Origin of the sequence: Brevundimonas sp. 1080, assembly GCF_040545985.1 — a bacterium.
In the GTDB taxonomy this organism is placed as follows: domain Bacteria; phylum Pseudomonadota; class Alphaproteobacteria; order Caulobacterales; family Caulobacteraceae; genus Brevundimonas.
The window spans coordinates 222,578-329,160 of record NZ_JBEPMW010000003.1; the positions used below are offsets into that span (position 1 = coordinate 222,578).

At 65.3% G+C, this 106,583-nt stretch carries 126 protein-coding genes and 7 tRNA genes (2 of these 133 running past the window's edge); 94 read left to right on the forward strand and 39 right to left on the reverse strand.

Annotation, left to right across the window (positions count from 1 at the left end):
• Together ABIC32_RS11570 and ABIC32_RS11575 are read left to right on the forward strand one after the other, a co-directional pair.
• Nucleotides 1-705: the 3' portion of an Mrp/NBP35 family ATP-binding protein gene (locus tag ABIC32_RS11570; RefSeq protein ID WP_354074267.1), read on the forward strand. 363 nt of this gene lie to the left of the window's left edge; 705 of the gene's 1,068 nt are visible here — the last part of the coding sequence; its start codon lies off the left edge, out of view; it ends in the stop codon at nucleotides 703-705.
• A 76-nt stretch (nucleotides 706-781) separates the two neighbouring features.
• Nucleotides 782-1,879 (forward strand): NADH:flavin oxidoreductase, encoded by a 1,098-nt coding sequence (locus ABIC32_RS11575; protein ID WP_199061434.1) that lies wholly within the window; start codon nucleotides 782-784, stop codon nucleotides 1,877-1,879.
• Nucleotides 1,880-1,898: 19 nt separating this feature from the next.
• Here ABIC32_RS11575 and ABIC32_RS11580 read toward each other — a convergent pair whose 3' ends face one another.
• Nucleotides 1,899-2,219 (reverse strand): YbjQ family protein, encoded by a 321-nt coding sequence (locus tag ABIC32_RS11580; RefSeq protein WP_039243695.1) that lies wholly within the window; start codon nucleotides 2,217-2,219, stop codon nucleotides 1,899-1,901.
• 9 nt (nucleotides 2,220-2,228) lie between these two features.
• Nucleotides 2,229-2,756 carry a dihydrofolate reductase gene (locus tag ABIC32_RS11585; RefSeq protein WP_199061435.1) on the reverse strand — a complete coding sequence of 176 codons (528 nt, stop codon included), beginning with the start codon at nucleotides 2,754-2,756 and terminating at the stop codon, nucleotides 2,229-2,231.
• A gap of 57 nt (nucleotides 2,757-2,813) precedes the next feature.
• Between ABIC32_RS11585 and ABIC32_RS11590 the strand changes: the two genes are divergently transcribed.
• Nucleotides 2,814-3,401, forward strand: coding sequence for a hypothetical protein (locus ABIC32_RS11590; RefSeq protein WP_354074268.1), 588 nt, complete (start codon nucleotides 2,814-2,816; stop codon nucleotides 3,399-3,401).
• Between the two features lie 2 nt (nucleotides 3,402-3,403).
• Here the strand turns inward: ABIC32_RS11590 and ABIC32_RS11595 are convergent, their stop codons facing one another.
• The 4 genes from ABIC32_RS11595 to ABIC32_RS11610 all read right to left on the reverse strand — a co-directional run bounded on the left by ABIC32_RS11595 (nucleotide 3,404) and on the right by ABIC32_RS11610 (nucleotide 6,111).
• Nucleotides 3,404-3,703, reverse strand: coding sequence for a nucleoside triphosphate pyrophosphohydrolase family protein (locus ABIC32_RS11595; RefSeq protein WP_354074269.1), 300 nt, complete (start codon nucleotides 3,701-3,703; stop codon nucleotides 3,404-3,406).
• 4 nt (nucleotides 3,704-3,707) lie between these two features.
• On the reverse strand, nucleotides 3,708-4,562 hold the full coding sequence (locus ABIC32_RS11600; RefSeq protein WP_199061437.1) for an alpha/beta hydrolase family protein: 855 nt from the start codon (nucleotides 4,560-4,562) through the stop codon (nucleotides 3,708-3,710).
• 11 nt (nucleotides 4,563-4,573) lie between these two features.
• Complete coding sequence (locus tag ABIC32_RS11605; RefSeq protein WP_502909343.1) at nucleotides 4,574-5,452, reverse strand: thymidylate synthase; 879 nt, start codon at nucleotides 5,450-5,452, stop codon at nucleotides 4,574-4,576.
• Between the two features lie 116 nt (nucleotides 5,453-5,568).
• Nucleotides 5,569-6,111, reverse strand: coding sequence for a DUF924 family protein (locus ABIC32_RS11610; protein WP_354074271.1), 543 nt, complete (start codon nucleotides 6,109-6,111; stop codon nucleotides 5,569-5,571).
• On the opposite strand from ABIC32_RS11610, the gene ilvC reads away from it, so the two are divergent.
• Nucleotides 6,110-7,144, forward strand: coding sequence for a ketol-acid reductoisomerase (ilvC, locus tag ABIC32_RS11615; protein ID WP_354074272.1), 1,035 nt, complete (start codon nucleotides 6,110-6,112; stop codon nucleotides 7,142-7,144). The genes ABIC32_RS11610 and ilvC overlap by 2 nt on opposite strands.
• 60 nt (nucleotides 7,145-7,204) lie before the next feature.
• On the opposite strand, the gene ABIC32_RS11620 is transcribed toward ilvC, so the two are convergent.
• Nucleotides 7,205-7,281, reverse strand: a tRNA-Pro gene (locus tag ABIC32_RS11620).
• 201 nt (nucleotides 7,282-7,482) lie between these two features.
• On the opposite strand from ABIC32_RS11620, the gene ABIC32_RS11625 reads away from it, so the two are divergent.
• The 4 genes from ABIC32_RS11625 to ABIC32_RS11640 all read left to right on the forward strand — a co-directional run bounded on the left by ABIC32_RS11625 (nucleotide 7,483) and on the right by ABIC32_RS11640 (nucleotide 8,762).
• Nucleotides 7,483-7,556, forward strand: a tRNA-Gln gene (locus ABIC32_RS11625).
• 125 nt (nucleotides 7,557-7,681) lie between these two features.
• The gene (locus ABIC32_RS11630; protein WP_246845984.1) at nucleotides 7,682-8,197 is read left to right on the forward strand and encodes a Dps family protein; all 516 of its coding nucleotides are present in this window, start codon (nucleotides 7,682-7,684) and stop codon (nucleotides 8,195-8,197) included.
• A gap of 68 nt (nucleotides 8,198-8,265) precedes the next feature.
• On the forward strand, nucleotides 8,266-8,628 hold the full coding sequence (locus ABIC32_RS11635) for a hypothetical protein (RefSeq protein WP_354074273.1): 363 nt from the start codon (nucleotides 8,266-8,268) through the stop codon (nucleotides 8,626-8,628).
• A gap of 49 nt (nucleotides 8,629-8,677) precedes the next feature.
• Nucleotides 8,678-8,762: transfer RNA gene (locus ABIC32_RS11640), tRNA-Leu, on the forward strand.
• Between the two features lie 122 nt (nucleotides 8,763-8,884).
• Here the strand turns inward: ABIC32_RS11640 and ABIC32_RS11645 are convergent.
• Nucleotides 8,885-10,459, reverse strand: coding sequence for an amino acid permease (locus tag ABIC32_RS11645; protein WP_354074274.1), 1,575 nt, complete (start codon nucleotides 10,457-10,459; stop codon nucleotides 8,885-8,887).
• A gap of 145 nt (nucleotides 10,460-10,604) precedes the next feature.
• Here ABIC32_RS11645 and hrpB point away from each other — a divergent pair, with 145 nt between their 5' ends.
• Both hrpB and ABIC32_RS11655 read left to right on the forward strand, forming a co-directional pair.
• Nucleotides 10,605-13,031 (forward strand): ATP-dependent helicase HrpB, encoded by a 2,427-nt coding sequence (gene hrpB / locus ABIC32_RS11650; RefSeq protein WP_354074275.1) that lies wholly within the window; start codon nucleotides 10,605-10,607, stop codon nucleotides 13,029-13,031.
• A gap of 56 nt (nucleotides 13,032-13,087) precedes the next feature.
• Nucleotides 13,088-14,365 (forward strand): MFS transporter, encoded by a 1,278-nt coding sequence (locus tag ABIC32_RS11655; protein WP_354074276.1) that lies wholly within the window; start codon nucleotides 13,088-13,090, stop codon nucleotides 14,363-14,365.
• Here ABIC32_RS11655 and ABIC32_RS11660 read toward each other — a convergent pair.
• From ABIC32_RS11660 to ABIC32_RS11670, 3 genes are read right to left on the reverse strand one after another with little or no spacing between them, the layout of a single operon-like run.
• Nucleotides 14,362-15,171, reverse strand: coding sequence for a TrmH family RNA methyltransferase (locus tag ABIC32_RS11660; protein WP_354074277.1), 810 nt, complete (start codon nucleotides 15,169-15,171; stop codon nucleotides 14,362-14,364). The genes ABIC32_RS11655 and ABIC32_RS11660 overlap by 4 nt on opposite strands.
• Nucleotides 15,168-16,079, reverse strand: coding sequence for an RsmD family RNA methyltransferase (locus ABIC32_RS11665; protein ID WP_354074278.1), 912 nt, complete (start codon nucleotides 16,077-16,079; stop codon nucleotides 15,168-15,170). The genes ABIC32_RS11660 and ABIC32_RS11665 overlap by 4 nt, the downstream gene beginning before the upstream one ends.
• An 18-nt stretch (nucleotides 16,080-16,097) precedes the next feature.
• Nucleotides 16,098-17,414: a glycosyltransferase family 2 protein gene (locus ABIC32_RS11670; RefSeq protein WP_354074279.1), complete on the reverse strand. Its 1,317-nt coding sequence runs from the start codon at nucleotides 17,412-17,414 to the stop codon at nucleotides 16,098-16,100.
• 204 nt (nucleotides 17,415-17,618) lie between these two features.
• On the opposite strand from ABIC32_RS11670, the gene ABIC32_RS11675 reads away from it, so the two are divergent.
• The 4 genes from ABIC32_RS11675 to ABIC32_RS11690 are packed head-to-tail and all read left to right on the forward strand — an operon-like array spanning nucleotide 17,619 to nucleotide 20,783.
• Nucleotides 17,619-18,248: a TetR/AcrR family transcriptional regulator gene (locus ABIC32_RS11675; RefSeq protein ID WP_091746725.1), complete on the forward strand. Its 630-nt coding sequence runs from the start codon at nucleotides 17,619-17,621 to the stop codon at nucleotides 18,246-18,248.
• A complete protein-coding gene (locus ABIC32_RS11680) occupies nucleotides 18,245-19,045 on the forward strand; it encodes an ABC transporter substrate-binding protein (RefSeq protein ID WP_354074280.1) in 801 nt (266 codons plus the stop codon). Before ABIC32_RS11675 ends, ABIC32_RS11680 begins: the two co-directional genes overlap by 4 nt.
• Nucleotides 19,042-20,031, forward strand: a complete 990-nt coding sequence (locus tag ABIC32_RS11685; protein ID WP_354074281.1) for a FecCD family ABC transporter permease — start codon at nucleotides 19,042-19,044, stop codon at nucleotides 20,029-20,031. Before ABIC32_RS11680 ends, ABIC32_RS11685 begins: the two co-directional genes overlap by 4 nt.
• Nucleotides 20,028-20,783, forward strand: coding sequence for an ABC transporter ATP-binding protein (locus ABIC32_RS11690; RefSeq protein ID WP_354074282.1), 756 nt, complete (start codon nucleotides 20,028-20,030; stop codon nucleotides 20,781-20,783). Before ABIC32_RS11685 ends, ABIC32_RS11690 begins: the two co-directional genes overlap by 4 nt.
• Here the strand turns inward: ABIC32_RS11690 and ABIC32_RS11695 are convergent.
• Nucleotides 20,777-22,837 carry a lytic transglycosylase domain-containing protein gene (locus ABIC32_RS11695; RefSeq protein WP_354074283.1) on the reverse strand — a complete coding sequence of 687 codons (2,061 nt, stop codon included), beginning with the start codon at nucleotides 22,835-22,837 and terminating at the stop codon, nucleotides 20,777-20,779. The genes ABIC32_RS11690 and ABIC32_RS11695 overlap by 7 nt on opposite strands.
• Nucleotides 22,838-22,962: 125 nt before the next feature.
• On the opposite strand from ABIC32_RS11695, the gene dapA reads away from it, so the two are divergent.
• Entirely contained in the window at nucleotides 22,963-23,847 is an 885-nt protein-coding gene (gene dapA / locus ABIC32_RS11700; protein ID WP_174085086.1) for a 4-hydroxy-tetrahydrodipicolinate synthase, read from the forward strand.
• Nucleotides 23,847-24,320, forward strand: coding sequence for an SsrA-binding protein SmpB (smpB, locus tag ABIC32_RS11705; protein WP_055809902.1), 474 nt, complete (start codon nucleotides 23,847-23,849; stop codon nucleotides 24,318-24,320). Before dapA ends, smpB begins: the two co-directional genes overlap by 1 nt.
• A 3-nt stretch (nucleotides 24,321-24,323) precedes the next feature.
• On the opposite strand, the gene ABIC32_RS11710 is transcribed toward smpB, so the two are convergent.
• Together ABIC32_RS11710 and ABIC32_RS11715 are read right to left on the reverse strand one after the other, a co-directional pair.
• Nucleotides 24,324-24,962 carry a uracil-DNA glycosylase gene (locus tag ABIC32_RS11710; RefSeq protein WP_354074284.1) on the reverse strand — a complete coding sequence of 213 codons (639 nt, stop codon included), beginning with the start codon at nucleotides 24,960-24,962 and terminating at the stop codon, nucleotides 24,324-24,326.
• A complete protein-coding gene (locus ABIC32_RS11715; protein ID WP_354074285.1) occupies nucleotides 24,959-25,495 on the reverse strand; it encodes a LabA-like NYN domain-containing protein in 537 nt (178 codons plus the stop codon). The genes ABIC32_RS11710 and ABIC32_RS11715 overlap by 4 nt, the downstream gene beginning before the upstream one ends.
• On the opposite strand from ABIC32_RS11715, the gene folK reads away from it, so the two are divergent.
• The 13 genes from folK to recO all read left to right on the forward strand — a co-directional run bounded on the left by folK (nucleotide 25,461) and on the right by recO (nucleotide 36,440).
• The gene (gene folK / locus ABIC32_RS11720; RefSeq protein WP_354074286.1) at nucleotides 25,461-26,057 is read left to right on the forward strand and encodes a 2-amino-4-hydroxy-6-hydroxymethyldihydropteridine diphosphokinase; all 597 of its coding nucleotides are present in this window, start codon (nucleotides 25,461-25,463) and stop codon (nucleotides 26,055-26,057) included. The genes ABIC32_RS11715 and folK overlap by 35 nt on opposite strands.
• A gap of 84 nt (nucleotides 26,058-26,141) precedes the next feature.
• Nucleotides 26,142-26,501 (forward strand): DNA-directed RNA polymerase subunit omega, encoded by a 360-nt coding sequence (rpoZ, locus tag ABIC32_RS11725; RefSeq protein ID WP_017504892.1) that lies wholly within the window; start codon nucleotides 26,142-26,144, stop codon nucleotides 26,499-26,501.
• 134 nt (nucleotides 26,502-26,635) lie between these two features.
• Entirely contained in the window at nucleotides 26,636-28,795 is a 2,160-nt protein-coding gene (locus ABIC32_RS11730) for a RelA/SpoT family protein (RefSeq protein ID WP_354074583.1), read from the forward strand.
• Nucleotides 28,792-29,550: an LOG family protein gene (locus ABIC32_RS11735; protein WP_354074287.1), complete on the forward strand. Its 759-nt coding sequence runs from the start codon at nucleotides 28,792-28,794 to the stop codon at nucleotides 29,548-29,550. The genes ABIC32_RS11730 and ABIC32_RS11735 overlap by 4 nt, the downstream gene beginning before the upstream one ends.
• 50 nt (nucleotides 29,551-29,600) lie before the next feature.
• Nucleotides 29,601-30,185, forward strand: coding sequence for an orotate phosphoribosyltransferase (pyrE, locus tag ABIC32_RS11740; RefSeq protein WP_354074288.1), 585 nt, complete (start codon nucleotides 29,601-29,603; stop codon nucleotides 30,183-30,185).
• A 4-nt stretch (nucleotides 30,186-30,189) separates the two neighbouring features.
• Nucleotides 30,190-30,930: a pyridoxine 5'-phosphate synthase gene (locus ABIC32_RS11745; protein ID WP_354074289.1), complete on the forward strand. Its 741-nt coding sequence runs from the start codon at nucleotides 30,190-30,192 to the stop codon at nucleotides 30,928-30,930.
• Entirely contained in the window at nucleotides 30,927-31,328 is a 402-nt protein-coding gene (acpS, locus tag ABIC32_RS11750) for a holo-ACP synthase (RefSeq protein ID WP_055809927.1), read from the forward strand. The genes ABIC32_RS11745 and acpS overlap by 4 nt, the downstream gene beginning before the upstream one ends.
• A 55-nt stretch (nucleotides 31,329-31,383) precedes the next feature.
• A complete protein-coding gene (gene lepB, locus ABIC32_RS11755; RefSeq protein ID WP_354074290.1) occupies nucleotides 31,384-32,277 on the forward strand; it encodes a signal peptidase I in 894 nt (297 codons plus the stop codon).
• Complete coding sequence (rnc, locus tag ABIC32_RS11760; protein WP_354074291.1) at nucleotides 32,277-32,987, forward strand: ribonuclease III; 711 nt, start codon at nucleotides 32,277-32,279, stop codon at nucleotides 32,985-32,987. Before lepB ends, rnc begins: the two co-directional genes overlap by 1 nt.
• Nucleotides 32,984-33,931, forward strand: coding sequence for a GTPase Era (gene era, locus ABIC32_RS11765; RefSeq protein ID WP_017503839.1), 948 nt, complete (start codon nucleotides 32,984-32,986; stop codon nucleotides 33,929-33,931). The genes rnc and era overlap by 4 nt, the downstream gene beginning before the upstream one ends.
• Before the next feature lie 15 nt (nucleotides 33,932-33,946).
• A complete protein-coding gene (locus ABIC32_RS11770) occupies nucleotides 33,947-35,185 on the forward strand; it encodes a serine hydrolase domain-containing protein (RefSeq protein ID WP_307511351.1) in 1,239 nt (412 codons plus the stop codon).
• 47 nt (nucleotides 35,186-35,232) lie between these two features.
• Nucleotides 35,233-35,709, forward strand: coding sequence for a nuclear transport factor 2 family protein (locus ABIC32_RS11775; RefSeq protein ID WP_153921839.1), 477 nt, complete (start codon nucleotides 35,233-35,235; stop codon nucleotides 35,707-35,709).
• Complete coding sequence (gene recO / locus ABIC32_RS11780) at nucleotides 35,709-36,440, forward strand: DNA repair protein RecO (protein WP_153921836.1); 732 nt, start codon at nucleotides 35,709-35,711, stop codon at nucleotides 36,438-36,440. The genes ABIC32_RS11775 and recO overlap by 1 nt, the downstream gene beginning before the upstream one ends.
• Here recO and ABIC32_RS11785 read toward each other — a convergent pair.
• A complete protein-coding gene (locus ABIC32_RS11785; RefSeq protein ID WP_307511347.1) occupies nucleotides 36,437-38,167 on the reverse strand; it encodes a cytochrome c biogenesis protein DipZ in 1,731 nt (576 codons plus the stop codon). The two genes, recO and ABIC32_RS11785, sit on opposite strands and share 4 nt — an antisense overlap.
• 133 nt (nucleotides 38,168-38,300) lie before the next feature.
• Here ABIC32_RS11785 and parC point away from each other — a divergent pair, with 133 nt between their 5' ends.
• On the forward strand, nucleotides 38,301-40,502 hold the full coding sequence (gene parC / locus ABIC32_RS11790) for a DNA topoisomerase IV subunit A (RefSeq protein WP_354074292.1): 2,202 nt from the start codon (nucleotides 38,301-38,303) through the stop codon (nucleotides 40,500-40,502).
• Between the two features lie 36 nt (nucleotides 40,503-40,538).
• Here the strand turns inward: parC and ABIC32_RS11795 are convergent, their stop codons facing one another.
• From ABIC32_RS11795 to ABIC32_RS11805, 3 genes are all read right to left on the reverse strand, one after another.
• Entirely contained in the window at nucleotides 40,539-40,760 is a 222-nt protein-coding gene (locus ABIC32_RS11795) for a hypothetical protein (protein ID WP_199061491.1), read from the reverse strand.
• Between the two features lie 118 nt (nucleotides 40,761-40,878).
• The gene (locus ABIC32_RS11800) at nucleotides 40,879-41,616 is read right to left on the reverse strand and encodes an arginyltransferase (RefSeq protein WP_354074293.1); all 738 of its coding nucleotides are present in this window, start codon (nucleotides 41,614-41,616) and stop codon (nucleotides 40,879-40,881) included.
• 114 nt (nucleotides 41,617-41,730) lie between these two features.
• A complete protein-coding gene (locus tag ABIC32_RS11805) occupies nucleotides 41,731-42,621 on the reverse strand; it encodes a flagellar motor protein MotB (RefSeq protein ID WP_354074294.1) in 891 nt (296 codons plus the stop codon).
• Nucleotides 42,622-42,737: 116 nt separating this feature from the next.
• On the opposite strand from ABIC32_RS11805, the gene ABIC32_RS11810 reads away from it, so the two are divergent.
• Complete coding sequence (locus ABIC32_RS11810; protein ID WP_354074295.1) at nucleotides 42,738-43,598, forward strand: NAD(P)-dependent oxidoreductase; 861 nt, start codon at nucleotides 42,738-42,740, stop codon at nucleotides 43,596-43,598.
• A gap of 3 nt (nucleotides 43,599-43,601) precedes the next feature.
• Here the strand turns inward: ABIC32_RS11810 and ABIC32_RS11815 are convergent, their stop codons facing one another.
• Both ABIC32_RS11815 and hemB read right to left on the reverse strand, forming a co-directional pair.
• Nucleotides 43,602-44,093: a GNAT family N-acetyltransferase gene (locus tag ABIC32_RS11815; protein WP_354074296.1), complete on the reverse strand. Its 492-nt coding sequence runs from the start codon at nucleotides 44,091-44,093 to the stop codon at nucleotides 43,602-43,604.
• Nucleotides 44,093-45,091, reverse strand: a complete 999-nt coding sequence (gene hemB, locus ABIC32_RS11820; protein WP_017503923.1) for a porphobilinogen synthase — start codon at nucleotides 45,089-45,091, stop codon at nucleotides 44,093-44,095. Before hemB ends, ABIC32_RS11815 begins: the two co-directional genes overlap by 1 nt.
• 148 nt (nucleotides 45,092-45,239) lie before the next feature.
• Between hemB and ABIC32_RS11825 the strand changes: the two genes are divergently transcribed.
• From ABIC32_RS11825 to ABIC32_RS11885, 14 genes are all read left to right on the forward strand, one after another.
• On the forward strand, nucleotides 45,240-46,040 hold the full coding sequence (locus ABIC32_RS11825; protein ID WP_354074297.1) for a class I SAM-dependent methyltransferase: 801 nt from the start codon (nucleotides 45,240-45,242) through the stop codon (nucleotides 46,038-46,040).
• A gap of 131 nt (nucleotides 46,041-46,171) precedes the next feature.
• The gene (gene hemA, locus ABIC32_RS11830; RefSeq protein WP_354074298.1) at nucleotides 46,172-47,398 is read left to right on the forward strand and encodes a 5-aminolevulinate synthase; all 1,227 of its coding nucleotides are present in this window, start codon (nucleotides 46,172-46,174) and stop codon (nucleotides 47,396-47,398) included.
• On the forward strand, nucleotides 47,395-47,583 hold the full coding sequence (locus ABIC32_RS15260) for a DUF6898 family protein (RefSeq protein ID WP_292079323.1): 189 nt from the start codon (nucleotides 47,395-47,397) through the stop codon (nucleotides 47,581-47,583). The genes hemA and ABIC32_RS15260 overlap by 4 nt, the downstream gene beginning before the upstream one ends.
• Nucleotides 47,584-47,645: 62 nt before the next feature.
• Nucleotides 47,646-48,035, forward strand: a complete 390-nt coding sequence (locus ABIC32_RS11835; RefSeq protein ID WP_354074299.1) for a hypothetical protein — start codon at nucleotides 47,646-47,648, stop codon at nucleotides 48,033-48,035.
• A gap of 78 nt (nucleotides 48,036-48,113) precedes the next feature.
• Entirely contained in the window at nucleotides 48,114-49,397 is a 1,284-nt protein-coding gene (gene glyA, locus ABIC32_RS11840) for a serine hydroxymethyltransferase (protein WP_174085132.1), read from the forward strand.
• 7 nt (nucleotides 49,398-49,404) lie between these two features.
• Nucleotides 49,405-49,875, forward strand: a complete 471-nt coding sequence (gene nrdR, locus ABIC32_RS11845; protein ID WP_039245113.1) for a transcriptional regulator NrdR — start codon at nucleotides 49,405-49,407, stop codon at nucleotides 49,873-49,875.
• Nucleotides 49,875-50,495: a RibD family protein gene (locus ABIC32_RS11850; RefSeq protein WP_354074300.1), complete on the forward strand. Its 621-nt coding sequence runs from the start codon at nucleotides 49,875-49,877 to the stop codon at nucleotides 50,493-50,495. Before nrdR ends, ABIC32_RS11850 begins: the two co-directional genes overlap by 1 nt.
• A 65-nt stretch (nucleotides 50,496-50,560) precedes the next feature.
• A complete protein-coding gene (locus ABIC32_RS11855; RefSeq protein ID WP_354074301.1) occupies nucleotides 50,561-51,151 on the forward strand; it encodes a riboflavin synthase in 591 nt (196 codons plus the stop codon).
• Complete coding sequence (gene ribB / locus ABIC32_RS11860) at nucleotides 51,151-52,287, forward strand: 3,4-dihydroxy-2-butanone-4-phosphate synthase (RefSeq protein WP_055753613.1); 1,137 nt, start codon at nucleotides 51,151-51,153, stop codon at nucleotides 52,285-52,287. Before ABIC32_RS11855 ends, ribB begins: the two co-directional genes overlap by 1 nt.
• Nucleotides 52,284-52,745 carry a 6,7-dimethyl-8-ribityllumazine synthase gene (gene ribH / locus ABIC32_RS11865; protein ID WP_055753612.1) on the forward strand — a complete coding sequence of 154 codons (462 nt, stop codon included), beginning with the start codon at nucleotides 52,284-52,286 and terminating at the stop codon, nucleotides 52,743-52,745. Before ribB ends, ribH begins: the two co-directional genes overlap by 4 nt.
• A complete protein-coding gene (gene nusB / locus ABIC32_RS11870) occupies nucleotides 52,742-53,266 on the forward strand; it encodes a transcription antitermination factor NusB (RefSeq protein ID WP_354074302.1) in 525 nt (174 codons plus the stop codon). Before ribH ends, nusB begins: the two co-directional genes overlap by 4 nt.
• Nucleotides 53,266-54,255, forward strand: coding sequence for a thiamine-phosphate kinase (gene thiL / locus ABIC32_RS11875; protein ID WP_354074303.1), 990 nt, complete (start codon nucleotides 53,266-53,268; stop codon nucleotides 54,253-54,255). Before nusB ends, thiL begins: the two co-directional genes overlap by 1 nt.
• Nucleotides 54,256-54,297: 42 nt before the next feature.
• Nucleotides 54,298-54,729, forward strand: a complete 432-nt coding sequence (locus tag ABIC32_RS11880) for a hypothetical protein (protein ID WP_045811165.1) — start codon at nucleotides 54,298-54,300, stop codon at nucleotides 54,727-54,729.
• A gap of 177 nt (nucleotides 54,730-54,906) precedes the next feature.
• Nucleotides 54,907-57,054: a sodium-translocating pyrophosphatase gene (locus tag ABIC32_RS11885; RefSeq protein ID WP_354074304.1), complete on the forward strand. Its 2,148-nt coding sequence runs from the start codon at nucleotides 54,907-54,909 to the stop codon at nucleotides 57,052-57,054.
• Between the two features lie 75 nt (nucleotides 57,055-57,129).
• On the opposite strand, the gene ABIC32_RS11890 is transcribed toward ABIC32_RS11885, so the two are convergent.
• Entirely contained in the window at nucleotides 57,130-57,609 is a 480-nt protein-coding gene (locus ABIC32_RS11890) for an outer membrane protein assembly factor BamE (RefSeq protein ID WP_354074305.1), read from the reverse strand.
• A 91-nt stretch (nucleotides 57,610-57,700) separates the two neighbouring features.
• Between ABIC32_RS11890 and ABIC32_RS11895 the strand changes: the two genes are divergently transcribed.
• The 7 genes from ABIC32_RS11895 to ABIC32_RS11925 all read left to right on the forward strand — a co-directional run bounded on the left by ABIC32_RS11895 (nucleotide 57,701) and on the right by ABIC32_RS11925 (nucleotide 61,841).
• Entirely contained in the window at nucleotides 57,701-58,225 is a 525-nt protein-coding gene (locus ABIC32_RS11895) for a ubiquinol-cytochrome C chaperone family protein (protein WP_055753607.1), read from the forward strand.
• 5 nt (nucleotides 58,226-58,230) lie between these two features.
• Nucleotides 58,231-58,749 (forward strand): YceD family protein, encoded by a 519-nt coding sequence (locus ABIC32_RS11900; RefSeq protein WP_354074306.1) that lies wholly within the window; start codon nucleotides 58,231-58,233, stop codon nucleotides 58,747-58,749.
• A 139-nt stretch (nucleotides 58,750-58,888) separates the two neighbouring features.
• The gene (gene plsX / locus ABIC32_RS11905) at nucleotides 58,889-59,932 is read left to right on the forward strand and encodes a phosphate acyltransferase PlsX (protein ID WP_502909344.1); all 1,044 of its coding nucleotides are present in this window, start codon (nucleotides 58,889-58,891) and stop codon (nucleotides 59,930-59,932) included.
• Nucleotides 59,929-60,906, forward strand: a complete 978-nt coding sequence (locus tag ABIC32_RS11910) for a beta-ketoacyl-ACP synthase III (RefSeq protein WP_242076492.1) — start codon at nucleotides 59,929-59,931, stop codon at nucleotides 60,904-60,906. Before plsX ends, ABIC32_RS11910 begins: the two co-directional genes overlap by 4 nt.
• A gap of 77 nt (nucleotides 60,907-60,983) precedes the next feature.
• Nucleotides 60,984-61,292, forward strand: a complete 309-nt coding sequence (locus ABIC32_RS11915; protein WP_026108237.1) for an integration host factor subunit alpha — start codon at nucleotides 60,984-60,986, stop codon at nucleotides 61,290-61,292.
• 5 nt (nucleotides 61,293-61,297) lie between these two features.
• Nucleotides 61,298-61,723 (forward strand): MerR family transcriptional regulator, encoded by a 426-nt coding sequence (locus ABIC32_RS11920; protein WP_354074308.1) that lies wholly within the window; start codon nucleotides 61,298-61,300, stop codon nucleotides 61,721-61,723.
• A 41-nt stretch (nucleotides 61,724-61,764) separates the two neighbouring features.
• A tRNA-Pro gene (locus ABIC32_RS11925) sits at nucleotides 61,765-61,841 on the forward strand.
• A gap of 77 nt (nucleotides 61,842-61,918) precedes the next feature.
• Here ABIC32_RS11925 and ABIC32_RS11930 read toward each other — a convergent pair.
• Both ABIC32_RS11930 and ABIC32_RS11935 read right to left on the reverse strand, forming a co-directional pair.
• Nucleotides 61,919-62,113 carry a DUF2842 domain-containing protein gene (locus ABIC32_RS11930; protein WP_017503901.1) on the reverse strand — a complete coding sequence of 65 codons (195 nt, stop codon included), beginning with the start codon at nucleotides 62,111-62,113 and terminating at the stop codon, nucleotides 61,919-61,921.
• Complete coding sequence (locus ABIC32_RS11935; protein WP_017503900.1) at nucleotides 62,113-62,364, reverse strand: hypothetical protein; 252 nt, start codon at nucleotides 62,362-62,364, stop codon at nucleotides 62,113-62,115. Before ABIC32_RS11935 ends, ABIC32_RS11930 begins: the two co-directional genes overlap by 1 nt.
• 134 nt (nucleotides 62,365-62,498) lie before the next feature.
• Between ABIC32_RS11935 and ABIC32_RS11940 the strand changes: the two genes are divergently transcribed.
• The gene (locus tag ABIC32_RS11940) at nucleotides 62,499-63,599 is read left to right on the forward strand and encodes a COX15/CtaA family protein (RefSeq protein WP_354074309.1); all 1,101 of its coding nucleotides are present in this window, start codon (nucleotides 62,499-62,501) and stop codon (nucleotides 63,597-63,599) included.
• On the opposite strand, the gene ABIC32_RS11945 is transcribed toward ABIC32_RS11940, so the two are convergent.
• Entirely contained in the window at nucleotides 63,568-64,953 is a 1,386-nt protein-coding gene (locus tag ABIC32_RS11945; RefSeq protein ID WP_354074310.1) for an alkaline phosphatase PhoX, read from the reverse strand. The two genes, ABIC32_RS11940 and ABIC32_RS11945, sit on opposite strands and share 32 nt — an antisense overlap.
• 262 nt (nucleotides 64,954-65,215) lie before the next feature.
• Here ABIC32_RS11945 and rplM point away from each other — a divergent pair, with 262 nt between their 5' ends.
• The 4 genes from rplM to msrB all read left to right on the forward strand — a co-directional run bounded on the left by rplM (nucleotide 65,216) and on the right by msrB (nucleotide 67,784).
• Nucleotides 65,216-65,692 (forward strand): 50S ribosomal protein L13, encoded by a 477-nt coding sequence (rplM, locus tag ABIC32_RS11950; RefSeq protein WP_055809236.1) that lies wholly within the window; start codon nucleotides 65,216-65,218, stop codon nucleotides 65,690-65,692.
• Nucleotides 65,693-65,694: 2 nt separating this feature from the next.
• Nucleotides 65,695-66,189, forward strand: a complete 495-nt coding sequence (gene rpsI / locus ABIC32_RS11955) for a 30S ribosomal protein S9 (RefSeq protein ID WP_017503896.1) — start codon at nucleotides 65,695-65,697, stop codon at nucleotides 66,187-66,189.
• 101 nt (nucleotides 66,190-66,290) lie between these two features.
• Complete coding sequence (gene argC, locus ABIC32_RS11960; RefSeq protein WP_316407827.1) at nucleotides 66,291-67,241, forward strand: N-acetyl-gamma-glutamyl-phosphate reductase; 951 nt, start codon at nucleotides 66,291-66,293, stop codon at nucleotides 67,239-67,241.
• A 39-nt stretch (nucleotides 67,242-67,280) separates the two neighbouring features.
• A complete protein-coding gene (msrB, locus tag ABIC32_RS11965) occupies nucleotides 67,281-67,784 on the forward strand; it encodes a peptide-methionine (R)-S-oxide reductase MsrB (protein WP_354074311.1) in 504 nt (167 codons plus the stop codon).
• Here the strand turns inward: msrB and ABIC32_RS11970 are convergent.
• Nucleotides 67,781-68,158, reverse strand: a complete 378-nt coding sequence (locus tag ABIC32_RS11970) for a hypothetical protein (protein ID WP_354074312.1) — start codon at nucleotides 68,156-68,158, stop codon at nucleotides 67,781-67,783. The genes msrB and ABIC32_RS11970 overlap by 4 nt on opposite strands.
• Nucleotides 68,155-70,095 carry a class I poly(R)-hydroxyalkanoic acid synthase gene (gene phaC / locus ABIC32_RS11975; protein WP_354074313.1) on the reverse strand — a complete coding sequence of 647 codons (1,941 nt, stop codon included), beginning with the start codon at nucleotides 70,093-70,095 and terminating at the stop codon, nucleotides 68,155-68,157. The genes ABIC32_RS11970 and phaC overlap by 4 nt, the downstream gene beginning before the upstream one ends.
• Nucleotides 70,096-70,203: 108 nt before the next feature.
• Between phaC and ABIC32_RS11980 the strand changes: the two genes are divergently transcribed.
• From ABIC32_RS11980 to ABIC32_RS12015, 8 genes are all read left to right on the forward strand, one after another.
• Nucleotides 70,204-70,629: a hypothetical protein gene (locus tag ABIC32_RS11980; protein ID WP_354074314.1), complete on the forward strand. Its 426-nt coding sequence runs from the start codon at nucleotides 70,204-70,206 to the stop codon at nucleotides 70,627-70,629.
• A 39-nt stretch (nucleotides 70,630-70,668) separates the two neighbouring features.
• A complete protein-coding gene (gene recJ, locus ABIC32_RS11985) occupies nucleotides 70,669-72,480 on the forward strand; it encodes a single-stranded-DNA-specific exonuclease RecJ (protein WP_354074315.1) in 1,812 nt (603 codons plus the stop codon).
• Nucleotides 72,481-72,558: 78 nt separating this feature from the next.
• Nucleotides 72,559-72,633: transfer RNA gene (locus ABIC32_RS11990), tRNA-Glu, on the forward strand.
• Nucleotides 72,634-72,852: 219 nt separating this feature from the next.
• Entirely contained in the window at nucleotides 72,853-73,392 is a 540-nt protein-coding gene (locus ABIC32_RS11995; RefSeq protein WP_354074317.1) for a cold-shock protein, read from the forward strand.
• Nucleotides 73,393-73,413: 21 nt separating this feature from the next.
• Nucleotides 73,414-73,893, forward strand: a complete 480-nt coding sequence (locus tag ABIC32_RS12000) for a DUF192 domain-containing protein (RefSeq protein ID WP_354074318.1) — start codon at nucleotides 73,414-73,416, stop codon at nucleotides 73,891-73,893.
• A gap of 45 nt (nucleotides 73,894-73,938) precedes the next feature.
• Nucleotides 73,939-74,015: transfer RNA gene (locus ABIC32_RS12005), tRNA-Pro, on the forward strand.
• Between the two features lie 77 nt (nucleotides 74,016-74,092).
• Nucleotides 74,093-74,398 carry an ETC complex I subunit gene (locus tag ABIC32_RS12010; protein WP_039245189.1) on the forward strand — a complete coding sequence of 102 codons (306 nt, stop codon included), beginning with the start codon at nucleotides 74,093-74,095 and terminating at the stop codon, nucleotides 74,396-74,398.
• 19 nt (nucleotides 74,399-74,417) lie between these two features.
• Nucleotides 74,418-74,494 (forward strand) — tRNA-Arg (locus ABIC32_RS12015).
• Between the two features lie 1,104 nt (nucleotides 74,495-75,598).
• On the opposite strand, the gene ABIC32_RS12020 is transcribed toward ABIC32_RS12015, so the two are convergent.
• The 7 genes from ABIC32_RS12020 to ABIC32_RS12050 all read right to left on the reverse strand — a co-directional run bounded on the left by ABIC32_RS12020 (nucleotide 75,599) and on the right by ABIC32_RS12050 (nucleotide 78,828).
• Complete coding sequence (locus tag ABIC32_RS12020) at nucleotides 75,599-76,624, reverse strand: tyrosine-type recombinase/integrase (protein WP_354074319.1); 1,026 nt, start codon at nucleotides 76,622-76,624, stop codon at nucleotides 75,599-75,601.
• Complete coding sequence (locus tag ABIC32_RS12025) at nucleotides 76,605-76,805, reverse strand: hypothetical protein (protein WP_199060822.1); 201 nt, start codon at nucleotides 76,803-76,805, stop codon at nucleotides 76,605-76,607. The genes ABIC32_RS12020 and ABIC32_RS12025 overlap by 20 nt, the downstream gene beginning before the upstream one ends.
• Entirely contained in the window at nucleotides 76,802-77,182 is a 381-nt protein-coding gene (locus ABIC32_RS12030) for a hypothetical protein (protein WP_354074320.1), read from the reverse strand. The genes ABIC32_RS12025 and ABIC32_RS12030 overlap by 4 nt, the downstream gene beginning before the upstream one ends.
• A 360-nt stretch (nucleotides 77,183-77,542) precedes the next feature.
• Nucleotides 77,543-77,932, reverse strand: a complete 390-nt coding sequence (locus ABIC32_RS12035) for a helix-turn-helix domain-containing protein (RefSeq protein WP_354074321.1) — start codon at nucleotides 77,930-77,932, stop codon at nucleotides 77,543-77,545.
• A 106-nt stretch (nucleotides 77,933-78,038) separates the two neighbouring features.
• Nucleotides 78,039-78,275 (reverse strand): hypothetical protein, encoded by a 237-nt coding sequence (locus tag ABIC32_RS12040; RefSeq protein WP_354074322.1) that lies wholly within the window; start codon nucleotides 78,273-78,275, stop codon nucleotides 78,039-78,041.
• Entirely contained in the window at nucleotides 78,272-78,490 is a 219-nt protein-coding gene (locus ABIC32_RS12045) for a hypothetical protein (protein WP_354074323.1), read from the reverse strand. Before ABIC32_RS12045 ends, ABIC32_RS12040 begins: the two co-directional genes overlap by 4 nt.
• A complete protein-coding gene (locus ABIC32_RS12050) occupies nucleotides 78,487-78,828 on the reverse strand; it encodes a hypothetical protein (protein WP_354074324.1) in 342 nt (113 codons plus the stop codon). Before ABIC32_RS12050 ends, ABIC32_RS12045 begins: the two co-directional genes overlap by 4 nt.
• Before the next feature lie 189 nt (nucleotides 78,829-79,017).
• Between ABIC32_RS12050 and ABIC32_RS12055 the strand changes: the two genes are divergently transcribed.
• Nucleotides 79,018-79,584 (forward strand): PH domain-containing protein, encoded by a 567-nt coding sequence (locus ABIC32_RS12055; protein ID WP_354074325.1) that lies wholly within the window; start codon nucleotides 79,018-79,020, stop codon nucleotides 79,582-79,584.
• Here the strand turns inward: ABIC32_RS12055 and ABIC32_RS12060 are convergent.
• Complete coding sequence (locus ABIC32_RS12060; protein ID WP_354074326.1) at nucleotides 79,553-79,885, reverse strand: hypothetical protein; 333 nt, start codon at nucleotides 79,883-79,885, stop codon at nucleotides 79,553-79,555. The genes ABIC32_RS12055 and ABIC32_RS12060 overlap by 32 nt on opposite strands.
• Before the next feature lie 96 nt (nucleotides 79,886-79,981).
• On the opposite strand from ABIC32_RS12060, the gene ABIC32_RS12065 reads away from it, so the two are divergent.
• The 5 genes from ABIC32_RS12065 (at nucleotide 79,982) to ABIC32_RS12085 (ending at nucleotide 84,620) form a co-directional block, all read left to right on the forward strand.
• A complete protein-coding gene (locus ABIC32_RS12065) occupies nucleotides 79,982-80,224 on the forward strand; it encodes a helix-turn-helix domain-containing protein (RefSeq protein ID WP_354074328.1) in 243 nt (80 codons plus the stop codon).
• 1,165 nt (nucleotides 80,225-81,389) lie between these two features.
• Nucleotides 81,390-81,824, forward strand: a complete 435-nt coding sequence (locus ABIC32_RS12070; protein WP_354074329.1) for a hypothetical protein — start codon at nucleotides 81,390-81,392, stop codon at nucleotides 81,822-81,824.
• Nucleotides 81,821-82,489 carry a hypothetical protein gene (locus ABIC32_RS12075; protein WP_354074330.1) on the forward strand — a complete coding sequence of 223 codons (669 nt, stop codon included), beginning with the start codon at nucleotides 81,821-81,823 and terminating at the stop codon, nucleotides 82,487-82,489. The genes ABIC32_RS12070 and ABIC32_RS12075 overlap by 4 nt, the downstream gene beginning before the upstream one ends.
• Before the next feature lie 449 nt (nucleotides 82,490-82,938).
• Nucleotides 82,939-84,177, forward strand: coding sequence for an AAA family ATPase (locus tag ABIC32_RS12080; RefSeq protein WP_354074331.1), 1,239 nt, complete (start codon nucleotides 82,939-82,941; stop codon nucleotides 84,175-84,177).
• 59 nt (nucleotides 84,178-84,236) lie between these two features.
• Entirely contained in the window at nucleotides 84,237-84,620 is a 384-nt protein-coding gene (locus ABIC32_RS12085) for a hypothetical protein (RefSeq protein ID WP_354074332.1), read from the forward strand.
• 197 nt (nucleotides 84,621-84,817) lie between these two features.
• Here ABIC32_RS12085 and ABIC32_RS12090 read toward each other — a convergent pair whose 3' ends face one another.
• Both ABIC32_RS12090 and ABIC32_RS12095 read right to left on the reverse strand, forming a co-directional pair.
• Nucleotides 84,818-86,080 carry a Y-family DNA polymerase gene (locus ABIC32_RS12090; RefSeq protein WP_354074333.1) on the reverse strand — a complete coding sequence of 421 codons (1,263 nt, stop codon included), beginning with the start codon at nucleotides 86,078-86,080 and terminating at the stop codon, nucleotides 84,818-84,820.
• Entirely contained in the window at nucleotides 86,077-86,484 is a 408-nt protein-coding gene (locus ABIC32_RS12095) for a LexA family protein (RefSeq protein WP_354074334.1), read from the reverse strand. The genes ABIC32_RS12090 and ABIC32_RS12095 overlap by 4 nt, the downstream gene beginning before the upstream one ends.
• Nucleotides 86,485-86,703: 219 nt before the next feature.
• Between ABIC32_RS12095 and ABIC32_RS12100 the strand changes: the two genes are divergently transcribed.
• Together ABIC32_RS12100 and ABIC32_RS12105 are read left to right on the forward strand one after the other, a co-directional pair.
• Entirely contained in the window at nucleotides 86,704-87,084 is a 381-nt protein-coding gene (locus ABIC32_RS12100; protein ID WP_354074335.1) for a hypothetical protein, read from the forward strand.
• A 62-nt stretch (nucleotides 87,085-87,146) separates the two neighbouring features.
• Nucleotides 87,147-87,344, forward strand: a complete 198-nt coding sequence (locus tag ABIC32_RS12105) for a hypothetical protein (protein ID WP_354074336.1) — start codon at nucleotides 87,147-87,149, stop codon at nucleotides 87,342-87,344.
• Nucleotides 87,345-87,458: 114 nt separating this feature from the next.
• Here the strand turns inward: ABIC32_RS12105 and ABIC32_RS12110 are convergent, their stop codons facing one another.
• From ABIC32_RS12110 to ABIC32_RS12120, 3 genes are all read right to left on the reverse strand, one after another.
• Entirely contained in the window at nucleotides 87,459-88,256 is a 798-nt protein-coding gene (locus tag ABIC32_RS12110; RefSeq protein ID WP_354074337.1) for a DNA adenine methylase, read from the reverse strand.
• 216 nt (nucleotides 88,257-88,472) lie between these two features.
• Nucleotides 88,473-89,516, reverse strand: a complete 1,044-nt coding sequence (locus ABIC32_RS12115; RefSeq protein WP_354074338.1) for a phage portal protein — start codon at nucleotides 89,514-89,516, stop codon at nucleotides 88,473-88,475.
• Entirely contained in the window at nucleotides 89,513-91,402 is a 1,890-nt protein-coding gene (locus tag ABIC32_RS12120; protein ID WP_354074339.1) for a terminase large subunit domain-containing protein, read from the reverse strand. The genes ABIC32_RS12115 and ABIC32_RS12120 overlap by 4 nt, the downstream gene beginning before the upstream one ends.
• 158 nt (nucleotides 91,403-91,560) lie before the next feature.
• Here ABIC32_RS12120 and ABIC32_RS12125 point away from each other — a divergent pair, with 158 nt between their 5' ends.
• From ABIC32_RS12125 to ABIC32_RS12225, 21 genes are all read left to right on the forward strand, one after another.
• Nucleotides 91,561-92,430: a GPO family capsid scaffolding protein gene (locus ABIC32_RS12125; RefSeq protein ID WP_354074340.1), complete on the forward strand. Its 870-nt coding sequence runs from the start codon at nucleotides 91,561-91,563 to the stop codon at nucleotides 92,428-92,430.
• Nucleotides 92,431-92,501: 71 nt separating this feature from the next.
• Nucleotides 92,502-93,554: a phage major capsid protein, P2 family gene (locus tag ABIC32_RS12130; RefSeq protein ID WP_354074341.1), complete on the forward strand. Its 1,053-nt coding sequence runs from the start codon at nucleotides 92,502-92,504 to the stop codon at nucleotides 93,552-93,554.
• A gap of 40 nt (nucleotides 93,555-93,594) precedes the next feature.
• Nucleotides 93,595-94,365, forward strand: coding sequence for a phage terminase small subunit (gene gpM, locus ABIC32_RS12135; protein ID WP_354074342.1), 771 nt, complete (start codon nucleotides 93,595-93,597; stop codon nucleotides 94,363-94,365).
• Nucleotides 94,366-94,524: 159 nt separating this feature from the next.
• Entirely contained in the window at nucleotides 94,525-95,028 is a 504-nt protein-coding gene (locus ABIC32_RS12140) for a head completion/stabilization protein (protein WP_354074343.1), read from the forward strand.
• 20 nt (nucleotides 95,029-95,048) lie between these two features.
• The gene (locus ABIC32_RS12145; protein WP_199060790.1) at nucleotides 95,049-95,255 is read left to right on the forward strand and encodes a tail protein X; all 207 of its coding nucleotides are present in this window, start codon (nucleotides 95,049-95,051) and stop codon (nucleotides 95,253-95,255) included.
• A gap of 59 nt (nucleotides 95,256-95,314) precedes the next feature.
• On the forward strand, nucleotides 95,315-95,515 hold the full coding sequence (locus ABIC32_RS12150) for a hypothetical protein (RefSeq protein WP_354074344.1): 201 nt from the start codon (nucleotides 95,315-95,317) through the stop codon (nucleotides 95,513-95,515).
• Entirely contained in the window at nucleotides 95,512-95,790 is a 279-nt protein-coding gene (locus tag ABIC32_RS12155; RefSeq protein WP_354074345.1) for a hypothetical protein, read from the forward strand. The genes ABIC32_RS12150 and ABIC32_RS12155 overlap by 4 nt, the downstream gene beginning before the upstream one ends.
• Complete coding sequence (locus ABIC32_RS12160) at nucleotides 95,787-96,248, forward strand: N-acetylmuramoyl-L-alanine amidase (RefSeq protein WP_354074346.1); 462 nt, start codon at nucleotides 95,787-95,789, stop codon at nucleotides 96,246-96,248. The genes ABIC32_RS12155 and ABIC32_RS12160 overlap by 4 nt, the downstream gene beginning before the upstream one ends.
• Complete coding sequence (locus tag ABIC32_RS12165) at nucleotides 96,248-96,694, forward strand: hypothetical protein (protein ID WP_354074347.1); 447 nt, start codon at nucleotides 96,248-96,250, stop codon at nucleotides 96,692-96,694. The genes ABIC32_RS12160 and ABIC32_RS12165 overlap by 1 nt, the downstream gene beginning before the upstream one ends.
• A 315-nt stretch (nucleotides 96,695-97,009) precedes the next feature.
• On the forward strand, nucleotides 97,010-97,630 hold the full coding sequence (locus ABIC32_RS12170; RefSeq protein WP_354074348.1) for a methyltransferase family protein: 621 nt from the start codon (nucleotides 97,010-97,012) through the stop codon (nucleotides 97,628-97,630).
• Nucleotides 97,631-97,689: 59 nt separating this feature from the next.
• Nucleotides 97,690-98,484, forward strand: a complete 795-nt coding sequence (locus ABIC32_RS12175) for a COG4705 family protein (protein WP_354074349.1) — start codon at nucleotides 97,690-97,692, stop codon at nucleotides 98,482-98,484.
• An 86-nt stretch (nucleotides 98,485-98,570) separates the two neighbouring features.
• Nucleotides 98,571-99,083 (forward strand): phage tail protein, encoded by a 513-nt coding sequence (locus ABIC32_RS12180; RefSeq protein WP_354074350.1) that lies wholly within the window; start codon nucleotides 98,571-98,573, stop codon nucleotides 99,081-99,083.
• On the forward strand, nucleotides 99,076-99,771 hold the full coding sequence (locus ABIC32_RS12185) for a phage virion morphogenesis family protein (RefSeq protein ID WP_354074351.1): 696 nt from the start codon (nucleotides 99,076-99,078) through the stop codon (nucleotides 99,769-99,771). Before ABIC32_RS12180 ends, ABIC32_RS12185 begins: the two co-directional genes overlap by 8 nt.
• 77 nt (nucleotides 99,772-99,848) lie before the next feature.
• Nucleotides 99,849-100,742 (forward strand): baseplate assembly protein, encoded by an 894-nt coding sequence (locus tag ABIC32_RS12190; RefSeq protein ID WP_354074352.1) that lies wholly within the window; start codon nucleotides 99,849-99,851, stop codon nucleotides 100,740-100,742.
• The gene (locus ABIC32_RS12195) at nucleotides 100,742-101,299 is read left to right on the forward strand and encodes a phage tail protein I (RefSeq protein ID WP_354074584.1); all 558 of its coding nucleotides are present in this window, start codon (nucleotides 100,742-100,744) and stop codon (nucleotides 101,297-101,299) included. The genes ABIC32_RS12190 and ABIC32_RS12195 overlap by 1 nt, the downstream gene beginning before the upstream one ends.
• Nucleotide 101,300: 1 nt before the next feature.
• Nucleotides 101,301-103,478: a gp53-like domain-containing protein gene (locus ABIC32_RS12200; RefSeq protein ID WP_354074353.1), complete on the forward strand. Its 2,178-nt coding sequence runs from the start codon at nucleotides 101,301-101,303 to the stop codon at nucleotides 103,476-103,478.
• Between the two features lie 21 nt (nucleotides 103,479-103,499).
• Nucleotides 103,500-103,931, forward strand: coding sequence for a phage tail assembly chaperone (locus tag ABIC32_RS12205; protein ID WP_354074354.1), 432 nt, complete (start codon nucleotides 103,500-103,502; stop codon nucleotides 103,929-103,931).
• Nucleotides 103,932-104,014: 83 nt separating this feature from the next.
• Nucleotides 104,015-104,575: a phage baseplate assembly protein V gene (locus ABIC32_RS12210; protein WP_502909337.1), complete on the forward strand. Its 561-nt coding sequence runs from the start codon at nucleotides 104,015-104,017 to the stop codon at nucleotides 104,573-104,575.
• On the forward strand, nucleotides 104,572-104,922 hold the full coding sequence (locus ABIC32_RS12215) for a GPW/gp25 family protein (protein ID WP_199060721.1): 351 nt from the start codon (nucleotides 104,572-104,574) through the stop codon (nucleotides 104,920-104,922). The genes ABIC32_RS12210 and ABIC32_RS12215 overlap by 4 nt, the downstream gene beginning before the upstream one ends.
• Before the next feature lie 13 nt (nucleotides 104,923-104,935).
• Nucleotides 104,936-106,090 carry a phage tail sheath subtilisin-like domain-containing protein gene (locus tag ABIC32_RS12220; protein ID WP_354074356.1) on the forward strand — a complete coding sequence of 385 codons (1,155 nt, stop codon included), beginning with the start codon at nucleotides 104,936-104,938 and terminating at the stop codon, nucleotides 106,088-106,090.
• Between the two features lie 68 nt (nucleotides 106,091-106,158).
• Nucleotides 106,159-106,583, forward strand: partial view of a phage major tail tube protein gene (locus tag ABIC32_RS12225; protein ID WP_354074357.1) — the 5' portion only. Its footprint extends 88 nt past the window's final position; the window shows 425 of its 513 coding nt (coding positions 1-425); the start codon lies at nucleotides 106,159-106,161; its stop codon lies off the right edge, out of view.

Here is a 106,583-nt window from a genome sequence, read left to right on the forward strand (position 1 = left end):
AGCGGCAAGGGCGGGGTCGGCAAGTCCACCGTTGCGGTGAACTTGGCTGCCGCACTTTCGGCGCGCGGGCTTTCGGTCGGCATTCTCGACGCCGATGTTTATGGGCCGTCGCTGCCGACGATGCTGGGCATCAGCGGCCAACCCACCTACGAGGACGGCGCCATCGTGCCGCACGTCGCTCACGGGCTGAAGGCCATGTCGGTTGGCCTCTTGACCAAGATGGACGACGCCATGATCTGGCGCGGACCCATGGCGTCGCAGGCCATCACCCAGATGCTGACCCAGACGCGTTGGGGAACGGCTGATGCGCCGCTGGACGTGCTGGTGGTCGATCTGCCGCCGGGCACGGGCGACGTCCAGCTGACCCTGATCCAGAAGACGCCGCTGGATGGAGCGGTGATCGTGTCGACTCCGCAAGAAGTCGCGCTGGCCGATGCCCGGCGCGCCCACGCCTTGTTCCAGCGCGTCAATGTCCAGACGTTTGGCCTGATCGAGAACATGAGCGGGCCAGTCTTCGGTGAAGGCGGGGGGAAGGCCGAGGCCGAGCGCCTATCCATCCCGTTCTTGGGCGCCTTGCCGCTGGACGCCGCCTTGCGAGAGGGCGGCGATGCCGGACGACCGCCGGTCGCAACCGATCCGCAGGGCGATATCGCCGGCCGCTTCGTCGAAATCGCCGCGCGCGTGTCCTCAGCGCTCGGACTATAGAAAAAGCCGTCGCAAGGGGTTTTCAAACGCAACCCTGTTCGCCACCTTGGGTGCTACAGATATCCAAGGAGTTCCGATGAGCCTCGACGCCCTGTTCAGCCCATTCACGATCAAGGGGCTGACCCTGCCCAACCGCATCGTCATGGCGCCCATGACGCGGTCCTTCTCGCCGAATGGCATCCCGACCTCCGACGTCGCCGCCTATTATCGCCGTCGCGCCGAGGGCGGGGTGGGCCTGATCGTGACCGAGGGCACGGTCGTCGAGCGTCCGGCGGCGCGCAACGACGCCAATGTGCCGGTCTTCCACGGCGAAGCGCTGCCGGAATGGAAGTCGGTGGTGGAAGAGGTTCATGCCGTCGGCGGTCTGATCGCGCCGCAGATCTGGCACGTGGGCTCGGCCCGCGGACGCGGCGATGACTGGGCGCCTCTGGGCAAGGTGGACAGCCCGTCGGGCATGACCATGCCGGGCAAGACCAAGCTGGAGCCGATGACGGAGGAGGATGTCGCAGACACGATCGCCGCTTTCGGCCGGTCGGCCCGCGCGGCTCGCGACCTCGGCTTCGACGCCGTCGAAATCCACGGCGCCCACGGCTATCTGATCGATCAGTTCTTCTGGGGCGGACTGAATGCGCGCGAGGACCGCTGGGGCGGACCGACCATCGCCGACCGCGCCCGCTTCGGCGCCGAGGTCGTGAAGGCGGTGCGTGAAGGCGTCGGCGACGACATTCCCGTCATCCTGCGCCTGTCGCAATGGAAGCTGCAGGATTATACGGCCCGCATAGCCGAGACGCCGGAACAGATGGTCGAGTGGCTGACCCCGCTGTCGGACGCCGGCGTCGATGTCTTCCACTGCTCGCAGCGGCGCTTCTGGGAGCCGGAGTTCGAAGGTTCGGACCTGAACTTTGCCGGCTGGACCAAGAAGCTGATGGGCAAGCCGACGATCACCGTCGGGTCCGTGGGCCTGGACGGCGAGTTCATCGCGGCCTTCGGCGGCGAAGGTTCAAAGCCCGCCTCGCTGGACGGTCTCCTGCGCCGTCTGGAGAACGAGGAGTTCGACCTAGTCGCCGTCGGCCGCGCACTGCTGGCCGATCCTCAGTGGGTCGCCAAGATCCGCGACGGTCGTGAAGACGAGCTGCGCAACTTCGAGCGTTCCGACCTGATGACCCTGTCCTGATCGGGAATCGTCGAGCCGGCTATGCCGGCTCGACGATCACGCCCGTGCCGTAGCATAGGACCTCGGTCACGCCCGGCATGATCTCCGTCGCGTCATAGCGGACGGCCAGGATGGCGTTGGCGCCGTGGGCCTGGGCGTGTTTGACCAGTTCGTCATAGGCTTCCTGACGCCCGGCCTCAGCCAGCTTCACATAGGCGCCGACGCGGCCGCCCAGCATGGACTGGACCCCGCCGATGGCGTCGGAGATGGCGTTGCGCGAGCGCACCGTGACACCGCGCACCAAGCCGATGTGGCGAGTGACGCGAAAGCCGGGCAGGTCGTTGGTCGTGGTGACGTACATCTGTTTCTCCTAGCGGCGTTCCAACACCCGGAAGATGAAGGCGTGATCGTCCTTCTCGCCTGCCTGATGCGATTCTGACGATACCTCGACCCACGCGGTTTCGTCGAATGCAGGAAAGACGGCGCCGCCTTCGGGCGAAGCCTCGACCTCGGTGATGTAGAGGCGCCTGGCGCGGGGCAGGGACGCCTCGAACAGGGCGGTGCCGCCGATGATGCAGATCTCATCGACGCCATCGTCCTCGGCGGTCTCGCGCCCGATCTCGATGGCTTCGTCCAGCGTGGCGCAGACCAGCGCACCCTTCGACATGCCGTCGCTTTCGTAGGATTCGTCACGCGTCAGCACGATGTTCAGCCGACCCGGCAGAGGCTTTAGCGGCAGGCTCTCCCAGGTCTTGCGGCCCATCAGGCAGGGCTTGCCCACGGTGATGGCCTTGAACCTTTGCAGGTCCGAGCGCAGCCGCCAGGGCAGGTCGCCGTCGCGGCCGATGACGCCGTTGCGTCCGCGCGCGACGACCAGGGAAATGAGGGGCTGGGGCAAGAACCTTGACCGTATCGATGCGTTGAGGTGGCCCATCCAATGAACGCGAGCCCCGTTGTGAGCAAGTATCTCCCCGCCATCGTGGTCGGTTTCCTGGTCGCGTTCGTCGTCAGCGGCGGGCTGGCGTTCTTGTTCTCATCGGCCGGAGCCGACGCCGGCTATCTGCCGATGATGGTCGGCGCATTCTTGGGCGTGTTCACCGCCTACATCATGGCCAATCTGGCGGGCACAAAACTGGGAAAGTCGGCGACGGCGGCGCAGAAGCAGGCTGCACTGGCGTTTCGCCCTCAGTTTCACGATCAGGCTCTGCTGATCGTCTATCGCGAAGGCTTCGTGGGCAAGGCCGCCGGCATGGACCTGTCGGTTGACGATAAGTTCGTGGCCCAGCTGAAGAGCCCGCGCTTCACCGCCATTTCGGTCTCGCCGGGCGGCCACCAGGTGTCCATGGCGTTCGGCGGTCTGGCGGGCAAGCAGAACAAGCCGACGCTTGAGGGATTCATTGCTGCGCCCGGCGACGTGATCGCGTTTCGCGCCACCATGCAGATGGGCATGATGAAAAACCGGATCGTGGTCGAGCGCATCGAAACGGACGACGCCCTGGTCGCGCGTCTGAAGCCGATGATCATGATTGCGCCAGAGACTTAGGATTAAGCTTGAGGATCCAGCCACTTCAGCCATTTGCGCTGCATGGCCTGATCCAGATCGACACCCGCCCGCGCGCAGTAGATCAGCAGCATCCCCAGCACATCCGCCGCTTCGTCACCCAGCGCCTGGCTGTCGGGCGCGCCGCTTGCGCGGCCGGTCAGACGCAGATGCTCGGCGGTCAGTTCGCCAAGCTCTTCCTGAAGCTTGAGCAGGGCCCAATCGCGGTCGCGGTCGATATCGTGTTCGGCGGCGTAAATGTCGGAGATGCGAAGAACCGACGCTGACAGATCGCGCAAATCCATCCGGTCAGCGACGCTCGACGGTGACGCCATCTTCCGCAAAGGCCTGAAGGCGCGACCGGGCGTCGGCGTCGTTCAGCGCATAGGCGTCGAGGAAATCCTCCGTCGCCCGGATGATCTGATCAAACTGCTCGCCTTGCGCCGTCCCCGGCAGCTGGTGGTCTGCGCCCGCGAAGATCATGAGGGTTTTGTCGCCTGCCGGACTGTTGTCGAACGGCGCGCGATGATCGCGCCAATCGCTGACGAAGCCGGGCACCAGATCCTGATCGCCAGTGATCACCAACAGCGGACGGTCAAGCGTGCGGTAGCTGTCTGAGGTGACGAGGCCGGGGATGGAGCCGGCCGAGGAAAAGGCGATTACGCCTTTTACCGCCGGGTCGCCTGCGGGCCCGGCAGCCGTGACGGCGCCGCCCTCGATCACGGACATCAGAGAGCCGAACGAATGCCCCGCCACGATCAGCGGCTTGTCCGAATGCGTATGAGCGGCGATGCCGCGTGCGACGCCCAGGTCGATCAGCCTGGTCGTGAAGGCGGCGCGATTGTCATATTTCTCATGTTCGGGATGGCGCAGAGAATCGACGTGCAGCGGTGCGATTACCGTGAATCCATGCGTCGCCCAGGCCGACAAAATGCGGGCATAGGCCGTCGGCGAGCCGTTATAGCCGTGGCTGAACACCACCACGCCGCGTTCGACCGGGGCGGTCCAGATGCTGATCGGTATGGCCCGACCGTCCGGCGCCGGCACGCTAATTTGTATCGGTGTGATCTCGGCGGCTTCAACAGCGGACGAGATCGGCTGAGCGATGGCCGACGCTGCGGGAATCGCGAGCAGAATGAGACCAAGAGAGAAGGCGCGGATCATCGTGAATGACCTTAAACGGCGACGGCGGCCTTGATGTGCGGCCAGGCCTCATAGCCCTCGAGGGTGAAGTCCGAGAGGTCGAAGGCGAACAGGTCGGTCTTGGGCGCGATCTGCATGACGGGCAGGGGCAGCGGCTCGCGGGTCAGCTGAAGCTCGGCATGTTCGAGATGGTTCAGATAAAGGTGGGCGTCGCCGAAGGTGTGGACGAAATCGCCCGGCTCCAGCCCCACGACCTGGGCCAGCATCATCGTCAGCAGGGCGTAAGAGGCGATGTTGAACGGCACGCCCAGGAAGACATCGGCGCTGCGCTGATACAGCTGGCAGCTGAGCTTTCCGTCGGCGACGAAGAACTGAAACAGGCAGTGGCAGGGCGGCAGGGCCATGTCGTCGACATCGGCCGGGTTCCAGGCGGTGACGATGTGGCGACGGCTGTTGGGATTGGTCTTCAGCCCATGAACCAGCTCCTCGATCTGGTCGATGACGCGGCCGTCCGGCGCAGTCCAGGACCGCCACTGCTTGCCGTAGACTGGGCCCAGCTCGCCCTCGGCGTCGGCCCATTCGTCCCAGATGCGGACGCCGTTGTCCTTCAGATAGGCGATGTTGGTTTCGCCACGCAGGAACCACAGCAGTTCCACAATGATCGACCGCAGATGCAGCTTCTTGGTCGTCAGGACCGGAAAGCCCTTGGACAGGTCGAATCGCATCTGGCGGCCGAAGACGCCCAAGGTGCCGGTGCCGGTGCGGTCGTCGCGACGGACGCCATTGTCGAGGATGTCGCGCAGCAAGCTCAGATACTGCCGCTCGGGATGATCGGCCGGCGCGGTTAGCGTCTCGGTCAGGTTCGGTGACCTTAAGTCCGATCCAGTAGCAAAGTGCCCGCTGCCGTCCATCATCCCGTCCCCAACCTCGGCCAAGGCCGCGCTGAGTCACTTAAGAAGTTCCTAACTAAGGGGTCGCGTCTTGAATTTCATGAAGACGCTGGGAGCCAGAGATACTTGTGGGCGAATCATCCGCCGAAGCCGCCTTCGTCGAGGAAGACCTGTTCTTCAGGAGTCGTCTGGCGGCCCAGGGCGGCGTTGCGGTGCGGGAAGCGGCCGAAGCGAACGATGATGTCGCGGTGCAGCTTGCCCCATTTTTCCAACTCTTCGTCGCCGGCGACCAAGGCCATGTAGCGGTCCTGATCCTCGATCCGTTCGGAATGTTCGAATGGCAGAAGCAGGAAGTTCTTCAGCGCCGGTTCGACCGCCAGATGCAGATTGCGCGCCACGGCCTGGTTTGCAAACATCAGGGCGAGCGGGTCGGTGGCGAACTGATGCGCCGTGCCGCGAAAGCTGTTGCGCGGATACTGATCCAGCAGGATCAACAGCGCCAGGGCGCCCTCGGCCGTGTCCATCCAGTCGTCCCGTTCGCGGCGCGCTGCGGCCCAATGCAGGGCGTGGCCTCGGTCGCGGAAGTCGGCGTCGAACGCCTCGTCCTTGGCGAACCACTTGTCGGGTCCGGCCTCTTTCCAGAAGGCGACGACGTCGGAAGGGGTTATGAAGGCGGTCATGACCCAGACCCTACCCAATCCGCTGCCTGTCTTCCACGACCGCGACTGCGACCTTTCGATCATTTGCGGCAAGCGCGTGGCCATGATCGGTTACGGCAGCCAGGGCCGCACCCATGCGCTGAACCTGCGCGATTCGGGCGTGACCGACATCGTCGTGGGGCTGAAGTCCGGCTCCAAGACGCGAGACCTGGCGCGCGCCGACGGATTCGAGGTGATGACGGCCGGGCAGGCCGCGTCGGGCGCCGACGTGGTCGCCGTCATGACGTCGGACGAGGCGCATCGCGATCTGTGGCGCGACGAGCTGGAGCCGAACGTGCGGCCGGGCGCGGCCCTGATCTTCGCCCACGGCCTGTCGGTACGATTCGGCCTGGTCGAACCGCGCGCGGATCTGGACGTCATCCTGGCCTCGCCCAAGGGGATCGGGCCGCGTATCCGCGATCTGTACGAAGCCGGAGAGGGGGTCTTCTGCCTGTTCGGCGTGCAGCAGGACGCGACAGGCGGCGCGCATGCGCTGGGCCTGTCCTATGCGGCGGCGCTGGGCTGCGGGCGCAAGGGCATTCTGGAAACGACGATGCGGGACGAGTGCGAAAGCGACCTGTTCGGCGAACAGGTGGTGCTGTGCGGCGGGATCGCCGAACTGATCGATTCCGCCTTCATGAAGCTGGTGGACGCCGGTTATCCGCCCGAGGTGGCGTGGTTCGAATGTTTCTACGAGACCAAGCTGGTGACCGACCTGATGTACGAACGCGGCATTGCGGGCGCCTTCGCCAAGATTTCGAACACGGCGGAATACGGCGCCTATCTGACCGGACCGCGCGTCATCGGAGCCGAATCTCGCCAAGCGATGGATCAGGTGTTGGCGGAGGTTCAAGACGGGACGTTCGTGCGTCGGCTGATGGCCGATTACGACGCGGGCTCGCCCGATCTGACCGCGCGCCGAAAGGCGCTGGACTCAAGGACCATCGAGTCGGTTGGAGCGCATCTGAATGCGGTGGCGCGCCAGGCGATGGAGACCGCAGCGAACGACGACTGATACGGATATTGCAGCGGGCGAAGGCCCGCTGTCGCATCGTCGCTTTTTCTGAGGAGAAGATGGTCGGAGTGAGAGGATTCGAACCTCCGACCCCTGCGTCCCGAACGCAGTGCTCTACCAGGCTGAGCCACACTCCGACCGTGGGGGCTGGCCTGCCGGCGTCGCCCCGAAGTGAGGACGCGGCTTATAGCCATGGGTTCGATAGGCCGCAAGCGCCCATTTCGACCCATCTTCACGGTAAGCGAAAATAGTCCTGAAAGAGGGTGTTGCATCCCAAAACGGCTTGGCGTATCTGACCGCCTCCGCCGCACAGAGTGCTTCGGAAACGCCGGTCCTGCTGGGGAATGGTGTAATGGTAACACTACGGTTTTTGGTACCGTCATTCTAGGTTCGAGTCCTAGTTCCCCAGCCATCCGCCGACAAAGATCGGCGCCGCCGAACCACTTCACAGCTTCAGCATTATCATCTGCGCCAGGGCTTCCGTCCGGATGCCCGGCGACCTAGCTTGACCGCAGACTGCTGCTGAGGAGAACGATGATGGCCACCGCCAAAGAAAAGCGCTTGGCGCCCCTGAAGACGCCGACGAGCCTGTCGGAGGAGGCGACCCAGAGCATTTCCGCCGCTCTGACCGGCCTGCTGGCCGACACGTTCGCTCTCTACATCAAGACGAAGAATTTCCACTGGCACGTCTCGGGTCCGCACTTCCGGGACTATCATCTGATGCTGGACGAGCAGTCGGCGGAAATTCTGGCCATGACCGATCCCATGGCCGAGCGGGCGCGCAAGATCGGCGGGACCACGCTGCGCTCCATCGGTCAGATCGCCAAGGAATCACGCATCGCCGACAATGACGCCGACTATGTCGATCCGCTGGATATGCTGGCCGAGCTTCGCGACGACAACGGCGAACTGATCGGCCGGATGCGCGAGGTGCATGACCTGTGCGACGAGCATAACGACGTCGCGACCGCCAGCCTGCTCGAGAACTGGATCGACGAGAGCGAGAAGCGCGTCTGGTTCCTGTTCGAATCGGGTCGTCGCGGCAACGGCTGAGGAACCGCAGCGCTTGCGCCGTCTTATGTATCGTCGGTAGTCGATGACGGATGGCGCAGGAGGGGCGTGTGAATCAGGTTTCGGTGATCTGCGGTTTGGCGATCGTGGGCGTGCTGGCGGCCTCGCCCGCCTCAGCCGATATGTCCAAGGCGTTCGGCAACACGATCGTGTCCCATTATCCGAACGGACAGTGGGTAAGGCACTATTTCGAGCCGGATGGACGTTACACCTCGCAGTTTTCGGACGGACGGCGTGTGGCGGCTCGCTGGTCGGCCGAGGGCGACAAGATTTGTTTGTCCGGCTTCAGCCCGCGCCAGATTCTACCGCGCTTTTGCAGCCGGATGGTCGAGGCCGATGTCGGCGACACCTGGCGCGCCCGCGATCCCTTGGGACGCTCCATCCGCAACGAACTGGTCGCCGGGCGTCGCTGAGGCCTTGCCCTGAGCGGCGTCACCCTCTAGAGGCGACCGCCTACCCGATGCGGATGTGGCGGAACTGGTAGACGCACTGGATTTAGGTTCCAGCGCCGAGAGGCGTGGAGGTTCGAGTCCTCTCATCCGCACCAAGACAAAAAAAGGCCCCGGAGCGATCCGGGGCCTTTCTTTATTCCTGGCCTATCGCGCTTGGGCTACTTGAGGCCGATAGGTGGGCCTGCCGCGATCGGTGCGACAGGCCTCGCATTTCGCCTTAGCTGATCGGCGGCACGGGCGGCGGGGGAACGTCGCCATCCGTTTCGTGAACCTCGACCACGCCGCGACCCAGGTGGCTCTTGCGGTAGCCGTAGGCGAAGTAGATCAGCAGGCCGATGCCGCCCCAGATCGGCAGCACCATCTTGGCGTCGTGAGGCAGGTTCCAGAACAGGAAGGCGCAACCGAATGCCGACAGGGGCGCAAACACCCAGATCAGCGGCGTGCGGAACGGGCGCCGGCGGTTCGGATCCTTGACCCGCAGCACCAGCACCGCGATCGACACCATGAAGAAGGCGAACAGGGTTCCCGAGTTCGAGATGTCGGCCAGCTGACCGACCGGGAACAGGGCGCCGGCGATGGCGACCGCGATGCCGGTGGCGGCGGTCACGATATAGGGCGTCTTCCACTTGGGGTGGATCTTGGTCAGGCCTTCCGGCAGCAGGCCGTCGCGCGCCATCACGAAGAAGATGCGGGTCTGACCGAAGATCATCATCAGGATGACCGACGGCAGCGCCAGCAGGGCGGCGGTGCCCAGGGCGTTGCCGATCTGGGGGTGACCGACGACGCGCAGAACGTGGGCCAGGGCCTCGTTGGAGCAGACCAGCATTTCTGCGTTGGCGGGCAGGGCGCAAGCGGCCACGAAGGCGGGCGAGCCCGGCTGTACCGCTTCACCGGCGGCGCCCAGAACCGGCTGGGCGCCGATAGCGCCGGCGGCGCCGAGCGCGACCAACAGATAGAAGATCGTGCAGATGGCCAGCGAGCCGATCAGGCCGATGGGCACGTTACGCTGCGGATTCTTGGTTTCTTCGGCCGCCGTCGAAACGGCGTCGAAGCCGACATAGGCGAAGAAGATCGAGGCCGCGGCGCCGACGATGCCCATCCCAGAATATTGGCCGAACAGGCCATTGGGGGCGAACGGCGACAGGTTGGCTGACTTGATGACGGGCAGGGTGATGACGATGAAGACCGTCAGGGCGATGACCTTGATCGCGACCAGGATCGCATTGACCCGAGCCGATTCCGTGGTGCCGACCATCAGCAGAGCCGTCACCAGCAGGGCCACGACGATGGCGGGGATGTTGACGATACCGGCCGAGAAGTCAGGCGTGGGGATGAAGCCGTTCATCGACCAGGTCGGCCCGGCGGATAGAAGATCAGGGAAGTCGAATCCGAGTCCCTGTTCTATCAGCCCGAGCACATAGCCCGACCAACCGACCGACACGGCCGAGGCCGCCACGGCGTATTCCAGGATCAGCGCCCAGCCGACCGTCCAGGCCAGCAGTTCGCCCATCACGGCGTAGGTGTAGGTGTAGGCCGAGCCCGAAACCGGCGCCATCGACGCCAGTTCGGAGTAGCAGAGCGCCGCGACCGCGCAGACCGCGCCGGCGATGACGAAGCTGATCATCATGCCCGGTCCGGCCTTTTGGGCGGCCGAAGCAGTCAGGACGAAGATCCCGGTGCCGATGATGGCCCCGATCCCCAGAAGCGTCAGTTGAACAGGACCAAGCGACCGGTGAAGCGACTTCTTCTCGGCCGTGGCAAGGATCGCGTCGAGCGACTTAACGCGCCACATAAAATACCCCCACGTTTTGATGCAGCCCCTCGGCTGCTTGGGGCGGACGCTAGCGACGGATGAGGCGGCGCGCAACGCGCATGACGGGGTGGTTAAGGCGCGACGACGCTTTCGTGATCGCCCATCGGCAGGCTAGAGGCGACGTATGCTGCCCATCCACGCCGTTCTGGAACCGCTGAAAGCCGCGTTGAGCACGGGCAATACGGCCGTGCTGGCGGCGCCGCCGGGGGCGGGCAAGACGACGGTCGTGCCGCTGGCCCTGCTGGATCAGCCTTGGCTGGAGGGCAAGGTGCTGGTGCTGGAGCCGCGACGCCTGGCCGCACGGGCGGCGGCCGACCGGATGGCTGCGACCCTGGGCGAACAGCCGGGGGGGACGGTGGGCTATCGCACCCGGCTGCAGAGCCGGATCGGGCCGAACACGCGGATCGAGGTGATCACCGAGGGCGTCTTCATGCGCATGATTCTGGACGACCCGGGGCTGGAGGGCGTGGGCGCGGTTCTGTTCGACGAGTTCCACGAACGCAGCCTGGACGCCGATCTCGGGCTGGCTTTGGCGAGAGATACGCAAGGGCTGCTGCGCGAGGACCTGCGGCTGCTGGTCATGTCGGCGACGCTGGATGTGGTCGGGGTCTCGCGCCTGCTCGACGGCGCGCCGGTGATCGAGGCCGAAGGGCGGGCCTGGCCGGTCGAGACCCGGTATCTGGGCCGCAACCCATCCGAACGGTTCGAAGAGGCGGTGGCGCGGGCCTGTCTGACCGCCTTGGGCGAGGAGGCGGGGTCGGTGCTGGTCTTCCTGCCAGGGCAGGGCGAAATCCATCGGGTGGCCAGGCTGGTGAACGCGCGGCTGCGGCTGCCGAACGTCGATGTCGTGCCCCTTTACGGCGGACTGGACCGGGCCGAACAGGACCGGGCCATCGAACCGGCGGCTGTGGGGCGGCGCAAACTGGTGCTGGCGACCTCCGTTGCGGAAACCAGCCTGACCATCGAAGGCGTGCGGGTGGTGATCGACGGCGGCCTGTCGCGCGTGCCGCGGTTCGAACCGTCCAGCGGCCTGACCCGTTTGGCGACGGTCAAGGTCAGCCGATCCTCGGCCAAACAGCGGCGCGGGCGGGCCGGGCGCACCGAGCCGGGCGTTTGCTACCGCCTGTGGGATGAGGAACAGACGCGCGGGTTGGTCCCGCATCAACGGCCGGAAATCCAGGAGGCGGACCTGACCGGGCTGGCCCTGGACCTGGCCCGGTGGGGCGCACGCTCGGTCGAGGGGCTGGCCCTGCTAGACGCGCCGCCGGCCGGAGCCATGGCTGAGGCGCGCAAGGTGCTGACACGGTTGGGGGCGCTGGATGCAGATGGCGGCCTGTCGAAACACGGGCTGCGCCTGACGAGGATTCCGCTGTCGCCGCGGCTGGCGCATATGGTCGCCGTGGCGTCCGACGTCGGCGATGCGATGACGGGCGCACGGATCGCGGCGGTGTTGAGCGAGCCGGGTCTGGGCGGATTAAGCGTCGATCTGGCGGATCGCCTGATCGGGCTGGAGCGCGATCGGACGCAGAGAGCGCGCGATTCGATCAAGCTGGCGGAGCGCTGGGCGCGGGCGGCGGGCGGCGGGTCCGGTCGGACGATCGATCCGGGCCTGCTGCTGGCGGAAGCTTTCCCTGAGCGGATCGCCAAGGCGCGGGGCAAGGCGGGTGAATATCTTCTCGCCAGCGGGAGAGGAGCCGTGCTGGAGGCGACCCACCATCTGGCGCGTGAGCCTTGGTTGGCGATCGCCGAACTTGGCGGCGGCGATACGCGCGACCGGGTGCGACTGGCGGCAGCGCTGGAGGCGGACCGGATCGACAGCGATCTGGCGCGCCTGATCTCGACGGAGGATCGGCTGGCGCGCGAACCGTCGGGGCGGTCGGTGATCCGGCGCTCGCGACGCATCGGGGCCATCGTGCTGGACGAAAAGATCGTCGGCGCGCCGGATGCGAAGACCTTGACCGCCGCCCTTCGGGCCGAGATCGAGGCGGATGGGCTGGGCGCGCTGAAATGGGGCGAGCAGGCGTCGGGACTGCGCGCCCGGCTGGCCTTCCTGCACGCGCGCGACCCAGCTTGGCCCGATGTGTCGGACAACGCCCTGCTGGCGGCGCGAGAGGACTGGCTGTGGCCTTTGCTGGAAGGGGCGAAATCGCTGGATGGGATCGCTGACGGTAACCTGGCCGAAGCCCTGCGCAGCTTGATCCCGTGGGATCTGCAACGCCGTCTGGACGAGCTGGCGCCCGCGCGTCTGGTCACGCCCCTGGGATCGGCGGCCATCGACTACGCCGCCGAGGGCGGGCCGCGCGTGGATATTCGGGTGCAGGAACTGTTCGGCGTGACGACGCATCCGACCGTCGGCGGCATGCCGTTGACCCTCGCCCTGTTGTCGCCGGCGCGACGGCCGGTGCAAGTCACCAAGGACTTGCCACGCTTCTGGTCGGGCTCGTGGGCGACGGTGCGTGCGGAGATGCGCGGCCGCTATCCCCGTCATCCGTGGCCAGAAAACCCAGCCGAGGCGCAAGCGACGAACCGGGTCAAGCCGCGCGGCGCCTGATCGCCTTGACGCGGCGGGCGGGAAACGGGCATCGCTGGGACAACCGGGAGAAGAAGATGTCCGATGTCCTGCCGAAGAACTCCACCGGCCGCGTGCTGTTCGCCAGCCTGATCGGCACGACGATCGAGTTCTTCGACTTCTACATCTACGCCACGGCGGCCGTCCTGGTGTTCCCGACGCTGTTCTTCCCCGGCGAAGATCCGGGGACGGCGCTGCTGTCCTCGTTCGCGACCTTCTCCATCGCCTTCTTCGCGCGGCCAATCGGCGCCTTGGCCTTTGGGCATTTTGGGGATCGAGTGGGACGCAAGGCGACGCTGGTTGCGGCCCTGATGACCATGGGTCTGTCGACGGTGGCCATCGGCCTGTTGCCGACGCACCAGCAGGTCGGCCTGCTGGCCCCCTTGCTGTTGGCCCTTTGCCGGTTCGGTCAGGGGCTGGGCCTGGGCGGCGAGTGGGGCGGGGCGGTGTTGCTGGCGACAGAGAACGCGCCGCCCGGAAAGAAGGCCTGGTTCGGGATGTTCCCCCAACTGGGCGCGCCCATCGGCTTCATCCTGTCCACCACATCCTTCATCGTCCTGACGTCGACGATGAGCGAGACCGCGTTCGAGGGCTGGGGCTGGCGCATTCCGTTCCTGTCCAGCGCCGTGCTGGTGTTCGTCGGCCTGTGGGTGCGACTGAAAATCACCGAGACGCCCGAGTTTCAGAAGGCGGTCGACCGCGACGAGCGCGTGAAGGCGCCCGCCGTGACCCTGTTCGCCCATCACAAGGCGGCGCTGGTGCTGGGGACGTTCAGCGGTGTGACGACCTTCACCCTCTTCTATTTGATGACCGTCTTCGCCCTGGGCTGGTCGACGACGGGTATGGGGCTGGCGCGGGCCGATGTGCTGCCCATCCAGTTGATCGGCGTGCTGTTCTTCGCCGCCTTCATACCGGTGACAGCCTTGCTGGCGGATCGATACGGGCAGGTCAGGGTGCTGATCGCCTCTTCGGTCGGGATCGGCCTGTTCGGCTTTCTGTTCGCACCGCTGTTCGGGGGCGGTCTCAGCGGCCTGCTGATCTTCTTTGCGCTCGGGTTCGCCCTGATGGGCTGCACCTATGGCCCCATCGGCGCGGCCATGGCGCGGCCGTTCCCGACAGCGGTGCGCTACACCGGCGCGTCGATGGCCTTCAATCTGGCGGGCATCCTGGGCGCATCGCTTGCGCCCTACATCGCGCTGAAGCTGGCCGAGCGGTTCGGGCCGGGGGCCGTCGGCGGCTATCTGGCGATCTCGGCTCTGATCACCATCGCCGCCCTGTGGGGCATGGGGCGGGTGGCCCCGGAGGAAAAGCTCTAGGCTTCGTCCGTCGCGGCATAGACCATGATACCGGTGGCGATGGCCAGGTTCAGGCTGTCGGCGCGCCCGCGCATCGGGATCTTGACGTTGACGTCGCAGGCGGCGGCCAGACCGTCGGTCAGGCCCGCCTGCTCATTGCCCATCAGGATCAGCGACGGCCGTTGCATGACGGCTGAGCGGTGACTGACTTTGGCGTCCAGTCGTGTGCCGACGACGCTGCCGGGCCAGCGCTTGCGCCAGGTCAGGAAGGCTTCGGGCGTCGTCTTGGTGATTGAGACGGCGAAGACCGAGCCCATGGTCGCGCGCACAGCCTCGACCGAATAGGGATCGACGCAGTCGCCGATCAGGATGACCCCTCCGCAACCGGCCGCGTCCGCCGTGCGGATGATGGTGCCCAGATTGCCGGGATCGCGCACCTGCTCCAGCGCGACCCAGCAGGGAGCCGAGGCGGGGTTGAGGCTGTCGAGAGGCGCATAGGCCTGTTCGAACACGCCGAGCACGGTCTGCGGATTGTCGCGGCGGCTGATCTTTTCGAGGATGGCGTGGGTGACGACGATGATATCGCCGCCGGCCTTGAGCGTGGCGGCCTTGGCGCGGTCAAGCAACGGATGAGGCCGGGCGTCCTCGCCGACCAGCAGCATCCGGGGTGCGCGCCCCTGGTCCAGCGCCTCGCCGATGAATTTCAGACCTTCGGCCAGGAAGGTGCCGGTCAGGTCGCGTTCCTTGCGCATATGCAGCGCGCGGACGCCCTTGACCGTGTCGTTGGTCAGGGAGGTGATGACGCGATATTCGTCTCGGGCGCTCATCGGCTCCACCGCGCGAAGAAGGACAGACCGATGGCGCGGGCGTCCGGGCCGTCTTCGGATAGGGCCAGTTCGCCCCAGTCGATCCGGCCGCCCCGATTCTGGGTCGCCTCCACCATCAGATGCGCCAGGGACAGGCCGGACACGCGCGCCGCATAGGCGTTCAGCAGCAGGAAGTCGGCATCGTCCGCCAGCAGGGCGGCGCAGTCCTTGAGCAGACCAGGCATGTCCTCGAACAGGCGCCAGACTTCACCCGTAGGGCCGCGCCCGTATTTCGGCGGGTCCAGGATTATGCCGTCATACTTCGAGCCGCGACGAACTTCGCGGGCGACGTATTTGCGAGCGTCCTCGACGATCCACCGGATCGGGTGCTGAGCCAGCCCCGACTGTTCGGCGTTCTCGCGCGCGTAGGCGACCGACTTCTTGGAGGCGTCGACGTGGGTGACCTCTGCACCTGCGGCGGCCGCAGCCAGACTCGCGACGCCGGTATAGCCGAACAGGTTCAGGATCTTCGGCGCGCGGCCGGCTGAACGTGTGAAGTCACGCACCCGTCCGTCCAGCCATTCCCAGTTGGCCGCCTGTTCAGGGAAGAAGGCGAGGTGGCGGAAGGGGGTGAAGCGGCCGGTGAACTTCACATCGCGCCATTTCAACGGGAAGGCGTCGATGGGGCCGTGCTTGTCGAACCGCCAGCGACCGCTGTCTTCCTCCTCCTGCTGCGGATCGAACGTCGCTGTCGCGTTTTCGAAGGCTTTTGGATCGCGGGGCGACCAGAAACACTGCGGCTCGGGTCGGACGACGGTGTAGCGGCCATAGCGTTCCAGCTTCTTGCCGTCGCCGCTATCCAGCAGGGCATAGTCGGACCAGCCGGAGGTCACGAGGGTTTCGGGAGTTTTGGAAAGGACAGGCGCCATCGTCGGGCTGATAGGCGCTCAGGCCGCCTCGCGTCCAGCGTCCGGCGCCACGACGGTCAATTCCGGCATGTGATCGTCGCGATCGTGCGGGGTCTTGTCCCAGACGTGCGGTTCGACGGCCAACCGCCAGGCCGCATGGATGAAGGCCAGACTGAGCAACGCCCAATAGGCCGGCGCAGCCAGCACATCACCCAACCGGTAATCGAGTCCGGCGCGTCGTGCTCCGACCGCACAGCTCATCCAGGCGGCGATGACTCCCAGCGCCAGCACGCCCAGCGAGCCACCGGGCAAGGGCGGCAAGACGCCGGAAAGCGCCCAGACGGCGACGGCTAGAACCATCCAGGCCAGCGTCGGGGCATGGGCGGCCGCCGACAGGATCGCCGCGCCCAAGGTCATGATCAGCGACAAGCTTCCGCGCCGGCCCAAGGCGTTCGGACGCCGCGTATGCACGCCCCAGGTCTGCATATAACCCTTCAGCCACCGGGTGCGCTGGGGCAGCCAGCGGTCCATCGCGCCCGGCGGCGTCTCCCACGTCGGACTGTCGATGACGCCGAGCTTCCAGCCCAGCGACCACAGGCGAAAGCCCAGGTCGGCGTCCTCGGTGACATTGTGGGCATCCCAAGCCCCGGCTCCGCGCAGAGCCGTCATGCGGATATGATTGCTGGTGCCGCCAAGCGGGAAGGGCAGGCCCAGCCGCGCCATGCCCGGCAGGGTCACTTCGAACAGCGCCGCATATTCGAAAGCGAACTGCCGATCCAGAAACCAGGAGCCAGGCTTGCCGGATCCTCGGATGCGAAGCGGCGCCTGAAGACAACCCAGCCGGGGCTGGGCGACGAAGCGCGCCGCCGCCTGACGGAGTTGTTGCGGATGCGGTCGATCCTCGGCGTCATAGATTGTGACGAGATCGCCGCGAGCGTGGCGAAGGGCGTAGTTCAAGGCGCGCGGCTTGGTCTGGGGACTGCCCGGCGGCGCGATCAGGATTTTCAGCCAAGGCGGTTTCGGCGTCGCCTGGGCTGCGGCCAGGGTGGCCTCATCATGCGCTTCCAGCACGATAAAGGCCTCCAGCCTGTGCGCCGGATAGTCGATCCGGCTGAGGTTGGTGATCAGTTGCGGTGTCACCGCCGCCTCATCGTAAAGCGCCGCCAGAATGGTGTAGCGCGGCCATTCGATCGGACGCGGAACAGGCGCGGGGCGTCGCGGGCTGGCGACGCCGATAACGGCCTTCCACAGCGCGCACATGACGAAGGCGGCCTGGAACAACACCAAGGCGACGTCAAAAGCGGTTTCCGGCCAGTGGATCAGCGCTGCGACGGATGTCAGGATAAGCAGGATCAAGGTCGTGATCTGGAAACCGCTCGGCGTGCGTCGTGAGGCGCCGTTTCGGCGGGGCCTGATCCCTGGATGCGCCGAATCCTTCACCGCATCCGCCCCCAAAGCGCCACAACCCCTAATCGCTATTTGAAACAACCTTGTTCTGCAAGTCGGTTGGCGTCCGGGACGGATTGTCGCTATTCAGGGCGCCTCACCCGGAGCAGCGGCTTGTCTGAACTTTCGAACGCCTCGCGCACGACCCGAAAGCCCAAGGGCGAAGGCCATTCGCGTAGGGGCGAAATCCTGGCCGCGGCCGAGCGCATCTTCGTCGAGCACGGCTATGAAGGCGCGACGATTCGCAAGATTGCGGATGAGGTCGGGCTATCGTCCACGGCGCTCTATATGCATTTCCCGGATAAGGGCGCGATCTTGCAGGAAATCTGTCGTGACGCCTTTGCGCGGCTGATCGCATCCAATGCCGCCGTCGCCGATGAGGCCGCGCCGCCCGAGCAGCGGCTGCGGCGGATGATCGAGGGCTATATCGACTTCGGTTTCGCCCACCCCAATGCCTATCGCCTGATCTATCTGACACGACCTGTCGAGGCGCGAGAGGGCGCCCAGGACGCGGCGCGCGAATTGGGCGCCAGTCTGTTCACGACACTGGAAGCCACGGTCGGCGACGCCGTGACGGCCGGACGCATGAAGGGCGATCCCGCCACGATCGCCCAGGCGATCTGGGCTGCGGCGCACGGGATTGTGTCTCTTATGATCACCAAGCCCTATTTCCCGTGGTCCGATCGACAGGCGCTGGTTCGCACGACCCTGGACGCCCTGTTCGCCGGTCTGATCGAAAGATGAAGCGTATCTGCGTCGCCTTGGCGACTCTGGCGTTCAGCAGCACCGCGGCTCAGGCCAGGCCCTTGCGGATCATGGCGCTGGATCAGTGCGCGGATCAATATGTGCTGGCCTTGGCGCCGGATGCGGACATCGCATTGTCGCCGCGCGCCGACGATCCTGACGCCTGGCTGCGTCAGCAGGCGGACGGTCACAGGCGTTTGCGTCCGACGCTCGAGGCCGCCGTGGGTTTTCAGCCCGACGTCGTGGTGCGCTACTGGGGCGGCGAACCGCGCCTGCTGACGGCGCTGGCGCAGCGCGGGGTCAAGGTGACCACGATCGATGACGCGGTGGACCTGAATGGGGTGCGCCGGAATATCCAAACCGTGGCGCGCGATCTGGGTCAAATGCAGCGCGGGCAGGCGTTAGAGCAACGGATGGACGGGCAGTTGGCCAAAGCGGCGCGGGTGAAGCGCACGGCTGAGGCGCCGGGGGCCGTGTATCTGACCTCGGGGGGCTTCACCGCGGGGCCAGGCACGCTGATCGATGCGATGATGCGGGCGGCCGGATTTCGCAATCTGACGGCCACTCCCGGTTTTGGCGCACTCAGCGTCGAGCGGATCGCGATGAATCCTCCGGTGCGATTTGTGCTCGGCTTCTTCGATCAGCTGCGCGCCGACCTGCGCGGACCGGGGCGGCATCCGGTTGTCGCGCGAGCGGCCGAGGGCCGAACGGCGGCGCGCCTGCCCGCTGCGACCTTGACCTGCCCAGCCTGGTTCGCCGCCGACGCGGTGGAGATGATGGCCAAGGGGCGGCCGTGAACAGAACGGTTCGGCTGTGCCTGGTTCTGATCGGCTTGATCGTCGCGGCGCTGGCCCTGGCGGTGCTGGCCGGCGAGACGGCGTTCAGCGTCGATCAGTATGCGGCTGCCTTCAGCGATCCGACATCCGGTCCGGCCGAGGTGTTGTGGCGGGTGCGGGCGCCGCGCGCGGTGTGCGCCCTGATCGTCGGCGCGGCCCTGGGATTGGCGGGCGCGGTGATGCAGGGGCTGTTGCGCAATCCGCTTGCCGATCCCGGCGTGCTGGGGGTGTCGGCGACGGCGGCCCTGGGCGCGGCGCTGGCCATCGTGCTTGGTGCTGCGGCCGTGCCGGGACTGATCGAGCTTTCGGCATTGGCGGGCGCGGCGTTGGCGGGCGGACTGTTAATCGCGGCGTCCAGAGCCATGCGGGCCCCGGAGGCCCTGATCCTGTTCGGGGTGGCGGTCTCCAGTTTCGCAGGCGCGGCGACAGCTTTGATCTTCAACCTGTCGCCGTCGCCCATCGCCTCGGCCGAGGTCATGTCGTGGCTGCTGGGATCGGTGCAGAACCGAAGCTGGGTCGATGTCGCCTGGGTGACCCCGGCCGTCATCGTCGCGGGGGGCTTTGCTGCCTTGTCGGGCACAGGTCTGCGGATGCTGACCCTGAGCGACGAGGGGGCGGCGGCGTCGGGCTTGAATATGGGACGGTTGCGGGCCTTCGCCCTGATCGCGGCGGCCCTGGCAACAGGGGCGGCGGTGGCGGTGGCGGGCGTCATCGGGTTCGTGGGCCTGGCGGCTCCGCATCTGGTGCGCGCGGCGGTGCGCGGCGATGCCAAGCGAATCTTGGCGCCCTCGGCGCTGGCGGGCGGGCTGATGCTGATCGTCGCGGATCTGCTGGCGCGACTGACGCCGACGGATCAGGAACTGAAGCTGGGCGTGTTCACCGCCCTGATCGGCGCGCCCCTGTTCGCCCTGATCGCCTGGCGGGCGGCGCGGGAGTGGCGGCTGTGAGCTTGCTGTCGCTGGAGACCGTTCAGGCGCGGTTGGGCAAGGCCGTCGTGCTGGATGGGGTGAGCCTGTCGGTCGCGGCGGGCGAGGTCGTGGCCCTGTGCGGACCAAACGGAGCGGGCAAGAGCAGCGCTATCCGCGCCGCCGTGGGCCTGCTGGCGACGACCGGTGGCCAACTCAGACTGGGCGGCGCGGACATCGTCGATCTGTCCCATCGCCAGCGGGCGGAACGCGTCGCCTATCTGCCGCAGGAACGGCGCATCGCCTGGAACCTGCCGGCGGTTGAGGTGGCGGCGCTCGGCGCGCCGTTTCTGTCAGGCGCGGATGCGCTGGTGCGAGCGCGGGCCGCTCTGGACGAAGTCGGCGCTGGTCATCTGGCGGACCGCGGCGTTGCAGAGATGTCAGGCGGCGAGCGTGCCCGGGTTCTGCTGGCGCGCGCCCTTGTCGTCGATGCGCCGCTGCTGTTGGCCGACGAGCCGATCGCGGGGCTGGACCCGGATGCGCAGCGTCTGGTGCTGGAACGCCTGAGGGCGCGTGCTGACGACGGGGCGGGGGTGCTGGTCAGTCTTCATGACCTGACCCTGGCTGCAACCGCGGCGGATCGTATCGTTGTGTTAGATCGGGGGCGAGTCGTCGCCGACGCCCCACCGATCCAGGCCCTGTCGCCCGCCGTCCTGCGCGAGGTGTTCGGGCTGGACGGCGCGTGGATCGAAGGGCCGAACGGGCCGCTGCTGGCGGCCCGCCGGGCTCAGTAGGCGATATAGGGCCGCGCGCCGGCCGCCGAACCGCGCGAGATGTCGGCCGAGGGCGTCAGCGGCGCCGTGCCGCCGTTCAGGCGCGCCTTGTAGACCGCCATGTTTTCCATCACCCGCATCATATAGTTGCGCGTCTCGGTGAAGGGCGCGCACTCGATGAAGTCGATGGTCTTGATCGCATCGCCGCGCGGGTCGCCGCAACGAGCGATCCACTGGCTGGGGCGCGCCGGTCCGGCGTTGTAACCGACTGTCGCCAGCAGCATGGAGCCGTTGTTCGCGGCCATCAGCTCACCCAGGTGATAGCTGCCCAAGGTCATGTTGTAGTCGGGATCCCACAACTGCTCGGCTGAATAGCTCATGCCCAGACGGCGGGCGACGCCGGAGGCGGTGGACGGCAGGAACTGCATCATGCCGCGCGCATCGGCGCCGGAGCGGGCGCGGGGATCGAAGCTGGATTCCTGACGCGTGATCGCCTGGGTGAACTCCAGCGGTGCGGCGCCGGCGACCTGGGGCGGGACGCGGACGGGATACATCCGCTCGGGCATGACGAAACCGCGCTGGCTGGCGGCGCGCCCGACCATCATGGCGGTGAAGCCTTCGCCATAGCCGCGCGACAGGTCCATCAGCAGGGCCAGGTCGTTGATCGTGGGCAGGTCGTTGTCCAGCTGATAGGCGAAGACGCGCAGCAGGCTCATCTCGCCGGTCTCGCCAAGGATGCGGGTGGCGCGGACGATCTCATTGCCTTCGAAGCGGGCGATGTCCGCTTGAGACGGGACCGGTTCGCCCGGCAGTTGAAGCGTGGTCATCCCCGCCTTCTCGGCCGCCAACTGCCCGTAGAAGGTCTGCCAATGCTGGGCGCCGTTGCGATAGTAGGCGAGGGCGGCGTCGCGTTCGCCGCGAGCCTCGGCGGCCCGACCCAGCCAATAGTAGGCGCGGCCCTGAGTGATCGGCGTGGACGAGGCGGTGCGCAGAGCCTCGAAATGGCGGGCGGCGACCTCGGGCTGGTTCAACTTGGTCAGGGCGACCCAGCCGGCGAAGAACTCGGCGTCCACCATCCGGTCGCCCGAGGTGAAGCCGTGACCGTTCATGGCGTCATAGGCTGCGCGCCAGTTGCCCTGTTGCAGGGCGTCGAGGAAGTAGTTGCGGCGCTCGCTCCACAGAGTGTTGTCGCCGGTCGTGTGGCCTGGCGCCGGCGGAAGATTGGCCAGCAGCGCAAAGCCTTCGGACTGGCGATTTTGCGATCGCAGCAGGCGAACACGCTCCAGCACGACCGCCGGATCGGCCGCCTGGGCCGGCGTCAGATTGGCGATGACGGCGTCGGGGCTGTAGGCCGACCGAAGGGTCATGACCGTGTTCGCGATGGCGGCGCGATCGGGCGAGACCAGATTGATCATGCTACGCGTCGCCGGTCCGTGCGGACCGAGCAGCAGCATGTTCAGCCGCGCCTCGTGATCGGCGGGCGTCAGCCAGGAACCCCATTGACTGAGGATGCGCGACTGCGGTGCGTCGTCGAACGAACGGGTGCGCCACCAGTCGCGGACCAGGGCGCGCGCCTCATCCTGGCGGCTGCGCTGCTGCAGCGCGGAGGCGTAGGCGATGGCCCCATCGACCGTCGTCGGCTTTCCGTCAGACATTAGGGCCAAGGCGGCGTCCGCGCCCATGCCGGACCGGTCCAGCACCTTTTCGGCGGCGGCGCGTCGCGATTCGCCGCGCGGCCATCCCGCCAGATCGGCCTGACCGCGCGCGAGGTCCGAGTAGGGCAACTGCTCGCCCGAGGTGTCGATCAGCGCCCATTCGACCAGCTTGCGAGCCGAGGCGTCCCTGATCTGCGACATAGCGGACTGGGCGCCGAACACATCGCGCGCACGGGCCGCCGCCAGCCCCTGACGAAACAGCGCCGTGTCCTGATCGCTCAGCACGCGGCCCTGATAGGTCGCCGAATAGCCGGGGACGGACGAGGACGCCGAAGCATAGGGCACAGGCTGGGTAGGCAGGACGTCCTGCGGGTTCGGCGCAAGGACGGCGAGGGCCGCCGCCAGACTGGTCGCGATCATGATCTGTCCTGTTCCCATTCAATCCCGGTTGCGGCGGAGCCGCTGGCGACCTAACGTCCCGCGCTCATTGCAAAGGCGATGAACATCCGTCCATCGTCACTCCCCACGCAGGCCAGCTTAGTCTCATGAACGCCCCCTTGTTCAAGGGCGTGATCACCGCCCTGATCACACCACTTCGTGACGGAAACGTGGACGAAGCCGCATTCGCCAAACTGCTCGAGCGTCAGATCGCCGCAGGGGTTCACGGCGTCGTCCCGATGGGCACGACGGGCGAGGGCGCCAGCATGGATCTGGATGAGCACAAACACGTCATCGAACTGTGCGTGCGTCTGACGGCCGGGCGCATCGCCGTCATCGCCGGTACCGGATCGCCTTATACCAAGGAGGCCATCGACCTGACCCGCCACGCCAAGACGGTGGGCGCGGATGGGGCTTTGATCGTGACGCCCTATTACATTCGCCCGTCCCAGGCGGGCATGGCAGCCCATTTCGAAGCGGTGGCCGACGCGGTTCAACTGCCGATCCTGCTTTACAATGTGCCGGGCCGCACGGGGGCCGATTTGTCCAATGAGACAGTGGCGCGGCTGGCGGCCCACGCCAACATCGTCGGCATCAAGGACGCCACGGGCGACATGAGCCGCGTCAGCTGGATGCGCGCAAACATCGATGGCCAGTTCGACCTGATCTCGGGCGACGACCCCAGCTATCTCGGCTACCACGCCCATGGCGGCGTCGGCCTGATCTCGGTGGCGTCCAATGTCGCGCCCGAGGCCATGGTCGCCTTGCACAATGCGATGACCGCCGGAGATTATGCGACAGCACGCGACTGGCAGGACCGACTGATTAGTTTGTGCAAGGCGCTGTTCCTGGACAACTCGCCCGCGCCGACGAAGTACGCCCTGGCCAAGCTTGGCTTGTGCAATGAGGAGGCGCGTCTGCCGCTGTCGCCGACCTCCGATGCGGTCAAACCCCTTATCGACCGCGCCATGGCGGCGGCGGGCGTCATCTGATGGCGCCCAAGCCGCAATCGAAATCCAAGGTCATCGCCGAAAATCGCCGCGCGCGGTTCGACTATTTCCTGGAAGACAATATCGAGGCCGGGATCCAGCTGCTGGGCACCGAGATCAAGGCGCTGCGCGACGGCCGGGCCAATATCGCCGAAAGCTATGCGGCGGTGGAGGGGCGCGAGATCGTGCTGATCAACGCCGATATCCCGCCGTACAAACAGGCAAACCGCTTCAACCACGAGCCGCGCCGACCGCGTAAGCTGCTGCTGCACAGAAAGCAGATCGACAAGCTGATGGGGGCGGTCCAGCGCGACGGTCAGACCATCATTCCGCTGAAGCTCTACCTGAACGATGCAGGCAAGGCGAAGCTGGAGATCGCGCTGGCCAAGGGCAAGAAGCTGCACGACAAGCGCGAGGCTTCTGCCGAACGCGACTGGCAGCGCGATAAGGCCCGCCTGATGCGTGACAAGGGCTGAGGTTCAGGCCTCGATCAGGGTTCGGGCGCGCGCGAAGATGTCCTCGAACATCTGCGGCGTCAGGCGACCGGTGTTCGTGTTCAATCGGGAGCAGTGATAGCTGTTCAGAATGACGTAGCCGCCGGCTTCGCCCTGCGCCCCGTGGCCCGCCGGCATCGCTGACGCTGGCCGTCCGAACGCTTTCAGGATGTTGCGGCGCGAGACGTCGCCCAGCGTCACGATCACCTTCAGATTAGGCAGCAGTTTGAGCCGGTCGATCAGGAAGGGACGGCAGGTCGTCTCCTCCATCGGCAGAGGCTTGTTGCCGGGCGGGGCGCACCGGACCGCGTTGGTGATCATGCAGTCCGTCAGCGTCAGGTCATCGTCGCCGTTGGGATCGTAATGGCCTTGCGCAAAGCCGGCCTTCTTGAGGGTGTCGTACAGCAGCCAGCCGGCGTGATCGCCGGTGAAGGGGCGTCCCGTCCGGTTGGCGCCGGTCCGGCCGGGCGCGAGACCGGCGATCAGCAGACGGGCGTTCGGATCGCCGAACGAGGCGGCCGGCCCGTTCCACCAGTCTGGATGCTGGCGCGCATTCTCCTGACGATAGGCGACCAGGCGAGGACATAGGGGGCAGTCGCGGGGCGGTTCGGGCTTCAGGGTCATTGGGCGGCCTTCGGGCGGCCGAAGTCGGCCATCAGATCGTTCAGGTCCAGGAAGGCGTCGGCCTGACGGCGCAGTTCGTCGGCAATATGCGGCGGCTGGGTCTTCTGGGTCGAGATGACCGTGACCCGTACGCCCCTGGCCTGGACCGCCTGAACCACCCGCCGGAAGTCGCCGTCGCCTGAGAACAGCACCGCATGATCGATGTGCGGCGCCAGCTCCAGCATGTCCACCGCGATCTCGATGTCCATATTGCCCTTGATCCGGCTGTGGCCGCTATTGTCCGTGAACCGCTTCACCGGCTTGGTGACGACCGAAAAGCCGTTGTAGTCGAGCCAGTCGACCAGCGGCTTTACCGGCGAGAATTCTTCGCCCTCGACCACGGCCGTATAGTAGTATGCGCGGGTCAGGATGGACCTCTCGCGGAACCAGTCCAGCATCCGCCGGAAGTCCATGTCGTGCTGCAAGGCGCGGGCGGCGGAGTAGAGGTTCGAGCCGTCGATGAAGATCGCCAGCCGGTCGGTGGGATTAAACATGGTCGAAGCCGTCGAAAGAGATGAAAAATCGGATCGCGCGGTCGCCCTCGGAATCGATGACGGGTTCGACCTGAATGACGCAGTCATCGTGGCCCTGGGCTGCAATGACAAGGGGGCATGGTCGTCCTGCACCAAAGCACTGGAGGCGGCGCTCGCGCGTTTTCGCAGCGAGGGGATTGATGTCGTCGCACGCTCATCGTGGTGGGCGTCCCAGGCCTGGCCCGATCCGCACGATCCCGCCTTTCTGAATGGCGTGGTCATCGTCCACACAGAACACGATCCCCATGCCCTGATGGCGGCGCTCGGCCGGATCGAGGACGCGTTCGGCCGCGAGCGGTCGGTTCGCAATGCGCCGCGGACGCTGGATCTGGACCTGATCGCCTACGGACGATTGAGCGGTGACCTGCAGGGGTTGATCCTGCCCCATCCCCGCGCGGCCGAGCGCCGGTTCGTCATGGGCCCTATCGCCGAGATCGCGCCGAGATGGGTGCATCCGCATGGCGGGGCCGCAAGCGACCTGGCCGCTTCCGCCTCCGTCGGCGCCGACGCCCGCCCGACCTGACGCCCAACTTCCGCCCCTGTGGCGTTGCAAAAAGCCGTCCTCATCTGTATTTGACGCGGTTCTCCCCCGCGTTCGAGGAATTTCATGGCCCGCGTCACCGTCGAAGACTGCATCGAGAAGGTTCCGAACCGCTTTGGTCTGGTGCTGATGGCTGGCCACCGCGCCCGCAGCATCGCCAACGGCGCCGCCCTGACGATCGACCGCGACAACGACAAGAACCCTGTCGTCGCCCTGCGCGAGATCGCCGACGACACTGTCGTGCCGGACGAACTGCGCGAGACCATCATCACCACGCTGCAACGCGTCGATGAGCGCACGGAAGCCGAGGACGAGGCGGAAACGGTCGCCCTGCTGGCCTCGCCGCAGCACATGAACATGGCCGAGGCGGAGCTGATCCGCGCCCTCCAAAGCGACCGCGACGGCGGTCAGGAGGAGCGGTACTGACGCCCGAGGGAGCCCCTGGCGTCACTATCCTGCCGGCGCGGACCGAGACGGTTCCGCCGGCGCCCCAAGCTGCAAACAAAAACGACCCTCAGACGGCGCTCGTCGATCCGGCGCCGCAGCCCAAGCGCGCGCCGATCCTGCGTCAGTTTGAGCTTATCGACGCCGTAAAGGCCTATGACCCGACCGCCGACGAAGCGCTTCTGAACCGCGCCTACGTCTATGCGATGAAAATGCACGGCTCGCAGTTGCGAGCCTCAGGCGATCCCTATTTCGCCCACCCGATCCAAGTCGCGGGGATCCTTACCGACTATAAGCTCGACACCGCCACCATCGTCACCGCCCTGTTGCATGACGTGGTCGAGGACACATCGGCGACGCGCGACGACATTGCCGGCATGTTCGGCGAAGAGGTCGCTGTCTTGGTCGAGGGCGTGACCAAGCTGTCGCGGCTGGAGCTTCAGGCGGAACACACGCGCCAGGCCGAGAACCTGCGCAAGTTCATCCTGGCCATCAGTCGTGACGTGCGGGTGCTGCTCGTCAAGCTGGCCGACCGTCTGCACAATATGCGCACGCTCCAGTTCGTGAAGCCGGAGAAGCGCGAGCGGATCAGCCGCGAAACGTTGGAAGTGTATGCGCCCCTGGGCCGGTCGATCGGCATCCACTCGATCGCGTCCGAGCTGGAAGAGCTAGCCTTCACCCATCTGAACCCAACGGCCAAGACGGCTATCGAGCGGCGGCTGGAGGCGTTGAAGCTGGAGCATGGTCGCGCCATCGACGGCGTGGCGAGCGAGGTTGAGCGCGTTCTGTCCGAGGCGGGCCTGAAGGCCAATGTCTATGGCCGGCAGAAGACGCCCTATTCAATCTGGCGCAAACTTCAGCGCAAGTCGGTCGGCTTTTCGTCCCTGTCGGACATTTACGGCTTCCGCGTCATCGTCGAGGCGGAGGACGACTGCTACCGCGCGCTGGGTGTGATCCACCGCGAATGGCCGATGGTGCCCGAGCGGTTCAAGGATTTCATCTCGACGCCTAAGTCGAACAACTATCGCTCGTTGCACACGACCGTCGTCGGCCCCCGGGGCCTGCGGATCGAGATGCAAATCCGCACCGAGGACATGGACCGAATCGCCGAGGACGGGGTCGCCGCCCACTGGCGTTACAAGAACCATTCCTACGGCTTCGACCGCGAGGCGATGGAACAGGGCGGCGGGCGTGACCCGCTTCAGAACCTGCGACACTTGGTTCAGGTGATCGAGCACGGCGAGGGCGGCGAGGACTGGGTCGAGCACGCCAAGCTGGAAATGTATCTGGACCAGGTTTTCGTCTTCACGCCGAAGGGGCAACTGGTCACCCTGCCGCGCGGGGGAATGCCTCTGGACTTCGCCTATGCCGTCCACACCGAGGTCGGCGACACCGCCGTCGGCGTCAAGGTCAATGGCGAGTTGAAGCCCATGCGCACGCCGCTCCAGAACGGCGACGTGGTCGAGATCATCCGCGGCTCCAAGCGCGAAGTGCCTGCCGACTGGCGCAGTCTGACGGTCACGGGCCGCGCGCGTTCCGCCATTCGCCGTCATATCCGCACCTCCGAGCGCGAAGAGTTCATCAAGCTGGGTCGCGTCGCGCTGGATCAAACCCTGGGCCGGGTCGACAAGACCCTGACCGACGTGTCGCTGAAGCCGGTTCTGGAACTGCTGGCGGTCGCGAGCGACGACGATCTGTTCGAAGGCCTGGGTCGCGGGCGGTTGTCGCCGACGACGGCGGCCGAAATCCTGTTCCCCGCGCTGAAGGGACGGCTGAAGGCCGGGCCCGAGAAGCAGCGCATCGAGGGCGACAAGGCGCGGCTGTTCGTGCGCGGCGGGGGGCTGACGCCCGGCGTGTCGGTTCATTTCGGCCAATGCTGCACGCCCGTGCCGGGCGACCGGATCGTGGGCATTCTGGAGCCGGAGTCAGGCCTGACGGTGCACACCATCGATTGCCAGACCCTGGCCGCCTTCGCCGATGACGATTCGGTCTGGCACGACCTGCAATGGACGCCTCAGGCCGAGACGGACGCGGTCGCCGCCGCCCGTATTCGCGCGACGATCCGAAATGCGCCAGGCGTGCTGGGTCAGGTCACGACCCTGATCGGCGAGGCCGGCGGCAACATCATCAACCTGTCGATGGCGCATCGTCAGCAGGACTTCTTCGACGTGGACGTGGACGTCGAGGTCGAAGACGCCAAGCATGCGACCATGATCATCGCGGCGCTGAGGGCCAATCCGTCGGTCGACTCCGTCGAGCGCGCGCGGGGCGAATGAGTGACCCGGTAAAACCGAACGCGGCGCAGATGGCCTCGCCGTCCTATCGCATGGCGGCGATGGATCAGGACTTCCTGCTGGGCGATTCGATGCGTGGCGTGCGGTTCCTGATGGAATACGCCAAGCCTGAGGAGGCGTTGAGGGCCTGGGGCGTGCGCTCGACCATCGTCGTCTTCGGCAGCGCGCGCATCCGCGAAGGGCACCGTTGGTATGAAGAGGCCCGCGCCTTTGGTCGACTGGCGTCCGAGCGGGGCGGAGCCTTGCGAGGTCGCGTCGGAGAACCTCGTGACAATGTCATCGCCACCGGCGGCGGCCCGGGCATCATGGAAGCGGCCAACCGAGGGGCCGTGGACGCGGGCGCGCCGTCCGTCGGGTTCAACATCACCCTGCCGCATGAGCAGGAGCCGAACGCCTATTCGACGCCGGAGCTGACGTTCCGCTTCCACTATTTCGCGATGCGGAAGATGCATCTGGCGATGCGCGCCAATGCGCTGGTGGTGTTTCCCGGCGGCTTCGGCACCTTCGACGAGATGTTCGAGATGCTGACCTTGCGCCAGACGAAGAAGGCGCCGCCGGTTCCGGTCGTTCTGGTGGACAAGGCCTACTGGACCTCGGTGATCGGTTTCGACGCTCTGGTCGAACATGGAATGATCGCCGCCTCCGACCTGGACCTGATCGGTTTTGCCGAGGACGCGGAGGGCGTCTGGGCCGAACTGCTCGCACGCGGGCTGCGGCCGAACGAAAACATCGAATGAAGCGTCGCCGCAGGGTTCATCCGCGCGCGATCCGGGTCTAGAACCCTGTCATGAACACTGAAGACGTCCTCAACGAGTTTCGCGACGCCGGCGCCCTGCGCGAAGGCCATTTCGTCCTGTCGTCGGGTCTGCACAGCCCGGTCTTCCTGCAGAAAAACCTGGTCTTCATGGACGGCGCGCGCTGCGAGCGGCTGTGCAAGGCGCTGGCGGACAAGATCACGACCACGGTCGGCCCGGTCGATGTCGCCATCTCGCCGGCTGTAGGCGGCATCATCCCAGGTTACGAGACGGCCAAACACCTGAAGGTCCGTTCGATGTATGTCGAGCGCGAAGGCGGTGAGTTCAAACTGCGTCGCGGCTTCTCGGTCGAGCCGGGCGAGAAGGTCGTCATGGTCGAGGACATCGTCACGACAGGCCTGTCGTCGCGCGAATGCATCGCCGCCATTAAGGCTGCCGGAGGCGAAGTGATCGCCGCCGCCTGTATCGTCGATCGCTCGGGCGGCAAGGCGGATGTGGGCGTGCCGCTGATCGCCCTGGCGTCGCTGGACGTGCCTGCCTACCCAGCCGACGCTCTTCCGCCTGAACTGGCCACGCTTCCGGTGGAAGATCCCGGCAGCCGCAGATTGTCGAAGTAGAGCCATGCGAGAACGGGTCAGGCTGGGCGTCAACATCGACCATGTCGCCACGGTGCGAAACGCACGCGGCGGCACACACCCCGATCCTGCGCGCGCGGCCGAGGCGGCGCTGGCGGCCGGAGCAGACGGAATCACCGCGCACCTGCGCGAAGACCGCCGCCACATCACCGACGCCGATATCGACGTGCTCAGCGCCCTCTGCGCCCGCGCCGGCAAGCCGCTGAACCTGGAAATGGCGGTGACGGACGAGATGCTGGCCATCGCCCTGCGCCACCGGCCGCACGCCGCCTGTCTGGTGCCCGAGCGGCGCGAGGAGGTGACGACCGAAGGCGGTCTAGCGGTCGCCGGTCACGAAGGACGGATCGCGCCTGTGGTCAAGGCGCTGGCAGACGCCGGCATCCGGGTCTCGCTCTTCATCGAACCAACCGAGGCGCAGGTCGAGGCCGCCGCCGTCGTCGGCGCCCAGGTGGTCGAATTCCACACCGGCCGCTACTGCCACCTGACCGATCCGGCAGAGCGAGAGGTTGAGTTCGAACGTCTCGCCGCCGCCGCCGCCCAGGCCGACATCCTGGGGCTCGAGGTCCATGCGGGCCACGGGCTGGACTACGACACGGCCCCCCGCATGCTGGCGATTCCCGAAATCCGCGAGTTGAACATCGGTCATTTCCTGATCGGCGACTCGATCTTCATCGGCTTGGATGGCGCGATCCGACGGATGCGGGCCGCGATGGATGCGGCCAAATGATCATCGGCGTCGGCGCGGATCTGTCGGACATCCGTCGCATCCAGGCGTCTCTTGATAGGTTTGGAGATCGCTTCAAGACCCGCTGCTTCACCGAACTGGAACGCACCCGCTCGGACCGGAAGCCGGACCCGGCCTGGAGCTACGCCAAACGGTTCGCCGCCAAGGAGGCCTGCGCCAAGGCTCTGGGCACCGGGATGCGCGCCGATGTCTATTGGCGCGACATGGGGGTGGTGAACCTGCGATCGGGTCAGCCGACGATGGCGCTGACCGGCCACGCGGCTGAGCATCTGGCGCGTCTGACGCCAGCCGGACACGAGGCGAAAATCCACCTGACGCTGAGCGACGAACATCCCTATGCGCTCGCCTTCGTGGTGATCGAAGCCTTGCCGCAGTCGTAATCAGGTTATAGGCGTGCGCGATGGCCGCGCGGACGCGGCGAGGATGCCTGATCGCATGAGCGAAGACCAAAAGCCCGACGACGCCAATCGCGACGCCACCCCCGAAGAACGATTTGCGGCCTCGGAAGCGGACGCTCCGGTCAAGTCGGTGCAGGAGCCCACGACGTCGAACCAGAAGGTTTATGCCAAGAGCCCGAAGGGCGGCGACAAGGCGACCTCGGCGGCCAGCGAGACCGGCGAAATCTTCAAGACCATCGTCTTCGCCCTGCTGATCGCGATGGTGCTGCGGATCTTCCTGTTCCAGCCCTTCACCATCCCGTCGGCCTCGATGGAGCCGAATCTCTACGAAGGCGACTATATCGTCGTCTCCAAGTGGTCGTATGGCTTCTCCAAGCACTCGATCCCGTTCAGCCCGCCGCTGTTCGATGGACGGATCATGGGTTCGGCGCCCAAGCGTGGCGACATCGTTGTGTTCAAACTGCCGCGCGACAACAAGACCGACTTCATCAAGCGCGTGATCGGCCTGCCCGGCGACCGCATCCAGATGATCGCCAACAAGCTCTATATCAACGACAAGCCGGTGCAGGACGTCGTGGTCAGCGAGCAGGAGATCAACGACATCTTCGGCCCGCGTCCTGTGACCGAGGTCCGCGAGACCCTGCCGGAAGGCAAGAGCTTCATGACCCAGGACTTCGGTCCCGGAAACGATCTGGACGACACCCCCGTCTATGAGGTCCCGGCCGGTCACTACTTCATGATGGGCGACAACCGCGACAACTCGATCGACAGCCGTGTCGAACAGTCCAGCGGCGTGGGCATGGTCCCGGCCGAGAACCTGGTCGGCAAGGCGCAGATCATCCTGTTCTCGTGGAAGCCCGGTTCGTCGCTGTGGAACCCGGTCAGCTGGTTCAACGTGCGGCTCGACCGGTTCTTCAACGTTCTGCACTGATGGCCAATCTGAGAGCCGAAGCGGTCGCGGCGCTGGAAACGCGCCTGGGACACAGGTTCAACGACAAGGCCCTGCTGGAGCGCGCCCTGACACACGCCAGCGTGGGCGAGGGGGCGCCGGTCGGCATCCACGGTCCACGCGACAACGAGCGGCTGGAGTTTCTGGGCGACCGGGTGCTGGGTTTGCTGGTCGCCGAGCGCCTGTCGGCTCAGTTTCCGACGGCGGACGAGGGCCAGCTGTCGTCCAGCCTGCACGCCCTGGTCGACAAGGGCGCCTGCGCCCGCGTCGGTGAGGCGCTGGGCGTGGGGCCCGCGCTGCGGCTATCGCCCGGCGAGACCAAGACCGGCGGGCGCCGCAAGGCCGGCGTCATCGCCGATGCGGTCGAGGCCATATTGGCGGCGGTCTATCTGGACGGCGGGCTGGATGCCGCCAAGGCCGTGTTCGAACGGGCCTGGTCCGACGAACTGTCGGCGCCGCCATCCCGCACCGTGACCAATCCGAAATCGGCGCTTCAGGAATGGGCGCAAGGGTTGGGGCGGCCGCTGCCGACCTATCGCGTCGCCGATCGGACGGGTTCGGACCATGCGCCGACATTCACCGTCGAAGTGTCCGTGCAGGACGTGCAGCCCTTGACCGCGCAAGGGCGTTCGCGTCAGGAGGCGGAGAAGGCGGCCGCAACGGCTCTCCTCAAACGTGAAGGCGTCATTTGACCGATATCGAAAACCAGCGCGCAGGCTTTGCCGCCATCATCGGCGCACCCAACGCCGGCAAGTCCACGCTGGTGAACCGGCTGACCGGATCCAAGGTCTCGATCGTCACGCAAAAGGTGCAGACGACGCGCTTTCCCGTGCGCGGCATCGCCATGGAAGGCGACGCCCAGATCGTGCTGGTGGACACGCCCGGCATCTTCACGCCGCGTCGTCGCCTGGACCGAGCCATGGTCGCTTCAGCCTGGGGCGGAGCAGAAGATGCGGACATCGTCGTTCACCTGATCGACGCCCAGTCGCACATCAACGCCGAAGGCCGAGAGGGCACGGCGGCCGATCGTCGCTCGGCCGAGGACACCGAGACCATCATCGCCAACCTGCAGGCCACCGGGACCAAGGTTGTTCTGGCGCTGAACAAGATCGACGGCATGCGCCGCGACACCCTGCTGGCGCTGTCGCAGAAGCTGTTCGAAAGCGGAGTTTACTCCGAGGTCTATATGATCTCGGCGGCCAATGGCGACGGCGTCGAGGACCTGAAGCAACGTCTGGCCCTGTCCATGCCCAAGGGGCCGTGGCTGTATCCCGAGGATCAGGCCGCCGACGTGCCGGTGCGGGTTCTTGCGGCGGAGATCACGCGCGAGAAGGTCTATCTGCGCGTCCATGAAGAGCTGCCTTATTCTGCGGCGGTGGAGACCACCAGTTTCGAGGATCGCGCCGACGGCTCGGCCCGGATCGAACAGACCATCTATGTCGAGCGCGAGAGCCAGCGGCCCATCGTGCTGGGAAAGGGCGGCCAGACCCTGAAATGGATCGGCCAGAAGGCGCGCGAGGAATTGAACGAAATCCTCGGCCGTCAGGTGCACCTGTTCCTGACCGTCAAGGTCGATCCGAAATGGCAGGACAGCCGCGCCCTCTATGCCCAGTTCGGTCTGGATTTCGACGTCTGAGTTCCTGTGTTTGATGTGCCGCGTACCGCCGGGGGTCATCCCCGGCTCGTTCTGGGCGTCCTCGGGGCGCTGATCCTCGGCGGCGCGGTCTGGGGCGGCATCGCCACGGCCGTGGCGCCCAAGACTGATGTGGAACTGGCGACCGAGCGCGCCGATGCGCCGCCACGACCACCCGTGGTCGTGGTTCAGGACCTGCCGCAACTGGCCGCGCGCTTGGATCGCGAAGCTGCTTCAGGCCGCTTCACGGGCGCGGTTCTGGTGGCCAAGGGCGATAAGGTCCTGTTCCGCCAGGTCTATGGCAAGGCCAACTACGAGCAGAATCAGCCGCTGGCGCTGGATTCGCGTTTCCGTCTGGCCTCGATCTCTAAACAGTTCACGGCGACGGCGATCCTGAAGCTTCAGGACGAGGGCAAGCTGAACGTCTCCGATCCAGTCTGCAAATGGATCCAGCCCTGTCCGCAGGCCTGGGCGCCGATCCGCATCAGCCATCTGTTGTCGCATACTTCGGGCATTCCTGATCTGATGGCGCGGCCCGGTTGGGGCATGCGCCGCACGACGCCGGCGACGCTGGACGAACTGACCGAGGATTCGAAACGGTTCGGCCTTCAGTTCGAGCCGGGCGCCAAGGTTCAGTACGACAACGCCGGTTTCAATCTAGCCGCCGCCATCGTCGAAAAGGCCAGCGGCAAGCCCTTTCAGACCTATATGCGTGAGACCTTCTTCAAGCCTCTCGGCATGAAGGATAGCGGGCTTGATCTCGATGGCGGCGATCACGGCGTCATCATGGGCTACGCCAACTTCCCCGGCGGTCTGGCGGCCCAGCCGAACGCCAACACCTCTATCGTGGCGGGCGCCGGCGCGGTCTATTCGACGCTGGACGACCTGCTGGTCTGGCAGAGGGCGCTGCACCGCGGCGGCCTGCTGACCCCCGCCAGCTATCAGCAGATGCTGGCTGACCACGCGCCGGCCGACACCAAGCCGAACGAGCGCAGCCATCCACGTCGGGACTGGGGTTTCGGCATCTTCGCCAACCGTCTTGGCGATCAGGTGCGGCCGAGCTTCCAGGACCGCCAGATCTATCACACCGGCAGCTGGGGCGGATTCCGCAACCTGATGCTCTATCAGCCGGACGCCGACGTGACGGTGATCGTCCTGTCCAACAACTATCACCTGCGTGACCAGGTCTTCTTGATCAGCCAGCAGGCGATGGCCGAGGCCTTGGGCCACGAGTTTCCGACCACGCTGGCGCGCTGAGGCGTCCGACTGTTTCCCGGCGAGGAGAACAGGAGTAGAACAAGACCATGATCGCTCTTCTTGCCGCTCTCGTCCTTTCCGCTTCGTCGACGCAGGCTGCGGGCGATCCCGTCGTCGAGGCCGGCGCCGTTTTAGACCGAATGCACGCGGCGGCCTCGCGAGCGGACGGCGAGGCCTATTTCGATCTGTTTACGCCTGATGCCCGGTTCATCGGCACGGATGCGACCGAGCGCTGGTCGCTGGCTGAGTTTCGCGCCTACGCCACGCCCTATTTCTCACAGGGGAAAGGCTGGACCTATCGCCCGCATGACCGGGTAGCGACCCTGGCGCCGGGCGATTGCCGCTGCATCGTCTGGTTCGATGAGTTGCTGGACAACGACGCCTACGGCCTGACGCGAGGCTCAGGCGTGCTGCGCCTGACCCACGACGGCTGGAAGATCGAGCAATATGTGCTCAGTTTCACCGTGCCGAACGACAAGGCCAAGAGCGTGGTCGGGCTGATCGCTCAGGATCCGGCGGACTGATGGACTTCCACGAAGAGGCGTTCGTCCTGTCGGCGCGCAGCCACGGCGATACGGGCGCCGTGGTCGATCTGCTGACCGAGAACCACGGCAGGCGCTCTGCCTATGTGGCGGGCGGAGCGTCACGCAAGATGAAGCCGTTCCTGCAGGCGGGCGCGCGAGTCGTGGCCGATTACCGCGCCCGCACCTCGGATCACCTCGGCGCTGTGCGGCTGGAGCCGGTAGGCGAGGGGCCCAGCGCCCTGTTCGACGACGCCTTGGCGCTCACCGGACTGGCGGCGGCGGCAGGCGTGACCCAAGGAGCGTTGCCGGAGCGTGAGCCGCATCCCGGCGTCTTTCTGGCGTTCGAGGCGCTGATGGCGGCGTTCGAAATGCCTGCGGTCTGGCCTGCGATTTTCGTGCGATTCGAGGCGGGGCTGCTGGAAGATCTGGGCTTTGGCCTGGACCTGTCGAAATGCGCCGCGACCGGCACGGCCGACGACTTGATCTACGTCAGTCCTCGCACCGGCCGGGCGGTCAGTCGCGACGCCGGCGTTCCCTATGCCGACAAGATGCTGACCCTGCCGCCCTTCATGCTGGGGGCGCAATCCGGTCTGATCGAGGGCGACGTCCGGGCCGGGTTCGACCTGACGGGGCATTTCCTGGAGCAGTTCGTCTTCCATCCGCAGAACAAGCCCCTGCCGCCTGCGCGCGTGTGGATGCTGGACAAGCTGGGCGACGCCGGTCGGCTCTAGCCGAAAGTGAAGGCGAAGACCTGAACGCCGGGATCCAGGAGCTCGATCTCGAACGTCCGTTCGCGCACCGCGCCCGTTTGACGGACCAATTGGTACAGCCGCTCGCCATCGACGCGCCCAAGGCCTTGGGCGTCGATATCGCTGCCGGCGTTCGCGCCCGGCGGCGCGCCATCGATCCGGACACGGAAGCGGACGGGTGCCCCCGGCTTGCTGGGGCCCATGACCAGATGGAGATCGCGCGCCTTGAAGCGGAAGGCGATACGGCCGCCGGCCGCCTGCAGGTCGGCATGCTCACGCGTCACGCGCCAGCGGCCCGACAGGCTCCAATCGTTCAGTTTCAGCGGCGCGGCGACATAGTCCTTGATCACGTCGTTGGCCAGGCCGCCGGGAGAGCGGAAGTTCGCCGCGCGGCCATAGCCGACGTACGTCTCTGGCGATTCGACCTGGGCCATGTCGGCGGCGGCCTCCGCGCCCTCAGCCTGGACTGTGACGACATTGCTGGCGACGTTCGCGGCGCCCGCTTCCTTCAGAAGTTGCTGAATCACGCGTTCGGAGCCCGCATAGTCCCCTTCGCCGAAATGGTGGTGACGGATCTGCCCCCTGGCGTCGATGAAGTAGTGGGCGGGCCAGTACTGGTTCTTGAACGCCCGCCAGATGGCGAACTCATTGTCCATGGCGACAGGATAGGTGATTCCAAGGCGCTGGACGTTCTGGCGGACGTTGGCCTCGGACTTCTCAAAGGCGAACTCGGGCGTGTGCACGCCGATCACCACCAGACCCTGGTCCTTGTACTTCTCAGCCCAGGCACGGACGTAGGGGATGGAACGGATGCAGTTGATGCAGGAGTAGGTCCAGAAATCGACCACCACCACCTTGCCCTTCAGCTGCTCGGTCGTGAGCGGCGGGGTGTTGATCCAGGTCGTCGCCCCGGTCAACGGCGGCATCACCCCTTCGACCGGCAGATTGGCCAGATCGGCCGGGGCCTGGTTCGTCGGCATTCCGCGCCCGATCCCGCCCAGCAGCGCCTGTTCGATCCGGCCCGTGCTGGCGGCCGAAATCCGGGTCAACAGTCCCGTGTCCGCACCCAGACCGATGACGACCACGCCGATCAGCACCAGCACGCCCAGGCCGCGCCTTACCCATTCGCCGACGCCCAACGCGCCCTTCATGGCCTTGAACACGCGACCACCGACCAGCAGGGCCAGACCCAGTGATGTCGCCGCGCCTGCTGCATAGGCCAGCAGCAGAACCGTCGTGCCGACGCCGGCGCCCTGAAGCGCTGCGCCTGTCAGGATCACGCCCAGAATGGGTCCGGCGCACGGCGCCCAGAGCAGCCCTGTCGCGACGCCGAGCAGCAGGGACGAGCGCACGTCGCCTTGATCGCCACCCTGGCGCTCGGCGCGATCGGTCAGCCAGGACCCCGCCGCCACGAACGGCCGCATCAGGCGATCGCCCACGGCCGGAAACAGCAGGCTGACGCCCAGCACCGCCATGACGGCCAGGGCGATCCAGCGCCCGACCTCATTGGCCCGAACCGCCCAGCCGCCGCCCAGCGCCGCCAGCGTCGCCACCCCCGCAAAGGTCACGGCCATCCCGACCAACAACGGCAGACCGTTGCGGATGAACGGCCGATCCGCTCGCGCGAAGACGAAGGGCAGAACCGGCAGGATGCAGGGACTGACGATGGTCAGAACGCCGGCGAGATAGGACAGCAGGAATAGGATCATGGCGCGGCCTGACGAGGGTGGGTCACTCACATACGCACGGCGGAGCAGTTTGGTGACTCCCCAGCGCGCTTATCCCCCAATCTGGCGTCTTACGGGCTAGACTTCCTGCCTCCGATCCCCGATTCGCAGAGCCATGACGATCCACGCCCCGCCGCCGGAAGGCGGCCGCATCATCGACGAGCCGATGGAGACGGCGCTCAGCCGTCGCTATCTAGCCTACGCCCTGTCGACCATCACCAATCGCGCGCTGCCGGACGTGCGTGACGGGTTCAAACCCGTGCACCGACGCATCCTCTACGCCATGCATCAGATGCGGCTGAACCCGCAGGCGGCGGCGCGCAAATGCGCCAAGGTCGTCGGCGAGGTGATGGGCGGATACCACCCCCACGGCGACGCCTCGATCTATGAGGCCCTGGTGCGCCTGGCCCAGGATTTCGCCCAGCGTTATCCGTTGGTCGACGGTCAGGGGAACTTCGGCAATATCGACGGCGATAGCGCCGCGGCCATGCGCTACACAGAGTGCAAGCTGACGCCCGCCGCCGTCCTGCTGTTGGATGGCATTGATCAGGACGCCGTCGACTTCCGACCTACATACGACGATCAGGACGAGGAGCCGATCGTTCTGCCGGCCGGCTTCCCGAATCTGCTGGCCAATGGTTCGTCCGGCATCGCGGTCGGCATGGCCACCTCGATCCCGCCGCACAATGTCGGCGAACTGATCGACGCCTGCCAGCTGCTGCTGGAGCGGCCGGACGTGACGACCGCAGACTTGGTTCAGCATGTGCCAGGCCCCGACTTCCCGACCGGGGGCGTTGCGGTTGAAGGTCATGCCTCCATCCTGGACGCCTATGAGACGGGCAGAGGCGGGGTGCGCCTGCGCGCGCGATGGGAGACCGAGGATCTGGGGCGCGGCGTGTGGCGTATCATTGTCACCGAAATGCCCTATCAGGTGCAGAAGTCGCGATTGATCGAGGCGCTGGCGGACCTGATCGAGCACAAGAAGGCGCCTCTGCTGGGCGATGTGCGTGACGAATCGGCCGAGGACATCCGCCTGATTCTGGAGCCCAAGAACCGCACCATCGAGCCTGAAATGCTTATGGAAAGCCTGTTCAAGCTGTCCGATCTGGAGGTCCGCTTCCCGATCAACATGAACGTGCTGGACGCCAGCGGCACGCCGCGCGTCATGGGGCTGAAAGACTGCCTGCGCGCCTTCCTGGATCACCGGCGCGAGGTGCTGAACCGTCGTTCGCAATGGCGGATCGAGCGGGTCGAAAAGCGCCTGCACCTGCTGGAAGGTCTGCGCATCGTCTTCCTCAACCTGGACGAGGTAATCCGTATCGTCCGTGAGGAGGAGCAGCCCAAGGCCATCCTGATCGCGCGCTTCGGCCTGACGGAGGTTCAGGCCGACTTCATTCTCGACACCCGGCTGCGTCAGTTGGCGCGTCTGGAAGAGATGACGATTGAGAAGGAATTCAATGCGCTGTCGGAAGAACTTGCCAACCTGAAGGCGCTGACGTCGTCGGAAGGCAAGCAGTGGAAGGCGATCTCCAAGGAGCTGGAGGCCGTGCGCAAGGCGCTGATCTCTCCGCGCCGGACCACGATCGCCGAGGCGGTGGATACGTCCGCCTTTGTCACGCCTGAGGCCTTCATTCCGCGCGAGGCGATCACCGTCATCCTGTCGGAACGCGGTTGGATCCGCGCCGCCAAGGGCAAGGTCGAGGATCCGTCGGAGCTGAAGTTCAAGGAAGGCGACCAGCTAGCCTACCTCGTGCCCGCCTATACGACCGACAAGCTGCTGGTGGCGGCGTCGGACGGGCGCATCTTCACCATCGGCGCGGACAAACTGGCCTCCGGACGCGGCCATGGCGAGCCGCTGCGCCTGATGATCGATCTGGACGAGAAGGCCGAGATCATCAACGTCCTGGCCCACCAACCGGGGGGCAAGCTGCTGATCGCATCAAAGGCCGGATACGGCTTCATTGCGCCTGAAGACGACACCCTGGCGCAGAAGCGCGGCGGCAAACAGGTGCTGAACGGCGAAATGCTGGCGGTGCTGCGGGTGACCGGCGATCATGTCGCGACCATCGGCGAGAACATCAAGACGCTGATCTTCCCTCTCGCCGAACTGCCCGAGATGGTGCGCGGCAAGGGCGTAAAGCTGCAAAGCTTCAAACAGGGCGGCCTCGCCGATATCACCGTCTTCAACGCCGAAAACGGGCCGGAATGGGCCGACGGCGGCGGACGTCGTCGCAACTGGCCCGACTGGAAAGACTGGCTGGGCAAACGCGCCGGCGCCGGTCGCCAGGGACCAAGAGGCCTGCGGAAGTTCAGGTGAGTGACGGCGAGCTCGCTAGCCCGCCGTCGGTAATCTTCAGCAGTCGAAGTAGGTATATTCGATATACTGCCCGAGTTGCAGCGGCTCATGATAGCTGGTGCCGTCGCAGTTCAATCCAGAGACCGCCACAAGGTAGCGTGGTTCAAATTCTTGATTGTAATGATAGGCCACGTAGCCCTGCTCGATAGGGCCGGGCCAGGTCTGCGATGACGCCACGCTGCTGCCAGCGGCGAAAATCAATGCGGTGAGGGTCGCCAATCTTGAGATCTTCATAGCCGTCTCCACGTCGAGCGCGTGATTGCGCACGATAAGTGAGGACCAATCATTAATCGGAGTCAACTCCAGGGAGTAGAGTTATCCCGTCTGAGTGGTGCGGCTAAGCGTCTAGCCGCGACCAGCCCAGCTTGCCAAGGGTTTCCATAGGTCGGAAGTCGGCCTTGTAATCCATCTTGGCGGAGCCCTGGACCCAATAGCCGAGATAGACGAACGGCAGACCGACGATGGCGGCCTGGCGCACATGATCCAGGATGGCGAACCGGCCCAGGCTGCGCCGCTCCATCGTCGGGTCATAGAAGCTGTAGACCATCGACAGACCGTCTTTCAGCAGGTCCGTCAGGGTCACGGCGACCAGATCGCCCGGCCCGCCGTCCGTGGAGGGCATGCGGTATTCGATCAGATGGGTGCGCACGGCCGTATCCTCGACCATGGCGACGTAATCCAGCCAGCCCATGTCGCTCATGCCGCCGGTCGGATGGCGCGTGGTCAGGTAGCGGCGCAGAAGCTGGAACTGTTCGGTCGTCGCCTCCGCTTCGACCAGGTCGCGCGACAGGTCGGCGTTGCGGGCCAAAACCTTGCGTTGCGAACGGGTGAAGGCGAACTCCGGCACTGGCAGCCGGACGGAGACACAGGCGTCGCACGCCTCGCAGGCCGGGCGATAGGCGATGTTCTGGCTGCGACGGAAACCCGCCAGCGTCAGCTCGTCATTGACGTGGGCGCCATCGGAAAAGGGCAGGTTGGCGAAGACTTTCCGCTCCGTCTTGCCCGGCAGATAGGGGCAAGGCGCCACCGAGGTCATGAAGAAGCGAAGTTGTCGGGTCGGTACGTGCTGGGTCACGGCCTCAGGTCCACATCCGATCTTGCCAATATTGCGACGACGCAACGCTCATCGCGCGATTTGGCGTCATCCGCGTTCCGGCTGCAAGCCTGTTCGCGTTGCAGCCGAGCGGAGTCACAGCGAGGTGTCCGACGGCAGGACCGGCGCCTCGCGCAACAGCACGATGGCGATGCGGCGGTTCCCTGCCAGGGTCGGATCGTCCGGATAGAGCGGGTCGGACCCCGCCTTGCCCGCCACAGAATAGACCCGGTCGGGATCGACGCCCGAACCTTGCAGCACCAGACGCGAGCCATTGGCGCGCGCGGACGACAGGCTCCAGTCGGCAGGGGCGCTGGCGCGGCTGAAGCCGGGCGCGGCGCTGGTGTGTCCGGTGATGGAGATTCGGTTCGGCAACTGGTTGATCACCTTGGCCACGGCGCGCAGCAGCACCTGGGCGCGGGCATTGGGTCGGGCCGAGTTGTTGTCGAACATCGACCGGCCTTCCTGATCGACCAGCTGGATGCGCAGCCCCTCGGGCGTCTGGTCCACGATCAGCTGTTTCGACAGTTCGGCCAACTCCGGCATCGACTGCATGGCCTGACGCAGCGATTCGGCGGCGCTGGCGAACTCGGCGGCCTCACGCTTCTGAATCTCGGCCTGCAGGGCAGCGTCGCTGGCGGACGACAGGCTCGAGCCCGTCTGATCGGTTGCAGGCGCCTCGGGCGCCAGTTCTTCCAGCACGGACTGCGAGCCGGCGCTCTTGACGCCATCGTCGCCCAGCGATGTGCCGCCCAGGATGCCGCCTGAACCCGACGTCGTCTCAGACACGCTGGCGGGCGCGAAATATTCGGCGATGCCGCGCTTCTGCTCCGGGTCGGTCGTGTTGATCAGCCACATCAGCAGGAAGAAGGCCATCATGGCGGTCACGAAGTCCGCATAGGCCACCTTCCACGCACCGCCGTGGTGGCCTCCGCCGGAGACCTTCTTGACCTTCTTGATGAGGATCGGACGATCGCTCACGGACATGGACGCGCACCCCGACGAATAGTGACCCATTGTGGGCTGGCCAAGGTTAACCGGGCGTTGACCTTGAACCCCGGCGCGGCGCGGCCTAGTCCGACGGCAGGATCAAGGAGCCTGTCATGAAGATCGCATTCGCCGGCCTGGGCGTCATGGGCGCGCCGATGGCCCGTCATCTGGTCGAGGCGGGCCATGACGTGACCGGCTTCAATCGGACTGCGTCAAAGGCCGAGGCCTGGGCGGCGGCGACGGGCGGCAAGGCGGCGGCGACGGTGACTGAGGCGGCGCAGGGCGTCGATCTGTTCATCCTTTGCGTCGGCAATGACGACGACGTGCGCGCCGTCGTGACCGAGGTCATGCCGCATCTGTCGGAGGCCGCCGTGATCGTCGATCACACCACGACCTCGGCCAAGGTGGCGCGCGAAATGGCCGAACTGGCGAACGGGCAGGGCAAGTCGTTCATCGACGCGCCGGTGTCGGGCGGCCAGGCGGGCGCCGAGAACGGACAACTCAGCGTCATGGCCGGCGGGGATGCCGCCGCCCTGGCGAAGGTCGAGCCCGTGTTGAAGGCCTATTCCAAGGCCATCAAATATATGGGACCGGCCGGCTCGGGCCAGCTGACCAAGATGGTCAACCAGATCGCCATCGCCGGCGTCGTCCAGGGCTTGGCCGAGGCCGTCCACTTCGCGCAGGTGGCGGGACTGAACACCGACGCCGCCTATGAGGCCGTGTCCAAGGGCGCCGCGCAAAGTTGGCAGATGGACAATCGCTGGAAGACGGCGGCCAAGGGCGAGTTCGACTTCGGCTTCGCCGTGGACTGGATGCGCAAGGACCTGGGTCTGGTGCTGGACGAGGCGCGCACGAACGGCGCGCGCCTGTCTCTGACGGCCCTGGTCGATCAGTTCTATGCCGAGGTTCAGGCCATGGGCGGAAACCGCTGGGACACGTCCAGCCTCGCGGCGCGACTCCAACCCCGCGACTGAGGCCTAAAGCCGGCGGTGCATGATGTGCAGGCCGACTAGGCCGTGCGTCGGGTGATCGAACGCTTCGGGAACCGTGCCCACGATCTCGAAGCCCAGCTTCTTCCAAAGGCCGACGGCCACGGTATTGGTCTCGACCACGGCGTTGAACTGCATGGATCTGAAGCCGGCGTCCCGCGCGAAAGCCAGAGCGGCTTCGCCCAAACTGCGGGCCACACCGCGCCCGCGCGCCTCGGGCGCGACCATGAAGCTGCCGTTGGCGACGTGGGCGCCGTTGCCCTGCTGGTTCGCAATGATCTTGGCGGCGCCCAGCACCTGACCGTCCTCGACCGCGACTAGGGTTCCGCCCGGCGCGGGCGGCGTCCACAGGAGGCGCGCCTGCGCCTCGTCCATGTCCAACGGATAGGTATAGGTCTCGCCCGCGCGAGTGACGGTCTCGATGATCGGCCACAGGCCCGGCCAGTCGGCCTCCGTGAGCGGGCGGATGTCCACGCCCATCAGCCCAGCAGCCGTGCGGCCTGCGGTGCGAAATAGGTCAGCACGCCCGCGCACCCCGCGCGCTTGAACCCGTGCAGGGTCTCAAGGATCGCTCGGTCCTGATCCAGCCAGCCATTGGCGATGGAGGCCTGCATCATCGAATACTCGCCCGACACCTGATAGGCGAAGGTCGGCACGCGGAAGGTCTCGGACACCCGTCGCACGATATCCAGATACGGCATGCCCGGCTTAACCATCACCGCATCTGCGCCTTCCGACAGGTCCATCGCCACCTCCTTCAGCGCCTCGTCGGAGTTGGCGTAATCCATCTGATAGGTCTTCTTGTCGCCCTTCAGCATCGCCGAAGAGCCCACGGCGTCGCGATAGGGACCATAGAAGGCCGAGGCGAACTTGGCGGCGTAGGACAGGATCAGCGTGTCTTGAAACCCGTTGGCCTCCAGCGCCTCACGAACCGCCTGGATGCGGCCATCCATCATGTCAGAGGGCGCCACGACATCGGCGCCGGCGTGGGCGTGGATGAAGGCCTGTTCGGCCAGACGGTCCAGCGAGGCGTCGTTGGCGATCCGGTCGCCCTCCATCACCCCGTCGTGGCCATGGTCGGTGTAGCAGTCCAGGGCGACGTCGGTCATGACGCCGATCTCGGGCGCGGCGTCCTTGATCGCCTTGATGCAGTCGGGGATCAGGCCGTCGGGGTCGGTCGCGCCCGTGCCGACCGCATCCTTGATCGCGCCATCCACATTGGGGAACAATGCCACCATCGGAATGCCGAGGTCGCGCGCCTCGACCGCGGCCGCCGCTGCAGCCTTGGGTGAAAGCCGAAACACGCCGGGCATGGAGGCGACCGGGACGCGATCCTCGGCGCCGTCATGGACGATCAACGGCCAGATCAGATCGGCCGGCGTCAGGGTCGTTTCCGCCACCAGCCGCCGCACCCACGGGCTGGACCGCAGGCGGCGCGGACGGGCGAGCGGGAAGGGGGCGGGCTGATAGGGAAGCATGGCGAGACCTTGGAAAATCCAGCGTCGGACTAGCGCCGCAACGACCGGTGCGCAAATCGCGTGATGCGTCGGATCGTTTCGTGCGTGATGACGGCTTGCGCGGATCGGCGAAATGCGAGCCTATCGCGACAAATCGATGGAGACGATGATGATCGGGAAATTGGCGGCGGGTGCAACGGCCCTGGTTCTGGCGGCAGGTCTGTCCGGCTGCATCATCATCGACTCGGACGGCGGAGAGCGGACCGTCGTCGCCCCGGCGGCCGACGCGCAGCCGGCGGGCTATTCCAGTCTCTATGCCGATGCGGTCGCCGATCCCAAGCGTCCGGCCGAAGAGGTCGCGCGTGATCCGCTGCGCCATCCGGCCGAGATTCTCGCCTTCGCCCAACTCGAGCCGGGCGACAAGGTCGCCGACATTCGCCCCGGCGCCGGCTATTTCACGCGTCTGTTCTCCGACGTGGTCGGCCCGACCGGCCGGGTCTACGCCTTCGTGCCCGAGCGGACGATGGCGCGCGAGAACGCCGGGGCCGATGCACTTGTCGCCGCCTATTCGAACGTGACGCGGGTCAACGGCCTGCTGGACTCGATGACCTACGCCGAGCCGCTGGACATGATCTTCATGAGCCAGGAATACCACGACTTCCACATCCCCGGTTTCAACACCGACGTAGCCAAGATGAACGCGGCGGTGTTCGCTGCGCTGAAGCCCGGCGGCCGCTACATCCTGATCGACCATGAAGCCGCGCCCGGCACGGGCATCTCGGCGGTTCAGACCCTGCACCGCATCGAAGGAGACTATCTGAAGCGCGAGGTCGAGGCGGCGGGCTTCGTCTTCGAGGGCGAGAGCCAGGCCGTCGCCAATCCCGCAGACGACCACAGCCTGAACGTCTTTGACGAGAAGATCCGCGGCAAGACGGACCAGTTTGTCTATCGCTTCCGCAAGCCGGGCTGATCGATCTCGATACTGAGAACCGTTATCAATTAAGGGTTTGGGGCGTTTTGTCCATGCGGCGGACATGGACAAGCCCGCTTCGGGAGAGCAAACAACGCAAAGACATCGCCATAAGCGAAAGAACGCGTAGTTTGTTCGACTATAAGGCCGCCTTTAATAGCTCCGTGGAGCAGGTTCGCAGCGAAGGACGCTATCGCGTCTTCGCCGATCTGAAGCGCGTGCGCGGTCAGTTTCCGCAGGCTGTGCGTCGCCGCGAGGATGGCTCCGAGCAGGACGTCGTCATCTGGTGCTCCAACGACTATCTCGGCATGGGCCAGCACCCCGTCGTGCTGGACGCCATGCATAGTGAGATCGATGCGGTGGGCGCCGGCGCCGGCGGCACGCGCAACATCTCGGGCACCACGCGTTCGGCCGTCGATCTGGAAGCCGAGCTGGCCCACTGGCACCAGAAGGAAGCAGCCCTGCTGTTCACCTCGGGCTACGTCGGCAACGAGGCGACGCTGTCGACCCTGCAGAAGATCCTTCCGGGCCTGATCACCTTCTCCGATTCGCTGAACCATGCCTCGATGATCGCCGGCATCCGCCACGGCGGCGGCGAGCGTCACGTCTTCATGCACAACGATCTGGCGCATCTGGAGGCCCTGCTGGCGGCGGCGCCGGCCGATGCGCCCAAGCTGATCGCGTTCGAGAGCGTCTATTCGATGGACGGCGACATCGCCGATCTGGCCGGCACCATTGCGCTCGCCAAGAAATACGGCGCCCTGACCTATCTGGACGAGGTCCATGCGGTTGGCCTGTATGGCGAAACGGGCGCAGGCGTCGCCGAGCGCGACGGCGTGCTGGACCAGATCGACATCATCGAATGCACCCTGGGCAAGGCGATCGGCGTGATGGGCGGCTATATCGCCGCCGACGCCATGATCATCGATGCGGTGCGCAGCTGGGCCTCGGGCTTCATCTTCACGACGTCGCTGCCGCCGGCCCTGACCGCCGGCGCCCTGGCCTCGGTGCGTCATCTGAAAACGCACCCCGAACTGCGCGTCCAGCATCAGGAACGCGCCGCGACGCTTAAGGCCCGCTTCGCCGCCGCCGGCATCCCGGTAATGGAAAGCGAGAGCCATATCGTGCCGGTGCACGTCGGTGATCCGGTCCACTGCAAGATGATCTCGGACATGCTGTTGGACGAGTACGGCGTCTATGTTCAGCCGATCAACTATCCGACCGTGCCCAAGGGGACCGAGCGCCTGCGCTTCACGCCGTCGCCGAACCACACCGACGCCATGATGGATCATCTGGTCCAGGCGATGGACAAGCTGTTCGCCCACTGCAACGTGGCGCGCCGACCCGTCGCCGCATGACGACGGGCGACGACCTCGGAGAGGTCATCGTCGAATTCACCCGAAACGGCCCCTACCTCAAATGCTCGGCCATCCATGTCGCGACAGGCCGGGAGGTCAGCGCCATGGGTCCAGTCAACGAACCCAAGTCCGTCGAACGGGTCGCGATCGCCAAGCTAAGGCGGGCACTATCCCGCGAGCTTTGACACGGCGTGATTGAATCGACTCTGACGCTGGACGATGGTTCTCTCCGCGCGGGGAGGACGCCATGCTGTTACCGGATAGCCCGGCAATTCTTGGGTGGGGCGCGTTTTCGATCTTCGCTGTGCTGGCCGGTCTGGTTCTGTTGACCTGGGCTGACCATGCGGCGCCAGGTTGTACCGGGCCCGAAGTACAGCGATGTGACTACATCGAAACAGCGAAGGCGGCGCTGGGTGACCGCAGCCACTTCCAGCCCGATCTAGGGTTTGAGATTGTTGACGCAGGCTCGTCAGTTCGCGTGCAGCAAGTTCTGCCTCGAGGCTCTTCTGCACTGTTCGAAGGGCCTGCCGTTCTGATTGATAAGAAAAGTTGCCGCGCTTGCAGCGTCTCGGTGCGCGTCTCGACCGGAGGCGTGACGGACGTGCGTGCTCGCCGTATTCCCGCCAGTGGAGTTTAACGGTCGCCGCCACAATATGTTGTGGTCGCGCGCGGCTGGGGATAGATAGGCCAGCTTCTGATTTCCGGGGATTCCAGCGTGACGGCCTTCACCCACGACGCCTATTTCACCAAGACGCTCGCTGACGCCGACCCGGATGTCTTCAAGGGCATTCAGGGCGAACTGGGCCGTCAGCGCGAACAGATCGAGCTGATCGCTTCCGAAAATATCGTCTCCCAGGCGGTGCTGGACGCGCAAGGGTCCGTCCTGACCAACAAATACGCCGAAGGCTATCCCGGTCGTCGCTATTACGGCGGCTGCGAGTTCGTCGACGTGACCGAGGATCTGGCGCGCGAGCGGGCCAAGCAACTCTTCGGCGCGGCCTTCGCCAACGTCCAGCCGCACTCGGGCGCCCAGGCGAACCAGGCGGTCTTCTTCACCCTGCTGCAACCCGGCGACACGTTCCTGGGCATGGATCTCGCCTGCGGCGGACACCTGACGCACGGTTCGCCGGCGAACCAGTCGGGCAAGTGGTTCCGCCCCGTGACCTACAAGGTTCGCGAAGACACCCATCTGATCGATTACGACCACGTCGCCGAAATGGCTGAGCGTGAGAAGCCCAAGCTGATCCTGGCCGGCGCCTCGGCCTACAGCCGCCACATCGACTTCAAGCGCTTCCGCGAGATCGCCGACAGCGTCGGCGCCTATCTGATGGTGGATATGGCCCACTACGCCGGCCTGATCGCCGGTGGCGCCTATCCGGACCCGATCCCGCACGCCCACGTCGTCACCACGACCACGCACAAGACCCTGCGCGGTCCGCGCGGCGGCATGATCCTCTCCAATGACGTCGATCTGGGCAAGAAGATCAACTCCGCCGTCTTCCCCGGCCTGCAAGGCGGCCCGCTGGAACACGTCATCGCCGCCAAGGCCGTGGCCTTCGGCGAGGCGCTGAAGCCTGAGTTCAAAGGCTATGCCCAGCAGGTGGTCAAGAACGCCCAGGCCCTGTCCGGCGTCCTGATCGAGCGCGGCCTGGCCATCGTCTCAGGCGGCACCGACAGCCACCTGGCGCTGGTCGACCTGCGGCCCAAGGGCGTGACCGGCAAGGCGACCGAGCATGAGCTCGAAAAGGCGCTGATGACCTGCAACAAGAACGGCGTGCCGTTCGACACCGCTCCGTTCACCGTCACCTCGGGCGTCCGCCTGGGCACGCCGGCCGGCACCACGCGCGGCTTCGGCGAGGAAGAGTTCAAGCAGATCGGTCACTGGATCGCCGACGTCGTCTCGTCGATGAACGGCGGCGACGAAGCCGATCCGGCCGTGGTCGCGGGCGTCGCGGCCCAGGTGCGAGAGTTGACGCACCGCTTCCCCATCTACGGATAACCGTCTGATGAAGTGCCCCTTTTGCGGTCATCAGGACACTCAGGTAAAAGACAGCCGGCCGTCGGACGACGGCTCGGCCATCCGACGCCGCCGGTCCTGCCCGAACTGCAACGGGCGCTTCACGACGTTCGAGCGCGTGCAACTGCGTGAACTGGTCATCCTGAAGCGCAACGGGCGGCGCACGCCCTTCGACCGTGACAAGCTGGAACGCTCGCTGGGCGTGGCCCTGCGCAAACGCCCGGTCCAGGCCGATCAGGTCGAGCAGATGGTCAACCGGATCGTCCGCCAGCTGGAAAGCCTGGGGGAGACCGAAATCCCGTCCAGCACGGTTGGCGACTTCATCATGAAGGCGCTGAAGGGCGTGGATGAGGTCGCCTATGTCCGCTACGCCTCGGTCTACAAGGATTTCCGCCACACCGGCGACTTCGCCAAATTCTTGGGCGACGAAGGGTTCGACGAACCGTCCGGCAAGGCCTGATGCGGGTCACGCTGAAACTGGCGACCTCCCTGGACGGGCGGATCGCCACGGCCTCGGGCGAAAGCCAGTGGATCACCGGCGAAGCGGCGCGGCTGGAGGGTCACCGCCTGCGCGCGGGGCATGACGCCATCCTGGTCGGTGTCGAGACGGTTCTGCACGACGATCCCGAACTGACTGCTCGTCTGCCGGGCCGCAGCGTGGATCAGCCCTTGCGTGTCGTGCTGGACAGCCGGCTGCGCACGCCGCAGGCGGCGAAGGTCGCAGGCGAAAACACCCTGATCCTGACCGCCGCGGAACCGCTCGCGATCGGCGCCGCCAAGGTGGTGCAGGTCGCCGCCGAGCAGGGCCGTCCGTCCATCCCGGCCGTGCTGAAAGCCTTGGAAGCCGCCGGCGCGACCTCGCTTCTGATCGAAGGCGGCGGTCAGGTCGCGGCGTCTTTCCTGCGCGCCGACGCCGTCGATGCGCTGGAGTGGTTTCGCGCGCCGATCCTGCTGGGCGGGGAGGGGCGGCCCTGCGTCGCGGCCCTGGCTCTTGCAAAGCTGGCCGACGCCCCCAAGTTCCGTCGCCTGGGCGTCGAGCCCGTCGGGGACGATCTGTGGGAACGCTACGCCCGTCTCTGACGCCGTCCAATTAGACGATTAGACGAATTAGACGGTATTTTTATCCCAAGGGGTCCAAAGTCCAAATGTTCACCGGCATCGTCACCGACATCGGCCGCGTCCGCGAGGTCCGCGAGACCGATCGCGACCGCCGTTACGAGATCGAGACCGCGTGGAACACCGACGGCATCGACCTGGGCGCCTCCATCAGCCACGCGGGCTGTTGCCTGACGGTGACCGATAAAGGCCCCGGTTGGTTCGCCGTCGAGGTGTCGAACGAGAGTCTGTCCAAAACCACCCTGGGCGCCTGGAAGACCGGCGACGGCGTCAATCTGGAGCGGGCCGCCAAGCTGGGCGACGAAATGGGCGGCCATGTCGTGTCCGGCCACGTCGACGGTCTTGGGCGGGTGGTTTCGATCACGCCCGAAGGCGGATCGCACCGGATCGAGGTCGAGGCCCCCGCACCTCTGCATCGCTATATCGCCGCCAAGGGGTCGATCACGGTGGACGGCGTGTCTCTGACCGTCAACGCCGTCGAGGGTCAGGTCTTCTCACTGAACATCATCCCGCACACCTGGGACGTGACGACCCTGGGCCGCTTGAAAGTGGGCGATCGGGTCAATCTGGAGATCGACATGCTGGCGCGATACCTTGCGCGGTGGCAGGAGACCGCGTGATGCAAGCCCAGGCCGCGAACATGAACGACAGCCCGATCAGTCCCATCGAGGACATTCTGGAGGACGCCCGCAACGGCCGTCCCTACATCCTGGTGGACGCCGAGGATCGCGAGAACGAGGGGGACATCATCATCCCCGCTCAATTCGCAACGCCGGACCAGATTAATTTTATGATCCGCCAGGCGCGCGGGCTGGTGTGCCTGGCCCTGACCGCCGAGCGCGCCCAGCAACTGCGTTTGCCGCCGATGGCCGCCGACAACCGCGAGAGCATGAAGACCGCCTTCACCGTCTCGATCGAGGCCAAGGACGGCGTGACGACCGGCATTTCCGCCGCCGACCGCTCGCGCACCATTCATGTAGCGACCGACGCGTCAAAGGGCATGGACGACATTGTCTCGCCGGGACACATCTTCCCGCTGGTCGCGCGCGACGGCGGCGTTCTGGTCCGCGCCGGCCACACCGAGGCGGCCGTGGACATCAGCCGCATGGCCGGCCTGACGCCCGCCGGGGTGATTTGCGAGATCATCAAGGACGACGGCGAGATGGCGCGGATGCCTGATCTGGTCGCCTTCGCCCAGCTGCATGGGCTGAAGATCGGCACCATCGCCGACCTGATCGCCTATCGTCGCCGCACCGAACGCTTCGTCGAGCGGATCATGGATACGCCGTTCGAAAGCGTCCACGGCGGACCGTTCCGCCTGATGCTGTACAAGAACACCATCGAGGGCGCCGAGCATGTGGCCCTGGTCAAGGGGCGCATCGATCCGGCCAAACCGACCTTGGTGCGGATGCACCAGGTGGACTTCGCCTGCGACCTGCTGGGCCACGTCGAGGCGCGCCAGGACTATGTGCCCAGCGCCCTGAAACAGATTACGGAGCATGACGGCCCCGGCGTGGTCGTCTTCCTGCGCGATCCGTCGCTGAACTCGCTGGCCGAACGGCTGGCGGGCGCGGACAAGCCGGCGGCGATGGATCGATCGCTGCGCGCCTATGGCGTGGGAGCCCAGATCCTGCTGGACCTGGGCGTCAGAGACATGATCGTGATGAGTTCGACGCGACCCGAGCCGACGGCGCTGGAAGGCTACGGCCTGCGGATCGTCGGCTGGCGCGACATGGATGGAGAAACCAAGGCGTGACCGAAGCCCCCCGTATTCTGATCGTTGAGGCGCGCTTCTACGACGACCTGGCCGACTCCCTGCTGGAAGGGGCCAAGGAGACGCTGAAGGCGCGCGGCGCCGACTTCGACGTCATCACCGTGCCCGGCGCGCTGGAGGTGCCGCCGGCCATCGCCCTGGCCGAGGAGGCCGGCCGCTTCCCGACCGCGCCCCGCTATGACGGCTATGTGGCGCTGGGGACGGTCATCCGTGGTGAGACCTACCATTTCGAGATCGTCTCCGATCAGTCGGCGGCCGGCATCATGGCGCTGGGCGTCAAGGGCGTCATCATCGGCAACGGCATCCTGACGACCGAGGACGAAGATCAGGCTTGGTATCGGGCCCGTCTTTCGGAAGGGGATAAGGGCGGCGGCGCGGCCAAGGCGTGCCTGGACCTCATTGCATTGAAGAAGCGGTTGCGTCATGGCGTCGGCGCATGACTGAACCGAACAGCGTCAAAGCCGTCCTCGAACAACTCGCCGAAGCGGAAAAGCAGCGCGCCGAGCCCAATCTGAGCTCCAAACAGCGTCGCGCCCGCACCGTGTCGCGTCTCGCCGCCGTCCAGGCCCTGTATCAGATGGAACTGGCGGGCGAGGGCGTGGAGACGGTGATCACCGAATTCTCCAACTTCCGCTTCGACGCCGACATTGAGGGCGAGGCCCTGGCCGAGGCCGACGAGGCCTATTTCGCCGACATCGTGCGCGGCGTGATCGAAAGCCAGCGCGACATCGACACGGCCATCAAGGCCCGCCTGGCCTCCAACTGGAAGCTGGAGCGGATCGACGCCACCCTGCGCGCCCTGCTGCGGTCTGGCGCCTGGGAGCTGATCAAGCACCCCGAGACCCCGCGCGAGGTCGTGATCGACGAATATGTCGAACTGGCCAAGGCCTTCTTCGACGACGCCGAGGCGCGCTTCGTCAACGCGGCGCTGGACGGCGTATCCAGAGACACGCGCAAATAATGCCGGCGCTCGACGTCGCGGGCGAGTTCGAGACGATCGAGAGGCTGTTCAAGCCCCTGGCCCATCCCGAATGGGGCAGGGGGCTGGCCGACGATGTGGCGGTGCTGCCGTCACGCCCCGGCTGTGACCTCGTCTTGACCAAGGACGCCATCGTCGAGGGCGTGCATTTTCTGCCCGACGATCCGCTGGACACGGTCGCCAGGAAGCTGCTGCGAGTGAACTTGTCGGACCTTGCCGCCAAGGGCGCTGAGCCGTTCGGCTATCTGCTGGCCTGCTTCTGGTCGGAACGCTGCGGCTGGCCCGAGCGCGAGGCCTTTGCTTCCGGGCTGGCCGAGGATCAGGCGCGGTTCGGCGTTCATCTGCTCGGCGGGGACACGGTCAAGACTCCTGGCCCGCTGTCCTTCTCTCTGACGGCCCTGGGTTGGGCGCCGACGGGCAAAGTCGTTTCTCGCGCAGGCGCGCAGGTCGGCGACCTCGTCTTCGTCACCGGCGTGATCGGGGACGGCCTTCTGGGCCTGAAGGCGGCGCAAGGACAGCTGGCTTTGGCGCCCGAGCGGATGCAAGCCTTGATCAGCCACTACCGGATGCCCACGCCCCGGACCGACTTCGCCGACATCGTGCGCGAGTTCGCCACCGCATCCGTCGATGTGTCGGACGGCCTGGCCGCCGATCTGGCCCACATCGCGCAGGCCAGCAGGGTCGGCGTGTCGCTCAATCTGAACGTCCTGCCGCTGTCTGCGGCGGCCCAAGCCTGGTTCGACGACCGGGTCGATCCGCAGCTGTCGCTGGAAGACCTGGCCAGCGGCGGTGACGACTATGAGATCGCCTTCACCGCCCATCCTCGCCACGAAGACGCCCTGCGTCGCGAGGCCGAGCGCCGGCTGATTCGTCTGACCCGCGTCGGCGAGGTCACCGCAGGTCAGGGCCTGACGGTCCTTTACGACGGCCAGCCCGTGCCGATGGCCACAAACGGCTGGACCCATGGCTGAGGCGGCAAGGGAATCCTAACGCCCGTCCGGCAGGATGTCGTCATGGACCGTAGAACCCTGATCGCCGCCGGAACCGCCGCCCTGACTGGCGCCGCCGCCAGTCGCGCCGCCGCCTCCGGCAGCGAAACGGAATCCGCTCCTGCGGCCCTAAGCATCGCGGGCCTCGGCCTGCCCGTCATCGAGGGCGGGCGTTTGCGGAACTATGTGTTCGTCGCCCTCAGGCTCGAACTGGGCGCCGGCAAGACCGTCGAGCAGATGAAGCCCAAGGAGGCCTTCTTCCGCGACGCCGTCGTCCGCGCGGCGCACAAGACGCCCTTTACCGTGCCCGGCGACTGGACACGGCTGGACGAGCGGGCTCTGTCCGCCTCGCTGGTGGCGGCGTCTGCGGCGATCTCGGGTCGCGGTTCCGTCCGACGCGTCGAGGTCGTCAGCCAGTCGCCGCGTCGCCGCACGGGCATGCAGACCGCTCGCTAAACGGGCTGACCGACCGCTGTTGCGTCACTCCGCCTGCCATGACAGGCTCCCTTGGCAAATCCCAAAGAACGCACTGACGCGTTCGCCGCGTGCGGGGGGACCGGAAGGCGGACAGAGGCGATAACGCCCGACCGCGCCAAGGCCTGCGCGCCTGTTTGCAAGGGCATGGAAACGCCAATGACGAACTCACTTACGCTGGTCTTCGCGGCCGGTGTGCTGGCGGTGCTGTATGGCGCTGCTCAGACCGCCGTGCTGATGAAGGCGAGCACCGGCAACGACAAGATGCGAGAGATCGCCGCCGCGATCCAGGAAGGCGCCTCGGCCTATCTGAAGCGGCAATATCTGACCATCGGCATCGTCGGGATCGTGATCCTGATCGCCGCCTACTTCTTGATCGGCTCTTACGCCGCCATCGGCTTCCTGATCGGCGCCGTCCTGTCCGGTGCGGCCGGTTACGCCGGGATGCTGATATCGGTGCGGGCCAATGTGCGCACGGCTCAGGCGGCGTCCGAAAGCCTGTCCAAGGGATTGAACCTGGCGTTCCGCTCAGGCGCCATCACCGGCATGTTCGTGGCGGGCGGCGCCCTGATCGGGGTGTCAGGCTACTACATCGTGCTGACGCAGCATCTCGGCTTGGCTTCGACGGGCCGCGAAGTGATCGACGGGCTGGTGGCGCTGGGATTCGGCGCCTCGCTGATCTCGATCTTCGCGCGCCTGGGCGGTGGCATCTTCACCAAGGGCGCCGACGTCGGCGGCGACATGGTGGGCAAGGTCGAGGCGGGGATTCCCGAGGACGATCCTCGTAACGCCGCCACCATCGCCGACAATGTGGGCGATAACGTCGGCGACTGCGCCGGCATGGCGGCCGACCTATTCGAGACCTATGCCGTGACGACTGTCGCGACCATGGTGCTGGCCGCGATCTTCTTCAGGGGGCAGCCCTATGTGGATCTGATGATGGTGCTGCCGCTGGCGATCTGCGCGGTGTGCATCGTGACCTCCATCATCGGCAGCTTCTTCGTGCGGCTGGGCAAGTCGAACAACATCATGGGCGCCCTCTATCAGGGGCTGATCGTCACCGGCGTCCTGTCGATCGGCGCGGTCTGGTGGGTGATCGACCAGATGGTGACTGGGCCGATCGTGACGGCCAGCGGTCTGGAAATTCAGCCGATGGCGCTGTTCTGGTCCGGCATGGTCGGCTTGGCCGTGACGGCGGCGATCGTGGTCGTGACCGAATACTATACCGGATCGGGCTTCCGTCCGGTGCGATCGGTCGCCAACGCTTCGGTGTCGGGGCACGGCACCAACGTCATTCAGGGCTTGGCCGTCTCGCTTGAGGCGACGGCGCTGCCGGCGCTGACGATCATCGTCGGCATCGTGGCCAGCTTCCAACTGGCCGGCCTGTTCGGCATCGCCATCGCCACCACCACCATGCTGGGCGTGGCGGGAATGATCGTGGCGCTGGACGCCTTTGGACCCGTGACCGACAACGCCGGCGGCATCGCCGAGATGGCGGGTCTGCCCAGCGATGTGCGGCATTCGACGGATGCGCTGGACGCCGTGGGCAACACGACCAAGGCCGTGACCAAGGGCTACGCCATCGGTTCGGCGGGCCTCGGCGCGCTTGTGCTGTTCGCCGCCTATACGTCGGACCTGCAGTATTTCTCGGCCAACCCGGCGGACTACCCCTTCTTCGCGGGCATGGGCGAGATCGCCTTTGATCTGACCAATCCCTACGTCGTAGTCGGGCTGCTGTTCGGGGGACTGCTGCCGTTCCTGTTCGGCGGCATGTCGATGATGGCGGTGGGACGCGCCGCCGAATCGGTCGTTGCGGAAGTGCGGCGCCAGTTCCGGGAGAACCCTGGCATCATGACCTATGAGGTGAAGCCGGAATACGGCCGGGCGGTCGACATCCTGACCAAGGCGGCGATCCGCGAGATGATCGTGCCGTCCCTGTTGCCGGTGCTGTCGCCCATCGTCCTATTCGTCGCGGTGCTGGGCATTTCGGACAAGGCGAACGCCTTCGCCGCTCTCGGCGCCATGCTGATGGGGGTGATCGTCACTGGACTGTTCGTCGCCATCTCCATGACGTCAGGCGGCGGCGCCTGGGACAATGCCAAGAAGGTGATCGAGGAAGGCTTCACCGACAAGAACGGCGTCGTCCACGGCAAGGGCTCGGAAGCCCACAAGGCGGCAGTGACCGGCGATACGGTCGGCGATCCCTACAAGGACACGTCCGGTCCGGCGGTGAACCCGATGATTAAGATCACCAACATCGTCGCCCTGCTGCTGCTGGCGGTGCTGGCGAGCGGGACCATCGGCTAGGCTAAACCACAGCCATTACGAAAACGCCCCGGAGAGCGATCTCCGGGGCGCCTGTCTTTTGGGGAAAGAGCCGCCTTAGTCGGGGCGGCGCTGGCCGGGGGTATCGTCTTCGGTGCGGGGAAGTTGACCACGACCGACGTTGCCCAGCAGTTGTTCCAGAACCGTCAGCTCACGACCGCGCGTCGGCGTCTCGTTGCGGTTCATGGCGATCTGCTCGCCGTCCGTGAGGCCAAGAGTCCGCACCGACGCCACTTGATCGCTTTGCGGAACGAAGGTGATTTCGGTCACGGTGCGCGTCGAAACCTTGGGCAGGTTGTAGGTGTATTTCTCGGTCGTCTGGCTGATGTAGTACCAGACCTGATCCGGCTCGAACGTCGAGGTGGTCGAAGGCGAACCCAGCTTCGCGAGGACGGTTTCCTTGGTGTCCGTGCCGGCGACCACGTCTTGCGGCTTGGCGTCGACGGCCTGGAAGCCGTTGGAGCCGATGGTCGGGGCGCAGGCGGCGGACAGGCCGGCCAGCGAAACAGCGACAAAAAGCGGGACGAAACGGGACATGGTCGGGCGCCTGCGAGAGAACAAGGTCTTTGACCTAGACGGACCTGCGTCCTAGTTCAACGGCGCGGCGGAAAAGGGGCCGTTGGAACCCATGCTGAAAAACCTGTTCAAACCCCGGTCCGGCGTCCGTCTCGGCGACGATCTCTACGCGAAGGCCGTCAGCCAGGCCCGCAATCCGGCCTTCTACACGCACCTGGCGGTCGACGACCGCATCGACGCGCGATTCGAGCTCTACACGCTGCATGTGCTGTTGCTGGTGCTGCGGCTGCGCGATGAGAACACGGCTCAGGGCCAGGATGCGGCGCAGGCGGTGTTCGACGTCTATGTCTCGGCGCTGGATCACGTCCTGCGCGAAGAAGGCGTGGGCGACGTCGCCGTCGGCAAGAAGATGCGCAAGCTGGGCGAAGCCCTCTACGGCCGGATGAATGCCTATGAGCAGCCGTTGCGCGCCGGCGATGCGGCGGCTTTGGCGGAGGCGATGGCGAAGAATGTCTATGCGGATCCGCAAGCGCCCCATGCGGACACATTGGCGCGCTATGCGCTGACGACACGCGCGGCCTTGGCGGCGCAGGATTTCAACAAGGTGCTGGCGACGCCGGCCTGGGCGGAAGTTTGAACGAGATGAGCGCGACGCTCCCCTACAGCGAAACGGTGCGGGTCAATCAGATCGGCGCGGGCCTGAGCCGCCGGCTGGAACCGGATGCAGACACTCGCAAGCGAATCGCCCGCAGCCTCGATCTTCAGGGGCTGGACGACTTCGCCGTCGATCTGGAAATCAAACCGACGCCGTCAACCAGCGAATGGACGATGAAGGGCAGGCTGACCGCACATGCGGTGCAGACCTGCGGCCTGACGCTGGAGCCCCTGCCGGTCGATGTGGATCGCCGGTTTTCCATTCAGCTTGTCGAGGCCAAGCCCGAGGAAACCGACGAGATCGAGGTCACGCTGGATGAAGACGACGCCGACGTGATCGAGGACGGCAAGATCGACCTGGGCCAGTATGCGGTCGAGCAGTTGGTGCTCTCGCTTGATCCGTTCCCGCGCAAGCCGGGCGCGGAGTTCGTGCAACCTGAGGAGCCGACGGAGATTTCGCCGTTCGCGGCCCTGAAGGCGCTCAAGCCCAAAGACGACCAAGGCTGAGGTTGACGTAGGGGCCGGGTGGTTGCATCCCCCGGCGTCGGCGCTATCGTCCAGCGCATTCTGCCAAGCGTCGCGCGACAAGACGACGCGGCCATAAGAGGTCCATTTGCCAGCCCCAGTTACGATCTCGCTTGACGCCATGGGCGGCGATCACGGGCCCTCCGTCGTCGTTCCCGGCATCCGCAGCTATATCCGCACCCACGATGGCGAGGGGGTTCGCTTCCTGCTGCATGGCGACGAGACCAAGATCGCGCCTGAGTTGGCGCGTTGCGGCCTGGCGGCGGACGTCTGCGAAATCCGCCACACCGACAAGGTCGTGGCCATGGACGAAAAGCCGGCCCAGGCCATGCGCCGCGGCAAGGGCTCCAGCCTGTGGAACGCCATCGAGGCGGTGAAGACGGGTCAGGCCGGCGGCGTCGTCTCGGCCGGCAACACCGGCGCCCTGATGGCGATCTCGAAACTGATCCTGCGCATGTCTGCGCCCGGGCTGGAGCGTCCGGCCATCGTCGCCAGCTGGCCCACCTTCAAGGGCCACACGGCGGTTCTGGACGTCGGCGCCAACATCGGCAGCGATGCGGAGCAGCTGGTCGAGTTCGCCATCATGGGCGAAGCCTTCCAGTCGGCCGTGCGCGGCATCGCGCGCCCGACCATCGGCCTGTTGAACGTCGGTTCGGAAGACATGAAGGGCAACGAACAGGTCAAGGAGGCGCACGCCATCCTGCGCGACGGGCCGTTCGACCTTAACTATCACGGCTTCGTCGAGGGCGACGATATCGCCAAGGGCACGGTGGACGTGGTGGTGACCGACGGTTTCACCGGCAACATCGCGCTTAAAACCGCCGAAGGCACGGCGCGCTACATTTCCGCTCTGCTGAAAGAGGCCCTGACCTCGAACCTGCAATCCAAGCTGGGCGCCGTCATCGCCATGCCCGCGCTGAAGAAGATGCGCCAGAAGATCGACCCCAGCGCCATCAACGGCGGACCCCTGTTGGGCCTGAACGGTATTGTGGTGAAGAGCCATGGCGGCGCCGACGCCAAGGGCTTCGGCAACGCCATCCGCATCGCTGTCGATCTGGCCCGCAGCGACTATATGAGCAAGGTGGGGGACAACCTGGGCAAGCTGGACGCGGTGTTCGACCATGCCGCCAAGCCCGCCGCAGCCGTGGGAGAATCCCTGCAGTGACCGTCACCCGCAGCGCCGTGACCGGCGTCGGCTCTTATCTGCCGGACGAGATCGTCACCAACGCCGACCTGGCCAAGTTCGTCGACACGTCCGACGAATGGATTCAGGAGCGGACCGGCATCAAGCAGCGTCATAAGGCGCGCGATGACCAGCCGACCAGCGATCTCGCGGTCGAGGCCGCCAAGAAGGCGCTCGCCGACGCGGGCAAGGCGGCGGCCGATGTCGACCTGATTATCGTGGCCACCACCACGCCCGACATGACCTTCCCGGCGGTCGCGTCGATCGTCCAGGCCAAGCTGGGCGCGGGCGTCGGCATCGCTTTTGACGTGCAAGCCGTCTGCTCCGGTTTCGTCTATGCGCTGAGCGTCGCCGACGGATTCGTGGCGCGCGGCCTGTCGAAATGCGCCCTGGTGATCGGGGCCGAGGAGATGACGCGGCTGATGGACTGGACCGACCGGACCACCTGCGTCCTGTTCGGCGACGGGGCCGGCGCTGTGGTGCTGGAACCGCGCGAAGGGCAGGGGACATCGGACGACCAGGGCATGCTGGGATTCGCCTTACGGGCCGACGGGTCCAAGACCGATCTGCTCTACGTCGATGGCGGCCCGGCGACGACCGGCACCGTTGGCCACCTGCGCATGGCCGGAAACCAGGTCTTCCGTCATGCCGTCGTGAACATCGCAGAAGGCATCACGGCCGCCTGCGCCGCCGCTGACATTCAGATCGCGGATGTCGATTGGTTCGTGCCGCACCAGGCCAACCAGAGAATCATCAAGGGCGTCGGCGACCGGTTGGGTTTGGACGAGAACAAGGTGATCTCCACCGTCGCCACCCACGCCAACACCTCGGCCGCCTCCATCCCGCTGGCGCTGGACGCCGCGATCCAGGATGGCCGAATCAAGAAGGGCGATATGGTGCTGCTTGAAGCGATGGGCGGCGGCCTGACCTGGGGCGCCTGCGCGCTTCGGCTCTAATCGACATCGAGGCATTGATTTTTCGGGGGCTTTGCGCCCCTATGGATGCGAGCGGATCGCATGACAGCGGGGATATGATGGCAGGCCAACAGACCGTGACGCGCGCCGACTTGTGCGAAGCCGTGCATGAAGAGGTCGGCCTGTCGCGTCAGGAATGCTCCAGCCTGGTCGAACGCACCCTGGAACTGATCGTCGAATCGCTCGAGCGCGGCGAGACGGTGAAACTGTCCGGGTTCGGCGTCTTCCAGGTTCGCGAGAAGCGCGCGCGCATGGGCCGCAATCCCAAGACGGGCGAACCGGCGGCGATCAATCCGCGCCGGGTCATCAGCTTCCGCGCCTCGCAAATCATGAAAAGCCGGGTTCACGACGCCGTCGTCGAGGCCTGATCGCGGTGGCCAAGAGCGCCGACGCCTTCCGAACCATTTCCGAAGCGGCCGAAGAGGTCGGCGCGCCGCAGCATGTCCTGCGGTTCTGGGAAACGAAGTTCGATTTCGTCACACCTGTGAAGCGGGCCGGCGGTAGGCGGTTCTATCGGCCTCAGGACATCGCGGTTCTGAAGGCGGTCAAACGTCTGCTGCACGACGACGGGCTGACGATTCGTGGCGTCCAGCGCCTGCACAAGGAACAGGGGCTGAAAAAGCTGATCGGTGCGGAGGTCGCCGCACTGATCGACGACGGCGATGTCACGTTCGCTACGGCGACTTCCGATGTCGCGCGGGCCGAAACCTCGAATTTGCAGCAGGTTCTGGCCGATCTGGAGCAGGCCAAAGCGCGTCTGGACGCCGTTCTTTCACGGCGGGTGGAAAAGTCGTTTTAGCGTTTGCGGACAGCGGTCCCCCCGTCTATAGGGAGCGCCTTCGGAGCGTGGCGCAGCCTGGTAGCGCACTTGACTGGGGGTCAAGGGGTCGCAGGTTCGAATCCTGTCGCTCCGACCATTCTTGAAAAAGAATGATGATGGTGGGGTCGTCCTTGCGGGCGGCCCCATCGCCGTATCTGGGGGCAGGTTCGGCGCTCAGCCGCGCTCGGCCCATCGCAGCAACGGGATGAGAGGCAGGCCCCAGGCGGTCCCGCCGATGCCGAAGAACAGGAAGTCGATCCACTGCGACGGCGGCAGCATTCCGCGCAGGGCGATCAGGCCCCAGACCCAGAAAACGAGAAAGAGCAGCACGCCGATCGCGGCGACGAAGCGACGCAGACGCGGCGGCATCAGCGCTTGTTCCGGAACAGGAAGAAGGCGACCAGACAGATGCCAGATCCAACGAGCGCCCAAGGCACCCAGACCCAGCTGTCCATCGTGCTGACCGCGAAGACCCGCACCGCCAGAAACCATCCGCAGGCCAAGCCGATCCCGGACACCAAGCTTGTGCCGCCAAAGCCACGCCGGCCCGTTAGAAGGTCCGCGATCCAGGCCAGCAGCAGGCCGCCTGCGACGGCGGCGGCGATATCGGCGTATTGCAACCCTGATCTCCTGCGGCGACAGCGCCGTTAACTCAATCCGACTCGATCTTGTCGCTTGGGGCGGGCATACCGCACCGGTCGCGTCTGGTCTTCGTTCGACGCGACACCATATCCGGGTCAGTGTCAGGCGTCGAATGAACCGTTTCGGAAATCCAGATCGTAACCGCGCCGTCGCCGTATGGCTCTTCGCCACGGCCGCTGTCGTCTTCCTGATGGTGGTGATTGGCGGCATCACGCGGCTGACGGGCTCTGGCCTGTCGATCACGGAATGGAAGCCCATCATGGGCGCCATTCCGCCTTTGAACGACGCGCAGTGGGCCGAGGCCTTCGAGAAGTACAAGCAGATCCCGCAGTACGCGCAGGTCAACGCCGGCATGAGCTTGGGCGAGTTTCAGGGCATCTTTTGGTGGGAATGGCTGCACCGGTTGATCGGGCGTCTGGTGGGTATGGTGTTCGCCCTGCCGCTGATCGCCTTCCTGCTGTGCCGTCTGGCGCCGGCCCGGTCGGTATTCCGCCAGTGGGCCATGCCCAACCGCCTGATCTGGCGTTGTGTCCTGCTTCTGGCGCTGGGCGGCCTTCAAGGCCTGATTGGATGGTGGATGGTGTCCAGCGGCCTGTCGGAGCGTGTCAGCGTGGCGCCGGAGCGTCTGGCGACACACCTGGGCCTGGCGTTCGTCCTGTTCGCCGCCCTGATCTGGACGGGGCTGGAGGCCTGGAACGGTGAGGATCACGGCCGGCCGCCGTCGGGTTGGGCGAGGGGTGCCGGAATGCTGCTGGGCGCGGTCTTTCTGCAATGTCTGCTGGGCGCGCTGGTTGCGGGCGGTCATGCGGGGCTCGTCTATACCGACTGGCCGCTGATGAACGGCGCCGTTCTGCCGCCTGCCGACTGGAGCCTGGGCGCGACCGCCTTGCTGCATGATCAGGCGCTCACGCAGTTCAATCACCGACTGGTCGCCTATGGTCTGCTGATCGCCGTCAGCGTCTATACATTCCAGGCCTGGCGCTGGCGCGTGGCGGAGGGAATGGGGTTCGGCGCCTTCACGCTTGCGGGTGTGATCTGGTTCCAGGCTCTGCTGGGGATCGTGACCCTGCTGCACGCGGTTCCGGTGTGGCTTGGTGTATTGCACCAGGCGGGCGCCGCGATCGTGCTGGCGACGGCCACCGTGAACCTTTGGTTGGTGCTGCGGGCTCAGCCGCGCATGTTCATGTCCGGACCGAGGACCATGGGCCTCTGATCGCCAAGGTCATGCCGGGGTACATGATGTTGACGAACAGCACCTCGCCATCCGGCGAGAAGCAGGCGCCGGCAAACTCGGAGTTGCCGGTAAAGACGTTGCGGCCGATCGTATAAACCTTGCCCTCTGGCGTGACGCCTTTCAGGTGGTTGCGGACGTCCGAGGAGTAGTTGTCCTCGCACAGGATCAGATGTCCCCAAGGCGCGACGGTGATGTTGTCGGCCATGTTCATCGTTTTTGGATCAGTGCTCTCGACGAACAGCTGAAGACGATCGGCGGCGCCGTCGAAGCCGGGAACAAGGCGCAGCACCTGACCGCGGCGGATCGGCCCGCCCGAGGTTGCGGTGAAATACAGTTCGTCTTCGCCCCACCAGACGCCTTCGCCCCGCGCCACCCAGGCCGCGCCGGCTGCATGACCGCGCTTGGCCAGGTCGCCATTGGGAGACTCGACGTCGTCCAGATCGATCCATTCGATCTCCCTCCAGTCGCCGACAGCCCAGGTGCGACCGTCCTGATTGCGCGTGTCGGCCGAGGGTGCGCCTTTCCAGGCCATCGCCTGAAGCCGGCCCCCCTCGATCAGCTTGCCGGGCGCATTGGGAATGAAGCGATAGAAGAGGCCGGCGTTGTCGTCTTCGGTCAGATAGACGACGCCAGTGCGGGGATCGACGCAGACGGCCTCGTGATCGAACCGGCCCATCGCCTTGAGAGGTACGGGATCAACCAGGCCGGTCGCGGTCGCCGGCACTTCGAAGACCCACCCGTGGTTCTTGGTCACATCGGCGTCGGCCGGCGTCTCCAGCGTCTCCTCGCAGGTCAGCCAACTGCCCCAAGGCGTCGGGCCGCCGCAGCAATTGGTCGAGGTGCCGGCCAGCGTCAGATGCCGGCTGACCATCTGGCGGGTCGCCAGATCATAGATGACGGTGGAGCAACCGCCGGGCAGGGGGCGGCCATTCTTGTAGGTGTCGTAGCCCCGGCTGGCGTCCAACAGATCAAGCCGTTCTTCACGAAGGCCGCCTGGACCCAGGTTGCGATGCAGGCCGCTGGAGCCCTTCAGCTCGTGATTGACAACCAGGGCCACACGAGATCCTTCCAGCGGGAAACAGGCCATGCCGTCGGGCTGTCCCGGAGCGAACAGGCCGTCGTCCATCGTGTCGCCGCTCTGGGCGACGACCTGATAGGAAAAGCCTTCGGGCAGATCGAGCAGACGATTGGGATCGCGCAGCAGCGGTCCGTAGCCATCGACATCGTTGACGTAGGTCTCTTCACCCGCCGTCTGAGCGGCGGCGTGACGCGCCAGTCCCGAAAAGGCGACGGCTGCGCCCGTGGCGATCAGACCGCGACGATGAAGGATCATGAAGGGGCTCCAAAGCTGTCGCCGTTGCGATGCCCGCCTATAATCATGGTTTGATGACGTTTTATGTTACGCCGTAACGCTTCTCACACCACTTGCGCTGGGTATTTTAATACCGTATTTGAAAAACTGTGTTTGAACAATACGTTGTGGCAAATGCAGTGTTGTGACGTGCGTTGACGCGACCAATCGTCTCCTGTATCAGCGCGCCTTCATTCGGTTCCCTCGGGGGCCGGACCCGATTTTCGTCTCCAGGAACCCCCTCATGCTGAAGAGCACTACGGCTTCGTTGAAGCCGGCCGAGGTCGAGAAGAAGTGGATCCACATCGACGCCGAAGGCGTCGTGGTGGGCCGCCTCGCGACCTTCATCGCCAACCGTCTGCGCGGCAAGCACCGCGGCGACTACACCCCGCACGTCGATTGCGGCGACTATGTCGTCGTCACCAACGTCGACAAGGTGGTGTTCACCGGCAAGAAGAACACCGACAAGATTTACTATCGCCACACCGGTCACCCGGGCGGCGTCAAGTCGACCACGCCTGAGAAGGTTCTGGGCGGCCGCTTCCCCGAGCGCGTGCTTGAAAAGGCCGTCGAGCGCATGCTGCCCAAGGAAAGCCCCTTGGCCCGCAAGCAGATGACGCACCTGCGCCTGTTCTCTGGCAACCAGCACGACCACGAAGCCCAGCAACCGGAAACGATCGACTTCAAGTCGGCGTCGCCCAAGAACACCCGGAGCGTCTGAGCATGACCGACGTGACCAACACCGAAACCGCCACCGGCTTCGACGCTCTGAAGGGCCTGAGCTCTTCGGTCGAGAACGACGCGCCCGTCTATGTCCAGAAGCTGGACGCTCAAGGCCGCGCCTATTCGACCGGCAAGCGCAAGAACGCCATCGCTCGCGTCTGGGTGAAGCCCGGCACCGGCAAGATCACCATCAACGGCAAGGATCAGGAGCAGTATTTCGCTCGTCCCGTGCTGCGCATGATGATCGCTCAGCCGCTGACCGTCTCGGACCGCGCCACGCAGTATGACGTGATCTGCACCGTCGAAGGTTCGGGTCTGTCGGGCCAAGCCGGCGCCATCCGCCACGGCCTGTCGCACGCCCTGACGCACTTCGAACCGGAACTGCGCAAGGTCCTGAAGCCGCACGGCTTCCTGACCCGCGACAGCCGCGTCGTCGAGCGCAAGAAGTACGGCCGCGCCAAGGCTCGCCGCAGCTTCCAGTTCTCGAAGCGCTAATCGCGTTTACGCGGTTTGGATTTGGGGCGCTTCGGGGAGACCCGGAGCGCCCTTTTTCTTGCGCCTTTGCTCCTTAAGCGGAGAAGGGACGGGAGAGACAAATGACCCATACCATCTTCATCGACGGCGAGGCCGGCACCACGGGGCTGGAAATCCGCGAGCGGCTGGAAGCGCGCCCGGATTTGAATCTGCTGTTGCTGGGCGACAGACGTCGGGATGCGGATGCACGGCGCGAGGCTCTGAACGGCGCCGATGCGGTTATCCTGTGTTTGCCCGACGATGCGGCCCGAGAGGCCGTGTCCATGATCGAGAACCCGTCGGTCAAGGTGATCGACGCCTCGACCGCCTATCGGGTCGCGCCGGGCTGGGCCTATGGTTTTCCTGAAATGGATGCTGGGCAGCGTGCGCTGATCGCGCGCTCTCAGTTCGTGTCAAACCCCGGTTGCTATCCGACCGGTTTCATCGGCTTGATGCGGCCGCTGGTGAAGGCGGGTCTGGTTCCAGCCAACTATCCGGTCACGGTCAATGCGGTGTCGGGCTATTCCGGCGGCGGCAAGGCCATGATCGCCGAGTTCGAGGCGGCCCCAGAAGACAGCGGGGGCGCCGCGACTGCCTATCGCGCCTATGGTCTGACGCTGAGGCACAAGCATGTGCCTGAAATGACCAAACACACAGGTCTAAGCCGAGACGTGCTGTTCACGCCGGCGGTCGGAAACTACCGCCAGGGCATGCTGGTCGAGGTTCCGCTGCATCTGGCGGCCCTGCCGGAAACCCCCTCTGTCGAACGGCTGCACGGCGCCTTGGTCGAGGCCTATGACGACCAGCGGTTCGTCGAGGTCGCCGACCTGGAGGAGACCGAGGCCATGACCGGCATCGAGCCCGAAGGCCTGAACGGCACCAACCGACTGCGTCTACATGTCTTCGGTGATCGCAATGGCGAACAGGCGCGGCTGGTGGCTTTGCTGGACAACCTGGGCAAGGGCGCTTCAGGCGCGGCGGTGCAGAATCTGAACATCATGCTGGGCCTGGATGAGGCGACCGGTCTGATCTGAAGTCTGAAACCATTCCGCGACCTTCGTCGTATCAGGGACATGACCCAGTCCCTGATCCTGCATCGCCGGGGCCTTCTAATGGGCGCCGGCGCGCTCGCCCTGTCCGCCTGTTCGCCTCAGACGTCCGAAGCCGGGGAGGGGCAGTACGCAGCCTCGCCCTATCGTCGGGTCTCCGATGCGGATTGGCGACGACGCTTGGGCGACTCCTCCTGGCGCGTGATGCGGCACGAGGGGACGGAGCGTCCCTATTCCAGCCCGTTAAACGATCAGCATGCGCGCGGGACGTTCGTCTGCAAGGGCTGCGATCTGCCGCTGTTTCGATCGCAGTGGAAGTTCGATTCCCACACCGGTTGGCCCAGCTTCTATGACGTCATCGCCGCCAATATCGGCAAGAAGCGTGACCTGGCCATTGGCATTCCACGCACCGAATACCATTGCGCACGCTGCCTGGGACACCAGGGACATGTCTTCGACGACGGTCCGCGTCCGACGGGGCTGCGCTACTGCAACAACGGCGTGGCGCTGAAGTTCGTCTCGGTCTAGGCGCGACGCGCGCGCACGGCCGAATCGACGGTCAGGCCGAAGATGACCGAGGCGATGATCACCAGCAGCCCATAGTCGTGACCGGCGAAGAAGACGGGCGCGCAGGCCATGGCGATGACGATCAACGGAAACAGTCCGGCCAACACTGCCGTGCCAGGCGTGCTGACGTGGATCAGCGGCTGAGCGACCGGTCGTTTCATCGCGCGCGCCATTCGTTCATTAAGCAGGACAAAGGCGGCCGCGCAGATGACGGCCGAGATCACGTATTTGACCGTGTTGCCCGGTTCTCCGAACAGGCTGGCCGTCATGATCAGCAGGATCAAGGCGACGCCTGTGCTAAGGGCGAGCAGGGCGTTGGGTTCGAGACGGTTCAAGACTTCACTTTCACATAGCTGCCCGGCGCCGGCTCGATGGGCTTGAGCGGACCTTTGGCGGGGTCGCGGGCGGGAATTTGCTTACCGGAACGCGCGCCGAGCCAGGCCGACCAATGCTCCCACCAGCTGCCGGGATGTTCGACGGCTTCCGCCTGCCATTCAGCCAAGGTCGCGGGCAGGGCAGGGTTGGTCCAGTGCTGATACTTCTTTGCGGCGGGGGCGTTGATGACGCCGGCGATGTGACCTGACCCGGCCAGGGTGAAGGTCACGTCCTTGCCGCCAAACAGCTTGGCGGACCGATAGACGGAGTTCATCGGCGCGATGTGATCCTCGCGACTGGCTTGGAAATAGAGCGGGATCTCGACCTTCGACAGGTCCGCCGTCAGGCCACCGATCTCGAACTGCCCCTTGGCCAGGGCGTTTGCCCCGTACATCTGACGCAGATAATCGAGATGCAGGGTCTTGGGCATGCGCGTCTGATCGGCGTTCCAGAACAGCAGGTCGAAGGCGGGCGGATCCTTGCCCAGCAGATAGTTGCTGATGAAGAAGGACCAGATCAGGTCGTTGGACCGCAGGGCGTTGAACGTTTCGGCCATGGCTGCGCCCGGCAGGACGCCGCCCGCCGCATCCATCTGACGCTCGATCTCGGCGATCCAGTGTTCGTCGGTGAACAGCAGCAGGTCGCCGGCCTCGGCGAAGTCATGCTGAGCGGCGAAGAAGGTGGCGGCGGCGATGCGCTTGTCGCCCTTGGCCGCCATATGCGCCAGACCAGCGCCAAGCAGGGTGCCGCCGATGCAATATCCCACGGCGTTCAACTGCTTCGTGCCCGCCTGTTCCAGCGTCTTCTCGACCGCGCGATAGATGCCCTTTTCCAGATAGTCGTCGAAGCCGAAGCCAGCCTTGTCCCTGTCCGGATTGACCCAGGAACAGACGAAGACCGTAAAGCCCTGCGCCGACAGCCAGCGGATCAGTGAGTTCGCCGGCTGCAGGTCCATGATGTAGAATTTGTTGATCCAGGGCGGGAAGATCAGCAGCGGGATTTCGTGCTGGCTCTCAGTTGAGGGTGCGTATTGGATCAATTCGAACAACTCATCGCGCCACACGACATGGCCCGGTGCGGTGGCGACGTTCTCGCCAACGACGAACTTGCCGTAATCGGCCTGGCTGATGCGCAGCGATCCGCCGCCACGTTCAAGATCCGCGGCGAAGTTCTGCATGCCCTTCACCAGCGATTCGCCGCTGGTCTCCGCCAAGGCTTTCAGCGCGACGGGGTTGGAGGCCAAAAAGTTCGACGGCGAGAAGGCGTCTGTCAGCAGGCGGGTGAAGAATTGCGCTCGACGTTTGAGAGTCGGATCGACGTCCTCGACCCCGGCGATCAGGCCGTTCATCCAGTCTGACGTCAGCAGATAGGATCGCCGCATCATGTCGAACATGGGGTTTTCGGACCAGGCCGGGTCCTTGAACCGCTTGTCGACCGGGGCGGGATCGGGCGCCTCGCCGGCCGCCTGACGCGCCGTCGATGACCAGAGCTGCATATAGCGGCCAAACAGGTCGGCCTGGGCCTGAATCATCTTGTCGGGCTGGGCGGCCAAGCTGGTCATGACTGACGTCATGGCTGGCGCGACGTTGAAGGGATCGGCGGAAAGGGCGGCCGGCCGATCGGCCTGGGTCAGCGCCGCCTCGGCGATCGCGCTCTGGGCCATCATGGCCGCCTTGGCCAGATTCATCGACAGGGTTTCGATCACCTCGGCCTGGTTGGACGCTGGTGCGGTCGGTTCAGGCGTCGGCTCCGCATGGGTTTCAGAGGCGGCCTCCCGCGTTTCGGCAGGTTTCGACCTGGGCTGGCGAGGCGGGCGGGGCTTGGCGGACGTCGGACGTCCGGCTTTGCGTGCGGGGCGATCGGGAGCGTCTGTCGGCGTTCTGGGAGTCTTGGCCATGATCGTCCTTCGCGCTTCCGGCGTCAGAGGGCGGTTCATCCGCCCTTCCGCGCACCGCGATGATGGCATAAGACCATCAAGGAAATGAACGCGTCGCACTCGAAAAAAATGATCCTGATCGCCGCAGTCGCGATCGCGACGCCATTGAGCGGCTGTATCGGCGCATCCGCCTCCAAGACGGAGGCTGTCTCGCCGCTGGCGCCGCGTATCCAGGAACTGGTCGACGCGAATCGGCGCTATCCGCGCTGGGAGGACTTTCCGGCAGCGCCGACCGATCTGCCGCCGGTCACTCAGGTCGCGTCGAATGTGCAGCGTCTCCAAGGCGACAGCGCGACGCTGACCAGCGAGATCGCACGCATCGACTGGACGCTCGGCGACGCCGAGGCGCTCGCCGGCGAAACCCGCGCGGCCGTGAACGCCGTTCCGGTGTCGCCTGACGCCGTCCGAACCCAGGCGGATATCGAGGCCTTCGCTCAAAGCCTGCGTGACAGGGCCAAGGCTCCGCCGCCGCTCGACCGCCGCCCGACGCGATGACCGGTCGCGCGGGATGCAGAATCCCGCGATAATGCGCTGATGGCAGACGACGGCGGCGCAAAGACACTGAACGCATTTCTCGGCGTGTCTCGGTCCCTGTCCGGGCGCGCCTGGCGTCAACGTCCGGCCGACGCCGCAACGACGCGCGCGCACATGCAGACCCTGAATCTGGAAGAGCTGCTGGCCCGAGCGCTGGCCTCGCGGGGTGTTCGTGAAGACCAGGGCCAAGATTTCCTCACCCCGACCCTGCGCGCCCTGTTTCCCGATCCTTCAAGCTTCATGGACATGGATGCGGCCGCCGATGCGATCCTGAACGCATTACAGGCCAAGGCGAACATTCATGTGTTCGCCGACTACGACGTGGACGGCGCCTCAAGCGCGGCGCTGCTGGTGCGTTGGTTTCGGGCGATGGGCCACGAACTGTCGATCTATGTCCCCGACCGCCTGACCGAAGGTTACGGCCCAAGCGCCAAGGCCTTCGACACGTTGAAGGCGTCGGGTGCCGATCTGGTCATTACGGTGGATTGCGGGGCGGCGGCGAACGAAGCCCTGGCCCATGCGGCCGCCATCGCCCTGAACGTCGTCGTTATCGATCACCACCTGATGCGCAGCGAGCCGCCGACGGCGTTGGCGGTCGTCAACCCAAACCGGCCGGGCTGCAACTCGGGTCAGGGCAATTTGGCGGCCGCGGGGGTCGTCTTCGTACTTCTGGCGGCGCTGAACCGGGAGGGGCGGCGTCGGGGCCTGTTCGCCGAGAGGCCCGAGCCGGACATTCGTCAATGGCTGGATCTGGCGGCTCTGGGCGCCATCTGCGACGTGACCGGTCTGACCGGCTTCAATCGCGCGCTGACCGGCCTTGGTCTCAAGGTCATGAGCGACTGGCGTAATCCGGGTCTGCGCGCGCTGCTCGCGGCGGCCGGCGCCGAAGCGGGACCGGCCAAGAGCAATCATGCGGGTTTCATCCTGGGGCCGCGCATCAATGCCGGAGGACGCATCGGTCGCTCCGATCTGGGCGCGCGGTTGTTGTCGACGGATGATCCCGCAGAGGCCGAGGCCTTGGCGGGTGAACTCGATGCACTAAATCTATCACGGCGCGATGTGGAGCGGGCCGTCACCGACGCCGCCGTTCGTCGAGTCGAGGCGACCGGCGCCCATGCCGACGAGAGCGCCGTCGTCGTGGTCGCGGGCGAGGACTGGCATCCGGGCGTCGTCGGGATCGTCGCCGGCCGTTTGCGCGAGCGCTGGCGCAAGCCGGTGATCGTCATTGGCGTCGATCCCGTCACCGGTCTCGGGAAGGGCTCGGGCCGGTCACAGCCAGGCATGAACCTGGGACGCGCGATCCAGGCGGCCTGGGAGAGCGGGATCCTGATCGCTGGCGGCGGTCATGCCATGGCGGCAGGCCTGACGATGGACGGTGCGCGCGTGCCCGAGTTGACGGCCTTCCTGAACGAGAGACTCGCTACCGAAAGGGTAGAAGCTGTCGCACAGGACGTGCTGGAGATCGACGCCCTGATCGACCCCGCGGCGGCGACGCGCGATCTGTTCGAATCGTTCGAGCGTCTGGCCCCATTCGGCCCTGCCAACCCGGAACCCAGCTTCGCCCTGAGCGGGGTTCAAGCCCGCGAACCCGTCGCCATGAATGGCGGTCATGTGCGGTGCCGGCTGGTCGGTCCAGATGGCGCGTCGGTCAAGGCCATCGCCTGGCGCTGCGCCGATCTGCCGACGGGCCAAGCCTTGCTGTCGGGGCAGGGCGGGCTGAGCATCGTGGGCCGGCTGAAGGCTGACGATTGGAATGGGCGCAAGGGCGTGCAGTTCGAGATCGAGGATGTCGCCGATCCTCGAATGATCTGACGGCGGCTCCAAAAAACTGAAAATCCACGCTTGCACCGCTCCGAGGGCGCGGCTATATCGCCGGCTCTCCCGCGCAGCGGTCCCTTCGTCTATCGGTTAGGACGTCAGGTTTTCAACCTGAAAAGAGGGGTTCGACTCCCCTAGGGACTGCCACGCGGGCAGTATTATGGTTGAGCCTTTGAGGCTCCCGGCAAGCAGCATAGCCCAGATAGCATGAGAGACTGGCGGTCATTCGCCAGCGCCTGCGATGCGCGTCTGCACTCTCCCAAACGCAAGCTTCTGCATAGACGCGCATTTTCCGCTTTTCAAAATTTCGCGGAACGGTGTTAAATATAAAACGAGTCCGCTGGAGGCGCGGGCGGGGGTTTTTAAGTGTCTGACTTTAGAGAGACGGAAACGGCGCAGACCGTTCGCGTCACTGGGCGCGTGAAGTGGTTCGACGCCGTCAAGGGCTACGGTTTCATCGTCCCTGACGATCCGACCCTGACCGAAACGAGAGATGTCCTGCTGCATATCAGCAGCCTGCGGGATCTCGGCCGTGATGCGGCCGACGAAGGTGCGACCATCACCTGCGACTGCGTCAAACGCGCCAAGGGTTGGCAGACGATCGAGATCCATGACCTGGGCGAGGGCGAAGCGACGCCCGCCGTGCGTCGACCCGTGACTTCGCCGCCGCCGCGGCCGGTCGCCGAAAGTGACGAACAGCTGGAGACCGCCCTGGTCAAATGGTTCAATCGCACCAAGGGCTACGGATTCGTCGTGCGTGATCGCGAGCCGGGCGATATCTTCGTCCACATCGAAACCCTGCGTCGCTGCGGCCTGGATGATCTGATTCCTGGCGATGCGGTGCGGGTGCGATTTGCCAACGGGCCCAAGGGTCTGGTGGTGGCAGACATCAGAACGGGCGGCTGATCGAGCGCCCAGGAGAGGCGTATGATCAAGGCGACGAGACGTTTTGCAATGGCGGGGCTTATTATGCTCGCGCTCGTCGGATGCGCGGCCAAGGCGCCGGTCGGCCCCAATGGCGAGCCGCTGCAGAAGCTGGCCGTCGTGACCACGTCAGGCGAGCATCAGTTCTGGGTCGAGATCGCCGACGAAGAGCCCGAACGCCAACGGGGGCTGATGTTCCGTCCGCCGCTCGAAGCCGACCGCGGCATGCTGTTCCAGTGGCCGGGAGAAGCGCCGCGCGAGCAAAGCTTCTGGATGCGCAACACGCCCAGTTCGCTGGACATCCTTTATATCGATCCGCAGGGCCGGATCGTCTCCATCGCTTCGCACGCCACGCCGTTCTCGGAGGCGCCGATCCCTTCCAATGGCGCCGCCAACGGCGTCTTGGAACTGCGGGCCGGGCGGGCGGCCGAAATCAACGCCAAGCCCGGCGACAAAGTTTTACATCCTTATTTCAAGCCTTGATTGCGGATCGCGTCGCGAAGTGCCAATAGAGCGCTCCGTTCGGTCCGGGGTGTAGCGCAGCCTGGTAGCGCATCTGGTTTGGGACCAGAGGGTCGGAGGTTCGAATCCTCTCGCCCCGACCAACGGAAGGCCGCTGGATCATATGACCGGCGCGCGTTATGGCAGGGTTACAGACCCCGCCGTCACTAAGGATTTCGCCATGTTGGCTCGCATCTACCGCCCGGCCAAAACTGCGATGCAGTCGGGCAAGGCCAAGAGCCGCGACTGGCGGCTGGAATTCGAACCGGCGTCGGCGCGCACCATCGATCCGCTGATGGGCTGGACCAGCTCCACCGACATGAACGGCCAGGTTCGGCTGAGCTTCGAATCGAAGGAAGAGGCGATCGAATACGCCGAGCGTCACGGCATCGCCTTCCGCTTGCACGAGCCGAACGATCCGCCGGTGATCATCAAGGCCTATGCCGACAATTTCGCCACCAACCGCAAGCAGTCTTGGACGCACTGACGTCTGACGTCTTGCCAGAGCGCCCATAGCTCAACCGGATAGAGCACCCGCCTTCTAAGCGGGATGTTGCAGGTTCGAGTCCTGCTGGGCGCGCCAAGCTTTCCGGCTCAAGGGAGCAGTCGGTTTTACAGCGAGTTTTACAAAAGAGTTCCGTCTCCGTTTCGCTGGTGAGCTGTCTGATAGTTGTTTAGCCTGCACGCATGACGAATACGGTCTACATCGTTGGAGCCGGGGCAAGCACCGAATTCGGACAGCAGGGGGCGATGCCTGTAGGCTTCGCATTGGCGACTCGTATTCAGTCAATGGCCGAGCACAATCTCGCTTATCCAAATGATGCCGACTCGACGATCGTCTCGGCTTTGCATCAGTCACCGACGGGCTATGACGGACCTGCCCGTCAAGCGCTTTCTCGGATAGCTACGTCAGTCACTTCGCGAGATTCTATCGACGATTTCGTCAATGAGTGGGCTGCCATGCCTCGGTTGGCTGAGATAGCAAAGCTCTGCATTGCGCAGGTCATCATCGCTGCAGAATCCGCAACGTTCTTAGGACCGCATTCGCGCGGTGAGACAACACCGGCTGTTTTACTCGCGAGTATGCGGCCCACCTGGCTAGACCAGGTTGTGAGGTACGTTGGAAGCCCGCGATTTGAGCGTCGGAGATTGCATGACGCGCTGGCTACGACCTCATTCGTAGTTTTCAATTATGATCGGTGCATTGAGTATTACCTCTACGCGAACCTCACATCCGTCCAGGGCCTGAGCGCCGCTGATGCCGCTGTCGCGATATCTCGGATTAACATCATTCACGTGTATGGCGCGATTGATCCCATGCCGGAATTGGGGGGGAGAACCTCCTTCGGCGCGGTTGATGCCCGTGGGCTGACATTCGCGGCATCCGGACTACAGACCTATTGCGAGAGCATCACTTCGCATGTTGCGGAGAGAATCAGAGCGACAGTGCAACATGCGGAGAGGCTAGTATTTCTCGGGTGCGCCTTTCACCCACAGAATATGGCAGCGCTGTTCCCTGCGGGCGTACCGTCGGCTTCGATCTTGGGCACTTCATGGGGGATGAGAGCAGGTCGACTCACTTCCGTTACACGCGAGCTGATGAACGCGGACGATTTCGGCGCGAACAGGGTCGATCTCCAATCAATGACTGCAGCAAGTCTGATCGATTATTTTCACGATGACCTATTCAGCTAGCTCTCGAGGCTTGATCGATCCGCCGGATGCGGTCCTTCAGCAGCTCGTCCTTCTTCACGTAGACGTTGATCAAGCGCTCGACCTGGTCCTCTGACCAGGTGAAGATTTCCGATATCTCACGCACCGTCAGACCGGCGAGGAACATGCGCGTCGCAGCCGTGCCACGCAGGTCGTGGAAGTGCTTGTCGATGCCGGCCTTGTTCTTGGCGCGGATGAACGACGCGTTGAACCCTGTCTTCCAGGGCAAGCCTTCGGTGTTGACCAGGATGGTGGTGGCGGCGATCGACGTGCCGTTGCGGCGCGGGATCTCATTCAAGAGCGCGCGCAGCTCCCCATAGATCGGCACGATCGCCGTCTTGCGCTCGCCGCTCTTGCCCGTCCGGACCTCGATCGAGTGAGCCAGGACGTGGTTCCAAGACAGCTTCAGGACGTCGCTCTTCCGAAGCCCGGTCAGCGCCGCCAGTCGCACCGCCCACATGACCTCGCGCGACGCCACCTTCGACAGCGCGTCGATGTCGTCAGCGAGCCAGATGATGTCGGCCCGGTTGCTGGAATAGATTCGCGGGATGCCGCTGCAGGCGTTGTTCTGCAGCCGACCTTCAGCCACGCCGAACGACAAGATCCGAGAGAGGACTTGCAGCGCCATGTCGGCCTGGCGCGGTGTGTGTTTCATCTCGTCCCGCCATTTGCGGATCGAGACGCGGATCAGGGGGCGGTCGAACGCCAGGATGCTGAGGTCGCCAAATCGCTTGTCGATCTTGTCGATAAATGGCGTCCAGTTCGCGCGGCTCTTGTCCGCCAGCCCCTTCCAGTCGTCGCTGGCCTTATAGGACCGGATCAGAAACCGAAGCTTCGACTTGTCGCCGTCGACGCGCCCCTTGCGCAGCTCCGCGAGCTCCTGGACGAACGCTTCTGTGCCCGGCTCACTGACAAGCCGAGGCCCGCCACGCCAGGCGTAGACGTAGTCGCGGCCCTTCGACCGCACGATATGGACGCCCTTAATGGGCAGCATCGCCATGGCGGGACAGGTGCTCGCGAATCTCCGCGTCCAGCGCGTCGTCACTACCTTGGTCCGGACTGACGTCGATCGGCAAGATGACGACTTCGCCATCGGCCGAGATCGACACCCGGTGATGACCGCCGGCGATGGCGCGGTCGATCGCGCGTTGCTGAAGGCCTGTGAGGCGACGGGGGGTCACAGATTAACTCCGTCGCCTAGAGCCTGACGCGTCCGAAACCGGCCGAGAGGGGAGAGCCGCCAGCCGTCATCCACGGTTTCGATAGCGTCAGCGCCAACCTTGGCGCGGATCTCAGCCATGCACAGATCGGGCGTGCGAGCTCGCATGTTGACGATGCGACCGCGCCGGCCGATCGCCTTGCGGGCTTCGGCCGGTGACACAGGAACGCGGCCGACGGCCTGCGCCAGCTGGTCCAAGAGACAGGCAGCGTCGCGCTGAAGGCCAAAGGCGTGGAAATATTGAGCTGTGCGTCGGTCGGCCGCCTGGCGCTCTTCGTACGACGGGCCGCCGCTGATCAGCGTCACCAGCTCGGACAGGCGGGGGATCTCGATCTGCATCAGGCCCTTCCAATTTTGTGGCAGCGACGGATCTGCGGGTCTCGAGCGCAACGGCCGATCGGATCAGGACATCGGCCTCTGCCTCATCCATCGTCTCCATCCGCTCACGCGCCATGCCGCGCAGACCGACCGCCAGTTCGACGACCCCTTCATCCTCCGCTTGGGCAAGGGTGCGGGCCGTGGCGATCTCCAGCTTCTGGCCGATCTCGGCCAGCCGGATCAGTTCGGCGACGAAGGCGGCCGGCTGGCCATCGACATGCACCTTGCCCGCCGGCGTCTCGCACGTGGTCAGCTGCAAGCCCTTGCGGGCCTGCAGCTCTTTCAACCAGGTGAAGTCAACGATGGGATCGCCCTTCGGCATCAGGCGGCCATCTGTGCAAGATTGACGGCGCTGGGCCCAGCCAGGGCCCGCGCAACCGACATGAGGGACGTCTGGTGATCCGCCGGCATCGCTAGGAAGCACGTCGCCAGTTCGGCACCGTCGTGAGTGCGGGCGAGCTGACCCATGGGGCTGGCGTCGTCGCTGGCCTCCTCGCCATAGAAATCGGCGGGATGCGCCTTCAGGTACTTGGCAATCAGCGCCAAGCGCGCGGCCGAGACGCGGTTCACGCCGCGCTCGTATTTCTGGATTTGCTGAAAAGTGACTTCGGCAGCGGTGGCCAGCTGTGCCTGGGTGATCCGCAGCGCCTCGCGGCGAGCGCGGATCCGGGCGCCAAGGGCGATGTCGAAGGGGTCGATGACGTCGGTCATGAGTTTGAGCCTCCACGGCACAGGAAGACGGCAATCGCCGCCAGGATCAGGACGTAGCCGGCGACGAAGCCGGCGACGGCCCAGGGTCGAAATCGACGGGGTCCGCTCATCGGCTGGGCCAGAAGCACCAGGCGAGATAGGCGAGCACCAGGACGGTGAAGCAGACCGGATGACCGATGATCAGGCCGTCGATCGCAGCGGCGGCGCCGCCGATCGGGGGCGTGGCCAGGTGCGCAGCGACGACCAGGCTGATCCTCGGTCGCCGGCGTCGGTGGCGCATCTCTCGAATAGTGACATGCGCGGTGGGTCGGCCGGCTTCGCTGCCGATGATGTTGTGCGTCATTGGCCATCAAGCTCCGCAAAGGCCGCATCCTTCGCGGCGTTGAGTTCAGCGATTGTGGTGCTGGACCCGGCGGTGGCAGGGCAGGCCGCCCGCAAACGGGTCTTGTGGTGGGCGCTGACGGTCGCTTTGGCTTCCTTCGCCGACAGTTCGCCGGGGAAGAGCAAATCCAAGCCGAGGATGTCGCGCCAGCTTTGGGGGGCGGGTAGGGCGCTCACGCTGGCGCTCCCAACAACTTCAGCGCCTCGATCACGGCCGGCTGGTCGAAAGCCTTCAGCATCGCGGCCTTGTCGGCTTCGTAGCGTTCTCGGGAGGCCCTGGCTTCCAGCGCCGCCAGCGCATGCGCCGGCGACTTGCCCAGCATGGCGTCCAGGGCGAGGTTGGCGCGGTGGCAGGTTTCCTCGACCTCAGCGGCCGCGGCTCGCAGCGAGCGGTGCTCGCGCATGGCCTGCTGCAGGCGGATCAGCTTCTCGACAGTCCAGCCGCTGCGCGTCCGGACCAGGTCGCAACGGCAGACGCGCTCCAGATCACAGCTGCAATATCGGCGAATGATCACCGGCTTTCCTTTCGAACGTATGGCGGCGGTTGCGTGCAACGACCCTCTCCCTCAATCGTGAGGGGAGTTCACACCAATTGAACGGCGCGAGTCAAGCGTCCAGTTCAACCAATGTGAACTTTGCGCCGCGCGAACTTGACGCGCCTCTCGGTTGCTGAAACTCCGGACGGTGCTGGAGGGAGATTTAAAGTGCCGGATCTGGAAGAAGTGAGAATGCAAATCGCCCGTCTCGGAACGGTCGATGCCGGGCTGGGGAAGCGGGAGATCGCTGCACTGCCGAGCATTCTTTGGGAGCACGAAACAATAACCAGCGCCGTGAGTGGTGCCTTGGACAATAGGGTCGGCATGCTGGTGGCTACCGATCGGAGGTTGATCTTCCTCGACAAGAAGATGCTGGGCGGCCTGAAGGTCGAGGACTTCCCTTATCAAAACATCACGTCGATTAGTTACGAGCTCGGCATGATGTTCGGCACCATCCGCATCTTTGCGTCCGGCAACCGTGCCGAAATCTCGATGGTGCCGAAAGCTCTTGCGCAGGGCTTTGCTGAGAAGGTTCGTAATAGAATTTCGGGTGGGTCTGGTGCTGGGCAAACGCCTGCGCCAGCAGCAGCCTCGGCGCCGCAGGCCGTGGTCGGCCTCAAAGGAGAAGCTGGGTCGGGCCTTATCGATCAGCTTGAACGACTAGGGGCGCTTAAGGGTCAGGGACTTCTTACGGATGAGGAGTTCACCGCAGCGAAGGCGCGACTCCTGGTTTAGTGGAAGCTCGAAGCGGCGACGCTGAGTTTCGGCCGAGGCCGGCGGCGATCGCCATCGCACTTTCCCTCAGCTGACGAAGCTGTAGGGCCTCCTCTGGAGGCATGAGCAACTCATACGGTCGGATCTGAAGCCACTTGGCAACGGCGTTCACGATGTCTCGCCGATAGGGCTGTTTGCTGTGCCAGATCCGGTGGGCATGGTTCTTCAGGAGCCCCAGCTCGGACGCCAGATCGGCTTGGCGTTTGCCCGAAAGCTCCGCCCATTCTTGCAGATACCAATCTGGCTCGTCGGTGTCGGTCACGTCCACATTGTGTGGACCCAAACGCGATACGTCGTTTCTCGCCATTTGAACCATCGAATTTGACTCCGAGTTCAAACAGTGTGAACTACCGCAGTAATGCGGTTATCAGACTGGCGAAAATCAATGGGGTGGCCGCAGTCTGCGGTGGCCAAGCGGCTTGGGCTTCGGTCGAAGGCGCAGATCTCGGGGTATGAGAACGGATCTCTGACCCCGACGGCTGAGATCGCCATAGCAATCGATCGGATGACTGACGGGTTGTGTCCCGTCTGGGAGACCCGGCCGGACCTCCACGACGTCCGCGTCATCCGCGCGCCAACCGGCAGCCAGGTGTCAGCATGATGTGCTGGATAGGCATGGCCGCAGGCGTGGCGGCACTGACATGGAACGTCTGGCTGCGCTGGCGGAACCCGAAGTCGCAATCGGCGGCCCGCCTCAGGCGCCTCGCCGTCCGCCTCCACGCGCAGAATTGGACCCAGGGTCAGATCGCCGAGGAGCTGGGCCGCGATCCACACGAAGTCGCTCAATGGCTCGCGGAAGCTGATCGAGCGCGGGCGCTGTAGGATGGCTGTCGGGGGAGGGGACTTTTGCGATGACTGCGCCTGGCCGGACTGCCAGGGCGTCGGCTTCTGCCTGAGGCCATTCGCGTCCCCCATGGCGCTCTTGGGCCTGCCGCTATCCCGAGCCGAGTTGCTCGAACTGGCGGACGAGCTGACCGCGCGGCCCCAGCCGGATCTGTATTCGCGAGAGGACCACGGGTTCCTCGCCTTCAACCTCGCCACCGTCAGCCTGACCGGCGCTGGTGAGCGCCCTGTCGTCGTACCCGCCATGCCAGCGGTCCCCCTCCGGAGCGACGACGGGGCATCCCTTTCCGAAATCTCGACGTCGGGATCTTCCCCCGCGCTCGAGCGTCCCGCCGCTGAAGCCGGAACAGCAATTGCGCCAGTAGGCGGCGGGACACCCTCATCCAGTGCCGCGTCCCCCGTCCACGCAGGGACACAGTGCTGAGCCGCCGCGAGAGCCCCTTCTTCCGCCACGGCGCCGGTCTGATTCAAAACCGTTCCCGATTCGTCCCGAAAGTTAACGGGGCGCACTTGCGCGGCCGCTCGCGCCTGCTCGGCCGACGTCGCTGCGCGCGCCTCACGGCCCTCCGCCACCGGCTCCTGGCGAGGCTTTGCCTGGACCGCGAGCGACGCCCGGCCCCCCAGCGTGATCAGCGCCAGACCCACATCGGCAAAGCACCCGCTTCGCCCGCCTGACGGCCCCGGTTCGATGACCGGCCGACAGCCCTGTGAACCCGCCGGGGGCGGAATTCTGCAGCGCTGATCGTGATCGCCAGTGGCGGCGCGTGCGGACGGCTTGCCCCCATCACAGCCAACCATGGCCGCCATACGGACGGTCATCGGGATTGCTCATGTCTAACGCCGGGCGGGAAGCGCTTCGGCGACTGCATGTCTGCGCCCCGACAGGACCGGCCGTCAGGCGGATTCGCGAGGACCGAATCCCCATGCAATTGCGACAGCACGCGTATCTAGCGCGTGAGCTTCAGGACGCCTGTGGCGGCCCTGACGCCTGCCTGAATATCCTTGAGGTCTCGCCGTTCCCGATCGGACGGACCCATCTCTATGACACTCGCGACCCATCGACCCCGCGCACCATGCCGATCGGTGCGGTCGAGGTGCTCGAGGGCGTCTGCCAGCGGAAGATTTACACGGCGGTGCTCTGCGCACGGCAGGCAGCACCCAGCGACGCCCAATGCGCGGTCAGCGAGGCCTGCGAGCTCACCGAGACCGTGGCGACCGTCCAGCGCCTGGTGCGCGAGGCGGCGAAGGACGACGACATCAGTGAGAATGAAAAGCGGGATATCGAGCCGCACATTCTGGCGATCGAGCGACTATGCCTTGGGCTCCGCGCCGCCATGGATGCGGGAGCGGCAACATGACGGCCGTCCCGATCGACCACAGCCACCGACGTCGACGGCCCGAGCCTGAAACACGCCGAACGCATTCGCCGGTTCGGCGCAACAGCCAGCCTGCCGGCGGCGAGAACTGGCGGCCTCTCAGCTGGGAAGAGGGGCGGCGGATCCTGTTGGCCCTGCGGATCCACGCCGAGAAGCAGAGGCGCAAGGGCGAGCGCACCGGCACGGCGCCCCGTGACAAGACCGACGCCGGCGGCATCAGCTTCGGCGCCATCCGCCTGGCAGAGATCCTGGTGGGCATAGCCACCAAGCGGGGCGGCCGCCTTGAGCCTTCGGTGAAGTGGCTGGCCAAGGCGTTGAACGTCCCGCTGAAATCCATCCACGCCTGGAAGGCGCAGCTGAAGCGACACGGCTTCTTGGACTGGCGCCGTCGCTGGGTCGCCACCGGCCGACAAGGCGCGCGGGGTGACCAGGTGCAGCAGACCTCGAACGCCTATTGGCTGAAAGCGCCCCTGGAAGCCCTACAGGCGGCTGCCAAGGTGCTCGCGCCCCGGAAGGCCGAAGAAGACGACGAGGCCCGCTGGTCGGCCATGCCTGCGGCGATGCAGGCCAGCCTGCGCGCGATGAAAGCCTCGGCCGCGCGGCGCAGCGAGCGCGGCCCCCAGGCTGGTCGAAGATCTGACCCATGAATCACCTGAGGGGTCTGAATCCGGCCTCTCTCAAGATTAGAAGGCGTCGAGCTAGTCGCTCGACCACATGATCAAGGGATGAAGGGCGTCGCGCTAGGACGCGCGACAACATTTCCCGGGATCACAACGACCGCCAAGGGCGGTTTTCATCCCCCTCACAACAGGGGGCCGAGCAGTGCTCGGCCTCATTGAACCACGCTGTCGCGTGCCAACCGGCCGACGACGGCGTCTGCTCGCTCGTATGTGGGCTGGGCGAAGACGGAGGGGTCGAGCTCCCGCGATGCCTCTAGGTGCCTGGTGATGCGAGGCCGCGACCGATCGTTAGACAATCTGACCTAAAATCTTCACAGCCGGGCGCTACTTCGCATACAGGAACGCCGCATCAATCTTTTTCGTAGATTCTCACAAGCGGTTTGGCGCTACGTGCGCCTTCGGTCTATTTGGATTTCATGACCCAGCTCCAAGTTCACAACTTCGGTTGCATCGATGAGGCTGATCTCACCGTCTCGCAAATCACTGTCCTGATCGGCCCGCAGGCGAGCGGCAAAAGCGTAATCGCTAAGCTGCTGCACTTCTTCAATGAGGCTATCGCGCGAGTCGTTGACACGGCTCAAACGCAGGATAGTCGGAGCTACATCGCCAACCTCGAAAATCGTTTCGTGGAGCAGTTCCCGGCGACGGCGTGGGGTAGCAAGAGATTCAGCATCACCTACGTCGCAGGACCTTTTACCTTCTCCGTTACGAGAAATCGCAGCGAACGTTATCGAGTAGTCATTGAGGCAAACGAAGCCTTCTCTTTGTATCTTTCAGACTTGGCCGTGAAGTTCTCGCACTTCCGAGCTGCGATAGCTTTACCAGACGCTAATACGCTAGCAGCTTTCGAGAAGTTCTGGCCGCTGATGGAGCGCGAACAGGAAAGTCTATCTTTGATAATGGGGGCAGACTATGTCCGGTCTCAGGTTTTTGTGCCTGCTGGACGGTCCTTCTTCACTACGCTGGGCAAAACCGCAGTAGCGCTAGGGAGCTCCGTCGTAACTGACTCGATTACCCAGCGGTTTGGCAGGTTCATCACTTCCCTGCGCGACGACGCTTTCCCGATGCCCGACGAGGTGCTCAATCAACCTCAAGCGCGCCGTATTATGGGCGGTAGAGTAGTCCGAGAGGGTGATCGAGAAATCCTGAAATCAGAAGACGGTCGGACGATACCTCTCAGCTTGATGTCATCAGGCCAGCAGGAGTTTTATCCTCTACAGGTCGCGCTCGGGTATGCCTCTTACATAAATGCCGAAGGTTCAGTCGTATTCATCGAAGAGCCGGAGGCTCATTTATTCCCTTCGGCACAATCTCAACTGATAGACTTGCTTGTGGACACTGTAGGCAGTGAGGCCTCAGATATGAGGATGTTCATAACCACACATAGTCCATATTGTCTTTCCAAAATGAACAACTTGCTTCGCGCAGGCGGATTGGCGGGCGCGCGGCCAGATCTGGCACAACGTATTGCGGAGGTCGTTGAGCCTGAACGATGGCTGACTCCTGAGCGGCTCTCGGCATATGCAATCGACCGCGGCAAACTGAAGAGCATCTTGGATGAAGACGGCCTGATTGATACGAACTACATTGATTCGATATCTGCTGATCTCGCTGATCAATTTGGCGCTCTGATAGACTTAGAGTTTCAAAACTGATGTCAGATGCATGCATAAAGAGCTGCAACGACAGCAATGTTCGTGTTTCGGACTCTGGAATGCACGCCACGTTCCAAAATCCACTCAGGAAAGACTACACGAAGTATATTGTCGATGGATGTCTTTTGAAAAACTGCCTTGCAGCAGATTTTGCTGTTGAAGAAGTAGGTGTCGGCATGGCGGTAGTTGAGCTCAAGGGCGGTAGGGTCGAACATGCCCTAAAGCAGGTATCAGCTACGACAGAGCATTTTCGAAAGGACCGTGACTATCGTGAGCCCATCTGCGCCGTGATCGTGTCTCGGCAGTCTCCTCTAGGAGCCGCCAGCATCGCCCGTCACAGGCTAGCTTTCGCCAGGGCACACGGGGGCGCGGCGCTGCACGTTCACTCCAGCAGGCGCGATTTTGTCATCGCCGATCTGCTGAAAGCATCTGGGAAGCGCTGATCGCTGCAAGGAACTGCACTGGCGAACGGCCTTCAACATAAGCTTTCTGCGGCGCTTGCGCACTGGCTTTTGGAGGGTTCGACAGATGCAAGAATTGCGACCCATAAAGCGCGCGGGCGAGGTGGGGGAATGAGCGCGGCTCTTGGGGGCCACGAGGGGTGCCACCCCTCCGGCGCCCGCGCAGGCCTGTCGCGGCCTCACGCCCGCGCGATCGGGGTCTCTGACAGCCTGGTCGTGTAGGCCGGGCTGCGCATGTCCGCCTTGGTCGACCACCTCTTTGTCAGTCCGGCCCGCGCCGGCACCAGCGCGCCGCGCCCATGTCGGCGGTTGACCTGGTCGAGCGCGGCCATCAGCTGCTCGCGGCGCAGATCGGCCTTGGCCAGAAGGTCGCCGGTGGCTGAGCCCGCTCGCACCAAGTCGTCCAGCATCACCCCGGCCTTGGCGTATCGGAAGCCCGGCGCCCACAGCCGCCGCACCACGACGGTGGCGGCCGCGATCATCTCGGTCGTGTCGCTGCTGGGCGTCCATAGCGCGGCGCGTCCGCTTACCGATCGCGGCGGCCCAGCCGCATGCGCGCGGGTGTGGAAGAAGACGGTCATGTCGGCGGAGGCCAGACCGTGCTGGCGCAGCTTCTCGCCGGCGCGGGCGACATAGCTGGCCACGGCCTCGAGCAGCTCGTCCAGGTCTGTGATCGGCCGACCGAACATCCGCGTTACCGCGATGCCCTTTCGTGTGGGCGGCGTCAGCTCGAGATCCTGGCAGAGGATCCCGCGCAGCTCCAGGACCAGGCGCTCGCCAGTCACCGTAAGCAAGCCGCGCGCGGCGCGCGGATCCATGGCGCGTAGATCCGCCGCCGTCGTCACCCCGATCGCCGTCAGCTTCGCGGCCGAGGCCCGGCCGACGCCCCAGACGTCCGCGACCTCGACGGTCGGCAGCAGGGCGTCCTGCCACGTCGGCTCGGTCAGATCACACACGCCCGCCAGCTCGGGCCGCTTCTTGGCCAGATGGTTCGCCACCTTGGCCAGCGTGCGCGTCGGTCCCAAGCCGACACAGGTCGGGATCCCGGTCCAGCGACGGACGGTGGCGCGCATGTCGCGCGCCTGGCTAGCCGGGTCGGCGTCGCCCGTGAAGTCCAGGAAGCTCTCATCGATGGAGTAGATCTCGACGTCGCGAGCGTAGCGCCGATAGACGTCGTTCACCCGTCGGCTCATGTCGCCATACAGGACGTAGTTCGAGGACCGCGCCAGGACGCCTGCGGCCGTGGCCTGGTCGCGGATCTTAAACCAGGGATCGCCCATCTGAATGCCCAGCGCCTTGGCTTCTGGCGTGCGGGCGATCGCACAGCCGTCGTTGTTCGACAACACGATGACCGGCCGGCCCTCGAGCGCCGGATCAAAGACCCGCTCGCACGAGCAGTAGAAGCTGTTCCCATCCGATAGGGCGAAGACGCGGCGGCTCATCGCGGCGCCGGGCGGTGTGGCGTCAGCGACCAAGTGATGACGCCCCAGATCAGGGCCTCGGACGCCTCATCCAGGACGAGCGGCGTCATGGTCGGGTTGTCGAAGTCCAGGGCCAGACGACCGCCCGGCAGGCGGACCACGCGCTTGGCGCTGGGCTGACCATCGATCACGGCGACGACGGCGTCGTCCTTACGCGGCGCCAGTGATCGGTCCACGACGACATAATCGCCGTCGTTAATGCCTCGGCCGATCATGCTGCGCCCAGCGACGCGCCAGACGAAAGTGGCGGTCGGGTTGGTGACGATCAGCTGGGCGGGGTCCAGCGCCTCTTCCAGATAGTCGTCCGCCGGCGACGGAAAGCCGGCGCACAGGCTTGCGCCCATGAAGGGCAGGGGCTGGCCCAAGCCAAGCCTGACAGAAACACCAATCCTCGTCGCCATGCCTTCGGTTCGCTCTTGATCGCCAACCGACCCTCCGCGCGCCTTACGCGGCCCTACACATCAGGAAAAGGAAAAATGTTCCGCGTTTGTTCCTTCCTGTGGATGTCGGGAGCTTCGGTCGAGGGGTTGCAGCCTTGGTTGTGATGGCACAAGCTCAGCGTTGTGCTTTATGAGGAGGTAGCCATGAAAATGAAGACGCTGTCGGCGACAGCTATCATGGTGGCGTTCTGCGGATGCGCGAAAGCTCCGCATGAAGCGTCCTTGTCAGGCCCCGATTGTGCTCCCTGGAAGTCGAAGGCTGTTGTCCAGTGCTGGTGGCCGGGGACGGGGCACCCGCTGGATCAGTGTCAGCTCACGTCGCCCTCCTCCTGCCCGTTTGATGCCAAGGCTGTTGACGCACTTTCCGGCGACGTATCTGTCACACTGGATCACGCGAAATACCCTGCGGGCACGTGGGCGTGGTTCGACGTGTATCAAGACGAAACGGGGCAAGTCGGCCGAGCGTCCTTCAAGGAGGATGTCGGCACAATCCTACCTAAGCACATAAAACCCGTGATTGATTGACTCTCGCCCTCGACGTGCGACGGTGTCTGTCGCGACGATAATGTCGCGTGATCCTGGAGGGGATGAAGATGAAGAACCGTCGTTTCGCAACTGTGCCGGTGCTGGCTGCAGCAATCATGGCAAGCTTCGCTGTTTCCGTTCCATCGGCACGTGCCCAGTCGGTGCCGAAGGATAATGCCGACATCTGTTTCGACATTGAGGTCATCTGCAGCCGAACAACCGGCAACTGTGAAGTGGTGACAACCCAGGTGCCGTGCTGAGCCTTTAGGTTGAGCATGATGTAGGCTCGGCCCAAGAACTCCGAGGCTAAACATCGAATGCAGTGGCGTTGTTCTCCCCGACCCGATTGGTTGGGGAGAACAACGCTAGTCATGTCAGCTACCGCCAGTGACGATGACCTCGGACGCGGCCTGGGCGCCACGGCCGGCGAGGCCATAGTGCGTGCCGACGGGATCGACTTGGAACCGCGCGAAGATCTCGCGCACCTGCGGGCGATCATTGAGCGACAAAATGAACCGCCCCTTCAGCCCAGCCAGCTGCTCGGCCATGGCGCCGAACTCCTGGCGCCCGAACATGCCGTCGCCGTAGTCGTTCTCGCAGCCGTAGTATGGTGGATCGAGATAGAACAGCACGCCGGGCCGGTCATAGCGGGCGATGAACTCCGACCAGCCGAGCTGCTCGATAGTCACCGCCTCGAGGCGCTTGGCTGCGGCCAAGAGGTCGTCGCCAACCTGGCTCGATCGAAACCGCGCCGGCCCATCGGTGCGGACGCCGAAGTTCCGGCCGTTCACCTTTCCGCCAAATGCGGTCTTCTGCAGGTAGACGAACCGCGCGGCGCGCTGAAGATCGGTCAGCGTAGTTGGATCCTCGCGCATGGCGCGGTCGAACTCGGCCCGCGACTGGAGCTGCAGCGCGACCAGGTCAACCAGGGCGCCGGGGTGGGCGCGCATGCAGCGGAACAGGTTGGCGACGTCGCCGGACCAATCGTTGATCAGTTCGCACTTTGGACGGGACTGTCGCCGGAAGAAGACGCCGCCCATGCCGACGAAGGCTTCGGCGTAGGTGGTGTGAGGCGTCGCCTCGATCAGGGCGCACAAACGGCGCGCCAGGTTGCGCTTGCCGCCGATGTAGGGCGCGATCGGGCGCACCGGCGTGACGGGGGAAAGGGTCATTGCGTTCATGGTCGACTCAACAGCATTTGCGCCGCGCCGGTCAGGCCGGTGGCGGGGCGAAAGGGGCGTGCACCCCTGGACGTGCTGAGTTACGGCTCGGCGGCTCGAGCGCGGCAAACGCTCGGCCCCCGCCTCTAAACAACGAGGGCGGCGCCCACATCGAGCACCGCCCTTCGATAGCCCAGCGCCGGCCGTTGTGCCGTGCGGTTGCGACAACTAGGCCGCCTTCGAATAGTCCCTGGGAGCGAAGCGGACGACCTCTTCACCCAGCCAGTCGTTGACCGCCAGGAACCGCTTCTGCAGGGGCACGACCTCGCTGCGATAGTAGACCATTTCGGCCTTCTCCGGATCGCCCAGGCCGCCGGCGTTGACCGGCACCACCCCGATCAGGACCGGCGGAACCCGGTGCGCCGCCAGGATGTCGTCGCGTGTCGTGCCCTTCACGCCCAGGAACTCGTCCTTTGCTGCGGCCTCGCCCGGGTGGATCAGCTGGACGCCCTTTTCCTTGCCGTTGGGGACATGCAGCAGCAGGTTCGAGAAGTTCCCCACGCCCTTGGCGCTCTTCAGCTGCGCCTCGAGGACGTCGAGATCCTCGTCCGGCATATCGGCTTCGGTGATGTACATGATGAAGCCGGCGTGGGAGCCGTTCAGATAGTAGCGCCGGCGGAACAGCACGGCCGCCTCGTTCAGGAAGGCTGACTGCAGGGCGCTGAGATAGTCGGGAACGCCGTAGATCTCCTGATCGAGACCAGGCCGCATGAGCTGAAACACGGCCCCTGGCGCAAACGCATGTTCCTGGCCTGTCGATTTCACGAAGAAGAAGTCGCCGTCGCGCAGTCCTCGGCGGGTGTATTTCGCCAGCGATCGGCGCAGCTTCAGCGGCCGGCCCAGCCGGTTGGGTACGGCTTCGAGATAGCCGTTCGCCAGATCGAGGAAGTCCATGGCAAAGCCCTCGAACGTCATCGCGTCCAGCTTTGGATGGGGGATGAAGTCACGGACCAGCTGTAGGCGCTTGTATTCGAGCGCGCTGGAATGGTGAGGGCTGACATTGACGGCCCGCGTCAGCGCGCCAAGCGGAATAGGCGGCTCGTAGTATCGGCCGTTGTTCCAGCACTCCAGATGGTCGATCAGCTCGCGCCGCGACATGACCGGCTCCGGATCGCCAAACGTGAACGATCGGACGCCTTGGGAGCCGGCGCTGGCCGGTATCACTTCGCCGGATATGGGTTCTGCGGTTTCGGGGGCAGGGGACTTGGTCATGATTTCTCCAGGACGCGGACGCGGCCCTTGCGGACCCCGCCGACGGCGGCTTCCAGTGGTTCGTTGTCGAGGGCTTGAAACAGAGCCCAGGCGAGGTCGCCGTGCCCGCTGCTCTTGGTGCGGGGCGCTTCATAGGTCAGGTGCTGGCCCTTGCTGGTCAGCGTCCGACGGATCGACATCAGGGCGGCGGTCAGGTCCGTCCAGGCGATCGGATATTCCAGGCGCTTGTGGCCGACGACGTTCAGCGTCTTGTGGACCATCCGGGTCTTGGTGATCGGGCTGTACATGTGGCCCCGCGCGCTCGGGAACCACTTGCGCACCAGCTGCAGCACGGACTTGCCTAGGCCGCTCTCATCGATGTCGATCTTCGTGACGTTGTAGCGGTCGCACAGGTTCTGGATCCGCTTGGCCTGCTTTTCGAAGTCCGAGCCGATGAACTGCTCGCGCCAGATCACGCGGAACTTCCCAACGCCGAGCACTTCGGGAGGGGCGACGAGGACAAGGCCCGCGTTGTCCGCGTTGGGGCCGTCGCCGTTGGGGTCGTAGGACAGCCAGACTTCGCCGTCGTACGGCCGGCCATATCCCAACAGCTGCTTGCCGAAGTCGATATCCTTCCAGACATCCCACTCTTCGACCTGGCAGGGCTTCAGCGCCGCCATCGGGAAGACGGAAAGGGAATCATCGACGAACTGGCACATGTAGAGGTTCGCCCAGGCGGCGGCACTCTTGCGGTTGCGCAGGCCGACCAAGTCGAAGAGGGTGCAGCCCTTCTCTGCCGCGTCCTCGATCGTGACGACCTGGCGCCAGATCCCGTCCTCGCACTGGCGCCCATCCCGCAGCGCCTTCCAGGAGACATCGATCTCGATGCGGTCCTGTTTGGCGCGATCGGCGTTCCACGCCTTGCCGGTCCAGAAGGGATAGGCCTCGTCGTTGATCGAGCTCGGCGTCGAGAAGTAGGTCAGGCGGTACTGTTTGTGCGACGCCATGCCGGAGGCGACGTCTTCAAGCTTCTTGAACCCGTGGACCCAGAAGAACTCATCGAAATACAGGTCGCCATGATAGCTCTGCGCGGTGCGGCTATTGGTGCCCAGAAAGTAGAGCGTCGGGTGTTTCTCGCCCTCGCCACGATCCAGCGTGATGTGCTCGCCCGTCAGATCGACGCCGACCGTCTCGCGCACGAAATCGACAATGTAGCCCCGGAAGACCTGCGCCTGGCTCTTGGACGCTGACAGGAAGATCTGGTTGTTGCCGGTCTCGAGCGCGTGGATCAGGGCTTCGCGAGCGAAATAGAAGGTCGCGCCGATCTGACGCGACTTCAGAATCATCCGGTGGCGGAGATCGCGGACCTGGTGCCACTCCTTCTGGTACCCGAACATTTCGTCCAGGTGCCGCTGGCGCAGGATCTCCAGCTGCTCTTCGGTGATGACGTTTCGCTTGGGCTTCTTCTTCTCGGCGGCGTTCCGGTTCGCGATCTTGTCGTTGAGGTGCCCGCTGTGCCCGCCGGCCTCCTGGAACTTCCGGATCTTGGCGATGCTGATGGCCTGACGGCTCAACAGATCGATGTCGCGCACGTCGCGGCTGGACTTGTCCTTCTTCAGCACCAGGCTGATGAACTGCGCCTCGACAATCCCTTCCATCCGCTCGAGCGGCGTCGCGGCTTCCCATCCGTCGCGCTTGCGCCAACTGGCGATGGTGTTTTCCGATAGCCCCAGAAGTTCGGCGATCTCGCTGGACCGCCACATGGCCCACGACAGGAATTTTGCGGCGCGCCGCTGATCCAGGCCTTCAGCCACGGGGAAGCTGAAGCCCCCGTTGCGGGCCAGCAGCACGCCTAGGTCATCGTCGCCGCCAATCGGCTCTTCCTGCTTTTTCGGGCGCTGCCTCATCGCGGCGGACGCTAACCGCGCGCCCGCGCGCGATGGGCGTCGGACCTGTTGTCAGGACCGCACCGCACAACAGGCCTGCCTTGAGAAACATCGGCCCAAGGCGGTGATCTGCGGCCTCAAACGGCGGCTGCAGAAGCCGAACCTATCCCGAGGATCGAATGCTCAAGTCGAAGTTCTTCCGCGTCGCCGTCGAGGGCGCCACCGCAACCGATGGCCGCACGATCGAGCGGTCGTGGATTGAGGACATCGCCGGGAACTATAAGCCGCAAACCTACGGCGCCCGCGTCAACATGGAGCACATTCGCGGGTTTTCGCCGCAGCCGCCCTTCAACGCCTACGGCGATGTCCTCTCGGTCAAGGCGGAGGAAGTCACGATCGAGCTGAACAATGTCCAGGAAAAGCGCCTGGCGCTCTTCGCCGAGATCGCCCCGACGCCCCAGCTGGTGACGCTGACCAAGGACAAGCAGAAGATCTACACCTCGATCGAGGTGGCGCCGAACTTCGCCAACACCGGCAAGGCTTACCTTGTCGGCCTGGCGGTCACCGACAGCCCCGCCTCCCTGGGCACCGACATCCTGCAGTTCTCGGCCAAGGCCGATGACGCCGCCGCCGCCGCGCTGAAGGCCACCTTCGACAGCCGCAAGCAGGACAAGGCGAACCACTTCTCGGCCGCCCTTGAGACGTCGTTCGAGTTCGTTGAGGTGGCGGACGCCGGCGGCGAAAGCGCCCTGGAGAAGTTCGCCAAGCTGGTGGTGGAAAAGCTGACCGGCAAAGAGCCCGAGGCGAAGCCCGAGCCTCAAGCCGAAGCCAAGCCTGAAGGCGGCGACTTCGCCACCATGTTCCAAGGGCTGACCGTTGCTCTGGCCGCCGATCGCCAAGCCGATCGCGCAGCAGCTGATGCCAAGTTCGCGGAGCTGACGTCCCAGCTTTCGTCGCTGAAAACCGATCTCGAATCCACGGCGCCGCAGACCTTCACCCCGCGACCGACCGCCTCTGGCGACGCCGGCGCCATCGTCACCGACTGCTGATCCGCAGCCACGGACCATTGCGTCCGACCCTTCGCACCTGACCGCTCAACAACTCTCGGACCCCTGATCCCATGCGCAACGAAACCCGCGTCAAGTTCAACGCCTACAGCACGCGGATCGCGGCGCTGAACGGCGTGTCCAGCGCTGCTGTCAGCTTCAGCATCGCTCCGACGGTCCAGCAGACGCTGGAATCGAAGATCCTGGAGTCGGCCGACTTCCTGAAGCGCATCAACGTCGTTCCCGTCCGCGATGGCCAAGGCGCCAAGCTGGGCCTGGGAAACACCGGCCCGATCGCCAGCCGCACCAACACCTCGGGCGGCGGCACGCGCAAAACGCGGGCGACCCACACGCTCGATAAGCGCGGCTATAAGTGCGAGAAGACCAACTTCGACACCCACATCCGCTATGAGACCCTCGACACCTGGTCGGAGTTCCCTGACTTCGAAACCCGAGTCCGCGACCACTGTATCCAGCAGCAGGGCCTGGACCGTCTGATCATCGGTTGGAACGGCGTCGAAGCCGCCGAAGAAACCGACATCGTCGAGTTCCCGCTGTTGCAGGACGTCAACAAGGGCTGGCTGCAGATCCTCAAGGAAGAGGCGCCGGCGCAAGTCATCCCTGGCATCAACACGGCCGCCAACGGCGCGCCGCCTGTCTATCGTTCTATCCGCGTCGGCCCCGGCGGCGACTTCGCGAACATGGACGCCCTGGTCATGTCGGCGCTGATGCTGATGCAGCCGCAGTATCGTGAAGACACCGGCATCGAGGCCCTGTGTGGTCGCGAGCTGCTGCACGACAAATACTTCCCTGTGATCAACCAGGCCAACAAGCCGTCCGAAACCCTCGCGGCCCAGACCGTCGTTGCGCAGAAGCGCATGGGCAACTTGGTGGCCAACACCCAGCCCTACTTCCCGGCCGACACACTGCTGCTGACCCGTCCGGACAACCTGTCGATCTACTGGCAGGTGGGCGGCCGCCGCCGTCACCTGAAGGATGTGCCCGAGCACGATCAGATCGAGAACTACGAGTCCTCGAACGACGCCTACGTCATCGAGCGCATCGGCGCGGCTGTGCTGATCGAAAAAATCGAGATCGGCGACTGGTCAGAGGAAGGCGGGGCCTGAGCCCCGTCTAACCCTTCCACCCCACCTGAGCCCGAGCCTGATGCGCAAGATCGATCCCTTCCAACGCCATAAGCAGTTCGTCCTCGCCTCCATGGGCGGGACGGTCATGGCTGGGCGCGGGTTCGTGGCGCCCACGGCTCGGGCCAACGATGACGACGGCCCCGTCGCCCGCGAGGCGGCGCAGATGAAGCTGCAGCTTTTCGATCACCTCCGCACCCTCAAGGCCATTCAATCGCGCGAACGCAAGATCGAGACGAAGCGCGAGCTGCTGCCGCTCTATGACGCTTGGGTCGCCGGCGTCCTGGCGGGCGGCGGCGGCTTCCACGACGACGTCTTCACCACCATCATGATCTGGCGCATCGACGTCGGCGATTTCGCCGTCGCCATGCCGATGATCGCGCATGTCCTTCGCCACAAGCTGGCGATGCCCGAGCGGATCAATCGCACCGCCGCGACCTTCATCACTGAAGAGATTGCGGATGCGGCGCTGGAGATCCTGACCCTGGGCGAAGCGGCCAACCGTCCGCCTGTCGCGATCGAAGTCCTGGGCGAGCTCGAGGACCTGGTCGAGCTCGAGGACATGCACGACGAGGTCCGCGCCAAGCTTCAGAAGGCCATCGCCAAGACCATGGCCGCAAGCGACGACGACGGCCATGCCCGCCGGCAGGAGACGCTCGCCCGCTATCTCCGCGCGCTCGAGCTGGACCCGAAGGCAGGCGTCAAAAAGGAAATCGACCAGCTGCAGCGCGCCCTGAAGAAGGACGCGGCGGCCGTCGAGACGATCACGCCTCCCCAGCAAGGGGCAGGTTAAGCCATCGCCCCCCGGCGCTCGGCGGCGGAGGTTGGTCCGGCAGCAACGGGTTCGCCCGACTGCTGTCCGACCGACCTCCCCACCGCCGTAACCGAGGGGTGACAACTACGAAAGTGAAGCCAGCAGGCGGCACCCCACAGGACATCCCTCGCTAGCGCCATGTCAGGCTTCACTTTCAACCCTCCCAATACCGACGCCATCCCGCCTGCTGGCCTGCCCGAGGCCGACGTCGTCAAGGCCGATGGCTGGTGGCCTGACGTGAACATCACGGGTGTTCGCCAAGCCGTCGACATCAACACCAAGGTCACGCCCGAACGGCTGCGTGACGCGGTGCGGCAGGCCATCGTCGATGTGGCGAGCGAACCGGACATGGTCGCCTGGCGCGCCAAGCACGAGGCGGCCGGGATCGCGAGGCTCGAGGACGTGCCGGCCCGCGTTCTGAGCGTGGATGGCATCAACGACTACGGCCATCGCTGGACCCGCGCGATCTACTCCGTCATCGGCGCGGATCTGGGCGAACGGATGCTGGGGCAGGGGCTGACCAGCGCCGGCGCTGAACGGGCCGAAGCGCTCGGGTCTGAGACCCTCATCCACCAGAAGAACACCCGTCATGCCGTCCGTCAGTTCCTCGGCAAGCCCCGTACGCGCGCGAGGCTGATCTGATGGCAAGGCTCACCGCACCGATGACCGTGCTCGCCCTCGCCGGCGAGACGGTCGACGCCCTGGTCTGGCGCGTGCTGGGCCTCGGCTCGTCGGCCGTCGAGCAGGTGTTCGAGGCCAACCCCAATCTCGCGGACGCCGGCCTCTTCCTGGCGCGCGACCAGCGCGTGGTCCTGCCCGTGTCGGCGACCGCGCCGGCCGCCACGCCGCTCGTCCAGCTCTGGGACTGATCATGACCGCTCAACCGCTTCCGCACTCATCCCTTCCGACTAGCACCGTGAACTGGGCAATGATCGCCGTCGTCGTGACGCTGCTGGTCCAGTTCGCCGGCGCCGTCGCCTATGGATCGCGCGTCCAGGCCCAGGTCAGCAATCTTCAGGAGATCACCCAGCCGCTGAAGGATGGCCAGCTGGTCGAGATCCGCACCAACGTCGCCTGGATCCGCGCCGAGCTCGAGCGCGAACGCGAGCGGGGGAGGGTGGCCCCATGACGCCGGACCCGCAGGATCCATTGCCTGAAGGCCAGTGGCTGTTTCGGCGCATATTCACCTGGACGTTCACCGCCATCCAGCTCGCCCTGCTTGGCTGGACTATCTGGCGGATGCCGGCGGCCGACCTTCAACTCGTCGCCCTCTGGCAGCTCGGCCTGCTGGCCCTGGTCGTCACCTACTACCTGCTCGCGCCGAGCGCGCCCCAGCTCGCGCGCATCTTCGCCGAGATCCGCGGCCGTTTGCCGTTCACCCGTCCCCCCGGAGATCCGTCATGAAACCCGTGAAGCTGCTTGTGGTCCATTGCTCCGCGACGCCCGCGAACCGGGACATCGGCGCGGCCGAGATCCGCGCCATGCACAAGGCCAAGGGCTGGCGAGACATCGGCTATCACTATGTCATCCGCCGCGACGGCACTGTCGAGAAGGGCCGGGCCGACAATGTCATGGGCGCGCACGTCACGGGCCATAACGACGGCTCCCTCGGGATCTGCATGGTCGGCGGTGTCCGTCCGGACCTGAAGGCCGAGATCAACTTCACGCCGGCGCAGTTCGCCGCGCTGCGGGAGCTGCTGACCAAGCTCCAGGGCCAGTTCCCCGGCTCAAGGATCTGCGGCCATCGCGACCTTTCCCCCGACCGCAACCGCGATGGCGTCATCACGCCGGGTGAGTGGGTCAAGGAATGCCCGACCTTCGACGTCGATCTGTGGTGGGCGCAGGGTCGGGTTCAGCGCTGATGAAGCTGACCCGCACCCTTAACTTCGCCTCGCCCTGGGGCTGGGCCCTGGGCGTTCTCGCCGCTCTGGCGCTGGGCTGGCTGGCGATCGCCGTCTTGGGCGGCCTCGGCTTCCGGTTCGATCCGTTCAACACCGCTGAGAAGCGGCTCGAGACGGCGCAAACCACGGCGGTCACGGCGACGATCGCCGCCGGCGCCCGCGCCCAGGAAGCCGCCGGCGCTCGCGATACCACGCGCAAGGTCGAGCACACGCTTGGCCAGGTGCGCCGCGCCGAAACCATCGCCGCCGAACTCACAACCCAAGCCAGGGCTGCACCCAATGCGAACGAAGATCTTGATCCTGACCGCCGCGCTCGCCTGCGTAGCGAGCATGAGCGCCTGTGCAACGCGCGTCCTGCCGTCTGCGCTCCCGACCCCGCCGCGCAGGGAGATGCCGGCGACCGCTAAGGCCCCCTGCGCCCTCCCGCGATTGCCGGATCTGCCGACCTACGCGGATCTCGAAGCCGCCTATTATGCCAGGGGCGCGATAATCGTCGCCTGCGACGCAGCGCGTCAGCTCGCCGTCGACGTCCACCAGGGCGAGCATGACGACGAGGATGCGTGGCTGAGGGCGTTGCGCTGAAGCAGAGTTTAGCGTTTTACCCGTAATACTACGTTGCGAGTGTCCGACTTGGGGGGGGGAAGCGGGTATAGAGCTGCGTGGCGTCTAGACGTTGATGGTGTGCGCGCGTAACGCGGATCATCAACATCAAGGGGGCCGATGTGACCGCTGATCCAGACCATCTCCGACGCGTGCAGCTGATCCGCAAGGCCGTCCTGGCGGTGTGCGTCGTCGGCGTCTGCGCCTTGGCAGCGATCACCCACACGGCGATAAATGCTGAGGGTTTCCATGAGGCGTGGGAAGCGTTCGGCCTCGCTCTCATCATCATCTGTATTGTTGGACGGTCTTGGTGCTCGCTCTACATTGGTGGGCGCAAGAAGGCCGAGATCGTGGATCGTGGTCCCTATTCGGTCAGCCGGAACCCGCTCTACGTCTTCAGCTTCATTGGCGCTTTCGGCATGGGAGCTCAGACCGGCTCCGTTCTGATGTCGTGCCTGTTCACGCTCATCGCCTTCTTGGTTTTTTATGCGACGGTGCGTCGTGAAGAGGACTGGCTGAAAGCGACCTTCGGGGCGGACTACGAGGCCTATATGGCGAGAACGCCTCGGTTCTGGCCCCGCTTCAGCAAATGGCGTGATCAGGACACGCTGGAAATCAAACCGACCCTGTTCCTCACCACCCTTCGGGACGGCCTGGCGTTCCTGCTCGTCATACCCCTGTTTGAGGCTCTTGAGCATGCGCAGGACGTTGGCTGGGTCCATGCGATGTTTACGCTCCCCTAGGTGCGACGTATTGTCGCCGTCATGTGGGTAAAACGTCTGCTCACCGATGGAGCTCGCTGGTGACTGACGCCGACAAGATCGCTGAGCCGCACGAGGCTCTTTCCAAAGTGCCTGCCGTCACCCTGGGTTTTTGGGTCATCAAGATCCTTGCGACCACGCTAGGTGAAACCGGGGGTGACACTGTCAGCATGACGATGAAGCTCGGTTATCTGACAGGCACGGCGATCTTCGCAGCGGTGCTGATCGCCTTGGTGATCATACAAGTGCGAGCGAAGCGGTTTCACCCATTCCTGTATTGGGCGACCATAATCGCTTCGACGACAGCCGGTACTACGCTGGCGGATTACGCGACGCGCTCTTTAGGGATCGGCTACACCGGCGGCTCAGCGCTGCTGCTATCAGCCGTGCTGGCTTCGCTTCTCGCATGGAAGCTCACGTTGGGGTCGGTGTCCTCTGATCATGTCGCAGACCCAAAGGTTGAGCTTTTCTACTGGCTGACCATTACGCTGTCGCAGACCCTGGGGACCGCATTGGGTGATTGGACCGCAGACACCGGCGGTTTTGGATATCTCGGCGCCGCCGTTCTTTTCGGCAGTCTCCTGGCGATTGTGGCTGGGCTTGCGGTCTGGACCCGCATAAACCGGGTCTTGCTATTCTGGGCTGCATTCATTCTGACGCGCCCACTTGGGGCTGTGGTGGGCGACTTCCTCGACAAGCCTATCGATCATGGTGGTCTGGCCTTCAGTCGCCCGCTCGCTTCAGGGTTACTAGCCGTGGTTATTTTAGGGCTGATCGTGCTGCTTCCACAGAAATCCGGCAGCCACCCCTCCGCAAGCAGTCCTGCAGCCGCCTGACCTCCAATCACGCTAACTGTTGTGCGGTGCGGCGCTGACATCCAAGCACACCCGACAAGGCCGGGCAGGTCTCCCATCCTGCCCTGATGAGAAAGCCCCCCATCCTTCGCGCGGCCCTGGTCGCCGCCCTGGACGCCAAGCACCGCTACAGTGAGCGGCCGGCCGATCTGCATATGGTCATGCAGGACGCGACGCCCGTGGCGGATGGGCGCCCGGGCATGGCCTATGTCTGGCATTACACCCTGGCGATCGGATTCCTGGACTTCACCGGCTCGCCCGACGAAATCGCGGTCCCCATCCTGACTTGGCTTCAGCGCTGGCAGCACGACGCCTTCGCCACGGCCGACAAGCTGAAGAACGCCTTCAGCATGGACGTCGAGTTCATGGCTGACGACGTCGTGGACGTCATGGTGCGGCTGAAGCTGACCGAAGTCGTCACCCTGGTCCCCCGGCCCGGCGGCGGCGGCGCGGATCTGACCAGGCCCGATGAACCCATGCCGTTCGCCCTGATCGAAGGCGTCCCGCTGCACGCCGTCTACCTGGACAACCAGCTGATCCTGCATTGCGACAACCATCCGGATGCCGGCCTCGATGGCTGATCGCGCGGACGAGCTGCTGCGCCTGAAGGAGATCGCCTCGGCCTTCCTCGAGCAGATGAGCCCTGCCGAACAGTCCAAGCTTCTGCGCCGGTTCGCCCATGACATCCGCCGCTCGCAGCAGCAGCGCATGGCCAGGCAGGTCGCGCCGGATGGCTCCCCGTGGCCCGAGCGTAAGCCGCGTGAGGGGCAAAAGCCCGCCAGCCGCGCCGTTCGCTTCCTCTACCGCAAGGCCGGCGGCGACGTCCGGCTCGCGGATCTGCGCAGCTGGGTCGGCCGGGGCGGGACCATCATAGGCTTCGACCGCGAGGCCGAAGGGATCCGGACGTTCCGAAAAGACCGCATCGCCCAGCATCTGCCGGCCGCCGGCTCCGCAGATCCCCGCGCCCTGCCTGAGGGCATACGCGGCGCGCGGGGCGGCGTCCGGCGAAAGGCCCAGCGCATGTTCGCCAAACTGCGTGGATTCTCGCACCTCAAAGCCGGCGCTCTGCCGGGCGAGGCCTGGGTCGCCTTCACCAACCGCGCCAGCCGCATCGCCCGCGTTCACCACTATGGCCTGAAGGACCGCGTTACGCCCGGCGGGCCTGAGACCGACTATCCGCAGCGCGAGCTGCTCGGCTTCAGCCAGGCCGATGACGAACACCTCCTGGCGCGCTTCCTCGATCACGTCGCGGAGGCGACCAAGGCCTAGCCCGCCTGTTGTGCGGTGCGGTCCTGACAACAGGCCCGTCTCGCGACCCGCGCCTTCCGGCGGCGACAACGCTCGGCATGAGCAACACGGCCGTCAATCTGTCGGGCCTGCCGATGCCGGCAGTCGTCCAGGTGCTGAGCATCGAGCAGATCGTAGCCGACGCCAAGGCCGAGCTGATCGCCCTCGATCCGGCCCTCGCCCCATTCCTTCAGCTGGAAAGCGATCCCCTGGTCAAACTGATCCAGGTCTTCGCCATGCGCGAGTTCGCCATGCGCCAGCGGGTCAATGACGCCTCGCGCGCCAACATGCTCGCCTACGCCGTCGGCTCGGACCTCGATCATCGCGGCGCGGATTGGGGTCTCGCCCGCCTCGTCCTCGTGCCCGCGAACGCACAGACCGGCGTGGCCGCCGTCATGGAATCCGATAACGACTTCCGCGACAGGATCCTCCTGGCGCCCGAGGCCCTGTCCGTCGCCGGTCCCGAGGGCGCCTATCGCTCGCTCGCTCGCAACGCCAGCGGCGATGTCTTGGACGCCAGCTGCACCAGCCCCTCGCCGGGCCAGGTGGTCGTGACCGTCCTGTCGCGCTCCAACGGCGGCATTCCCGCCGCGCCGCTGCTCGCCCTGGTCAACGCCGCAGTCTCGGCCGACGACAAGCGGCCTCTGACCGATCATGTGGTGGTCGCGCCGGCGGAGGTCCTGACCTACGCCGTCGAGGCCGAAATCACGACCTTCCCCGGTCCCGACGCGGAGGTGGTCCGATCGGAGGCAGTCGCCCGACTACAGAAATATGTCTCGGACAGTTTCCGCCTCGGCCGCGACGTCACCCTGGCCAAGATCTACGCCGCGCTCGCCGGCGAGGGCGTTCAGGACGTCCACCTGGTCACGCCGGTCGCGAACATCATCACGACCGAGCTTCAGGCGGCGCGCTGCACGGGCGTCCAGGTCACCCATTCGGGGACCGATACGTGATGGTCCGCGACGAGCTTTGCCTTCTCCCGCCCAACGCCACCAGCGTCGAGCTGGCGCTCGAGGCCCTGACGCGGCGCATAGACGCTATTCCGGTTCCGCTGCGCGCCCTGCGCTTGGCGGATGAATGTCCGCCAGAGATCCTGCCTTGGCTGGCCTACGAGCGGGCGGTCGGATCGTGGAACTCGAACTGGCCGCTGGCGGTGAAGCGCAATGTGGTGGCCCAGGCCATCAACGTCGCGCGCATGCGCGGCACGGCGGAATCGGTGCGCCAGGTCGTCCAGGCCTTCGGGGGACAGATCGCCCTGCGGGAATGGTGGCAGCAGGATCCACCCGGCGAGCCTCACACCTTCCAGCTGATACTGTCTCTGACGGGACAGGATGGCGAGGCCGCCAGCGCCGACTTCGTGGACGAGGTCATCGCCGCCGTCGATCGGACCAAGCCGGTCCGCTCCCGCTTCACCTTCACCCAGGGCCTGAAGGCCGAGGCGGGGCTCGGCGTCGCCGCCGGCGCGCGCCCCGCCCACTACCGCCGCCTGCAGCTCGAGGAGGCCGCCTGACATGGCCGGACTACAGATCACCATTACCGACGCCGGCCGCGCCGCCCTGCCCAACGGGCCGAACACGGGCACCTCGGCCGTCACAATCTCCCACGTCGGCGTCAGCCCGGTCCACACGGCCGGCTCGCTGAAGGGCCTGACCGCGCTTCCCGGCGAGGTGAAGCGCGTCACTACCTTCGGCGGCGACATCGTCGCGGACGACGTGATCCACGTCACCATCAATGACGAGACGACGGCCGTCTATTCGGTGAGGTCGTTCGGCCTCTACCTTTCGACGGGCGTTCTGTTCGCGGTCTTCAGCGCGCCGGACGTGGTGGTCGAGAAGAGCGCTGGTGCGATGGTGCTGCTGTCGGCCGACATCACCTTCAAGACCCTCGACACCGCAGTCATCCAGTTCGGCGGGACGGGGTTCATCAATCCGCCGGCGACGACCGAACGTGTGGGCGTGGTCGAACTGGCGACCTGGGAGGAGGCGGCCGCCGGCGCCCGGGCCGATGTCGTCGTGACGCCCTTCGGCCTGCTTAAGACGTTTCAGTCCTGGGCGACCAACTTCGCGGCGGCCATTCACCGCCATGCGATGTCCAGCATTGACGGCCTGCCGGAAGCTCTCGCCGGAAAATCCGCCACAGGCCACAAACACGACGCCGGCGATACGACCAGCGGCGTGTTCGACGTCGGCCGCATTCCGGCCCTGGCGATGGAGAAAATCACCGGCTTGGCCATGGCGCTGGCTCTCCGGGCCAGCTTGGGCGCCAACGCCAACTTTGCCGACGTGCGGGTGACCCGAGGCGGTCGCGTTGGCGTTCTCTATTTCGGCGACGGCGACGAATTCATCCTGCTCTCGGGGGGTGATCTGGCCACGAATAGGCCCTTCAACTCACCTGCACTGAGCAGCGGAGGCAACCCCGTCTGGCATTCCGGAAACTTCAACCCCGCCACCAAAGCCGACCTAGGCGCAAACGTGGGATTTGCTCTCGTTCGCGTGGGGGCTGGACGGGCCCTGCTCTACAGCGACGCGAATACGAACAATCTGCTCGTCCGCACAGGCGCGGAAGGCCAGGAGAAGTTTTTCCAGCACGGCGATGATGGCTCGTTCAGGGCGCTGTCAGGCAACGTGCATTCCCAGCACGGCCGCGTCTGGGACCCCGGCAACTTCGATCCCAACACTAAGGCGACAGTCAACGACCCGATCCTCTACGGAAGCTTGCACTTCCTTAGCGCCAACGCCCGAGCCCGTTTGATCGGCGACGGCGACACGCTGTTTCTTCAAGCTTATTCGGCGACAAGCAACGCCGGGAATCTCGTCCTCAGTGGTGGCTTCGGCCAGAACTTGACCAGCCTTCGGGTGCAGATGGGGGGCGGCCTTCGCGACATATTCCACACCGGGAACTTCGATCCGAACCTCAAAGCGAATGCGGCCACGCCGTCTTTCACGGGGACGTCTTATTTCGGGACCGAAAAGCGCGGTCAGATATGGATGATGGGCGGAGACGATCGCCCTGGGGTCATTGAGTTCCGGGTTGATGGCGTCCGCTACGGCTTCATCGGTTATGGCGATGGGCCGAACGGCAACATGTACTTCGGCACTGACGACAATCGGTCTTGGATCTTCACCAAGCGGCCGAGCTTCAACGGCGCTACGCCTTGGGACACTGCGAACTTCAATCCGGCCGGCAAGGTCAACACCGTCAATCCGGACAACTTCCCTCACCTGGTGAACTTCGGGTGGAACGGCGATCGCTTCGTCGCGAACGTCGATAACGCCGTCTCCCATGCCCTTCTGCATATGGGCGACGCTACCTCGTCGCTTGGATCGAGCGGCTATGCGAAAATCCCTGGCACTGGGCTGATGATCCAGTGGGGCGTCTCGACGTCCAACATTCCCGAGGGACAAGCCCACGCCTATCTGCCGATCGCCTTCGGCGGCGGATGCCTCATTGCCTTGGCGAACCCGCGCAATCCGGGCAGCAACGTCAACTCCGACTACTACATGCAGGTGGTTTCGAAGCACCTGGATCGGATCGTCTTCTATGCGAACCGGGCCAACGGCTCGTCAGGCAATGTCGATGGCTTCGACTGGATCGCAATCGGCCGCGTCAGCGGGACGCCGGACCCTGCCTATGGAAGCGGCGGCGGCGGCATTGGCGGCGGTGGCGGTCAGGTGGATCCCTATGTCTAAGCTTAAGGCCGAGAATCCCTGATGACCATCTTCTTCAGCCCCACCACAGGCGCCTTCTATGACGACGACATTTGGGAAGCGACGCTTCCCGAAGACACAGCCGAGGTCGCGCCCGAGCGTCATGCCGAGCTGATCGAGGCGACTACCAAAGGCCAGATCATCCAGGCGGGTCCGGATGGGGCGCCCGTTGCTGTGGACGCGCCGGCGCTGCCGGCCGAGGCTATCGCCCTCGTCGTTCGCCGGCGACGCGACGCCGAGATCGCGCGTCTGCGCTGGTTTGTCGAACGGCACCGTGACGAAATCACCCTTGGCGTCACCACGACCCTGACGCCCGAGGACTTCACCCTGGTGCTTCAGCACATCCAACTGCTGCGCGACCTTCCCGACCAGGCCGGTTTCCCGGCCGACGTCGAATGGCCGACCCTGGCGCCGGAGCTGTTCGCGGCCGCCTGAGCCCGTTCCCGCTGTTGTGCGGTGCGGTCCTGACAACAGGCGCGCCGCGCGTGGCGTAAGGGGCTGCGCCATCGTCCGGCCCGATGAACCGCCGCCCTCACACCGCTGGAGCCGACTCCGATCGCGCGATCGGCCGCCTTGTGCGTGAGGGCGCGATCGCGTCCGTGGATCTCGACGCCGGCAAGGCCGTGGTCGATTTCGGCGATGGCTCCATGTCCCCGCCGATCGACTGGAATATGCAGGTCGGGGACACCACGATCTGGATGGCGCCGACAGTCGGTCAGCAGGTGTGCGTGGTCTCGCCTGAAGGCGATGACGAGCGCGCCTATATCGACGCCAGCTTTCCGTCGTCGCAGTTCGCACCGCTGTTCCTGGGCGCGGCCGTCGCCATCCGCTTCAGGGACGGCGCTCTGATCAAATACGATCCGGAGAGCCAGGTCCTGGACTTCGCCCTGCCGGGTTCGGCGATCATCACCGCCGCCGCCGGCGTAACCCTCGCGGCCGACGTCGCCGTCCAGGGCGACCTGACCTGCACCGGCACGATCAAAGCCGACGTCGACGTCGTCGGGGCCGGCAAGAGCCTCAAGGGTCACAAACACACCCAGGTCCAGAGCGGCTCGGCCGTATCGGGGCCGCCCCAATGACCGGCATGTCCCGCTTCACCGGCGCGACGCTGGATCCAAACTCCGACGCCCACCTGGTGCAGTCGATCGGCGACATCCTGACGACGCCGCTGGGCTCGCGTGTCCTGCGCCGCAGCTACGGCTCCGAGCTGCCGGATCTGATCGACCAGCCGATCGAGCCGAGCCGTCTCCCCATCAAGCTCTTCGCCGCGACGGCCATGGCGCTGCTCGCCTGGGAGCCGCGCCTGCGACTGACCCATGTCCGCCTTCAGGCGGGCGCCGCCGGCGTCGCCGCCCTGCGTCTCACCGGCAAGCGCGTCGATCTGCCCCGCAAGCCCGCCGTCGATCTCCTCATTCCCGTTCGCTGACAAGGAAACCCCCATGGCCCTCACGCCCCGTCCGCATGGTGTTCGCATCGCTGAAGCCGCCGCCGGCGTCCTGACCCTGACCGTCGCCGCGACGTCGGTTTGGGGCATCGTCGCCCAGGCGTCAGACGCCGTCGCCGCGTCCTTCCCTCTGAACACGGCGGTCCTGGTCACGGATCTGCCTGCGGCGATCGAGAACGCCGGCGAGCTGGGCTCGCTGGCCACGGTCCTGCGCGCCATCAGCAACACCGGCCGCTCGATCGGCGTCGTCGTCCGCGTAGGCGAGGGGACCGGCGACACCCCGGCCGAGATCGCGGCCGACCGCGACGCCAAGGTTATCGCCGGCCTGCAGCAGTTGCGCCTGGCGGAACAAGTCGTCGGCGTTCGCCCCCGTATCATCGCCTGTCCTGGTCTGGACACCCAGGCCGTCGCCACGGCCCTAGGCGTCGTCGCGCCGCAACTCAACGCCTTCGCCTACGCCGCCGCGATCGGCGACACGCCGGCCGAGATCAAGACCTACCGCGACGGCTTCGGCGTCCGCGAGCTGATGCTGATCGATCGGGACTTCAAGGCCGTCGATGGAGAGGGTGATGAGATCGCCAGCTACGCCGCCGCCCATGCCGTCGGCCTGCGCGGCTGGCTGGACCGCGAAGTCGGCTACCACAAGACGCTTTCCAACGTCGCCGTTCCTGGCGTCGTCGGCATCGTCAGTCCCCGCACCTGGGACTTCCAGAGCCCCGATACCGAGATGGGGCTGATCAACGGTGCGGACGTGACGGGCCTGATCCGCCGCAACGGCTATCGCTTCTGGGGCAACCGAACCTGCTCGGACGATCCGCGGTTCGCCTTCGAAAGCGCTGTGCGCACCAACCAGGTGCTGCGCGACACGATCGCGGACGGCGTCTTCCCCTATGTGGACCGCCCGCTGACCGCCCAGCTGGCGGCCGACATCATCGAAAGCATCAACGCCATGTTCCGCCGCGAGAAGCTCGCCGGCCGGATCATCGGGGCCGAAGCCTTCCTGGCGCCGGGCAACACCGCCGACCAGCTCGCCGCAGGCAAGCTGAAGATCGGCTACCGCTACACGCCCTGCGCGCCGCTCGAGGATCTCGGGATCACGTCGGAGATCACCGACGAGTTCTACGCCGACACCTTCGCCCTGGCGGCCTGACCCCAACCCTTCGCCCCAAGCAATCCCCCGGCTGACCGTCGCGTCGCCGCACCTCGAGGACCAAGCCCATGAACCTGCCGCGCCAACTCCAGGACATGAACGTCCACGGCGACGGAAACTCCTTCCTCGGCGAATGCGTGAAGTTCACGCGTCCCAAGCTGACCGAGAAACTGGAGGAATATAACGCCGGCGGCCTGCTGAGCTCCGTCCAGATCAGCACCGGCCGGATCGAAGCGCTGGAATGCACCCACACCTACGGCGGCGACATGCCGACGCTGAACCGTGGGTTCGGAGCCGTCGAGCTGGACGCCAACCAGCTGCGCTTCTCCGGCGCCTATCAGAACGACGCCGCTGGCCAGGTGGATGATCTGCAGATCGTCATTCGCGGCAAGCACGTCGAGATCGACAGCGGCGACGACGAGGTGGGGTCCAAGAGCGGCACGACCTACAAGACCAACGCCGTCTATTACAAACAGACCCGCAACGGCGTGGT

Excerpts from the sequence above, each read along its gene's own strand:
- ABIC32_RS12110 (WP_354074337.1), bottom strand. The coding sequence starts at position 88,256 with ATGACCCTTTCCCCCGTCACGCCGGTGCGCCCGATCGCGCCCTACATC.
- ABIC32_RS11785 (WP_307511347.1), bottom strand. The coding sequence starts at position 38,167 with ATGATCCTATTCCTGCTGTCCTATCTCGCCGGCGTTCTGACCATCGTC.
- ABIC32_RS15260 (WP_292079323.1), top strand. The coding sequence starts at position 47,395 with ATGACGACGGGCGACGACCTCGGAGAGGTCATCGTCGAATTCACCCGA.
- ABIC32_RS12040 (WP_354074322.1), bottom strand. The coding sequence starts at position 78,275 with ATGACGCACAACATCATCGGCAGCGAAGCCGGCCGACCCACCGCGCAT.
- ABIC32_RS11710 (WP_354074284.1), bottom strand. The coding sequence starts at position 24,962 with ATGACCCTGAAGCCCGAACCGCCCCGCGACTGCCCCCTATGTCCTCGC.
- ABIC32_RS12080 (WP_354074331.1), top strand. The coding sequence starts at position 82,939 with ATGACCCAGCTCCAAGTTCACAACTTCGGTTGCATCGATGAGGCTGAT.
- recJ (WP_354074315.1), top strand. The coding sequence starts at position 70,669 with ATGGCAGACGACGGCGGCGCAAAGACACTGAACGCATTTCTCGGCGTG.
- ABIC32_RS12165 (WP_354074347.1), top strand. The coding sequence starts at position 96,248 with ATGAAGCTGACCCGCACCCTTAACTTCGCCTCGCCCTGGGGCTGGGCC.
- ABIC32_RS11915 (WP_026108237.1), top strand. The coding sequence starts at position 60,984 with ATGGCAGGCCAACAGACCGTGACGCGCGCCGACTTGTGCGAAGCCGTG.
- ABIC32_RS11880 (WP_045811165.1), top strand. The coding sequence starts at position 54,298 with ATGGACCGTAGAACCCTGATCGCCGCCGGAACCGCCGCCCTGACTGGC.
- ABIC32_RS11805 (WP_354074294.1), bottom strand. The coding sequence starts at position 42,621 with ATGTCCGTGAGCGATCGTCCGATCCTCATCAAGAAGGTCAAGAAGGTC.
- argC (WP_316407827.1), top strand. The coding sequence starts at position 66,291 with ATGACCCATACCATCTTCATCGACGGCGAGGCCGGCACCACGGGGCTG.
- ABIC32_RS12105 (WP_354074336.1), top strand. The coding sequence starts at position 87,147 with ATGAAGATGAAGAACCGTCGTTTCGCAACTGTGCCGGTGCTGGCTGCA.
- rpoZ (WP_017504892.1), top strand. The coding sequence starts at position 26,142 with ATGGCCCGCGTCACCGTCGAAGACTGCATCGAGAAGGTTCCGAACCGC.
- ABIC32_RS12065 (WP_354074328.1), top strand. The coding sequence starts at position 79,982 with ATGCGGTTATCAGACTGGCGAAAATCAATGGGGTGGCCGCAGTCTGCG.
- ABIC32_RS12000 (WP_354074318.1), top strand. The coding sequence starts at position 73,414 with ATGATCAAGGCGACGAGACGTTTTGCAATGGCGGGGCTTATTATGCTC.
- ABIC32_RS12200 (WP_354074353.1), top strand. The coding sequence starts at position 101,301 with ATGGCCGGACTACAGATCACCATTACCGACGCCGGCCGCGCCGCCCTG.
- folK (WP_354074286.1), top strand. The coding sequence starts at position 25,461 with ATGAAGATCGCCAGCCGGTCGGTGGGATTAAACATGGTCGAAGCCGTC.
- thiL (WP_354074303.1), top strand. The coding sequence starts at position 53,266 with ATGCCGGCGCTCGACGTCGCGGGCGAGTTCGAGACGATCGAGAGGCTG.
- ABIC32_RS12130 (WP_354074341.1), top strand. The coding sequence starts at position 92,502 with ATGCGCAACGAAACCCGCGTCAAGTTCAACGCCTACAGCACGCGGATC.
- rplM (WP_055809236.1), top strand. The coding sequence starts at position 65,216 with ATGCTGAAGAGCACTACGGCTTCGTTGAAGCCGGCCGAGGTCGAGAAG.
- ABIC32_RS12180 (WP_354074350.1), top strand. The coding sequence starts at position 98,571 with ATGAGAAAGCCCCCCATCCTTCGCGCGGCCCTGGTCGCCGCCCTGGAC.
- ABIC32_RS11775 (WP_153921839.1), top strand. The coding sequence starts at position 35,233 with ATGATCGCTCTTCTTGCCGCTCTCGTCCTTTCCGCTTCGTCGACGCAG.
- dapA (WP_174085086.1), top strand. The coding sequence starts at position 22,963 with ATGAACGCCCCCTTGTTCAAGGGCGTGATCACCGCCCTGATCACACCA.
- ABIC32_RS12085 (WP_354074332.1), top strand. The coding sequence starts at position 84,237 with ATGCACGCCACGTTCCAAAATCCACTCAGGAAAGACTACACGAAGTAT.
- ABIC32_RS11930 (WP_017503901.1), bottom strand. The coding sequence starts at position 62,113 with ATGCCGCCGCGTCTGCGTCGCTTCGTCGCCGCGATCGGCGTGCTGCTC.
- phaC (WP_354074313.1), bottom strand. The coding sequence starts at position 70,095 with ATGGCCAAGACTCCCAGAACGCCGACAGACGCTCCCGATCGCCCCGCA.
- ABIC32_RS11895 (WP_055753607.1), top strand. The coding sequence starts at position 57,701 with ATGCTGAAAAACCTGTTCAAACCCCGGTCCGGCGTCCGTCTCGGCGAC.
- ABIC32_RS12205 (WP_354074354.1), top strand. The coding sequence starts at position 103,500 with ATGACCATCTTCTTCAGCCCCACCACAGGCGCCTTCTATGACGACGAC.
- ABIC32_RS11940 (WP_354074309.1), top strand. The coding sequence starts at position 62,499 with ATGAACCGTTTCGGAAATCCAGATCGTAACCGCGCCGTCGCCGTATGG.
- lepB (WP_354074290.1), top strand. The coding sequence starts at position 31,384 with ATGAGCGAAGACCAAAAGCCCGACGACGCCAATCGCGACGCCACCCCC.
- ABIC32_RS12195 (WP_354074584.1), top strand. The coding sequence starts at position 100,742 with ATGGTCCGCGACGAGCTTTGCCTTCTCCCGCCCAACGCCACCAGCGTC.
- ABIC32_RS12125 (WP_354074340.1), top strand. The coding sequence starts at position 91,561 with ATGCTCAAGTCGAAGTTCTTCCGCGTCGCCGTCGAGGGCGCCACCGCA.
- ABIC32_RS12100 (WP_354074335.1), top strand. The coding sequence starts at position 86,704 with ATGAAAATGAAGACGCTGTCGGCGACAGCTATCATGGTGGCGTTCTGC.
- nrdR (WP_039245113.1), top strand. The coding sequence starts at position 49,405 with ATGAAGTGCCCCTTTTGCGGTCATCAGGACACTCAGGTAAAAGACAGC.
- ABIC32_RS12185 (WP_354074351.1), top strand. The coding sequence starts at position 99,076 with ATGGCTGATCGCGCGGACGAGCTGCTGCGCCTGAAGGAGATCGCCTCG.
- ABIC32_RS11680 (WP_354074280.1), top strand. The coding sequence starts at position 18,245 with ATGAAGCGTATCTGCGTCGCCTTGGCGACTCTGGCGTTCAGCAGCACC.
- rnc (WP_354074291.1), top strand. The coding sequence starts at position 32,277 with ATGGCCAATCTGAGAGCCGAAGCGGTCGCGGCGCTGGAAACGCGCCTG.
- smpB (WP_055809902.1), top strand. The coding sequence starts at position 23,847 with ATGGCGCCCAAGCCGCAATCGAAATCCAAGGTCATCGCCGAAAATCGC.
- ABIC32_RS12160 (WP_354074346.1), top strand. The coding sequence starts at position 95,787 with ATGAAACCCGTGAAGCTGCTTGTGGTCCATTGCTCCGCGACGCCCGCG.
- ABIC32_RS11665 (WP_354074278.1), bottom strand. The coding sequence starts at position 16,079 with ATGGCGCCTGTCCTTTCCAAAACTCCCGAAACCCTCGTGACCTCCGGC.
- ABIC32_RS11885 (WP_354074304.1), top strand. The coding sequence starts at position 54,907 with ATGACGAACTCACTTACGCTGGTCTTCGCGGCCGGTGTGCTGGCGGTG.
- ABIC32_RS11655 (WP_354074276.1), top strand. The coding sequence starts at position 13,088 with ATGTCCGATGTCCTGCCGAAGAACTCCACCGGCCGCGTGCTGTTCGCC.
- ABIC32_RS12150 (WP_354074344.1), top strand. The coding sequence starts at position 95,315 with ATGATCGCCGTCGTCGTGACGCTGCTGGTCCAGTTCGCCGGCGCCGTC.
- ABIC32_RS11735 (WP_354074287.1), top strand. The coding sequence starts at position 28,792 with ATGAGTGACCCGGTAAAACCGAACGCGGCGCAGATGGCCTCGCCGTCC.
- ABIC32_RS11980 (WP_354074314.1), top strand. The coding sequence starts at position 70,204 with ATGATCCTGATCGCCGCAGTCGCGATCGCGACGCCATTGAGCGGCTGT.
- hemB (WP_017503923.1), bottom strand. The coding sequence starts at position 45,091 with ATGCTTCCCTATCAGCCCGCCCCCTTCCCGCTCGCCCGTCCGCGCCGC.
- ABIC32_RS12020 (WP_354074319.1), bottom strand. The coding sequence starts at position 76,624 with ATGGCGATGCTGCCCATTAAGGGCGTCCATATCGTGCGGTCGAAGGGC.
- plsX (WP_502909344.1), top strand. The coding sequence starts at position 58,889 with ATGGGCGGCGATCACGGGCCCTCCGTCGTCGTTCCCGGCATCCGCAGC.
- ABIC32_RS11630 (WP_246845984.1), top strand. The coding sequence starts at position 7,682 with ATGGCCACCGCCAAAGAAAAGCGCTTGGCGCCCCTGAAGACGCCGACG.
- gpM (WP_354074342.1), top strand. The coding sequence starts at position 93,595 with ATGCGCAAGATCGATCCCTTCCAACGCCATAAGCAGTTCGTCCTCGCC.
- ABIC32_RS12030 (WP_354074320.1), bottom strand. The coding sequence starts at position 77,182 with ATGCAGATCGAGATCCCCCGCCTGTCCGAGCTGGTGACGCTGATCAGC.
- ABIC32_RS11660 (WP_354074277.1), bottom strand. The coding sequence starts at position 15,171 with ATGAGCGCCCGAGACGAATATCGCGTCATCACCTCCCTGACCAACGAC.
- ABIC32_RS11945 (WP_354074310.1), bottom strand. The coding sequence starts at position 64,953 with ATGATCCTTCATCGTCGCGGTCTGATCGCCACGGGCGCAGCCGTCGCC.
- acpS (WP_055809927.1), top strand. The coding sequence starts at position 30,927 with ATGATCATCGGCGTCGGCGCGGATCTGTCGGACATCCGTCGCATCCAG.
- ABIC32_RS12215 (WP_199060721.1), top strand. The coding sequence starts at position 104,572 with ATGACCGGCATGTCCCGCTTCACCGGCGCGACGCTGGATCCAAACTCC.
- ABIC32_RS11610 (WP_354074271.1), bottom strand. The coding sequence starts at position 6,111 with ATGACCGCCTTCATAACCCCTTCCGACGTCGTCGCCTTCTGGAAAGAG.
- ABIC32_RS11835 (WP_354074299.1), top strand. The coding sequence starts at position 47,646 with ATGCTGTTACCGGATAGCCCGGCAATTCTTGGGTGGGGCGCGTTTTCG.
- msrB (WP_354074311.1), top strand. The coding sequence starts at position 67,281 with ATGACCCAGTCCCTGATCCTGCATCGCCGGGGCCTTCTAATGGGCGCC.
- ABIC32_RS12155 (WP_354074345.1), top strand. The coding sequence starts at position 95,512 with ATGACGCCGGACCCGCAGGATCCATTGCCTGAAGGCCAGTGGCTGTTT.
- ABIC32_RS12035 (WP_354074321.1), bottom strand. The coding sequence starts at position 77,932 with ATGACCGACGTCATCGACCCCTTCGACATCGCCCTTGGCGCCCGGATC.
- hrpB (WP_354074275.1), top strand. The coding sequence starts at position 10,605 with ATGCTGCCCATCCACGCCGTTCTGGAACCGCTGAAAGCCGCGTTGAGC.
- ABIC32_RS11825 (WP_354074297.1), top strand. The coding sequence starts at position 45,240 with ATGATCGGGAAATTGGCGGCGGGTGCAACGGCCCTGGTTCTGGCGGCA.
- ABIC32_RS11600 (WP_199061437.1), bottom strand. The coding sequence starts at position 4,562 with ATGATCCGCGCCTTCTCTCTTGGTCTCATTCTGCTCGCGATTCCCGCA.
- pyrE (WP_354074288.1), top strand. The coding sequence starts at position 29,601 with ATGAACACTGAAGACGTCCTCAACGAGTTTCGCGACGCCGGCGCCCTG.
- parC (WP_354074292.1), top strand. The coding sequence starts at position 38,301 with ATGACGATCCACGCCCCGCCGCCGGAAGGCGGCCGCATCATCGACGAG.
- ABIC32_RS12120 (WP_354074339.1), bottom strand. The coding sequence starts at position 91,402 with ATGAGGCAGCGCCCGAAAAAGCAGGAAGAGCCGATTGGCGGCGACGAT.
- nusB (WP_354074302.1), top strand. The coding sequence starts at position 52,742 with ATGACTGAACCGAACAGCGTCAAAGCCGTCCTCGAACAACTCGCCGAA.
- ABIC32_RS12145 (WP_199060790.1), top strand. The coding sequence starts at position 95,049 with ATGACCGTGCTCGCCCTCGCCGGCGAGACGGTCGACGCCCTGGTCTGG.
- ABIC32_RS11605 (WP_502909343.1), bottom strand. The coding sequence starts at position 5,452 with ATGGACGGCAGCGGGCACTTTGCTACTGGATCGGACTTAAGGTCACCG.
- ABIC32_RS11575 (WP_199061434.1), top strand. The coding sequence starts at position 782 with ATGAGCCTCGACGCCCTGTTCAGCCCATTCACGATCAAGGGGCTGACC.
- ABIC32_RS12010 (WP_039245189.1), top strand. The coding sequence starts at position 74,093 with ATGTTGGCTCGCATCTACCGCCCGGCCAAAACTGCGATGCAGTCGGGC.
- ABIC32_RS12190 (WP_354074352.1), top strand. The coding sequence starts at position 99,849 with ATGAGCAACACGGCCGTCAATCTGTCGGGCCTGCCGATGCCGGCAGTC.
- rpsI (WP_017503896.1), top strand. The coding sequence starts at position 65,695 with ATGACCGACGTGACCAACACCGAAACCGCCACCGGCTTCGACGCTCTG.
- recO (WP_153921836.1), top strand. The coding sequence starts at position 35,709 with ATGGACTTCCACGAAGAGGCGTTCGTCCTGTCGGCGCGCAGCCACGGC.
- ABIC32_RS12075 (WP_354074330.1), top strand. The coding sequence starts at position 81,821 with ATGACGGCCGTCCCGATCGACCACAGCCACCGACGTCGACGGCCCGAG.
- ABIC32_RS12220 (WP_354074356.1), top strand. The coding sequence starts at position 104,936 with ATGGCCCTCACGCCCCGTCCGCATGGTGTTCGCATCGCTGAAGCCGCC.
- ABIC32_RS11855 (WP_354074301.1), top strand. The coding sequence starts at position 50,561 with ATGTTCACCGGCATCGTCACCGACATCGGCCGCGTCCGCGAGGTCCGC.
- ABIC32_RS11715 (WP_354074285.1), bottom strand. The coding sequence starts at position 25,495 with ATGTTTAATCCCACCGACCGGCTGGCGATCTTCATCGACGGCTCGAAC.
- ilvC (WP_354074272.1), top strand. The coding sequence starts at position 6,110 with ATGACCCAGACCCTACCCAATCCGCTGCCTGTCTTCCACGACCGCGAC.
- ABIC32_RS11815 (WP_354074296.1), bottom strand. The coding sequence starts at position 44,093 with ATGGGCGTGGACATCCGCCCGCTCACGGAGGCCGACTGGCCGGGCCTG.
- ABIC32_RS11695 (WP_354074283.1), bottom strand. The coding sequence starts at position 22,837 with ATGATCGCGACCAGTCTGGCGGCGGCCCTCGCCGTCCTTGCGCCGAAC.
- ABIC32_RS12070 (WP_354074329.1), top strand. The coding sequence starts at position 81,390 with ATGCAATTGCGACAGCACGCGTATCTAGCGCGTGAGCTTCAGGACGCC.
- ABIC32_RS11580 (WP_039243695.1), bottom strand. The coding sequence starts at position 2,219 with ATGTACGTCACCACGACCAACGACCTGCCCGGCTTTCGCGTCACTCGC.
- ABIC32_RS11810 (WP_354074295.1), top strand. The coding sequence starts at position 42,738 with ATGAAGATCGCATTCGCCGGCCTGGGCGTCATGGGCGCGCCGATGGCC.
- ABIC32_RS11745 (WP_354074289.1), top strand. The coding sequence starts at position 30,190 with ATGCGAGAACGGGTCAGGCTGGGCGTCAACATCGACCATGTCGCCACG.
- ABIC32_RS11645 (WP_354074274.1), bottom strand. The coding sequence starts at position 10,459 with ATGTGGCGCGTTAAGTCGCTCGACGCGATCCTTGCCACGGCCGAGAAG.
- ABIC32_RS11595 (WP_354074269.1), bottom strand. The coding sequence starts at position 3,703 with ATGGATTTGCGCGATCTGTCAGCGTCGGTTCTTCGCATCTCCGACATT.
- ABIC32_RS11890 (WP_354074305.1), bottom strand. The coding sequence starts at position 57,609 with ATGTCCCGTTTCGTCCCGCTTTTTGTCGCTGTTTCGCTGGCCGGCCTG.
- ABIC32_RS12210 (WP_502909337.1), top strand. The coding sequence starts at position 104,015 with ATGAACCGCCGCCCTCACACCGCTGGAGCCGACTCCGATCGCGCGATC.
- ribB (WP_055753613.1), top strand. The coding sequence starts at position 51,151 with ATGCAAGCCCAGGCCGCGAACATGAACGACAGCCCGATCAGTCCCATC.
- ABIC32_RS12115 (WP_354074338.1), bottom strand. The coding sequence starts at position 89,516 with ATGACCAAGTCCCCTGCCCCCGAAACCGCAGAACCCATATCCGGCGAA.
- ABIC32_RS12140 (WP_354074343.1), top strand. The coding sequence starts at position 94,525 with ATGTCAGGCTTCACTTTCAACCCTCCCAATACCGACGCCATCCCGCCT.
- ABIC32_RS12090 (WP_354074333.1), bottom strand. The coding sequence starts at position 86,080 with ATGAGCCGCCGCGTCTTCGCCCTATCGGATGGGAACAGCTTCTACTGC.
- ABIC32_RS11900 (WP_354074306.1), top strand. The coding sequence starts at position 58,231 with ATGAGCGCGACGCTCCCCTACAGCGAAACGGTGCGGGTCAATCAGATC.
- ABIC32_RS11850 (WP_354074300.1), top strand. The coding sequence starts at position 49,875 with ATGCGGGTCACGCTGAAACTGGCGACCTCCCTGGACGGGCGGATCGCC.